96 protein-coding genes, 1 tRNA gene and 4 pseudogenes (1 of these 101 running past the window's edge) are annotated in these 111,053 nt (G+C 63.0%); 60 read left to right on the top strand and 41 right to left on the bottom strand.

Annotated elements, in window-relative coordinates:
- A partial coding sequence (locus tag NKH59_RS03480) for an ROK family transcriptional regulator (protein WP_353020903.1) occupies window positions 1–952 on the bottom strand: 952 nt, incomplete at its 3' end.
- A gap of 197 nt (window positions 953–1,149) precedes the next feature.
- Between NKH59_RS03480 and NKH59_RS03475 the strand changes: the two genes are divergently transcribed.
- The 4 genes from NKH59_RS03475 (at window position 1,150) to NKH59_RS03460 (ending at window position 6,603) form a co-directional block, all read left to right on the top strand.
- Window positions 1,150–3,705, top strand: a complete 2,556-nt coding sequence (locus NKH59_RS03475; protein ID WP_353020899.1) for an ATP-binding cassette domain-containing protein — start codon at window positions 1,150–1,152, stop codon at window positions 3,703–3,705.
- On the top strand, window positions 3,702–4,691 hold the full coding sequence (locus tag NKH59_RS03470) for an ABC transporter permease (protein ID WP_353020897.1): 990 nt from the start codon (window positions 3,702–3,704) through the stop codon (window positions 4,689–4,691). Before NKH59_RS03475 ends, NKH59_RS03470 begins: the two co-directional genes overlap by 4 nt.
- A 46-nt stretch (window positions 4,692–4,737) precedes the next feature.
- On the top strand, window positions 4,738–5,739 hold the full coding sequence (locus tag NKH59_RS03465; RefSeq protein ID WP_352686514.1) for a rhamnose ABC transporter substrate-binding protein: 1,002 nt from the start codon (window positions 4,738–4,740) through the stop codon (window positions 5,737–5,739).
- Between the two features lie 87 nt (window positions 5,740–5,826).
- Window positions 5,827–6,603, top strand: coding sequence for a glutamine amidotransferase (locus tag NKH59_RS03460; RefSeq protein ID WP_353020895.1), 777 nt, complete (start codon window positions 5,827–5,829; stop codon window positions 6,601–6,603).
- Window positions 6,604–6,699: 96 nt separating this feature from the next.
- Here NKH59_RS03460 and NKH59_RS03455 read toward each other — a convergent pair whose 3' ends face one another.
- A complete protein-coding gene (locus NKH59_RS03455; RefSeq protein WP_352768081.1) occupies window positions 6,700–7,581 on the bottom strand; it encodes a YihY/virulence factor BrkB family protein in 882 nt (293 codons plus the stop codon).
- Window positions 7,582–7,716: 135 nt separating this feature from the next.
- On the opposite strand from NKH59_RS03455, the gene NKH59_RS03450 reads away from it, so the two are divergent.
- On the top strand, window positions 7,717–11,667 hold the full coding sequence (locus tag NKH59_RS03450; RefSeq protein WP_353020893.1) for a caspase family protein: 3,951 nt from the start codon (window positions 7,717–7,719) through the stop codon (window positions 11,665–11,667).
- A 156-nt stretch (window positions 11,668–11,823) separates the two neighbouring features.
- Window positions 11,824–13,149: an NAD(P)H-dependent oxidoreductase gene (locus tag NKH59_RS03445; protein WP_353020891.1), complete on the top strand. Its 1,326-nt coding sequence runs from the start codon at window positions 11,824–11,826 to the stop codon at window positions 13,147–13,149.
- A gap of 299 nt (window positions 13,150–13,448) precedes the next feature.
- Here the strand turns inward: NKH59_RS03445 and proC are convergent, their stop codons facing one another.
- Window positions 13,449–14,264 carry a pyrroline-5-carboxylate reductase gene (gene proC, locus NKH59_RS03440; RefSeq protein ID WP_353020888.1) on the bottom strand — a complete coding sequence of 272 codons (816 nt, stop codon included), beginning with the start codon at window positions 14,262–14,264 and terminating at the stop codon, window positions 13,449–13,451.
- Window positions 14,265–14,490: 226 nt separating this feature from the next.
- Between proC and NKH59_RS03435 the strand changes: the two genes are divergently transcribed.
- From NKH59_RS03435 to NKH59_RS03415, 5 genes are all read left to right on the top strand, one after another.
- A complete protein-coding gene (locus NKH59_RS03435; protein ID WP_353020886.1) occupies window positions 14,491–15,228 on the top strand; it encodes a hypothetical protein in 738 nt (245 codons plus the stop codon).
- 36 nt (window positions 15,229–15,264) lie between these two features.
- Window positions 15,265–15,399 (top strand): hypothetical protein, encoded by a 135-nt coding sequence (locus NKH59_RS03430; RefSeq protein ID WP_352768092.1) that lies wholly within the window; start codon window positions 15,265–15,267, stop codon window positions 15,397–15,399.
- A 37-nt stretch (window positions 15,400–15,436) separates the two neighbouring features.
- Window positions 15,437–16,336, top strand: coding sequence for a bifunctional methylenetetrahydrofolate dehydrogenase/methenyltetrahydrofolate cyclohydrolase FolD (gene folD, locus NKH59_RS03425; RefSeq protein WP_023677432.1), 900 nt, complete (start codon window positions 15,437–15,439; stop codon window positions 16,334–16,336).
- A gap of 16 nt (window positions 16,337–16,352) precedes the next feature.
- Window positions 16,353–17,351: a GlxA family transcriptional regulator gene (locus NKH59_RS03420; protein WP_023677433.1), complete on the top strand. Its 999-nt coding sequence runs from the start codon at window positions 16,353–16,355 to the stop codon at window positions 17,349–17,351.
- Window positions 17,352–17,463: 112 nt separating this feature from the next.
- Window positions 17,464–19,131, top strand: coding sequence for a vWA domain-containing protein (locus NKH59_RS03415; protein ID WP_353020883.1), 1,668 nt, complete (start codon window positions 17,464–17,466; stop codon window positions 19,129–19,131).
- 48 nt (window positions 19,132–19,179) lie between these two features.
- Here NKH59_RS03415 and edd read toward each other — a convergent pair whose 3' ends face one another.
- The 3 genes from edd to zwf form a co-directional block, all read right to left on the bottom strand.
- A complete protein-coding gene (edd, locus tag NKH59_RS03410; RefSeq protein ID WP_352819609.1) occupies window positions 19,180–21,003 on the bottom strand; it encodes a phosphogluconate dehydratase in 1,824 nt (607 codons plus the stop codon).
- Window positions 21,004–21,076: 73 nt separating this feature from the next.
- Window positions 21,077–21,790, bottom strand: a complete 714-nt coding sequence (gene pgl, locus NKH59_RS03405) for a 6-phosphogluconolactonase (protein ID WP_352541755.1) — start codon at window positions 21,788–21,790, stop codon at window positions 21,077–21,079.
- A complete protein-coding gene (zwf, locus tag NKH59_RS03400) occupies window positions 21,772–23,241 on the bottom strand; it encodes a glucose-6-phosphate dehydrogenase (RefSeq protein WP_352472717.1) in 1,470 nt (489 codons plus the stop codon). The genes pgl and zwf overlap by 19 nt, the downstream gene beginning before the upstream one ends.
- Window positions 23,242–23,513: 272 nt before the next feature.
- On the opposite strand from zwf, the gene NKH59_RS03395 reads away from it, so the two are divergent.
- A complete protein-coding gene (locus NKH59_RS03395; RefSeq protein ID WP_352541756.1) occupies window positions 23,514–24,260 on the top strand; it encodes an SDR family oxidoreductase in 747 nt (248 codons plus the stop codon).
- Window positions 24,261–24,323: 63 nt separating this feature from the next.
- On the opposite strand, the gene NKH59_RS03390 is transcribed toward NKH59_RS03395, so the two are convergent.
- The 4 genes from NKH59_RS03390 to NKH59_RS03375 all read right to left on the bottom strand — a co-directional run bounded on the left by NKH59_RS03390 (window position 24,324) and on the right by NKH59_RS03375 (window position 28,603).
- Complete coding sequence (locus NKH59_RS03390) at window positions 24,324–25,124, bottom strand: SH3 domain-containing protein (protein ID WP_353020881.1); 801 nt, start codon at window positions 25,122–25,124, stop codon at window positions 24,324–24,326.
- A 259-nt stretch (window positions 25,125–25,383) separates the two neighbouring features.
- On the bottom strand, window positions 25,384–26,670 hold the full coding sequence (locus NKH59_RS03385; RefSeq protein WP_353020878.1) for an NAD(P)/FAD-dependent oxidoreductase: 1,287 nt from the start codon (window positions 26,668–26,670) through the stop codon (window positions 25,384–25,386).
- Window positions 26,671–26,743: 73 nt separating this feature from the next.
- On the bottom strand, window positions 26,744–27,112 hold the full coding sequence (locus NKH59_RS03380; RefSeq protein ID WP_353020875.1) for a four helix bundle protein: 369 nt from the start codon (window positions 27,110–27,112) through the stop codon (window positions 26,744–26,746).
- Window positions 27,113–27,169: 57 nt separating this feature from the next.
- Window positions 27,170–28,603, bottom strand: a complete 1,434-nt coding sequence (locus NKH59_RS03375; protein WP_353020873.1) for a glutamine synthetase family protein — start codon at window positions 28,601–28,603, stop codon at window positions 27,170–27,172.
- 169 nt (window positions 28,604–28,772) lie between these two features.
- On the opposite strand from NKH59_RS03375, the gene NKH59_RS03370 reads away from it, so the two are divergent.
- On the top strand, window positions 28,773–29,489 hold the full coding sequence (locus NKH59_RS03370; protein WP_352768106.1) for an HAD family hydrolase: 717 nt from the start codon (window positions 28,773–28,775) through the stop codon (window positions 29,487–29,489).
- A gap of 32 nt (window positions 29,490–29,521) precedes the next feature.
- Here the strand turns inward: NKH59_RS03370 and NKH59_RS03365 are convergent, their stop codons facing one another.
- Window positions 29,522–29,911 carry an ANTAR domain-containing protein gene (locus tag NKH59_RS03365; RefSeq protein ID WP_352577535.1) on the bottom strand — a complete coding sequence of 130 codons (390 nt, stop codon included), beginning with the start codon at window positions 29,909–29,911 and terminating at the stop codon, window positions 29,522–29,524.
- Between the two features lie 431 nt (window positions 29,912–30,342).
- On the opposite strand from NKH59_RS03365, the gene NKH59_RS03360 reads away from it, so the two are divergent.
- Window positions 30,343–30,804 carry a RidA family protein gene (locus tag NKH59_RS03360; RefSeq protein WP_352472712.1) on the top strand — a complete coding sequence of 154 codons (462 nt, stop codon included), beginning with the start codon at window positions 30,343–30,345 and terminating at the stop codon, window positions 30,802–30,804.
- A 65-nt stretch (window positions 30,805–30,869) separates the two neighbouring features.
- On the opposite strand, the gene NKH59_RS03355 is transcribed toward NKH59_RS03360, so the two are convergent.
- Together NKH59_RS03355 and aceA are read right to left on the bottom strand one after the other, a co-directional pair.
- The gene (locus NKH59_RS03355; RefSeq protein ID WP_023719402.1) at window positions 30,870–31,112 is read right to left on the bottom strand and encodes an SMc00767 family acetate metabolism repressor; all 243 of its coding nucleotides are present in this window, start codon (window positions 31,110–31,112) and stop codon (window positions 30,870–30,872) included.
- Window positions 31,113–31,190: 78 nt separating this feature from the next.
- The gene (aceA, locus tag NKH59_RS03350) at window positions 31,191–32,480 is read right to left on the bottom strand and encodes an isocitrate lyase (protein ID WP_352680808.1); all 1,290 of its coding nucleotides are present in this window, start codon (window positions 32,478–32,480) and stop codon (window positions 31,191–31,193) included.
- 238 nt (window positions 32,481–32,718) lie between these two features.
- Between aceA and NKH59_RS03345 the strand changes: the two genes are divergently transcribed.
- The 7 genes from NKH59_RS03345 (at window position 32,719) to NKH59_RS03315 (ending at window position 40,858) form a co-directional block, all read left to right on the top strand.
- Window positions 32,719–34,170, top strand: coding sequence for a helix-turn-helix domain-containing protein (locus tag NKH59_RS03345; RefSeq protein WP_353020871.1), 1,452 nt, complete (start codon window positions 32,719–32,721; stop codon window positions 34,168–34,170).
- A gap of 196 nt (window positions 34,171–34,366) precedes the next feature.
- Window positions 34,367–35,266, top strand: a complete 900-nt coding sequence (locus NKH59_RS03340) for a DUF2167 domain-containing protein (RefSeq protein ID WP_352472709.1) — start codon at window positions 34,367–34,369, stop codon at window positions 35,264–35,266.
- Between the two features lie 182 nt (window positions 35,267–35,448).
- Window positions 35,449–36,402, top strand: coding sequence for a DMT family transporter (locus NKH59_RS03335; protein ID WP_352680813.1), 954 nt, complete (start codon window positions 35,449–35,451; stop codon window positions 36,400–36,402).
- 352 nt (window positions 36,403–36,754) lie between these two features.
- Window positions 36,755–37,852, top strand: coding sequence for a polyamine ABC transporter substrate-binding protein (locus NKH59_RS03330; protein ID WP_352472707.1), 1,098 nt, complete (start codon window positions 36,755–36,757; stop codon window positions 37,850–37,852).
- Window positions 37,853–37,925: 73 nt separating this feature from the next.
- Window positions 37,926–39,065, top strand: a complete 1,140-nt coding sequence (locus NKH59_RS03325) for an ABC transporter ATP-binding protein (RefSeq protein ID WP_353020869.1) — start codon at window positions 37,926–37,928, stop codon at window positions 39,063–39,065.
- A gap of 9 nt (window positions 39,066–39,074) precedes the next feature.
- Complete coding sequence (locus tag NKH59_RS03320) at window positions 39,075–40,043, top strand: ABC transporter permease subunit (protein ID WP_352502073.1); 969 nt, start codon at window positions 39,075–39,077, stop codon at window positions 40,041–40,043.
- Window positions 40,040–40,858, top strand: a complete 819-nt coding sequence (locus tag NKH59_RS03315; protein ID WP_023677454.1) for an ABC transporter permease — start codon at window positions 40,040–40,042, stop codon at window positions 40,856–40,858. Before NKH59_RS03320 ends, NKH59_RS03315 begins: the two co-directional genes overlap by 4 nt.
- 9 nt (window positions 40,859–40,867) lie before the next feature.
- Here the strand turns inward: NKH59_RS03315 and NKH59_RS03310 are convergent, their stop codons facing one another.
- Window positions 40,868–42,718, bottom strand: coding sequence for an AsmA family protein (locus tag NKH59_RS03310; RefSeq protein ID WP_353020868.1), 1,851 nt, complete (start codon window positions 42,716–42,718; stop codon window positions 40,868–40,870).
- Window positions 42,719–43,001: 283 nt separating this feature from the next.
- Here NKH59_RS03310 and NKH59_RS03305 point away from each other — a divergent pair, with 283 nt between their 5' ends.
- Window positions 43,002–44,960, top strand: coding sequence for an acetoacetate--CoA ligase (locus NKH59_RS03305; protein WP_353020866.1), 1,959 nt, complete (start codon window positions 43,002–43,004; stop codon window positions 44,958–44,960).
- A 281-nt stretch (window positions 44,961–45,241) separates the two neighbouring features.
- Here NKH59_RS03305 and NKH59_RS03300 read toward each other — a convergent pair whose 3' ends face one another.
- Window positions 45,242–48,988 (bottom strand): PAS domain S-box protein, encoded by a 3,747-nt coding sequence (locus NKH59_RS03300; protein WP_353020864.1) that lies wholly within the window; start codon window positions 48,986–48,988, stop codon window positions 45,242–45,244.
- Between the two features lie 253 nt (window positions 48,989–49,241).
- Here NKH59_RS03300 and NKH59_RS03295 point away from each other — a divergent pair, with 253 nt between their 5' ends.
- Window positions 49,242–49,700 carry a phasin gene (locus NKH59_RS03295; RefSeq protein WP_254819298.1) on the top strand — a complete coding sequence of 153 codons (459 nt, stop codon included), beginning with the start codon at window positions 49,242–49,244 and terminating at the stop codon, window positions 49,698–49,700.
- A gap of 339 nt (window positions 49,701–50,039) precedes the next feature.
- A tRNA-His gene (locus NKH59_RS03290) sits at window positions 50,040–50,116 on the top strand.
- A 61-nt stretch (window positions 50,117–50,177) separates the two neighbouring features.
- On the opposite strand, the gene NKH59_RS03285 is transcribed toward NKH59_RS03290, so the two are convergent.
- Window positions 50,178–51,086, bottom strand: coding sequence for a LysR family transcriptional regulator (locus NKH59_RS03285; RefSeq protein WP_353020863.1), 909 nt, complete (start codon window positions 51,084–51,086; stop codon window positions 50,178–50,180).
- A 137-nt stretch (window positions 51,087–51,223) separates the two neighbouring features.
- Here NKH59_RS03285 and NKH59_RS03280 point away from each other — a divergent pair, with 137 nt between their 5' ends.
- The 4 genes from NKH59_RS03280 to NKH59_RS03265 all read left to right on the top strand — a co-directional run bounded on the left by NKH59_RS03280 (window position 51,224) and on the right by NKH59_RS03265 (window position 53,904).
- Window positions 51,224–51,976, top strand: a complete 753-nt coding sequence (locus NKH59_RS03280; protein WP_353020861.1) for an SDR family NAD(P)-dependent oxidoreductase — start codon at window positions 51,224–51,226, stop codon at window positions 51,974–51,976.
- Between the two features lie 91 nt (window positions 51,977–52,067).
- Complete coding sequence (locus NKH59_RS03275) at window positions 52,068–52,796, top strand: SDR family oxidoreductase (protein WP_352821919.1); 729 nt, start codon at window positions 52,068–52,070, stop codon at window positions 52,794–52,796.
- The gene (locus NKH59_RS03270) at window positions 52,796–53,140 is read left to right on the top strand and encodes an Atu4866 domain-containing protein (RefSeq protein ID WP_353020858.1); all 345 of its coding nucleotides are present in this window, start codon (window positions 52,796–52,798) and stop codon (window positions 53,138–53,140) included. Before NKH59_RS03275 ends, NKH59_RS03270 begins: the two co-directional genes overlap by 1 nt.
- Before the next feature lie 509 nt (window positions 53,141–53,649).
- Window positions 53,650–53,904: a DUF768 domain-containing protein gene (locus NKH59_RS03265; protein WP_023677464.1), complete on the top strand. Its 255-nt coding sequence runs from the start codon at window positions 53,650–53,652 to the stop codon at window positions 53,902–53,904.
- A gap of 62 nt (window positions 53,905–53,966) precedes the next feature.
- Here the strand turns inward: NKH59_RS03265 and NKH59_RS03260 are convergent, their stop codons facing one another.
- The 3 genes from NKH59_RS03260 to NKH59_RS03250 all read right to left on the bottom strand — a co-directional run bounded on the left by NKH59_RS03260 (window position 53,967) and on the right by NKH59_RS03250 (window position 57,715).
- On the bottom strand, window positions 53,967–55,094 hold the full coding sequence (locus tag NKH59_RS03260) for a DmpA family aminopeptidase (protein ID WP_353020856.1): 1,128 nt from the start codon (window positions 55,092–55,094) through the stop codon (window positions 53,967–53,969).
- Between the two features lie 28 nt (window positions 55,095–55,122).
- The gene (gene xseA, locus NKH59_RS03255; protein ID WP_352981017.1) at window positions 55,123–56,688 is read right to left on the bottom strand and encodes an exodeoxyribonuclease VII large subunit; all 1,566 of its coding nucleotides are present in this window, start codon (window positions 56,686–56,688) and stop codon (window positions 55,123–55,125) included.
- Between the two features lie 70 nt (window positions 56,689–56,758).
- Window positions 56,759–57,715, bottom strand: coding sequence for a LysR substrate-binding domain-containing protein (locus tag NKH59_RS03250; RefSeq protein WP_023680469.1), 957 nt, complete (start codon window positions 57,713–57,715; stop codon window positions 56,759–56,761).
- 234 nt (window positions 57,716–57,949) lie between these two features.
- Here NKH59_RS03250 and NKH59_RS03245 point away from each other — a divergent pair, with 234 nt between their 5' ends.
- Window positions 57,950–58,240, top strand: coding sequence for a DUF1127 domain-containing protein (locus tag NKH59_RS03245; RefSeq protein WP_352821928.1), 291 nt, complete (start codon window positions 57,950–57,952; stop codon window positions 58,238–58,240).
- Window positions 58,241–58,416: 176 nt separating this feature from the next.
- Here NKH59_RS03245 and NKH59_RS03240 read toward each other — a convergent pair whose 3' ends face one another.
- From NKH59_RS03240 to NKH59_RS03225, 4 genes are all read right to left on the bottom strand, one after another.
- Entirely contained in the window at window positions 58,417–59,475 is a 1,059-nt protein-coding gene (locus tag NKH59_RS03240; RefSeq protein WP_353020854.1) for a DUF937 domain-containing protein, read from the bottom strand.
- A gap of 102 nt (window positions 59,476–59,577) precedes the next feature.
- Window positions 59,578–60,948 (bottom strand): glutamate--cysteine ligase, encoded by a 1,371-nt coding sequence (locus NKH59_RS03235; RefSeq protein WP_353020852.1) that lies wholly within the window; start codon window positions 60,946–60,948, stop codon window positions 59,578–59,580.
- Between the two features lie 185 nt (window positions 60,949–61,133).
- A complete protein-coding gene (locus tag NKH59_RS03230; RefSeq protein ID WP_353020921.1) occupies window positions 61,134–61,868 on the bottom strand; it encodes a 16S rRNA (uracil(1498)-N(3))-methyltransferase in 735 nt (244 codons plus the stop codon).
- Between the two features lie 31 nt (window positions 61,869–61,899).
- Complete coding sequence (locus tag NKH59_RS03225) at window positions 61,900–62,547, bottom strand: hypothetical protein (protein ID WP_352747853.1); 648 nt, start codon at window positions 62,545–62,547, stop codon at window positions 61,900–61,902.
- Window positions 62,548–62,621: 74 nt separating this feature from the next.
- Between NKH59_RS03225 and NKH59_RS03220 the strand changes: the two genes are divergently transcribed.
- Complete coding sequence (locus NKH59_RS03220) at window positions 62,622–63,320, top strand: type 1 glutamine amidotransferase (RefSeq protein ID WP_352768141.1); 699 nt, start codon at window positions 62,622–62,624, stop codon at window positions 63,318–63,320.
- 287 nt (window positions 63,321–63,607) lie between these two features.
- Entirely contained in the window at window positions 63,608–63,748 is a 141-nt protein-coding gene (locus NKH59_RS03215; RefSeq protein ID WP_292664785.1) for a hypothetical protein, read from the top strand.
- A 28-nt stretch (window positions 63,749–63,776) separates the two neighbouring features.
- On the opposite strand, the gene NKH59_RS03210 is transcribed toward NKH59_RS03215, so the two are convergent.
- Genes NKH59_RS03210 through NKH59_RS03200 form a run of 3 tightly spaced genes read right to left on the bottom strand, consistent with a single transcriptional unit; the run spans window position 63,777 to window position 66,582 of the window.
- Window positions 63,777–64,547: a metallophosphoesterase gene (locus NKH59_RS03210; protein WP_353020918.1), complete on the bottom strand. Its 771-nt coding sequence runs from the start codon at window positions 64,545–64,547 to the stop codon at window positions 63,777–63,779.
- A gap of 38 nt (window positions 64,548–64,585) precedes the next feature.
- Window positions 64,586–65,722, bottom strand: coding sequence for an alpha-hydroxy acid oxidase (locus NKH59_RS03205; protein ID WP_353020849.1), 1,137 nt, complete (start codon window positions 65,720–65,722; stop codon window positions 64,586–64,588).
- Between the two features lie 56 nt (window positions 65,723–65,778).
- Window positions 65,779–66,582, bottom strand: a complete 804-nt coding sequence (locus NKH59_RS03200) for a FadR/GntR family transcriptional regulator (protein ID WP_352680841.1) — start codon at window positions 66,580–66,582, stop codon at window positions 65,779–65,781.
- A 211-nt stretch (window positions 66,583–66,793) separates the two neighbouring features.
- On the opposite strand from NKH59_RS03200, the gene NKH59_RS03195 reads away from it, so the two are divergent.
- The 6 genes from NKH59_RS03195 to NKH59_RS03170 all read left to right on the top strand — a co-directional run bounded on the left by NKH59_RS03195 (window position 66,794) and on the right by NKH59_RS03170 (window position 74,031).
- Window positions 66,794–68,128, top strand: a complete 1,335-nt coding sequence (locus NKH59_RS03195; RefSeq protein WP_353020847.1) for a DUF3422 family protein — start codon at window positions 66,794–66,796, stop codon at window positions 68,126–68,128.
- 136 nt (window positions 68,129–68,264) lie between these two features.
- Entirely contained in the window at window positions 68,265–69,761 is a 1,497-nt protein-coding gene (locus NKH59_RS03190) for an FAD-linked oxidase C-terminal domain-containing protein (protein WP_352981020.1), read from the top strand.
- Between the two features lie 224 nt (window positions 69,762–69,985).
- Window positions 69,986–71,242 (top strand): FAD-binding protein, encoded by a 1,257-nt coding sequence (locus NKH59_RS03185; RefSeq protein ID WP_353020845.1) that lies wholly within the window; start codon window positions 69,986–69,988, stop codon window positions 71,240–71,242.
- Complete coding sequence (locus NKH59_RS03180; protein ID WP_352614815.1) at window positions 71,239–71,622, top strand: DUF4870 family protein; 384 nt, start codon at window positions 71,239–71,241, stop codon at window positions 71,620–71,622. Before NKH59_RS03185 ends, NKH59_RS03180 begins: the two co-directional genes overlap by 4 nt.
- 68 nt (window positions 71,623–71,690) lie before the next feature.
- Window positions 71,691–72,992, top strand: a complete 1,302-nt coding sequence (glcF, locus tag NKH59_RS03175; protein ID WP_353020843.1) for a glycolate oxidase subunit GlcF — start codon at window positions 71,691–71,693, stop codon at window positions 72,990–72,992.
- 31 nt (window positions 72,993–73,023) lie between these two features.
- Window positions 73,024–74,031, top strand: coding sequence for a hypothetical protein (locus NKH59_RS03170; protein ID WP_353020841.1), 1,008 nt, complete (start codon window positions 73,024–73,026; stop codon window positions 74,029–74,031).
- Window positions 74,032–74,040: 9 nt separating this feature from the next.
- Here NKH59_RS03170 and NKH59_RS03165 read toward each other — a convergent pair whose 3' ends face one another.
- Window positions 74,041–74,961, bottom strand: coding sequence for a bifunctional 5,10-methylenetetrahydrofolate dehydrogenase/5,10-methenyltetrahydrofolate cyclohydrolase (locus tag NKH59_RS03165; RefSeq protein WP_352618472.1), 921 nt, complete (start codon window positions 74,959–74,961; stop codon window positions 74,041–74,043).
- Window positions 74,962–75,222: 261 nt separating this feature from the next.
- Window positions 75,223–75,957: a L,D-transpeptidase gene (locus tag NKH59_RS03160; protein ID WP_353020839.1), complete on the bottom strand. Its 735-nt coding sequence runs from the start codon at window positions 75,955–75,957 to the stop codon at window positions 75,223–75,225.
- 222 nt (window positions 75,958–76,179) lie between these two features.
- On the opposite strand from NKH59_RS03160, the gene NKH59_RS03155 reads away from it, so the two are divergent.
- Entirely contained in the window at window positions 76,180–76,815 is a 636-nt protein-coding gene (locus tag NKH59_RS03155) for a DNA-3-methyladenine glycosylase I (RefSeq protein WP_353020837.1), read from the top strand.
- A 4-nt stretch (window positions 76,816–76,819) separates the two neighbouring features.
- Here the strand turns inward: NKH59_RS03155 and NKH59_RS03150 are convergent, their stop codons facing one another.
- The gene (locus NKH59_RS03150) at window positions 76,820–77,071 is read right to left on the bottom strand and encodes a hypothetical protein (RefSeq protein WP_353020835.1); all 252 of its coding nucleotides are present in this window, start codon (window positions 77,069–77,071) and stop codon (window positions 76,820–76,822) included.
- A 336-nt stretch (window positions 77,072–77,407) separates the two neighbouring features.
- Between NKH59_RS03150 and hisS the strand changes: the two genes are divergently transcribed.
- From hisS to NKH59_RS03120, 6 genes are all read left to right on the top strand, one after another.
- Window positions 77,408–78,967, top strand: coding sequence for a histidine--tRNA ligase (gene hisS, locus NKH59_RS03145; RefSeq protein ID WP_353020833.1), 1,560 nt, complete (start codon window positions 77,408–77,410; stop codon window positions 78,965–78,967).
- Between the two features lie 171 nt (window positions 78,968–79,138).
- On the top strand, window positions 79,139–80,257 hold the full coding sequence (locus NKH59_RS03140; protein WP_353020831.1) for an ATP phosphoribosyltransferase regulatory subunit: 1,119 nt from the start codon (window positions 79,139–79,141) through the stop codon (window positions 80,255–80,257).
- Window positions 80,254–80,955, top strand: a complete 702-nt coding sequence (hisG, locus tag NKH59_RS03135; RefSeq protein WP_353020829.1) for an ATP phosphoribosyltransferase — start codon at window positions 80,254–80,256, stop codon at window positions 80,953–80,955. Before NKH59_RS03140 ends, hisG begins: the two co-directional genes overlap by 4 nt.
- Before the next feature lie 409 nt (window positions 80,956–81,364).
- Window positions 81,365–83,131 carry an AMP-binding protein gene (locus NKH59_RS03130; protein WP_353020826.1) on the top strand — a complete coding sequence of 589 codons (1,767 nt, stop codon included), beginning with the start codon at window positions 81,365–81,367 and terminating at the stop codon, window positions 83,129–83,131.
- A 67-nt stretch (window positions 83,132–83,198) separates the two neighbouring features.
- A complete protein-coding gene (locus NKH59_RS03125) occupies window positions 83,199–83,420 on the top strand; it encodes a cysteine rich repeat-containing protein (protein WP_352450969.1) in 222 nt (73 codons plus the stop codon).
- A 410-nt stretch (window positions 83,421–83,830) separates the two neighbouring features.
- Window positions 83,831–84,934 carry a calcium:cation antiporter gene (locus NKH59_RS03120; protein ID WP_353020824.1) on the top strand — a complete coding sequence of 368 codons (1,104 nt, stop codon included), beginning with the start codon at window positions 83,831–83,833 and terminating at the stop codon, window positions 84,932–84,934.
- 810 nt (window positions 84,935–85,744) lie between these two features.
- Here the strand turns inward: NKH59_RS03120 and NKH59_RS03115 are convergent.
- Window positions 85,745–86,385 (bottom strand): annotated as a pseudogene (locus NKH59_RS03115) (peroxiredoxin-like family protein).
- Window positions 86,386–86,803: 418 nt separating this feature from the next.
- Between NKH59_RS03115 and NKH59_RS03110 the strand changes: the two are divergent.
- Complete coding sequence (locus NKH59_RS03110; RefSeq protein ID WP_353020822.1) at window positions 86,804–87,406, top strand: cupin; 603 nt, start codon at window positions 86,804–86,806, stop codon at window positions 87,404–87,406.
- A gap of 55 nt (window positions 87,407–87,461) precedes the next feature.
- On the opposite strand, the gene NKH59_RS03105 is transcribed toward NKH59_RS03110, so the two are convergent.
- On the bottom strand, window positions 87,462–88,370 hold the full coding sequence (locus tag NKH59_RS03105) for a hydrogen peroxide-inducible genes activator (protein ID WP_352680873.1): 909 nt from the start codon (window positions 88,368–88,370) through the stop codon (window positions 87,462–87,464).
- Between the two features lie 147 nt (window positions 88,371–88,517).
- Between NKH59_RS03105 and katG the strand changes: the two genes are divergently transcribed.
- Complete coding sequence (gene katG, locus NKH59_RS03100) at window positions 88,518–90,716, top strand: catalase/peroxidase HPI (protein ID WP_353020819.1); 2,199 nt, start codon at window positions 88,518–88,520, stop codon at window positions 90,714–90,716.
- Window positions 90,717–90,793: 77 nt separating this feature from the next.
- On the opposite strand, the gene NKH59_RS03095 is transcribed toward katG, so the two are convergent.
- Window positions 90,794–91,471, bottom strand: coding sequence for an MIP/aquaporin family protein (locus NKH59_RS03095; RefSeq protein ID WP_352541796.1), 678 nt, complete (start codon window positions 91,469–91,471; stop codon window positions 90,794–90,796).
- Between the two features lie 344 nt (window positions 91,472–91,815).
- Here NKH59_RS03095 and NKH59_RS03090 point away from each other — a divergent pair, with 344 nt between their 5' ends.
- The 3 genes from NKH59_RS03090 to NKH59_RS03080 all read left to right on the top strand — a co-directional run bounded on the left by NKH59_RS03090 (window position 91,816) and on the right by NKH59_RS03080 (window position 94,391).
- Window positions 91,816–93,105 (top strand): RsmB/NOP family class I SAM-dependent RNA methyltransferase, encoded by a 1,290-nt coding sequence (locus NKH59_RS03090; protein ID WP_353020816.1) that lies wholly within the window; start codon window positions 91,816–91,818, stop codon window positions 93,103–93,105.
- 125 nt (window positions 93,106–93,230) lie between these two features.
- Entirely contained in the window at window positions 93,231–93,689 is a 459-nt protein-coding gene (locus NKH59_RS03085) for a PaaI family thioesterase (RefSeq protein ID WP_023677140.1), read from the top strand.
- Window positions 93,690–93,716: 27 nt separating this feature from the next.
- On the top strand, window positions 93,717–94,391 hold the full coding sequence (locus NKH59_RS03080; RefSeq protein WP_352614849.1) for a 5'-methylthioadenosine/S-adenosylhomocysteine nucleosidase: 675 nt from the start codon (window positions 93,717–93,719) through the stop codon (window positions 94,389–94,391).
- On the opposite strand, the gene NKH59_RS03075 is transcribed toward NKH59_RS03080, so the two are convergent.
- Window positions 94,363–94,689, bottom strand: coding sequence for a hypothetical protein (locus tag NKH59_RS03075; protein WP_353020814.1), 327 nt, complete (start codon window positions 94,687–94,689; stop codon window positions 94,363–94,365). The genes NKH59_RS03080 and NKH59_RS03075 overlap by 29 nt on opposite strands.
- Before the next feature lie 71 nt (window positions 94,690–94,760).
- On the opposite strand from NKH59_RS03075, the gene NKH59_RS03070 reads away from it, so the two are divergent.
- The 5 genes from NKH59_RS03070 (at window position 94,761) to NKH59_RS03050 (ending at window position 99,826) form a co-directional block, all read left to right on the top strand.
- A complete protein-coding gene (locus tag NKH59_RS03070) occupies window positions 94,761–95,294 on the top strand; it encodes a MarR family winged helix-turn-helix transcriptional regulator (RefSeq protein ID WP_353020813.1) in 534 nt (177 codons plus the stop codon).
- A gap of 55 nt (window positions 95,295–95,349) precedes the next feature.
- Window positions 95,350–96,912, top strand: a complete 1,563-nt coding sequence (gene guaA, locus NKH59_RS03065; RefSeq protein ID WP_352473470.1) for a glutamine-hydrolyzing GMP synthase — start codon at window positions 95,350–95,352, stop codon at window positions 96,910–96,912.
- A 333-nt stretch (window positions 96,913–97,245) separates the two neighbouring features.
- The gene (locus tag NKH59_RS03060) at window positions 97,246–98,178 is read left to right on the top strand and encodes an alpha/beta hydrolase (RefSeq protein ID WP_352473468.1); all 933 of its coding nucleotides are present in this window, start codon (window positions 97,246–97,248) and stop codon (window positions 98,176–98,178) included.
- Between the two features lie 19 nt (window positions 98,179–98,197).
- On the top strand, window positions 98,198–99,145 hold the full coding sequence (locus NKH59_RS03055; protein WP_353020811.1) for an RNA polymerase sigma factor: 948 nt from the start codon (window positions 98,198–98,200) through the stop codon (window positions 99,143–99,145).
- Between the two features lie 36 nt (window positions 99,146–99,181).
- Window positions 99,182–99,826 (top strand): SGNH/GDSL hydrolase family protein, encoded by a 645-nt coding sequence (locus NKH59_RS03050; protein ID WP_353020809.1) that lies wholly within the window; start codon window positions 99,182–99,184, stop codon window positions 99,824–99,826.
- A 164-nt stretch (window positions 99,827–99,990) separates the two neighbouring features.
- On the opposite strand, the gene NKH59_RS33460 is transcribed toward NKH59_RS03050, so the two are convergent.
- On the bottom strand, window positions 99,991–100,482 hold the full coding sequence (locus NKH59_RS33460) for a GFA family protein (protein WP_502904857.1): 492 nt from the start codon (window positions 100,480–100,482) through the stop codon (window positions 99,991–99,993).
- A 14-nt stretch (window positions 100,483–100,496) separates the two neighbouring features.
- Window positions 100,497–100,862, bottom strand: a complete 366-nt coding sequence (locus tag NKH59_RS03045; RefSeq protein ID WP_353020806.1) for a VOC family protein — start codon at window positions 100,860–100,862, stop codon at window positions 100,497–100,499.
- An 88-nt stretch (window positions 100,863–100,950) separates the two neighbouring features.
- Between NKH59_RS03045 and NKH59_RS03040 the strand changes: the two genes are divergently transcribed.
- The 3 genes from NKH59_RS03040 (at window position 100,951) to NKH59_RS03030 (ending at window position 103,849) form a co-directional block, all read left to right on the top strand.
- A complete protein-coding gene (locus NKH59_RS03040) occupies window positions 100,951–101,607 on the top strand; it encodes a TetR/AcrR family transcriptional regulator (protein ID WP_352473464.1) in 657 nt (218 codons plus the stop codon).
- A 705-nt stretch (window positions 101,608–102,312) separates the two neighbouring features.
- Window positions 102,313–102,882: a TetR/AcrR family transcriptional regulator gene (locus NKH59_RS03035; protein WP_353020804.1), complete on the top strand. Its 570-nt coding sequence runs from the start codon at window positions 102,313–102,315 to the stop codon at window positions 102,880–102,882.
- Window positions 102,883–102,931: 49 nt separating this feature from the next.
- On the top strand, window positions 102,932–103,849 hold the full coding sequence (locus NKH59_RS03030) for an oxidoreductase (RefSeq protein WP_353020802.1): 918 nt from the start codon (window positions 102,932–102,934) through the stop codon (window positions 103,847–103,849).
- A 713-nt stretch (window positions 103,850–104,562) separates the two neighbouring features.
- On the opposite strand, the pseudogene NKH59_RS03025 reads toward NKH59_RS03030, so the two are convergent.
- The 5 genes and pseudogenes from NKH59_RS03025 to NKH59_RS03005 all read right to left on the bottom strand — a co-directional run.
- Window positions 104,563–104,675, bottom strand: a pseudogene (locus tag NKH59_RS03025) (alpha/beta fold hydrolase); the annotation flags it as partial.
- Between the two features lie 3 nt (window positions 104,676–104,678).
- The gene (locus NKH59_RS03020; RefSeq protein ID WP_352473461.1) at window positions 104,679–105,491 is read right to left on the bottom strand and encodes an SDR family NAD(P)-dependent oxidoreductase; all 813 of its coding nucleotides are present in this window, start codon (window positions 105,489–105,491) and stop codon (window positions 104,679–104,681) included.
- A gap of 34 nt (window positions 105,492–105,525) precedes the next feature.
- Complete coding sequence (locus tag NKH59_RS03015; protein WP_352450990.1) at window positions 105,526–106,032, bottom strand: SRPBCC domain-containing protein; 507 nt, start codon at window positions 106,030–106,032, stop codon at window positions 105,526–105,528.
- A 3-nt stretch (window positions 106,033–106,035) separates the two neighbouring features.
- Window positions 106,036–106,634 (bottom strand): annotated as a pseudogene (locus NKH59_RS03010) (NADPH-dependent F420 reductase).
- A gap of 62 nt (window positions 106,635–106,696) precedes the next feature.
- The gene (locus NKH59_RS03005) at window positions 106,697–107,431 is read right to left on the bottom strand and encodes an SDR family NAD(P)-dependent oxidoreductase (RefSeq protein ID WP_352473458.1); all 735 of its coding nucleotides are present in this window, start codon (window positions 107,429–107,431) and stop codon (window positions 106,697–106,699) included.
- A gap of 276 nt (window positions 107,432–107,707) precedes the next feature.
- Between NKH59_RS03005 and NKH59_RS03000 the strand changes: the two genes are divergently transcribed.
- The 3 genes and pseudogenes from NKH59_RS03000 to NKH59_RS33455 form a co-directional block, all read left to right on the top strand.
- Window positions 107,708–108,604: a LysR family transcriptional regulator gene (locus tag NKH59_RS03000; RefSeq protein ID WP_352502130.1), complete on the top strand. Its 897-nt coding sequence runs from the start codon at window positions 107,708–107,710 to the stop codon at window positions 108,602–108,604.
- Between the two features lie 460 nt (window positions 108,605–109,064).
- The gene (locus NKH59_RS02995) at window positions 109,065–109,700 is read left to right on the top strand and encodes an NAD(P)H-dependent oxidoreductase (RefSeq protein ID WP_352617777.1); all 636 of its coding nucleotides are present in this window, start codon (window positions 109,065–109,067) and stop codon (window positions 109,698–109,700) included.
- A 96-nt stretch (window positions 109,701–109,796) separates the two neighbouring features.
- Window positions 109,797–109,961 (top strand): annotated as a pseudogene (locus NKH59_RS33455) (GMP synthase (glutamine-hydrolyzing)); the annotation flags it as partial.
- A gap of 641 nt (window positions 109,962–110,602) precedes the next feature.
- Here the strand turns inward: NKH59_RS33455 and NKH59_RS02985 are convergent.
- Window positions 110,603–111,053 carry the 3' portion of a TetR/AcrR family transcriptional regulator gene (locus NKH59_RS02985; protein ID WP_352502131.1) on the bottom strand. Its footprint extends 200 nt past the window's final position, so only the last 451 of its 651 coding nucleotides appear in the window; the start codon falls outside the window, past its right edge; it ends in the stop codon at window positions 110,603–110,605.

The following is a 111,053-nucleotide window of genomic DNA, read 5'->3' as shown; positions in this document are numbered from 1 at the left end:
CCTCGACCAGCGCATTGGCACAATCGTCGATCCATTCGGACAGCGGCTCGCGCGCCCCCGGCGGCAAGGGATCGAGTTCGCGCACACGGTTGATCTCGATGCCGCGCGATTTGAGATGATTGACCAGCACATAGATCGAAGCGCGATGCAGCAGGCTCTGGTAGCGCGCCGGCTTGGCCGCCACCGAATCGAGGCTTGAAGGCGAGACCGGCAAAGGACCGAGCGCGGCGCTGTTGCCGTGCGGCCCGGTGTGGACCTTGCCGCCTTGCACCAGTCCGCCGCCGACAAAGGTGTCGATCGAGATATGCATGAAGTCGCGGAACCGCGCGCCGGTTCCCTGGATGAGCTCGGCGAGTGCGGCCGATGACGCGTCGTTTTCCACGAAGACCGGGGTCTTCGGCTTTGTGGCGAAAAATGTCGTCAGATCGATTGCTTCCCAGCGGCTGCCGAGATCGTCGGGAAAGCCGAGTTCCTCGCTCCAGCCGCCGAGGAAATATGGCGAGGCGATGCCGACGCCGACGATGCTGGCATCGCCAAGCCCCTCGACCAGCTTGTCGAAATTGGCCAGCGACATGTTGCCGGCCTTGAGCACCATGTCGGGATCCGGGAAGCGATATTCGTGCGACTCGCGCGAGCGGACCTCGCCGGCAAAGTCGACGAGCACGGCTTCCAGCGCGCGCCGGCCGATCTTGATGCCGACGCTGTAGATACGCTCAGGTGCAAGTCGGTAGAGAGTGGACGGCGATCCGCGTTGCCCGAACCTTTTTCCCACTTGCTTTACGAATCCGGACGATTCCAGCCCGTCGACAATGGTGGCGACCGCGGCCGGCGTCAGATTTGCGGCGCGCGCCAGATCGGACTTGGATGCCTCCTTCAGGCGGCGAATGGCATCAAGCACGAAGCGCTCGTTATAATGCCGAACCTTGACCGAATTGCTGCCTTTTCCGGACAAAACCGGCGCCTCCCCATTCATTCCCGCAGAGCCACTCCATCCGCTTGCAGCTTTGAGGCTGCCGCGCGGTCGAGCACTCCAATCGCACCCGTGCGCGACGCGACAGTGCCCTTCGCGGCCATGGAAGTCAATTTTCCAGTTGCGGCATTCGGCCATTTAATATAGCAAATTGAAAAAACAGGACCAAGGGAGGAAAGGTGCTGCACTTGGGCGCATTAGGCGAAGCCGACGCCATGGTGAAGAGCGACGCGGCTGTCCCCGTTGCCCTGGTTCAGGCGACAAAAGCCTTCGGCGGCACGATCGCCCTCAAGGACGCGTCCTTCGAATTGCGCTCAGGCGAGGTGCTGGCTCTGCTTGGCGAAAACGGCGCCGGCAAGAGCACCTGCGTGAAGCTGCTGGCCGGCGTGTATCTCCCGACCGGCGGCCATGTCGAAGTCGATGGCAAGCCTGTGGTCTTCCATTCGCCGCACGACGCCCAGGCTGCCGGCATCTCGGTCATGCACCAGCACCCCGGTCTTTTCCCTGATCTTTCGGTGGCGGAGAACATCTATCTCGGCCATATGCCGCGCGACCGCTTCGGCGGCATCGACAACGCCGCCATGCTTGCCGGCGCGCGCAGGGTGCTGGCGACAGTCGGCCTCGACGTGCCGGCCGAAACCCGGCTCGGAATGTTGCGCACCTCCGAACAGCAACTGGTCGAGATCGCCCGCGCCCTGTCGCTCGACGCGCGGGTGCTGATCATGGACGAGCCGACGGCCGCCCTGTCGCAGCGCGAGGTCGAGCGGCTGTTCACTGTCGTCGCCGACCTGCGGCTGCACGGCGTGGCGATGATGTTCGTCGGCCACCGCATGGACGAGATCTTCCGCATCGCCGACCGCATCGCGGTGCTGCGCGACGGGCGTCTCATTGGCGTCAAGCCGAAGGCCGAGCTTGGCCGCGCCGCTGCCATCGGCATGATGGTCGGCCGTGAGGTCACCGACCTCTATCCGCAACGAAGCCACGCCACCGGCGCACTGGTGCTGGAGGCGAGGGGGCTTTCGCACGCCGGTGGCTTTTCCAATATCGACCTCAAGCTCCATGCCGGCGAGGTGCTCGGGCTCGGCGGCCTGGTCGGCAGCGGGCGGACCGAGATCGCGCGCGTGCTGTTCGGAATCGACCAGCCCGATGCCGGCGAAATCCTGATCGACGGCGAAGCAGTGCGCTTCGCGTCGGCACGCGACGCCATGGATGCGCGTATCGCCTATGTCTCTGAAGACCGCATGGGCCAGAGCCTGGTGATGGATTTTTCCATCCTCGACAACGCGGTGCTGCCAGTCCTCGACAAGGCAGCCCGCTCCGGTTTCTACGGCACGAACCGCGCGATCAATCTGGTTTCGGACTGGCTGAAGCGCATGAAGCTTCGCTTTTCCGGCTACGCGCAGCCGGTAAAGGAACTGTCCGGCGGCAACCAGCAGAAGGTGGTGTTGGCCAAATGGCTGCGCACCGAACCGCGCGTCCTCATCCTCGACGAGCCGACGCAAGGCATCGACGTCGGCACCAAGGCGGAAGTGCATGCGATGGTCGCCGACCTTGCCGCCCAGGGCATGGCAATCATCCTGATCTCCTCCGAAATGCCCGAGCTCATCGGCATGTGCGACCGCATCATCGTCCTGCGCGAAGGCCATCGGACGGCCGAATTTGCCAGGGGCGAAGCCACTCAGGAAAAGGTGCTGGAAGCAGCGACCAAGGCCGGCGAAAGCGCCGATGCGGCACAGGCCACCGGCGAGGAGAAGAGAAAAGGACCGCTCGACATACTGAAGCGGCGGGAGTTCGGTCTGCTCGCCGCGATGCTGGCGGTCGCCATCCCGGTCACCATCATCAACCCGCGCATGGTGAGCGCTGCAAACCTGACCGCCGTGTCGATGGATGCCGCCCTGCTCGTCGTTGCGGCACTCGCGCAGATGCTGGTGCTGATCACCCGCAACATCGACCTTTCGATCGCTGCGGTGATCGGCCTGTCGGCTTACATGGCGGCCAGCATGGTCCAGGCCTATCCAGGGCTCGACATCGGCATTGGCCTGATAACCGCATGCGCCGTCGGTGGCGTCGCCGGCCTGATCAACGGCCTCGTCGTCACCAGGGGAAAGATCCCGGCGATCGTCGTCACGCTGGCCTCGATGTCGATCTTCCGCGGCTTCAACTCGATCTGGGCAGCCGGTGACCAGATCAGCGCCGACGAAGTAACGCAAGCCTGGCTCGACATGACCGGCCTGAAGATCGCCGGCGTGCCGCTGATCGTCATCATCGCGATCGTTATCCTGTGCCTGGGCTACGTGCTGCTCTATCGTACGGCGATCGGGCGCGAACTGTTCGCCGCCGGCTCCAATCCCGACGGCGCGCGTCTTATCGGCATCCCCGTCGACCGCCGCATTCTGTTGGCCTTTGGCATGGCCGGCCTGCTCGGCGGCCTGTGCGGCGCGCTGTGGGCATCGCGCTACGCGACCATTGATGCACGCGTCGCGCTCGGCTTCGAACTCACCGTGATCGCGTCGGCGGTGGTCGGCGGCGTCGCCATCCGCGGTGGTTCGGGCACACTGCTCGGTATCATCCTCGGCGCGCTCACGCTGCTCGTCATCAAGAACGGGCTGACGCTGGTGCGCGTCGACCCGCTGTGGCTGCAGGGCGTCTACGGCCTCGTGATCCTGGTCGCCATCGGCATCGACACCTTCATCGTGCGGCGGGCCGAGCAGGCAAGACAGGCGAGGGCGCGGTGAAAAAGTTCCTCCGTTCGATCGACTTCTGGGATCTGCTGCTGGCGACCTCTTGCTTGGCCATCTTCCTCTATGCCGCGATCTTCGTGCCGAATTTCGTTTCCGGCTTCAATCTCTCGCAACTGGCCGCCAGCGCCTCGGAAAAGGCATTGCTGATCCTGCCGATGACGCTGCTCATCATCACCCGCGAGATCGACCTGTCGATCGCCTCGGTGCTGGCGCTGACGTCCGTCGTCTTTGGCTTGCTGGTCCAGGCCGGTGTGCCGACACTTGCCGCAATCCCGTTGACGCTCGTCATCGGCGGCCTGCTCGGCGCCTTCAACGGCTATCTGGTCTCGGGCCTCGGACTGCAGTCGTTGGTCGTGACGCTCGGCACCATGGCGCTCTATCGAGGCATTGGCTACATCCTGCTCGGCACCGGCTCGATCAACATCCTGCCGCCCGCGGTCGTCGATTTCGGCATCAACAACCTGCCTGGCACCGAGATACCGTGGACCATCGTGCCCTTCCTGGTGCTGGCGCCGGTGTTTGCGGTCGTGCTGCAGAAGACGCCGACCGGCAAGCGCATCTACGCGCTCGGCGGCAGCCCCGAGGTGGCGCGCTATTCCGGCATAAACACGCGCCGGATGGTGCTGAACCTGTTCGTCGTCTCGGGCGTCGTCGCGGCGATGGCCGGCATCGTCTATACCGCGCGCCTTTCCAACGCCCGCGCCAACAATGCGCTCGGCATGGAGCTCGACGTCATCACCATCGTGCTGCTCGGCGGCGTCAGCGTCTTTGGCGGCAAGGGCCGCCTGACCGGCGTCATGCTGGCACTGGTCCTGATCGCCATCATCCGCAACGTGCTGGCGCTGAACCAGATCGGTGGCGACGCGCAGGGCATGATCATCGGCCTGCTTCTGATCGGCTCGCTGCTGATCGGCAATTACTGGCGCTCCACACAGGAGATGCTCAGCAGATCCCGCGCAATGCGCGAGACAAAGGGGTGATCTCGGGCCCCTTCCTTCAAGCCCGAATTTTGACGGAGGAGTCACAATGAAAGCGTTTAGATTAGCCCTGCTCGCATCCGCGGTTCTGCTTGCGCAAAGCTCGTTGGCCTTCAGCCAGGAGTGCGCCAAGGAACCCGTAACGGTCGGTTTCCTGCCCAAGCTCGACACGGATCCCTACTTCAAAGTGGCCTTTGGAGGCGCACAAGAGGCAGCCAAGGAAATTGGCGGCACCGCTACCCAGGTCGCCCCATCGCAGGCGACCGCCGAGGCGCAGATCGAATTCATCAACAGCCTTGTCTCGCAGAAGGTCGGAGTCATCGCAATTGCCGGCAACGACGCCAACGCCGTCGCGCCTGCGCTGAAGCGCGCCGTTCAGCAGGGCGTCAGGGTGATTTCGTATGACTCCGATGTGGCCGCCGATGCGCGTGCGGTGTTCGTCAATCAGGTGAAGGGCGACAGCCTCGCCGAGATGATGCTCGAAAGTGCATTCGCCCTCAGCGGCGGTGAAGGCGAATTCGCGATCCTGTCGTCGACGCCGACGGCGACCAACCAGAATGCCTGGATCGACTTCATGAAGGCGAAAATGGCGGCCGAGCCGAAGTTCTCCAAAATGAAGCTGGTGCAGGTGGCCTATGGCGAAGAAAGCGAACAGATCAACCAGCAGCAGGCATTGGCGCTGGTGCAGGCGTTTCCCGATCTCAAGGTGATCATCGTCCCGGCAGGCATCGGCCTTCCCGCGGCCGCGCGTGCACTCGAGGAAGCGGGCATGATCGGCAAGGTCAAGCTGACCGGCCTCGCGCCGGCCACTCTGATCTCGAAATACATCAAGGACGAAGCGGCTCAGGATATCTGGTGGAACGTCACCGATCTTGGCTATCTTACCTATCAGACGGCCCAGGCGTTTGCGCAATGCAAGATCACCGGCAAGGAGGGTGAGAAGTTCACGGCAGGCAGGCTCGGCGAATACACGATTGGCGCCGGCGGCGAACTGATCCTTGGTCCGGCCAAGATCGTAACTCCCGAAAATCTGGCCGAATTCAAATTCTGATCCTGTAGAGCTTGAGTTCTAGGGGGCGCCGGTCCATCCGGCGCCCTTCCCAAAAACCTCTCGAAATGAAAACAGTGCGGGGCGGCAATGAAGATCTTGCTTGCGGGCGAAACCTTTGCGGCGACGACGTCGATCGCCATCGGCAGCGACGTGCTTACAAGTGCGGCCTTGACAAATGGCGCGACGGCCTTCAATGCCGCGCTGGCCACTGAAGGCATCGCGGTCACGCAGATCGGCGGCGAGCGTTGCAGCGCGGAGTTTCCCTATGACCTCGATGGGCTCGCCCAATATCAGGCGGTGGTGATCTCCGATGTCGGCGCCCTGACATTGCTGGTGACGCCGGATGCCCGCGCCGGGCGTGTCGGCGTCAACCGCCTCGATGTGCTCAAGGCCTATGTCGAAGGTGGCGGCGGGCTGATGCTGGCCGGCGGTTATATGGGCTTTCAGGGCATGTTCGGGACGGCGCGTTTCCACGACACCCCGGTCGAGGACGTTCTGCCGGTCCATTGCCTACCCTACTGCGACGGCATGGAGGTGCCGCAAGGCCTGCAGGCCTCCATCCTGCAGTCGTCACATCCGATTTTTTCCGGGGTGGAGGGGCCTTTGCCGCCGATTCTCGGCATGAACAAGCTGGAATTCAGGCGCGACGGTTCGTCCCGGCTTCTGGCGACCTGCCACCATCGCGGCACCGACTGGCCGCTCCTTGCCGTCGATAGCCATGGCCGCGGCCGCACGATTGCCTGGGCAACCGATATCGGCCCGCATTGGCTCTCGCAGGATTTCCTCGCGTGGCCGTTCTACGGAAGACTGATGGCGAATATGGTCCGTGGCTTGCCGGCAATGAATGAGGAAGCCGGACACTAGGTTTGACCCAGTGCGGTTGTCCTGGCGCGGCCGATGCCGCGCGAGGCGCCGGTGACCACCACCACCTCGTCGGCTAGGTCGAATTTCGGCGTGAACTCATTTGCCATGCAATTCCACCTTGTTCTTCAAATCGGACCGGCTGCCATGTCGAACCGAATAGGCTCGCGTGAATTCGGCGCCCAGCAGAAATATCTCCGCTGAATAATAGACCCATAACAGCACGACGAGCAGGGCGCCGGCCGCGCCGTATGATGATGAGATGGCGCTGGTTCCGATATACCAGCCAATCAGCGACTTGCCGATGGTGAACAGAAACCCGGTGACCGCGGCGCCGATGCCGACATCGCGCCATTGCAGGCTGCGGTCCGGCAGCACCTTGTAGATTGCGGCAAACAGCAGTGTGATCAGGGCAAACGAGACGATCCCGTTGATGGCGCTCAGGATGATGGTGCCGAACGGCAGGTCGGCGTTGATGACCTCTCCGAGCGCCGAAATTGCAGCGCTTACGACCAGCGACACCAGCAGCAGGAAACCAAGCGCGGCGACCAGGCCCAGGCTTGCAATGCGTGCCCGCACCATTCGTGAAATCGTTGCCCCGCTCGGTTTGACTTTCCAGATTTCGTTCAGCGCCAGCTGCATTTCGCCGAACACGCCGGATGCGGCGACGAACAGCGTGACCAGCCCCAGAATGCTGGCAAGGGTTCCCGCTTCCTTCTGCGAGGCGCTCTCGATCGTCGCCTGCAGCAGCTCGGCACTTTGCGGCCCCATCAGGCCAGCGATCTGTGCCGAAAGGGCGAGTTGCGCCGCCTCGTGCCCGAAGGCCATGCCGGCAATAGCGACGACGATGAGCAGGATCGGCGCAAGCGAGGTCGTGGCATAAAACGCTATCGCCGCCCCATGGCTCAGCGCATTGTCGTCGATGAAGCCGATGACGCTCTGCTTGAGGAGCCTCCAGCCCTCTGCTGCCAAATTCCACATGTAGGCCTCGCATGCCTGTCAACAAACAAGTAGCGGCCGCGCAGCGCTGGGCGAGGGGCGAGAGGCCGGCGGGACAGGAGGGGGCGCGGAGCAGCATGACATTCCTGCCTCCCTTCCCCACGACAAGAACACCTCTTGCCCGAACACTTGCCACGCGCCGGCCATCATGATGCCATGCCGTTGCGGAAGATGGCGCGCTGGGTTTGGGGTGGGACGACGATGCTGTTTTCAGGGGCAACAGGGCGCATAGGCGTGGCGTTTGCCGCGCTGCTTGCACTTTTGTGCGCGCTGGTTCCTGCGCGGGCTGAAGAGCCGAAGGCGCTTAAGGGCGTCGCGCTCGTCATCGGGCAGTCCGATTATGAGCATGTCGGCAAGCTGCCCAATCCGGAAAACGACGCCCGCGCCATCGAGGGTATGTTCGACAGGCTCGGCTTCGAAACCGATGTCGCGACCAATCGCGACGCGCGCAAATTGCGACGCGACCTCGAAGGCTTCGTCGACGATGCCGAGGGTGCCGACGTCGCCATTATCTACTATTCCGGCCACGGCATCGAAGCCGGCGGCGAGAATTTCCTGGTGCCGGTCGATACCGACATTACAGCGCTCGACGATGCCGGCGAGAAGCTGGTGCCGCTGTCATCGATCGTGGCCGAGCTGAAGGCCAAGGTGCCGGTCACCATCGTGCTGCTCGATGCCTGCCGCAACGATCCGTTTCCACCGGGCACGCTGCTCAAACTGACGCCGGGCGAAGCGGGCAAGCCGATCGGCGCCGGCGGCCTTGGCGAAACCCGCAGCGTCGTGGCGCTGAACGGCAGAGCGCCGGCCAAGGGTTCGGCGGATGACAGCCTGGGCCAGGTCATCGGCTTTGCCGCCGAGCCCGGCAAGGTGGCGCTCGACGGTCCCGCAGACGGCAACAGCCCCTATGCGGCAGCCATATTACGTCACATCGACATGATGGGCGGCGAGGAATTCGGCACCGTGCTGCGCATGATCGGCGAGGAGGTCTATCTCAAGACCGGCGGCCGGCAGCGGCCGTGGGTCAATGAGAGCCTGCGCCGGCTGCTCTATTTCGGTACGCCCGCCGAGGTGCCGAAAGGCGAAGAGGGCGAGATACTCAGCGAGCGTCGCCGGCTGCTGGTGACGATCTCGACGCTGCCCGACCCGCAACGCCGCCAGATCGAGACGATCGCCCGCGACGGCGGCGTACCGATGGATGCGCTCTACGCCATGCTGAAGACGCTGGGCACCGAGAAACCCAGGGATGCGGCCGAGCTCGACAAATTGCTGCGCGGCCAGACCGAGCGGTTGAAACAGGTACTAGCTGAGCAGGCGACGCTGAAGAGCCAGGATCCGGAAATCGTGCGGCTTTCAAGACTGGCCGAGCAGGCGGTGCAAGAAGGCGCACTCGAAGCAGCGCAGAAAATCCATGAACAGGCCAAGGCCCGCGTTGGCGAACTGTCGAAGACCGTCGACCAGGCCGAAGCCGACCTCAAGGCGCGTCGGTTCGAGTTTGCCGAGGTTTTCGGCGACAGCGCCAAAACCTACGAAATTTCGTTCAGCTATCAGGCGGCAGCGCAGGACTATGCCAAGGCCTATGAGCAGGTCGAGAAATGGGACGACCATCAAGCCTGGTTCTACAAGGCAGCCGAGGCCCAGGCGCTCTCCGCGCACGGTTCTTTCTCTGGCGACAATGCCTTTCTGGTGCAGGCGGTCGCTGCCTATGAAATAGCGCTGACCTATGTGTCGCGCGAAAACAGCCCGCGGCAATGGGCTGCCACGCAAAACAATCTCGCCACCACGCTGTCGACGCTGGGCGAACGCGAGGCCGGTCGCGAAAACCTCGACAAGGCGGCTGCCGCCTTCGACCAGGCGCTGACCGTCTACACACGCGACGCCGATCCGGACGACTGGGCCTCGACGCTTGGCAATCTCGGCACCGTCTACTGGCGGCTCGGCCAGCGCGAGAATGGTATCGCGCTGCTCGACAAGGCCGTCGCCTCCTTCCGCGCGGCGCTCGCGGTGCAAGCGGCGAAAAAAATGCCGCTCGAGTGGGCGGCGACTGAGAATAATCTCGGCATCGTGCTGTCCGAGATCGGTGAGCGCCAGGCCACGACCGACAGTTTCCGCGCTTCGATCGAAGCGCATCGCGCCGCGCTGACCGAATACCGCAGGGAGCGCGTCCCTCTCGACTGGGCGTTGAGCCAGGTCAATCTCGGCGCGGCCTTGTTTCGCCTTGGCGAGCGTGAAAAAGACGTGCCGACGCTTGAGCAGGCGGTGGCCGCCTATCAGGCTGCGACCGAGGAGATGACGCGCGAGCGCGCCCCGGCGCAATGGGCGACGATCCAGAATAATTTGAGCTCGGCGCTGGAATCGATCGGCCAGATCAATGGTGACATCGCCACGCTTCAGCGTGCTCGAGAGGCGGCAGAGGCCGCACTGACGGTATGGACGCGCGAGCATGCGCCGGCGAGCTGGGCGAACGGCCAGTTGACGCTTGGCAATGCCTTGCAGCGTCTCGGCGCCAGGCAGGAAGGCAACGACGTGCTGCTCGAGGCGATCGCTGCCTATGAGGCCGCACTTTCTGAATATCCGCGCGAAAAGCTTCCGCTCGACTGGGCTTCGTTGAAGCAGAATCTAGGCTCGGTCTATGCGACGCTTGGCGATCGGGACACCGGCATCGACTATCTCCGGAAGTCGGCGTCCGCCTATCGCGAGGCCTCGCAGATCTATACCGCCGCCGCTGCTCCAATCGAGTTTGCTTCGATCGAGCACAGTCTCGGCAACGCTTTGTCGACCTGGGGCGACCGCGCCAGCGACAAAGCGGTGCTGGAACAAGCGGTCGCCGCCTATGGTGCAGCGCTCACCGTGCGAAGCAAGGACAGCGCCCCGAAGGACTGGGCGAAGACGCAGTACCGGCTGGGTGCAGCACTTTCCATGCTCGGCAAGGCCAATGGCGGTCCGGACGAGGCGCTCCAGCGCTCGGCGGCGGCCTATCGTGCGGCGCTCGAGGTGCAGAGCCGTGACAGCGATCCTGACGCCTGGGCGGCAACGCAATGGGGCCTGGGCCACGTGCTCCTGGTGTTGGGCGACCGCACGCAGGACGGCGAAGCGTTCCGCCAGTCGGCGACGGCGCTAGAAGCGGCGCTGCCCTTCTACGACCTCGCCACGGTGCCGGAAGATCACGCCCAGCTGCAGAACGAACTAGGCACTGCCTATTACTACCTTGCCGGCAGCGCCAATGACCCATCGCTCTACCAGAAGGCGGCGGCCGCGCATGAAAAGGCACTGGCCGTCTATGCCACGTTGCCCGACCGCTCGCTCTGGGCCTCGGTCGAAGGCGACCTCGGCAATGCCCGCATGATGCAGGCAAACGCCAGTTCCGACCCGGATGCCATGGCCAAGTCTGTCCAGGCCTATGAGGCGGCACTGACGGTGATGACCCGCGACAGGGATGCCGACGAATGGCTGCGCAACCAGGCAAACCTGGCCAGCGCGCTGTCGACGCTGGGCTACTGGCGCGGTGACGTCCCCCTGCTGAAGCGCTCGGCCGGCATCTATCGCTCGATCCAGAGCGTGCGCACGCGCGACCGCGCCTCCGAACCCTGGGCCAGCACGCAGGCAAGCCTGGCCAATGTGCTTGGCATGATCGGCGCGAAAGAGCCTTCGCCGGCTTTGTTCGCCGAAGCGGTCGCCGTCAACCGGGCGCTCGCAGACGAGGTCGGCCGCGACCGCGACCCCGACCGCTGGGCGAGCCTGCAAAACGAGATCGGCTATCAGCTGACGCTCGCCGGCCGCGCCGAAAACAACGTCGCCAAATTCGAGGAGGCAGTGCCGATCCTGCGCGAGGCCATCGCTGTGCAGAAGAAGATCGGTTCGGTGCCGGGCGTCGCCTTCACCGAGGACAGCCTATGCGATGTGCTTACCGATCTGGGTGCTGCCCGCAAGCAGAAGGCAATGGTCGAGGAAGCGATAGGCGCCTGCGAGCATGCGCTCGTCATCTTCAGTGAGCGCAAGATGGACGACCTTGCCGCCGGCTCCGCCAAGAACCTTGCCGAGGCAAAAGCCTTGCTGGCCGAATTGCAATAGCGCACAGGAAAAGGTGGCCGCGGCCGGTTTCGATTGGCAATGGGTTGCCGTTCCCTGCTATTCCCGCTTCATAATGCATGTCGCCCAAAAGTGTGCCGCGGTTTTGGGACAACGACATGCATAAAAACAAAGACTTAAAGCAGTGGACGTTCCAGTATGACCAATGTCGCCTTGACCGGGCTTGCCCGCGATCTTGCCAAGCGCGCCGCGGAAGGCCGCTCGGTGCGCATCGGCGTTATCGGTTCGGGCGAGATGGGCACCGACCTGGTGACGCAAGGCATGCTGATGCCGGGCATTTCGGTTTGCGCGATCTCGACGCGCCGCCCGCATACGGCGCGTGACGCCATCCGCATTGCTTATGGCGATCAGGCGATGGCAGCCGAAGCGGACAGCGCTTCGAAGGTCAGCCAGGCGATCGAAAGCGGCAAGATTGCCGTCACCTCGAACGAAATGCTGGTCACCAATCCGCTTATCGATGTCGTCATCGATGCCACCGGCAAGCCCGGGGTCGCCGCCGATTTCGACCTGATGGCGATGCAGCACGGCAAGCACCTAGTGATGATGAATGTCGAGGCCGACGTTACCATCGGCTGCTATCTGAAGCAGCAGGCCGACCGGCTCGGCGTCGTCTATTCGGTCGGCGCCGGCGACGAGCCGTCGAGCTGCATGGAGCTGATCGAGTTCGCCTCGGCGCTCGGCTACACCATCGTCTCCGCCGGCAAGGGCAAGAACAACCCGCTCAACCACGACGCCGTTCCCGACGACTACCGCGAGGAGGCGCTGCGCCGCAACATGAATCCGCGCATGCTGGTCGAGTTCGTCGACGGCTCGAAAACCATGGTCGAGATGTGCGCCATTGCCAACGCCACCGGGCTGGTGCCCGACGTTCCCGGCATGCACGGCCCCAAGGCCGATCGCGACGAGCTGGTCAAGGTGCTGATCCCGCGCGAGCAGGGCGGCATTCTGTCGAAGAAGGGCGTCGTCGACTACACCGTCGGCAAGGGCGTGGCGCCCGGTGTCTTCGTCATCGTCGAGGCGACGCATCCGCGCATCATCGAGCGCATGGACGATCTGCATATCGGCCACGGTCCCTATTACAGCTTCTTCAGGCCCTACCATCTGACCTCGCTGGAAGTGCCGCTGACGGCCGCTCGCATCGCGCTTTACGGCAAGCCCGACATGGTGCCGCTGCCGCAGCCGGTGGCCGAGGTCTGCGCGGTGGCCAAGCGGGATCTGGCGGCAGGCGAGGTTTTCGATGCGATCGGCGAGACCTGCTACCGCTCCTGGACCATGACCGTCGAACAGGCCCGCGCCCATCGCGCCGTGCCGGTCGGTCTGCTCGAAGGCGGCAAGGTGCTGAAACCGGTGAGGAAAGGCGAATTGCTCACCGCCGACAGTGCCGCGCCCGACCCGACGACCAGGCTATTCGCCTTGCGCCGGCTGCAGGACGAGATGCTGTGTGGGAATCTTGGTGATGGCTGAGATTCGTGAATCCGAGTTGAAGCGGGAAAAAGGGACGCCTTTCTCTGGCAGAGCGGCTCGCGGCCATTGCCGATGATTCTCAAAGCCAAAGCCGGCAAAGACGGGCGGCCCGTGAACAAGGACGAGGTCGACGACTTGTGGGGACATCGCTGATATCTGTCGACATTCTAGGCTATCGCGATTTTGATGTCGGCAGGACAGTGGAGGGCGCGAAGGAACGCCGCGTAACGGCTTTCTACCGGTAGCTAATGCCGAAAGGAACGGTCGACCGTCACCGCCGACCGGCTCCCCCAGAAGCCCTACCTCCCCAGCTCGATAGACCGCAGCCGCGCCGCTTCCACCGCCTCGGTGAGCAGGCGCGTCAGCCGGTCCTCGCCCATCAGTACTGCAAGGGCCGCAGCCGTGGTGCCGTTGGGGCTGGTCACCTGCTGTCTGAGCACGCCCGGCTCCTCGCCGCTTTCGGCGGCCAGCGAGGCGGCGCCGTAGACCGTCTGCATGGCCAAGAGCTTGGCAGTCCCGGTCGGCAGGCCGGCTTTCTCGGCGGCCACGGTCAGCCCTTCGATGAAATGGAAGATATAGGCCGGCCCCGACCCGGAAACCGCCGTCACCGCGTCCATCAGGCCCTCGTCGTCAATATCGGCCACTTGCCCGCTCGCCGAGAGCAGGTCGGCGACGAAACGTTTAGTCTCGTCGGAAACCAGCCTGTTGGAAAACACCACCATCATGCCCTTGCCGATCGCCGCCGGCGTGTTGGGCATGCAGCGCACGATCGGCGCGCGGTCGCCGAGAATACCTTCAAACGTGGCCACCGGCGTTCCGGCGGCGATGCTGAGGAAGGTGGTCCGGCCATCGTTGAAGCGGATGTAGCCAGCCGTGACGTCGCGGATCACCTGTGGCTTGACCGCAAGGACGACGAGGGCCGGCACGGCGTTGGCCGGTATGGCGCCAGCATCCGCGCCGGCAGCGCAGCCCAGTGCTTCGGCACGCTTGCGCAACTCGGCATTGGGCTCGACCACGAACACCGCAGCCGGAGCGAGCTTGCCGGCTTTCAGCCAGCCCGAGAGCATGGCGTAGCCCATATTGCCGCAACCGGCGAGAACAAGCCTGATCGACATCGAAAGCCTCCCATAGAGATGGCTTCCCCATAGACGTTCGCGGCAGGACGGGGAAGCCCTGTTGGGACCGTGATCAGGCGGAAACCCCGACCTTGCGGTTGGGATGCGCATGTAGTCGCGCAGTCGCGCGGCGACCAAATTAACCTTTTATTTCCTATGCCTGTTTAGCATCGCTTAACCAGTGGCGGTCGCTACGTCCCAGCCCGAGGGGAAGGCTCCAGAAACCATGGCTTATAGGAAAAATCGTGAACACTGGAGGAACGAGCAGTCCTTGCTGTCGCTCGTCGAGGCGGTGCGCGGCGAGGACGAAGCATCGCTGGTTTCGCTAGAAGACCGCGCAGGCCCGTCATGGCGCGAGGATGCCGCCACACGCCATCGTCTTGCCCGCTCGCGCCGCGAAGCGCGTGCCAGTCCGATCCTGTTGGCAGCCGCCGGCATAAGCCAGCCCGATCCTGATGAGCCAAAGGCCGGCACCATACTGATGGAAGAGGCTGCAGCTGCCGATGGGTTTTTCGGCCCCGCTGGCTCCCTTGGCGGCCCCGATGCCGGTTCCGCCGATCACGCAGCATACCGGGCAGCGCCGCCTCCCGCTCAGCCGGTCGAGGTCGCGCGTACCAAACGTCCTGGTCCGATCGGTGCCGTGTTGTCGGCGCTGAGCCGGCTCATGCCTGGCAGAGCGCCGGAGGAGATGGCGTCCGGTGAGACTTCCGCCGCGACAAATTCCATCGCAGCGATGCCGCCCGCCTTCCCTCCGCAGCCGCTCTATGCCGGTCTGGCACCTTATCCGCAGCAACCCGCGCCGCCGCATTCGGCCCATACTCAGGCCTGGTCGAGGAAGGCAAATCAGGCCTCGGAAGCCGCCGATCAGCAAAGCCAGATCGAGGAAATCCGCGCCAGCCTGCGCGAATTCCGGGAGGCGGTTCGCGAGCTCACCGAAAACCGCACGCATCGCCGCTATTTCTGAGCGTCGAATAAAACATGCCGGTTTCGAGTTAACGGCATGCGACGGCGCATTGACGGGATTGCCCGGCTCGATTTTCGTGAAAATGCCGCGCTGCATGTCCGCCCGCAGCGCATGGTTCTGGGCAACGGCCTGCATAAAAGATATCTGGAGCGCGCCGCATGGATGTTTTAACGCGGCAGGCTTACGCGATAGGCGTCGAGGGTGGTTCATGGCTGAGTTGATTGACGGAAAAAGCGTCGCCGAAGACGTGGTGCGGCGGGTCAAGGCCCTGACCGCCGAACTGGCGGAAAAGGGCGGACGGCAGCCCGGTCTCGCCGTGGTCATCGTCGGCGAGGATCCGGCGAGCCAGGTCTATGTCGCCTCCAAATCCCGCACCGCCAAGGAATGCGGCTTCCATTCGGTTCAGCACACGCTGCCGGCCGAAACCTCCGAGCCGGACCTGTTGAAGATCATCGGCCAGCTCAACGCCGATCCGGCCATCAACGGCATCCTCGTGCAGCTTCCGCTTCCCGGCCATATCGATTCCGGCAAGATCATCCAGACCATCGCGCCTGAGAAGGATGTCGACGGCTTCCACTTCATCAATGTCGGCAAGCTCGGCACCGGCGAGCTCGAGACCGCCTTCGTGCCTTGCACGCCGGCCGGCTCGATGCTGCTGATCGAACGGGTGCGCGGCAAGGACCTGTCCGGTCTCAATGCGGTCGTCGTCGGGCGTTCGAACATCGTCGGCAAACCGATGGCCAATCTTCTGCTTGCCGCCAACTGCACCGTCACCATCGCACACAGCCGGACCAGGGACCTGCCGGCGCTTGCCCGCACCGCCGATATTCTGGTCGCCGCCGTCGGCCGGTCTGAAATGGTCCGCGGCGACTGGGTCAAGCCTGGCGCCACCGTCATCGATGTCGGCATCAACCGCGTCGCCGCACCTGAAAAGGGCGAAGGCAAGACGCGCCTCGTCGGCGACGTCGCCTTTGCCGAAGCAGCGAAGGCGGCCGGCGCCATCACGCCGGTGCCTGGCGGCGTCGGACCGATGACCATTGCCATGCTGATGGCCAACACGCTAGCTTCCGCCTATCTCGCAGCCGGATTGAAACGGCCTTCCTTCTGACCAGAAAGCAGCGTCCTTGCCGAACCTCACTGTTCCCTTAGAACGGCCGGTCACCAATGATCCCGTTCAGGGCGGGCGGCAGTTCGGGTTTCTGTTGGTCGACAAGTTCTCCATGTTCTCGCTGGCCGCGGCAATCGACACGTTCCGGTCGGCGAACCGGCTGCTCGGCCGCGATTTCTATGGCTGGACTACGGTGTCGGCCGACGGCGACGCCGTCATGGCGTCCAACGGCCTGCCGCTCAAGATCGACTACGCGGTTGCCGATCTGCCGCCGGTCGATATCCTGTTCGTCTCGGTCGGGCTGACGACGGAATTTCCCGGCAAGAGCAAGGTGCTGGCAGCGCTGCGCAGTTGGGGCCGGCGCGGCAATGCGCTCGGCGCGCTTTCGGTCGGCTCCTATCTGCTCGCCGAAGCAGGCCAGCTCGATGGCTATCGCTGCACCATCCATTGGGAAAACCGCGCCGGCTTCCTCGAACGCTTTCCGGACATCAACTGCACCGGCAACGTCTTCGAGATCGACCGCAAGCGCTACACCTGCGCCGGCGGCACCACATCGATCGACCTGATGCTGGAGATCGTGCGCGGTGATTTCGGCTCGAGCCTCGCCAATGGCGTCGCCAACCAGTTCCAGCATGAGCGCATCCGCTCGGCCGGGGACCGCCAGCGCGTCGGGCCGGAACGCGACCTCACCGGCAAGTCGGAGAAGCTGCGCCGCATCGTCGAGCTGATGGCCGACCATCTCGACGAGCCGCTGTCGGCGGTGCAGCTCGCCAAGTCGGCGGGCCTGTCGGTGCGCCAGGTCGAGCGCCTGTTCCTGCGCCATCTCAGTGTGACGCCCGGGCGCTATTATATGCGGCTCAGGCTCGAGCGGGCGCGCGAATTGCTGCGCCAGACCAACATGCCGATCCTCGACGTGGCAATCGCCACCGGCTTCACCTCGCATTCCTATTTTGCCCAGAGCTACCGGCTGCAATTCGGCCGGCCGCCTTCCGAGGAACGCCGCACGGCCTATTGAGGGTTTGGCAGAGAGGCGACGCAGCTTCGTACTCCGTCCGGGCTTGTGTCGCGACCCGGCGTCAAATAGCTTTCCGGCGCCGAGCGGCGGCGACTGACGGGGGAGATTTTTGATGGCGGGATTTGTGCAGAGCGTCGCTGCGGCGGCCCTGTTGCTGTGGACGACGGGGTTCGGCTTCGCCGCCGATCGCGTCATCGTCATTCTCGATGCCTCCGGCTCGATGTGGGCGCAGATCGACGGCAAGCCCAAGCTCGAAATCGCCCGTCAATCGCTGCGGAACGTGCTGCAATCGGTCCCGGCCGAGGAGGAAATAGGCTTCATGGCCTATGGCCATCGCGAGAAGGCCAGTTGCGACGACATCGAACTCATCGTGCCACCGCAGGCAGGCTCGGCAAGTGCGATCTCAGCCGCGGCCGACAGCTTGAAATTTCAGGGCAAGACGCCGCTGACCGCTGCGGTGAAGCAAGCGGCGGAAGCATTGAAATACACCGAGGACAAGGCGACGGTCGTTCTCATCACCGATGGCATCGAGACATGTAGCGGCGATCCCTGTGCGCTCGGCAAGGAACTGGAGGCTGCTGGCGTCGACTTCACCGTCAATGTCGTCGGCTTCGGCCTGACGGCGGCCGAGGGCAAGCAGGTCGGTTGCCTCGCCGACAATACCGGCGGCAAATATATCGAAGCGTCGGATGAAAAGGCATTGCAGGACGCCCTCGTCGAGACCGTTGCGCCTCCGCCACCCGCCCCTGAACCGACTCCCGCCCCGCAGCCTGCTCCCCAGCCGGCGCCCGCCCCGCCGGCGGAGTCCAATTTCGCGCCCACCGTCGTGCTTGCCGAGGGTGGCGATCCCGTCACCGACGGCAATGCCTGGGAGATCCACAAGGCGAATTCCGACGGCACGCGCGGCGATCCCGTCACCACCGAATATGGCACCTACAAGGGCAATCTGGAGCCGGGCGACTATATCGTCGTCGCGCGTGCCGGCGAGGCCAGGGCCGAACAGAAGATCAAGATAGAGCCTGGCCAGGTCGCCAAACCGCACTTCAACCTGAATGCCGGCACGCTGGTCATCCACCCGCGGCCAAGCGAAGGAGCGGACGTTGATGACGGCGCGGCTGTCGTAATCGGCTATCCCGGCGTCGACACCCCGCCGACCTATTACGGTGACACGAAAGTCGTGCTGCCGGCCGGTGACCAGAAGGTGACGGTCACGATCGGCCAGGGCATGGTTATCGAGACGATCCCGCTTGCCGCCGGCAGGGTCATCGACAAGGACATCATCGTCGGCGTCGGGCGTATCGTCGCCAACGCCTATTATGCTGCCGGCGGCGACAAGGCCGAGGGTTCTGGCGTCGGCTTCAAGGTGCTCCAGGCGAAAAAGAACATCGACGGAACCAGGCAGGAGGTGACCTATGCCTACGGTCCGGACAGCAAGTTCGATCTGCCGCCCGACGATTATGTAATGGTCGCGACGGTCGACCTTGCGGTGGCCGAGCAGCCGTTCAGCGTCAAGGTTGGCGACCATCAGGATCTGAAGATCGCGATGAACGCCGGCATGCTGACGATAACCGCGCCAGGAGCCTCGAAGATCGAGATATTCGAGGCCAGGAAGGCCATCGACGGAACCCGCAAGTCGGTTGGCTACGCCTATGATCAGAAGTATGAAGCCACCCTGTCGGCCGGTGACTACGCGGTGGTTTCGGAGAAATCGGACAACAGCTCGAAGGAAGGCACAGTAACGGTCAGGGCCGGCGCGCGAGCCGAACTGACGGTTCAATAAATCCAGTGGAGAGCAGCCATTAGCCGCTCTTACTTATTGCCGAAAAAATCACGCCGTACCGAAGGCGCTGGCGCCATGGTCGGCGCGTCCCACCAACTGCCGGAACCCGGCGAAAAGCTCGCGGCCGAAGCCGAATTCATTGCCTATGAGGTCGCTGTCCGCGGGCCGGCGCAGTGCGAAATCGCCGGCTGGCACCAGTACCTCCAGCGTCCCGGCCTCGGCGTCGAGCCTGATGATATCGCCGTCATGGATCCTGGCGATAGGCCCGTCCTCCGCCGCTTCCGGCGTCACGTGGATCGCCGCCGGCACCTTGCCTGAAGCGCCCGACATGCGGCCGTCGGTGACCAGCGCCACATGCTGGCCGCGGTCCTGCAGGATGCCGAGCACGGTGGTCAGCCTGTGCAATTCCGGCATGCCGTTGGCCTTTGGACCCTGGAACCGAATGACGGCGATGAAGTCGCCGGTCAGCGACCCCGCCTTGAACGCCTCGTTCAGGCCTTGCTGGCTGTCGAACACTTTGGCCGGCGCCTCGATGACGCGCCGCTCCGGCTTGACCGCCGATGTCTTGATGACGGCGTGGCCGAGATTGCCCGAAAGCACTTTCAGACCGCCGCTCGGCTGGAACGCCTTCTTGAACGGTGCCAGCACCTTCTCGTCCCCGCTCTCGCGCGGCGAAGCCTCGCGCACGACGCCGCCGTCGGCGCCGAGCCTGGCCTCGACCGCGTAGGGGCGCAGCCCTTCGCCCCACACCGTCTGCACATCCTCGTGCAGGATGCCTGCGTCGAGCAGTTCGCGGATCAGGAAGCCGAGCCCGCCGGCGGCGTGGAAGTGGTTCACATCGGCAAGGCCGTTCGGATAGACTCGCGCCAGCAGCGGCACGGCTTCCGAGATGTCGGAAATATCCTGCCAGGTAATGGCGATGCCGCCCGCCGCTGCCATGGCGATCAGGTGGATGGTGTGGTTGGTCGAACCGCCGGTGGCGTGCAGGCCGACGATACCGTTGACGATCGAGCGCTCGTCGATCATCCGCCCGACCGGCGTGTAGGCGTTGCCGAGCGCGGTGATCGCCAGCGCCCGCTTCGTCGCTTCCCTGGTCAGCGCGTCGCGCAACGGCGTGCCAGGATTGACGAAGGAAGCGCCAGGCGTGTGCAGGCCCATGATCTCCATCAGCATCTGGTTGGAATTGGCGGTACCGTAGAAAGTGCAGGTTCCCGGCCCGTGATAGGATTTTGATTCCGCTTCGAGCAGTTCGGCCCGTCCCGCCTTGCCCTCGGCATAGAGCTGGCGGATCTTGGCTTTTTCGTCGTTCGGAATGCCGGTCGTCATCGGCCCGGCCGGGATGAAGACCGCCGGCAGATGGCCGAAGGTCAGCGCCGCGATCACCAGTCCAGGCACGATCTTGTCGCAGACGCCGAGATAGACGGCGGCATCGAACATGTTGTGCGACAGGCCGATTGCCGCGGCCATGGCGATCACGTCGCGCGAGAACAGCGACAGCTCCATTCCGGGCTGGCCCTGGGTGACGCCGTCGCACATCGCCGGCACGCCGCCGGCCACCTGGGCGATGCCGCCGGCCTCGCGCGCCGCATCCTTGATCAGCCTCGGAAACGTCTCGAAAGGCTGATGCGCCGACAGCATGTCGTTATAGGAGGTGATAATGCCGAGATTCGGCACCCGGTCGCCGCCAAGCGCCACCTTTTCGGAAGGGCTGCAGACGGCAAAGCCATGGGCCAGGTTGCCGCAGGACAGCACGGCCCGGTTGGCGGTGCGGTTCGAGGCTTCGGCGATGCGGCCGAGATAGGCCTCGCGACCGGGCTTGGAGCGCTCACGGATGCGCTGGGTGATGGCTTCGATATCGCGTCTTGCGGTCATGGCGGTCGGTCCTTTCAGGCGAGGTCCCGCAAACACCTTCCGGCTGTTGCCGGGACCTGCAGCCAAGTTGAGATCAGGGTGCCCAGAAAACCTCTACGGGCTTTTGAGTGGCATCGAGCACGGCGCGAATGGGCTTTCGTGTTCCAGTTCCAAGCGCGGCCTCGAATGCGCTGCGTTTTTCCGCGCCCTCGATATGCAGCGCGATGAAGGCGGCTTTGATGATCCGCGCCAGTGACAGCGTCAGCCGTGGCTCGCCGGCGCTTGCCGCATGAACCGGAAGCACGACCCTTTGCGACGACGGATCGAGCAATCTTGCCAGGTTCTCGGCATCCGGAAAGAACGAGGCGGTGTGGCCATCAGTTCCCATGCCGAGCACAACGACGTCGAGTGGCCAGGGCAGCACTTGCAGCGCCTCGCTGTCGGAGACCGCTGCACCCTCGATACTTGCCGCGGCGTGGTAGAGCGGCACGAAATTCGCGGCGGCGGCCGCGTTCTGCAGCAGGTTGGCGGCAACCAGGCCGGCATTGGAGCGCGGCGATGAGGGCGGCACGAAGCGCTCGTCGACCAATGTTATCGTCACCTTTTCCCAGGCGATCGGAACGGTCGAAAGCGCCGCGAAGAATTTCGCCGGCGTCGTGCCGCCCGAGACCGCAAGCAGCGCCGTGCCGCGCTCGGCGATCGCCTTTGACAGACGGCCGGCGACGTGGCCGGCAAGCGCTGTGGCCAACTCCTGGCGTCCGGCAAATTCGTGCCAGTTGTAGGCGCCGCCTAATTGCTCTCGTGCCATGTCCGCCCGTCGCGTTCGATCAGCGCAATCGAGGCCGAGGGGCCCCATGTGCCGGCGGTGTAGCCTTGCGCCTCTTGCCTGCCGCTCTCCCAGGCGTCCTGGATCGGGTCGATCCATTTCCACGCCGCCTCGACCTCGTCGCGGCGCATGAACAGCGTCTGGTTGCCACGGATGACGTCCATGATCAGCCGCTCATAGGCATCGGGGGCGCGGCCGTCGAAGGATTGCGCAAAACTCATGTCGAGCGGAATCTGGCGCAGTCGCATGCCGCCCGGCCCCGGGTCCTTGATCATGATGAACTGCTTGACGCCCTCGTCGGGCTGCAGCCTGATGACCAGCTGGTTGGCGGAGATCGGCCCGGCGCTCTCGCCGAAGATCGAATGCGGGATCGGCTTGAATTCGATGACGATCTCCGAAACGCGCGTCGCCAGCCGCTTGCCGGTTCGGAGGTAGAACGGCACGCCCGCCCAGCGCCAGTTGCCGATCTCGGCCTTGAGCGCAACGAAAGTCTCGGTGTTGCTGTTCTTGCCGAGTTCCTCGACATAGCCTTTCACCGGCCCGCCGGCCGAGGCGCCGGCACGATACTGCCCGCGCACCGTGTGCTTCGGTGCTTCGTTGCCGTTGATGCGCTTCAGCGCCCGCAGCACCTTCAGCTTTTCGTCACGGACGGCATCGGCGTCCATCGACGACGGCGCCTCCATCGCGACCAGGCAGAGCAGCTGCAGCATGTGGTTCTGCACCATGTCGCGCAATGCGCCGGCCTTGTCGTAATAGGTGACGCGGTCTTCCAGGCCGACAGTCTCGGCCACGGTGATCTGCACATGATCGACATTGGCGGAATTCCAAAGCGGCTCGTAGAGCGCGTTGGCAAAACGCAGCGCCATCAAATTCTGGACCGTCTCCTTGCCGAGATAGTGGTCGATGCGGAAAATCTGGCTTTCATGGAAGTCGTCGCCGACCAGGTCGTTGAGCGCGCGCGCCGAAGCGAGATCGCGGCCGATCGGCTTTTCCAGCACGATGCGCGAATTCGGCGTGATCAGCCCGTGCTCCTTCAGCTTGTGCGAGATGTCGCCGAACAGCGCCGGCGCCACAGCCAGATAGAAAGCGCGGATGTGTTCGCTGTCGCCGATCGCCTTCTTCAGCCTGTCGAAGCCGGCACCTGTGGTTGCATCTGCCGGGATATAGGAGAGCCGCGCGAGGAACGTCTTCAGTTCCGTGGCGTCGATATCCTCCGGTTTCACATGATCGGCAATCGCCTGCCTGGCGAACGACTGGAATTCCTCGTCGGTCATCTTCGAACGCGATGTGCCGATGATGCGCGTCGGCTCGGAAAACTGGTGGTCGCGCTGCCGGTGGTACAGCGACGGCAGAAGCTTACGTTCCGAGAGGTCGCCGGTGCCGCCGAAAATGATGAAGTCGAAAGGGTCGACGGGAATGATCTGGCTGGTCATGGTCTGTCCGCTGTGACGCCGGTCGCGATAACGCGGCTGATATAATCTAATCGATTTAAACTTGCCAGTGCCATTGCGTCACATCCGCGTGTGCTCTTGACACCGGCGCTGGCCGGAGGCTTGTCGGCAAGCGATGCTTCCGGAGCCTTCGCAGTTGCAGCATAGAGCCGGATGGCAGCGAAAGCCAAAGGAGAAATCGTCGATGGACGCACATCTTTCGATGGCCTGGCCAAACGCGTCATCGATCGCTTTCAACGATGAGTGAGAAAAGCATGCGCCTCAAAAATAAGGTCGCAATCATCACTGGCGCTGCCTCGGGCTTTGGCGAGGGCATGGCCAGGCGCTTTGCCGAGGAGGGCGCGCGGGTAGTCGTCGCCGATCTGAACGCCAAGGGCGCAGAGCGCGTTGCCGGCGAGATCGGCGAAAAGGCGATCTGGACCCAGACCGACGTCTCGCTGCGGTCCGAATTCGACGACATGGTCAATGCCGCAATGAGCGCCTTCGGCCGCATCGACATCATGGTCAACAACGCCGGTTACACCCATCGCAACGGTGACATGCTGGAAGTCGACGAAGCGACCTTCGACCTGATCACATCAGTCAACATGAAGGCGATCTACCACGCAGCGCTTGCAGTGGTGCCGGTCATGGAACGGCAAGGCGGTGGCGTCATCCTGACGACGGCCTCCACGGCCGGTATCAGGCCGCGGCCTGGCCTCACCTGGTACAATGCATCGAAGGGCTGGGCGATCACCGCGACCAAATCGATGGCGGTGGAACTCGCGCCGAAGAACATCCGCGTCAACTGCCTCTGCCCAGTTGCCGGCGAGACCGGCATGCTCGCGAAATTCATGGGCGCCGACACACCCGAGATCCGCGAGAAGTTCCGCGCGTCGATCCCGCTCGGCCGGCTTTCGACGCCGCTCGACATAGCCAATGCCGCGCTTTGGCTTGCTTCGGACGAAGCGGCTTTCATCACTGGCGTGGCGCTGGAAGTCGACGGCGGACGTTGTATTTGAACGGCCGGGGCCTCCGGCGGAGGACTGGCTGACGGCGAGCGACCCGCAATCGCTCTGCCGGCCCTACGCCCCGGTTTTGACGTAGCTCTTGTAAATCCAGCCGCGCTTGCCGTTGTAGACGATCTGGCACCATTGCTTGCAGCTCATCACCTGCACCGAGGTCTTGGCCGGCACGGTGAGAATGGCGGCCGCATTCTTTTTTGGGCCGGTGCGCATGGTGACGGATCTCAGGATGCGTCCGGTACCGGCAGTATTGGCTCTTCCGGAATTTGCCTTGGTGCTGTTGTCGTCTTCGCTCGCGGTCTGCGTCGGCAGTTGCGGCTTGGGCGTGGGGATGGCGGCGGTCTGCGCGCCATCGGGCCCGCTGTTTTTCGTTGAGCTGCCGGGAGCCGCGACTTTGGCAAACAATGCCGCAGCGTCGGGTTTTGCTGCCGGGTCGGCGAATGCCACCGAAGCAGACGATTTATCGGCCGCCTGCTCGGTCTGGCTTGCCAACTGGTCGGATGCTGCCGTGGCGGCGGCCGATGCCGTCTTTGGCCCTGTCCAGCGCGGATCGTTGGGAGCCAGCGCTGGTATCTCGGCTTCCGCTGCGGCCACCGCTGGGGAAACCGCATCTGCCTTGCCCGTCGTCCGCGGCGCCGCAGCAACCTTGGCAGGCATGATCTTCGTCGTCTTGACCGGGATGGTCGGAACGATCTGCTCAGGACTTGCGGCCGCTTGTCGCTCATTTGCCGGCAATGCCAGCCACAGTGCCACCGCGGCAACGCCGAGCAGTGCGACCGTGCCAAGCGCGGCTATCACCAGATGCGCGTTCGACCGGACCCCGTGCCAGAACGTCGGCCGCATATCGTAACCGAATTGCATCGCAAGGCGCCGTCGTTCCGGCGCGCCGAAACTGAAGGGCTCTCTCACACTTGCCACCTCCATTTGCGGGCCGATGTTCTTACGACCCATGCCGGAGAGCCGGCATTTCGATCGGCATCGGTCCCAAACCAAAAGCGGGCAGGCCCGCAAAAATTCCCCGTTCAGCTGCCCACGAGCATCATCTTTCGCCCGCGATTGTGGCATCACTGCGCCCTTGGCGGGAATTCTGCGCCCTGGTTAAGGATTCTGCAACGTCTGGTTAGATCCTGTCCCGCAACGCGTACCAGTTGAGCGCAAGGAAGAGCAGTGGCGCGCGCAAACGCCGGCCGCCGGGGAAGGGTGGAATTTTCAGGTCCTCGATCAGCTTCAGCCGGTCGCGGTTGCCGGCGACCGTCTCGGCATAAAGCTTGCCGAAAAAGTTCGACAGCATGACGCCGTGGCCGGAATAACCGCCGATCGAGGTCACATTGGGCATCACTTCGCGCACGAAGGGCTTTCTCGGCACGGTGATGCCGACGTAGCCGCCCCAACCATGAGTGATCTCGACGTCCTTCAGTGCCGGATAGATCTCAGCAATCTGCCGGCGGATGTGGATGTGGATGTCCTTGGGATCGTTGACCGCATAGATCTCGCGCCCGCCAAACAGCAGCCGCCCATCCTTCGATTTGCGGAAATAGCGCACGACGAAGCGCGAATCGTCGACCGCCTCGCCACCCGGCAACACTTTGGAATCGGCTCCCAGCGGCACCGTCGCGCCGATGAAGGAGCCGATCGGCATAATATGCGCGGCACTCACCGGTTCGAGCGTGCCGCCATAGGCGTTGACCCCGATCAGGCATTTAGCGGCGGTGATCGTGCCCTTCGGCGTCACAACCCTGACCTTGCCGCCGCCGGAGGTGATGCCGGTCGACGGCGTCTGCTCGAAAAGCTTTGCGCCGGCCTCTGCCGCGACTTTCGCGGTGCCGATCACCAGCTTCAGCGGATGGACATGGCCGGTGCCGGTGTCGCGGGTGCCGCCGAAATAATGCGTCGAGCCGAGCCGCTCGGCAGTCTCCGCGGCATCCATGAATGAGATGTGCGGATAACCGAACCGGTTTGCCATGATCTCGGCATGCGCCTTGTAGTCGTCGACATAGCGCTTCTTGTGCGCCACCGACATCTGGCCGGGCATATAGTCGATCTCGATCTGGTGCATCGCGGCAAAGTCGAGCAGATGCGCCTTGGCCTCTTCGGCAAGGTCGAACAGCGCCTTGGCGCGGGAAAAGCCGTATTCCGCTTCCAGTTCCTCTGCCCAGGCCCGTTGTCCGGTGCCGAGCTGGCCACCATTGCGGCCCGATGCGCCGTCACCGAAACGATGCGTTTCGATAAGCACGACATCCGCGCCTGTCTTGGCGAGATGAGCCGCCGCCGACAGACCGGTAAAGCCGCCGCCGACAATCACCACATCGCATGTCCGGTCGCCGTCGAGCGCCGGATATTCGGGCCTTGGCCTGGCCGTGTCTTCGTACCAGGAGCGGCCGGGGGAGATTGGGGATTGGTAGGTCATGATGCTCGGCTAAGGGAGTAGGGGAGTAGGGGAGTAGGGGAGTAGGGGAGTAGGGGAGTAGGGGAGTAGGGAGCTAGTCGGGTGACAGTTTGCGGATCAGGAGGCGAAGAAGCTTCCCAACGCTTTCGGTACTCGCCAACAATGAAGCCGCCGTCGCCTTCGGCGCGATGCCGGTACGCTCGGCGATCAGAAGCTGAGTTTCCAGTTCCTTCAATGATCCTGGAGCGATACGGAGAAATTGTTGATAGGAACCTCGGATCTCTCTGCCATATCCCTCCGCAATGTTCGATGGCACCGAGCTTGCAGCGCGCCGCACTTGGCTGGTGAGTCCATAAAGTTCTTCCTTGGGCCATGATTTCGTCGCGCCGTAAACGGCCACAGCAAGGTCCATTGCCTGCTGCCAGACTATCAAATCCTTGTAGGAACCCGTTTTCTCAGCCATTCGTCCCTACTCCCCTACTCCCCTACTCCCCTACTCCCCTACTCCCCTACTCCCCTACTACACATTCAGCAGCAAATACTCCCTCTCCCACGGGCTGATCACTTCCATGAAGGTCTCGAATTCCGCTCGCTTGATCGCCGCATAGGTGGCGGCAAATGACTTGCCGAGCAGCGCGCCGAGTTCTTCGTCAGCCTCGAACAGGTCGACGGCTTCGAGCAGGCTGCGCGGCAGGTCGATCTGGTCCTCGTTGGCGGTCGTCAGAACCGGCGGCTCGGCCTTGATCTTGTTGGTCATGCCGATCAGTCCGCAGGCAAGCGATGCCGCCAGCGCCAGATAGGGATTGGCGTCGGAGGAGGGGATGCGGTTTTCGACGCGCCGCGCCGCCGGGTCGGAGCGGGGCACGCGGAAGGCCGTGGTGCGGTTGTCGTAGCCCCATTTGTTGTTGACCGGCGCCGAGGCCGACTGCGTCAGCCGCCGGTAGGAATTGACATAGGGCGCAAACATCACCAGCGCGTTGGGCACATGTTTCTGCATGCCGCCGATGAAGTGCAAGAAGGCGTCGGTCTCCGAGCCGTCCTCCGCCGAAAAGACGTTCTTGCCGGTCTTCTTGTCGATGATCGACTGATGGATATGCATGGCCGAACCGGGCTGCCCTTGGATCGGCTTGGCCATAAACGTGGCGTAGATCTCGTGCTTGAGCGCCGCCTCGCGGATGGTTCGCTTGAACATGAACACCTGGTCGGCGAGCTCGATCGGATCGCCGTGACGCAGATTGATTTCGAGCTGGCCGGCGCCCTCCTCGTGGATCAGCGTGTCGATCTCCAGGCCCTGGCTTTCGGAGAAATGGTAGATGTCGTCGATCAATTCGTCGAATTCGTTAACCCCGGCGATCGAATAGCCGGCGCCGCCGCCGATCGGCCGCCCCGATCGACCTACCGGCGGGGTCAGCGGATAGTCCGGATCGGGGTTCTTGCGCACCAGGTAGAACTCGATCTCGGGTGCCACGACCGGCCTCAGTCCACGCTTGTCATAGGCGGCAAGCACGCGCTTCAGCACGTTGCGCGGCGTGAACTCGACCGAGCGGCCGTCCTGATGGACGAGGTCGCAGATAACCGCCGCAGTAGGGTCCTCCTCCCACGGCACCACCGTCAGCGTCGAGAGGTCAGGCATCAGCTTGAGGTCGCCGTCGTCCTCCGGATAGCGGAAGCCGTTGCCGTCCTCCGGATAGCCGCCGGAAATCGTTGTCATGAACACCGCCGAAGGCAGCGCCAGCGAGGTGTTGGAGGTGAACTTCTTCGATGGCATCATCTTGCCGCGCGCAACCCCGGCCTGGTCGGGTGTGATGCATTCGATATCTTCGATGCCGCGCCATTCCAGCCAGGCGCTGACTTCCTTCCAGTTCTTGACGCCACGTTGGTTTTTCACGAAGGCAGGCGTGCGGGCGCGTCCTCCGCGGCTCGACGGACGGACTTCCTTTTTTGCAGGCGGCATCAATCACCAGATTTGTTGCAGATTGTGGAGTATAGCCGTTGCCGGCGACGAAAGGGAAGGGGAGCCGGCTGGCGTCCGCCTCGACTAGCCGGGGAAACACAACGACTTCCGGATAAAAACATCCTGGTCTAGGGTCGGCGTCCCGCAACGCCGCAATTGAAGACGTCGAATGCAACACAGCCGCAAACTGACAACGATCGGCTTCGATGCCGACGACACGCTGTGGCAGAACGAACAGTTCTTCCGCATGACCGAGCAGCGCCTCTCCGCGCTGCTCGCCGACCACGCCGAGGAGGATCGGATTTCGGCAAGATTGCTGGAGGCCGAGAAGCGCAACCTCGCGGTCTACGGCTTCGGCATCAAGGGATTTACGCTGTCGATGATCGAGACGGCGATCGAGGTCACCGAAGGCCAGGTGCCTGCCTCAACCATTGCTGAAATTCTCGCCGCGGGCCGCGAGATGCTCAGCCATCCGATCGAGCCGCTTCCCCATGCGCGCGAGACCGTGGAAAAGCTGGGCGGCGCTTACCGCCTGGTGCTGATCACCAAGGGCGACCTGTTCGACCAGGAACGCAAGCTCGCGCAATCCGGCCTGGGCGAGCTGTTCCATGCGGTCGAAATCGTCAGCGACAAGAGCGCGGCCACGTATACCCGCATCTTCAGCCGCCACGGCGACGGCCCGGAAAAGGGTATGATGGTCGGCAACTCGCTCAAGTCGGACGTCGTGCCGGCCATCGAAGCCGGCAGTTGGGGCATCCACGTTCCGCATGAGCTCACCTGGGTGCTGGAACATGTCGAGCCGCCGGTCTCGGCACCACGCTTTCGCCAGATAGCCAATCTCGGTGAACTGCCGGGCTTGATCGAGCATATCGGCGAGATTGATTGATCAGGTCTGCAGCCGAGGCATCGCGGCAGGCGTCAGTTGCGGCTAATTCCGATCAACCGGTCGATCACCGGCTGCAGCCGTTCGGTGGTGATCGGCTTGACGACCACTGCGTCGATGACGCTGGACAGGCCCAGGCTCTCCGGCGTGCCGGTCTTGACTGAAAGCAGGATCACCGACGGAAGCGATCTGCCTGACGCCCTTCGCAGTGCATCGATACCCGACAGCAAGGCGTCGCAGTCCCCGTTCTCCGCACCGCCGTCGAGAACGACAGTGCCGGGAATCAGCGCGTGCAAGGCCTTTGCCGCGGTTTCGGGAGTTTCCGAGATCGGTTTGAGGCCGGACCGCTCGACGATCTTTGAAACCACGACCCGGTTGATCGGTGATTTTCCGACCACCAGCACCCGCGAGAAATCCGGGAGCATCCGCGTCTCCATGTCCCGGCTGACGAAAGGCAGCTGTTTTGCAGTCTCGATGTCGCGATTCGCAGGGCACATGGCGGGGCAGGCCGTTGTTCAATGTTTCAATGCAGGGTTGAAACTCGAGAGGTAATTGGCGTGAGATCACTGCTCATGTCAAGCTCAAATGGCGTATCAGGAGAATATCGCAAGAAACATTAAAATTAAAATTAAATGCTTTTCTTTGCCGCCGCTCGAAAGGAGAAGTCGCCACCACAACCGGACAGGCTCAGCTAAGTTTGGCTGTGCAGCGCGAACGCGTCAACTAGCAGCTATAGCCAGATTGACGAAAGGTTGGATGAAGTCGAGGCAAGTCTGTCGCGAGCTTGTCGCATCGCCTCGCCGGACTACCCTTCCTCGTTGGCTACACACGTCTCTTTGACCGACGGGAGATGACAATGGAACTCGTGACTCACAAGAAATTCAAAAATGGCCGGTTGATGCCATGGGGAAAGGGTACGGTCGTTACCGGCGCAAAGGGGTTTGTCTACCTTTCTGGAAACACCGCGACGGCCGAGGACTACGATCCGATCGGCAAAAGCGGCGGCGGCGCGGTCGGCGGTGCGGCCGCGCAGTGGCGCGCAATTCTCACCAACATCAAATCAGATCTGGAAGAGCTTGGCACTGCGCTCGAGCATCTCATCCGGCTGACCTTCTTTGTTAAGGGGCCATTTCCCGATGGCGGCGTTCTGAGCTCTCCTAATTTTCGCCTGGACGTCTTGGACGAATTCTTTGCCGAGCACTGCCCGAAGCACTGCAGCTACAACAACCCGCCGCCCTCGGAAGTTATCGGCGTTGCAGCACTTGCGCAGCCTGATCTTGTCATTGAAATCGTTGCACTAGCGGCTCTGCCGAACTAGGCAGAGCCGCGGCGTGCGGGGTGCGATAACATGCGCTCAAAAAAGGCGCGGTGCGGTAGAATTCATCAGTCGTGGCTCCGTTGCGTGACGATGACCGGGATCAGCAGATCGCCCCAGTTGCCATCGCCGCCATGGTGCCGTGCCGAGCGCACCAGTTCGACCGAGACGCCGGCCTCGACCGCCTTCATTACCGACTGATTGAGCCTGTGCAGATCGTTCGCCAGCATGCGGATGGTCGCCTGCTGGTCGACATTCATGCTGGTGGCCTGCTCTTCGGCCCGTTCCTTGACGCGGCTTATCGATGCCATTGGTCTTCTCCCTGTGTTGCCTTGCCTGTTGTGTTGCCATGCCCGCTTGGGCGTTCCCTCTGTTTGTCTGCTGTTCCGCTATTCCGCCGCCGGCCTGAATTGGGCGTGCTCGGTCGATCCATGCATGGCCGTGGTCGAGGACTGGCCACCGGTGATCGCCATTGAGACGGCGTCGAAATAGCCGGTGCCGACCTCGCGCTGGTGCTTGGTGGCGGTGTAGCCATTTGCTTCCGCGGCGAATTCCGCCTCCTGCAGTTCCGAATAGGCTGCCATCTGCCGCTCCTTGTAGCCGCGGGCGAGCTCGAACATGCCGAAATTGAGCTGGTGGAAACCGGCCAGCGTAATGAACTGGAACTTGTAACCCATGGCGCCGAGTTCCTTCTGGAATTTCGCAATCGTCGCGTCATCGAGATTCTTCTTCCAGTTGAAAGACGGCGAGCAATTATAGGCAAGCAGCTTGCCTGGATGATGCTTGCGCACGCCCTCGGCAAACGTCCTGGCCTGCGCCAGATCGGGCTTGGAAGTCTCACACCAGATCAGGTCCGCATAGGGCGCATAGGCGACGGCGCGAGCGATGCAGGGCTCGATGCCGTTGCTGACATGGTAGAAGCCCTCCGCCGTGCGGCCGGCGCCATAATCGACGAAGGGCCGGTCGCGTTCGTCGATGTCGGAGGTCAAGAGCTTTGCCGCTTCAGCGTCGGTGCGCGCCACGACCAGCGTCGGCGTGCCCATGACGTCGGCGGCAAGCCGCGCCGCGTTGAGGTTGCGGATGTGTGCGGCGGTCGGGATCAGTACTTTGCCGCCGAGATGGCCGCATTTCTTCTCCGAAGCCAGCTGGTCCTCGTAATGGACACCGGCCGCACCCGCCTCGATGAACGCCTTCATGATCTCGAAGGCGTTGAGCGGCCCGCCGAAGCCGGCTTCGGCATCGGCGACGATCGGCGCGAACCAGGTGTCGACCGACAGCCCCTTGCCTTCCGAAGTCTCGATCTGGTCGGCGCGCTGTAAGGTGCGGTTGATGCGCTTGACCAGCTCGGGCGCCGCATTGGCGGGATAGAGCGACTGGTCCGGGTACATCGCGGAAGCGGTGTTGGCATCTGCGGCGACCTGCCATCCCGACAGATAGATCGCTTTCAGCCCCGCCCGCACCTGCTGCATCGCCTGGTTGCCCGACATGGCACCCAGCGCGTTGACGAAATCCTCTTCATGGATGAGCTGCCACAGCCGGTTTGCCCCCATTTCGGCGAGGCTCTGCCGGATCTGCACCGAGCCGCGCAGCCGCTTCACCTCCTCCGGCGAATAGGGCCGTTCGATGCCATCAAAGCGGCCTTGCGGCGCCGACGGGACAAGGTTGTAAAAGTCGGTCATTGGTCACTCCAGGCGGTTTTGATGCCGGTTTTCGGAAGGCGTCGCAGAGGAAAAATGCGTGCGCCATGTGTGACATCATTTACATGCCGGCACGAGGCAAGCGAGGTAAACCTCCAGGTTAGCCAGAAAATAAGAGAAAACCTGTGTTGTGTTTGACTGATGAGAGCTGTAAATTTGTCATGATTGTAAAACGCCGCCATGCCATCAGCGGATGTAAATTTCTGTCAAGGGCAGTCGATTGGCCGACCACAAAATCTTTGCCGGGCCGCGCATTCGTCGCATCCGCAACGCCAAGGGGCTGACCCAGACGGCGATGGCCGAAGGGCTCGGCATCTCGCCGTCCTATCTCAATCTCATCGAGCGCAACCAGCGGCCGCTGACGGTGCAACTGATCCTGAGACTGGCAACTGTCTACAAGGTCAACCCGCACGAATTGCAAGGCGAGGCGAGGGGGTCGGTTGCCGACTTGAAGGAAGTGTTTTCAGATCCGTTGCTGGCCGGCGAACTGCCGGGCGACCAGGAACTCATCGAGCTTGCCGAGGCGGCGCCCAACGCCTCCGCTGCCGTCATAAAGCTGTTTCGCGCCTATCGCGAGCAGGCCGAGCGGCTATCCGATCTCAACGAACTGCTCGCGCGTGACGGCAAGGCCACCGCCCTCTCCGGTGCCAGGCTGCCGATCGACGAGGTGCATGAGATTTTCGAACGCCGGCCGAACCATTTTGCCGCGCTCGAAGAGGAAGCCGAGGCATTCACGTCGGTGCTCGATCCCGGCGACGATCTGTTCAGTGCGTTGAAGGCCTGGCTGCGGCGTGAATTCGGCATCGTCGTCAAGGTACTGCCGGTCGCCACCATGCCCAACTGGCGGCGTCGCTATGACCGTCACTCGCAGCGCCTGTTCCTGTCCGAGCGGCTGTCGCCATTCGATCAACTGCGCGAGGTGGCGATGGAGGCCTGCCTGATCCGCATGAGCGTCGCTGTCGCCGCCGAGATCCAGGTGCTGAAGCTGACCACCGACGAAGCCCGCCGGCTGGCGCGTTTCGAGCTCGGCCGCTATGCCGCGCACGCGCTGATGATGCCCTATCAGCCTTTTCACGCGGCGGCGGTCCGCGCCCGCTATGACATCGACATGTTGCGGTCGCGCTTCGGCGTTTCGTTCGAGCAGGCGGCCAACCGGCTGACCACCCTGCAGCGGCCGGGTGCGCTGGCTGTGCCGTTCTTCATGCTCGAGATCGACAATGCCGGCAATCGCTTCCGCAAGGCGGGCAGCCACGGCTTTCCGCAAAGCCGCTTCGGCGGCGGCTGTCCGAAGCTGCCGGTCCATGCCGCCTTCGCTCAGCCCGGCCAGATCCTGGTCGAGGCAGTGGAAATGCCAGATGGCGCAGCGTTTCTCTGCATTGCCCGCACGCTCGAGGGGCCGCAGGGCTCGTTTGCCGAGCGCCCGCGGCGCACGGCGCTGTTGCTCGGCTGCGACATCGGTTTTCGCGACGAGGTCGTCTATGGAGCGGCATTGCCGGGGCCGGCCGCCGTCGGCAAGACCGGACAGAGCGCCGCTGCGCTGGCTACGCCGGTCGGCCCTGCCTGCCGGCTGTGCGAACGCATCGGCTGCCTCGCCCGCGCCGAGCCACCCGTTACACGTCCGCTCGGCCTCGACGAGATGGTCACGGGACTGTCGGCGTTCGATTTCCAGTGATTCGGCTCCAGCAATATTGCGGCTGAATCTTCGACCAAAGGACCTCATCTGTTCCTGCGGCGGCAACCAGTAAGCTGGTTCGCGGTTGCCGGCCAAAATATTGGTTCGGCCAAAATATTGATTCAGCCGAATATTGATTCAGCATTGACGGTACGGTATCAAAAAAAAGAACTGCGCAACGGTCGGGGGATCAATGATGGGCAGGACAGTTTTTTGGCTTGGCTTGGCGCTCGCGTTTTCCGCCGATCCCGCATTGGCTGAAAAGTCCTCGGATTTCTTCAAGTCCTATCAACAGTATAATGATGCCGGCAAGGCGTTCCTGGACAAGATCGATCCGAAGACCGGCGCGATAAATCTTGCCGAAGGCATCCATCTCGACCTCAAGGACAAGTTCTATTTTCTGGACAAGAAGGACACGCTCTCCGTCCTCACCGAAGCCTGGGGCAATCCGCCCGACTCTGGTTCCGATGCCCTCGGCATGATCTTTCCAGTCTCCCATGATCCCATTGCCGACAACAATTGGGGGATAGAGCTGCGCTGGGAAAAGATCGGTTACGTCGACGACAGCGACGCCGCGTCCATCGATTACAATGAACTGCTGCGCAACATGCAGTCAGACACTCTGTCCGGCAACGATCAGAGGGTAAAGGATGGCTATGCGCCCATTACGCTGATCGGCTGGGCGTCGCCGCCGGTTTATGACGCGGCCCACAAGCGCCTGCACTGGGCCAAGGAGCTGCAATTTGGCAACGATGCCGCCCATACGCTCAACTACGACGTCCGTTTCCTTGGCAGGGAGGGCGTCTTCGTGATGAGCTATATCGCGACGGTGGAACAATTGCCGGAGATAAGGCAAAGCCTGGATGAAGTGCTTGGCCTCGCGGACTTCAATACCGGCAAGACATACGCCGATTTCGTGCCGGGCGTCGATACAGTTGCGGCGATTGGCGTCGGTGGCCTGATTGCCGGCAAGCTGGCGGCGAAAGCAGGTTTTCTGGTCGTGGCGCTGATCGCGCTGAAAAAGTTTGGCCTGCTCCTGCTGGTTCCGCTGGCCGGTCTCTGGCGCTTTATCCGCGGCAATAGGGGCACGTCGTAAAGCCATCGTCGACAGGTCGCCTCGGATCATCGCCGGGCGAGGGCGATGCGCCCTCATCAGTGCGCCAAACGGAACATCGAACTGGATCACGCCCGGCCTTCTGCTTTGCGTTACGCGAATGAGGCACGTCTCTGTCGTCCATTGCACATCGTGCTGCTCCGAATTCGCCGACAGTCATACCCATGACCGATACCGCATCATCTCCGGTTGCCGCTTCGCCGATCGTGTCGCCGCAAGGCGAACGCGTCGGCTTCCTGCTGGTATTCCTGTCGGCGTTGATGTGGAGCTTCGGCGGCAGCATTGCGCGCTTCATCGACAACGCCGACAGCTGGACGGTGGTGTTCTGGCGCTCGGTCTGGGCCGCCGCCTTCCTGCTCTGCTTCATGGTCTGGCGCGATGGCTGGCGTGGCACGCTGAAGCTGTTTCGCGGCATGGGCCTGGCCGGCCTTGCGGTGGCGTTCTGCTTCGCCACGGCGTCGACCTCTTTCGTCGTGGCGCTTGCCTATACCACCGTCGCCAACATCCTGTTGATGCAGGCCGGCGTGCCGCTTCTGGCGGCGCTGTTTGCCTGGGCGCTGTTTCGCGAACGGGTGGCGGTGGCGACCTGGGTGGCGATCGCCGCCGTTATTGTCGGCGTCGCCATCATGGTGTCGGAATCGCTCGATGGCGCGGTGTCGCCAATCGGCGACGGGCTGGCGCTGCTCATCGCTGTCATGTTCTCGATCGCCACCGTCATCACGCGCCGCTTTGCCCATGTGCGCATGACGCCGGCGACCTGCCTCGGCACGATGCTGGCGGCCGCCTTTGCGGCATCGCAGGCGTCGGCGCTGGGCGTCTCCAGCCACGATATGGGCTTCCTCTTTGCCTTTGGCGTGATCAATCTGGGACTCGGTCTCGCCTTCTTCGCCACCGGTGCCCGGCTTGTTCCGGCCGCTGTGGCGGCGCTGCTCGGCACGTTCGAACCGATCCTTGGCCCGATCTGGGTCTGGCTCATTCATTCCGAGGTGCCGTCGGCGCGTACCATCGTCGGCGGTGCCGTCGTCGTCACCGCGCTCCTCGTCCATATCGGGCTCGAGTTCAAGCGCCAGACGCGGCCCGCGCGAGCGGGCGTCATCGGTGTGCCGTCACCTAATTGATGCAGTGCGCGCGTCAAAGCGAGATGAACCATTGACAACGTCGCAGCCGCGCGGGCAGGCTGCGATCACGGCAACAACAAGACAGGCGTATCTTGCCAAGTCTCCATGCCGGCCGCATTGAGGCCGGACAATATCGTCGTCTCCCTGCCCGCGCCGTAGCGAAAGCTTCCGACGGCGTCGGAACACCACCAACGCCACGCCAGGTCTTCGCTGTCGGCTCGCCGCCGAACCATAATGGCGCCGGCAATTCGCGCTTGTCGCCTGCCTGCAAGCCCAATACCTTGAAGCAAATGCCCAGCCGCGCGGACGCCGCGACGAGCTGGCGATGGAACACTCATCAAAGGAGAATAGCATGACCCGCAAAGCGCTCTGGCTTTCGGCGACTTCGGCGTTTCTGGCAGTTTTTACCTTTGGCGCGCATGCCGAGGATCGCGTCGTCAACGTCTTCAACTGGTCGGACTATATCGACAGTTCGATCATCGACGACTTCACCAAGGAAACCGGCATCAAGGTCGTCTACGACACTTTCGATTCCAACGAGATCCTGGAAACGAAACTGCTCGCCGGCGGCAGCGGCTACGATGTCGTCGTGCCCAGCGGCAATTTCCTTGCACGCCAGATCCAGGCGGGTGTGTTCCAGAAGCTCGACAAGTCGAAACTGCCGAACATTTCAAATATGTGGGACACGGTCATGGAACGGACCGCCAAATATGATCCCGGCAACGAATATTCGATCAACTACATGTGGGGTACGGTCGGCATCGGCTACAACATCAAGAAGGTGCAGGCAGCGCTCGGCACCGACAAGATCGACAGCTGGGACGTGTTCTTCAATCCCGAAAGCCTGGCCAAATTGAAGGACTGCGGCGTCTATGTACTGGATTCGCCGGCCGACATCATACCGGCGGCACTGAAATATCTGGGCCTCGATCCGAACAGCACGTCGCCCGATGAGATTGCCAAGGCCGAAGAAACCTTGCTGAAGGTCCGGCCCTATATCCGCAAGTTCCACTCCTCCGAATACATCAACGCCCTGGCCAATGGCGACATCTGCCTGGCGGTCGGCTGGTCGGGTGACGTCTTCCAGGCCCGCAACCGCGCGGACGAAGCCAAGCAGGGTGTCGAGATCGGCTACTCGGTGCCGAAGGAAGGTGCCCAGATGTGGTTCGACCAGATGGCGATCCCGGCCGGTGCAGCGCATGTCGCCGAAGCGCATGAGTTCCTGAACTACATGATGAAGCCCGAAGTGATCGCCAAATCGTCGAACTATGTGCTCTATGCCAACGGCAACAAGGCTTCGCAGCAGTTCATCGACAAGGCGATCCTGGAAGATCCGGCGATCTATCCGGATGCAGCCACCTTGCAGAAGCTCTACACCGTATCGCCTTACGATCCCAAGACCCAGCGCATCATCACCCGCACCTGGACCAAGATCGTCACCGGCCAATAGCAATCTGACCAGGCTCCGGCAGCCGTTGCCGGAGCCGCTTTCTCATGGGGCAAGCAGCAGGACGGAGTGGGACATGAAATCGCTTGGCAGCATCCGCAGGGATTTTGCGCCATGGAACGATCCGAACGCCAAGCCATACATCCAGTTCGACAACGTCACCAAGAAATTCGGTGAGTTCACAGCGGTCAACAACCTGTCGCTGACCATTTTCGAACGCGAATTCTTTGCCTTGCTGGGGGCCTCAGGCTGCGGGAAATCGACACTGCTCAGGATGCTTGCGGGCTTCGAGGAGCCGACCGCCGGCCGCATCCTGCTCGACGGCCAGGATCTGCGCGGCATTCCGCCCTACCGGCGGCCGGTCAACATGATGTTCCAGTCCTACGCCTTGTTTCCGCACATGACGGTCGAGAACAATATCGCCTTCGGCCTCAAGCAGGAAGGCATGGCCAAGGCCGACATCGACAAGCGCGTCGCCGAGATGCTGAAGCTGGTCAAGCTCGAGCAATTCGCCAAGCGCAAACCGCACCAATTGTCGGGCGGCCAGCGCCAGCGCGTCGCACTCGCGCGCTCGGTGGCAAAGCGGCCGAAAGTCCTGCTGCTCGACGAGCCGCTTGGCGCGCTGGACAAGAAGCTGCGCGAGGAGACCCAGTTCGAGCTGATGGACCTGCAGCAGAACCTCGGCCTCACCTTCGTCGTCGTCACCCATGATCAGGAAGAGGCGATGACGATGGCCGACCGCATCGCCATCATCGACAAGGGCGAGGTGATGCAGGTGGCGACGCCGGCCGAGGTCTACGAAGCGCCGGGTTCCCGCTTCGTCGCCGGCTTCGTCGGCAATGTGAATATGTTCGACGGCAAGATCGCGGCTGGCGAGGCCGGCAGCGCGAGGATCGATGCCGGCAACGGCATCACCATCCGGACCGAAAATGCCGGCAGTGCCGCCGCCGGAACATCCGTCACCTTCGCCATCAGGCCGGAGAAGATCAAGGTGTCCTCCACGAAGCCGGCCGGTGCCGTCAACGCCATCGAAGGCGAGGTCTACGACATAGCCTATCTCGGCGACATGACCGTCTATCACGTCAGGCTGGACGACGGTCAGGTGGTGCGGGCGAGCACCATGAACGCGGCACGCCTCACCGAGGACCCATTGACCTGGAACGACCGCGCCTGGGTTTCTTTCCGCCCCGACGCCGGCGTCGTCCTGACACGGTAGGGACTGATCATGTCCGCTGTCACCGCCGCAACAAGCTCTCCGGCAAGCGCTGCCGGCAAATCCGCCTTGGTCAGGCTGGGAGCCGCCTTCGTTAGCCAGCTCGTCATCATCATCCCCTACCTCTGGCTGCTGTTCTTCTTTCTCGTGCCTTTCATCATCGTCTTCAAGATTTCGCTGTCGCAGACTGCGATCGCCATGCCGCCCTACACGCCGGTGCTCGATTTCCGCAGCGGCATTTCCGGGTTTATCTCGGAATTCGGCGCGCTCAATTTCGACAACTATACCTGGCTGACGCAGGATGCGCTTTACTTCAATGCCTATGTGACGAGCGTCATCGTCGCCGCCATCTCGACGGTCCTGACATTGCTGGTCGGCTATCCCATAGCCTATGGCATGGCGCGCGCCCCAGCGACGATTCGCCCGACCTTGCTGATGCTGGTGATCCTGCCGTTCTGGACCTCGTTCCTGATCCGTGTCTACGCCTGGATCGGCATCCTTAAGCCCGAGGGCCTGCTCAACCAGCTGCTGCTCGCCACCGGCATCATCAGCCAACCGCTGATCATCCTCAACACCTATACGGCGATCTTCATCGGCATCGTCTACTCCTATCTGCCGTTCATGGTGCTGCCGCTCTATTCGTCCTTGGAGAAGATGGACCATTCTCTGATCGAGGCCGCCAAGGATCTCGGCTGTCCGCCGACCAGCGCCTTTTGGAAGATCACCTTCCCCCTGTCGCTGCCCGGCGTCATCGCTGGCTGCCTGCTGGTGTTCATTCCCGCCGTCGGCGAGTTCGTCATTCCCGACCTGCTCGGCGGCTCGCAGACGCTGATGATCGGCAGAACGCTGTGGAACGAGTTCTTCGCCAACCGTGACTGGCCGGTGTCCTCCGCCGTCGCCGTTATCTTGCTGCTGCTGCTGATCGTGCCGATCATGCTCTTCCAGCGAGCCCAGGCGCGCGCCCAGGAGCAGGACCAATGAACGCGACCTGGAGCCGCTTCAACATCATTTCGATCGTGCTCGGCTTTGCCTTTCTTTACCTGCCGATCGTCCTGCTCGTCGTGTTCTCTTTCAACGAATCGAAGCTGGTCACCGTCTGGGGTGGCTTCTCGACGAAATGGTACGTGTCGCTGTTCCACAACCGGGGTCTGATGGACGCCACCTGGGTGACGGCCCGCGTCGGCGTCATCTCGGCAAGCGTGGCGACCGTGCTCGGCACGCTGGCGGCGCTCACCTTGACACGCTACACGCGCTTTCGCGGCCGGCTTCTGTTTTCCGGCATGGTGTTTGCGCCGCTGGTCATGCCGGAAGTCATCACCGGCCTGTCGCTGCTGCTGCTCTTCGTCGCCGTCGGCCTTGACCGCGGCTTTCTGACGGTGACGCTTGCCCACACCACGCTAACCATGTGCTTCGTTGCGGTGGTGGTTCAGTCGCGCCTGATCACTTTCGATCGTTCGCTGGAAGAGGCCGCGATGGACCTCGGTGCGCCACCGGTGAAGACCTTCTTCCAGATCACGCTGCCGGTTATCATGCCGGCTATCGTCTCCGGCTGGATGCTGGCCTTCACGCTGTCGCTCGATGATTTGGTTATTGCCAGCTTCACCTCGGGACCCGGCGCCACGACGTTGCCGATGAAGATCTACAGCCAGGTCCGCCTTGGCGTGACGCCGGAAATCAACGCAGCCTGCACCATCTTGATCGCGGTCGTCGCAGTTGGCGTGATCATCGCTTCGCTCGCAAACAAACGCCGCGAGGTGCAGCGCCAACGCGACGAGCAGGCCGCGCAGCGCGGTTGAAGCTGCTGCTTACTCTCCCGAAACGCCGCGGCTTATCGGCGAGATGAACGGCGTGCTCCAGGTGCCGCCGACGAAGAAGGACGACTGATTGGGTCCCTGGCCGTTCGTCTGCGTGGCAGCCTGGCTCGGCTGGACGATGCCGCCGGACAGCGCCAGCCCGCGTCCGGCATAGGATGCGATGCCGGAAAGCCAGATCTTGTATTGCGCGGAATTCACCTCGGCCTTGTCGATGCGCGCCACACCGTTCGAAATGCTCGCCTTGAGCTCGGCCCCGTCGATCGGCAGCGTTCCGTCCGAGACGTCCTCGAGCGCGAAGAATCCGCCCTGTTCGGTGTGCTTGAGGAACGCCGGCAGGTTAAGCCGGCTCAGCGCACCCGCGCCGAACGTCGCGGACAGCGAGCCATTGGCGTTTTCGAAAATCGAGTCCCAGGTTCTGCCAGGCCCTTTGAGGATGACCGAAACGGTTCCAGTGCCGATCGGCACCAGCCGCGTCATTCCGGCCGCGGTGCCGAAAGCGCCGCCGTCGATATCGGAAGCAAGCAGCCGGATCTCGACTTCCGTGCCGGCGGGCTTGCGGTCGAAACGGACGCTGCTCTGGACGTTGCCGCCAAAGGCGGATGCATCCGAGATGTCGAAGACGGCAAGGCCGTTCTTGACCTGGGCAGTGGCGGCGACGTCGGCAAGCTGGATGGCGCCGGCGGTGGCATGCGCCGCCGACAGCCTGAGATCGAGATTGATCCGGTCGGCGAAGCTTGTGTCGATTTCGCCCGGGCCGGTGCCGCCGGCGGATGGTACCGGCGTAAAGGCGGAGAGAAATGATCTGAGGTCGAGCGTATCGAAGGCAAGTGTGCCGGAGATCACCGGCAGTGCCTCACCATAGGTGAAGTCCAGCGCACCCATTCCCGGGTTGTTGTCGAGGGTCAGGGCCGTGTTTTCAAATTTGACGCGCCCGGCCGTCGCCGTGATCTTGCTTGAAACCGAGATCGAGCCGATTGCGGCACCGGGCGCGATGCCGGCCTGCGACCATTCGAGCACGCGTCGGAGCGAAGGTGCGGCGAATTTCGCCTGGCCGTCGAAATAGCCGTTCTCCGACATGCTGGCGCGGCCGTCGAACGAAAAACTGGCCGGTGCCGCCTTGAAGGAAAATGTGGCCGGTGCTGTGCCGCCACCAAACAGCACGAGCGGGTTCGGCGATGCTGCGTCGATGGCAACACTTTCGCCGCGCCATATCCCGGTCGCCGACAGCGTCGCATTGCTATTCATCGCGGCCCAATTCGCCTGGCCGCTCAGGCTGCTCAATATCTCTTGGTCCTTGCCGCCGATGGCAGCCACTACGCGGCCGTCCCTGAACTCGACTGTGCCGAACGGATCTGTCGGCAGCTTGCCGAGATCCGGCTTGGCTGGATTTGTGTTGATCACCGCGCGGGCAGCATCGATCGAACGCGTAATGCGCCCACCGCTGGGAATCACAGGCAGGAAAAACCCGCTCGCGGTACGCTGAACCCGGATCGTCGGTCGTACCAGCCGCGCCGTCGAAAACACCACATCGCCACGCAGCGCCGCCATCGCTGAGAGGTCGACCTCGACCCGTTCGGCCTCGACCACGGGCGGCGCATCCGTCTCTGTCCATTGCGACAGCGTCACGTCGCTCAGGATCGCCCGGAAATTCGGCCAGACCTCGATACGCGGCGCGCCGTCGATGGTGACCCGGAAACCGCTCCACGCACTCATTTCCCACGCGATACGGTCGCGTACGATGCGGGTCGAGGCGATCAACGGCAAGGCTGCGACAACCAGCGCGATGACGATGACGGCTGCGCCGATCGCCCATATTCCGCGTCGGATCAAAGGTGATGGCATATCGCCCCGTATGCTTCCATTCCGACAAAATCGCCCGACGGGTGTAACCGACGGCTGACGCATTTCAAGTCTTTATGGCCCGGCGATGGCATTTGCGCACACCCTGACCGGCGCGGTCCAACAAAATCTTGCTCTGCTGCATCGCGATATGCATAAGCGATGCCAATGCATGTCGCCCAAAAGTGCGCAGCGGTTTTGGGATAAACGACATGCATAAAGACAAAAGTTTAAAGCGCGTCGCGTGAATCTCTTCAAACGTGACGTGCTTTGAGGAGGAACAAAGATGGCTGACGACGCACCGCTCTGGATCCCGACGCAAGAGCAGATCGACGCGGCGCCGATGACCGCCTTCATGAACGCCGCGGCGAACATGGCCGGCAAGGTTTTCTCCTCCTATGCCGACCTGCATCGCTGGTCGATCGATGATCGCGAGACCTTCTGGAGCCTGGTCTGGGACTTTTGTGGCATCGTCGGCGACAAGGGCGAACGCGTGCTAGTCGATGGCGACAAGATGCCCGGCGCGACCTTCTTCCCTGATGCGAAGCTGAACTTCGCCGAGAATCTCCTGAAGAAAACCGGGCTTGGCGACGCAATCGTCTTTCGCGGCGAGGACAAGGTCGAGCGGCGGCTGTCCTGGAACGAGCTGCATGCGCTGACCTCGCGCCTGCAGCAGCTTTTCCTGTCGCTCAAGGTGAAGAAGGGCGACCGCATCGCCGCGATGATGCCCAACATGCCGGAGACGGTTGCTGCAATGCTGGCGGCCGCCTCGATCGGCGCCGTCTGGTCGTCCTGCTCCCCAGATTTCGGTGAGCAGGGTGTTCTCGACCGGTTCGGCCAGATCGAGCCGGTCATATTCATCGCGCCGGACGGCTACTGGTACAATGGCAAGGCGATCGAAGTCGCCGACAAGATCGCGGCCGTGGCGGGCAAGCTCGCCACCGTCCGCAAAGTCCTCATTGTCGACTATCTCGGCACCTCGCTCGACGTCGCCGCGACCATCGGCAAGGCGGCTGCGCTGGAAGAGGCGCTGTCACCCTTTGCCGCAAGGCCTGTCGCCTACGAAAGGCTGCCGTTTTCGCATCCGCTGTACATCCTGTTTTCATCGGGCACGACCGGCATTCCCAAATGCATTGTCCATTCGGCCGGCGGAACGCTGATCCAGCACGTCAAGGAAGAACGGCTGCATGCCGGCCTGCTCGACGGCGACCGCTTCTTCTACTTCACCACCTGCGGCTGGATGATGTGGAACTGGCTGGTGTCGGGCCTGGCATCGGGCGCCACCTTGCTGCTCTACGACGGCTCGCCGTTCTACCCGGACGGCAATGCGCTGTTCGACTTCGCCGATGCCGAAAAGATGACCTATTTCGGCACCTCGGCCAAATTCATCGATTCCGTGCGCAAGGCCGGCCTGAAGCCGATCCGCACGCATGATCTTTCCAGCGTGCGCACCATCTCATCGACCGGCTCGCCGCTATCGCCGGAAGATTTCCGCTTCGTCTATGAAGGCATCAAGAAGGACGTGCATCTGGCTTCGATTTCCGGCGGCACCGATATCGTCTCCTGCTTCGTGCTCGGCGTGCCGATCGAACCGGTATGGACCGGCGAGATCCAAGGGCCCGGGCTCGGCCTTGCCGTCGATGTCTGGGACGATGACGGCCGCCCGCTCCGCCAGGAGAAGGGCGAGCTCGTCTGCACCAAGGCGTTTCCGGCAATGCCGATCGGCTTCTGGAACGACCCTGACGGCAGGAAATACAAAGCCGCCTATTTCGAACGTTTCGACGATGTCTGGTGCCACGGCGATTTCGCCGAATGGACCGCCCATGGCGGCCTGATCATCCATGGCCGTTCCGACGCCACGCTCAATCCGGGCGGTGTCAGGATCGGCACGGCGGAGATCTACAATCAGGTCGAGCAGATGCCGGAAATCCTCGAAGCGCTGTGCATCGGCCAGGATTTCGACAATGACGTGCGTGTCGTGCTGTTCGTGCGGCTGGCGGCCGGCGTTGAGCTCGACGCCGAGCTGGAAAAACGCATCCGCGCGAAAATCCGCACCGGGGCGAGCCCGCGCCATGTGCCGGCCAAGATCGTCGCCGTCAGCGATATTCCACGAACCAAATCGGGCAAGATCACCGAGCTCGCGGTACGCGACATGGTGCACGGCCGCGCCATCAAGAACAAGGAAGCGCTCGCCAATCCCGAAGCGCTCGAGCTGTTCCGCAGCCTGCCGCAGCTTGCCGACTGACCCCGGGATCCAAGGTGGCGCCGTTTTGAGGTCCCAGGTATCGTTAACAAATTATCTCTTCGGAATTTACCTAGATTTCATGAGTGGTACACATTGGTAAATTTTCCGGCGTGCCGGTAAGGATTTGTTAAGGCCCGGCATCAATAGTCGTGCGTAACTTGAGGGAGAAATCCCGTTCCTCTTAGCCCCGAGAGGATCTGATTCGCTCAAGCCCCGTTGTGACAGCAATTCCAATTTCTCAAGGCGTCCTGTTGGACGCCTTTTTTCTTGCGCAACCATAGCTAACCGGCGAGCACGCGGGTCGAGGGAAAGGCGACTTCGACCAGGGTTCCCTCGCCGGGCGTCGAGTTGATGGTGAACCGGGCCCGGTTCGCTTCGACCATCGCCTTGGTCAGCGGCAGCCCAAGACCCGTGCCGTCGCCACGGCCGCGCTTCAGCGCGTTGATCTGCTTGAACGGCTTCAGCGCCTGCTCGATCTCGGACTGGCTCATGCCGATGCCGGTATCGCGCACGCGCATGACGACATCGCCGGAGATCTCGTAAGCCGTCGACACGATCACCTGGCCGCCAGCCTGCGTGTAGCGGACGGCGTTCGACAGGATGTTGAGCGCGATCTGCCGCACGCTGCGCAGATCGGCCACCACTTCCGGCAGCCGCGAGGCGAAGCTGGAGCGGATGATGACGCGTTCCCGGTTGGCTTGCGGCTGCATCATCGCCACGGTTTCGGCCAGCGTGTCGTTAAGCGACACCGCCTCATAGGCCATCTCCTGCTGGCCGGCCTCGATTTTCGAAATGTCGAGCAGGTCGTTGACCAGGTCGAGAACGTGGTTGCCCGAACGGTTGATGTCGCGCAGATAGTCGCGATAACGGTCATTGGCCACCGGCCCGAATTTCTCGTCGACCATCAGCTCGGAAAAGCCGATTATGGCGTTGAGCGGCGTGCGGATCTCGTGGCTAATGCGGGCCAGAAAATCGGTCTTCTGCGACGAAGCGCGTTCGGCGACTGCGCGCGCCTGGGTCAAGTCCTCTTCGGCCCGCTTCCACTGGGTGATATCGCGCACCACCGCACAGAAGCCGCTGTCGTTGGGCAGCCTGCCGATAGTCATGAACAGCGGAATGAAACGCCCCTGCGCCTCGCGCCCGATCACCTCGCGGCCATCGTTCATCACGCTTGCAACGCCGGGCTCCGACAACCCCTCGAGATAGTCACGCGCCGCGCGCTGGCTTTCGATCGCAAACAGCGAGACGAACGGTTTGCCGGTCACCTCGTCGCTGTCGAAGCCGAACAGCGCTTCCGCCGGACGGCTAATTGAACGGATCGTTCCGTTGCGGCCGATCAGCACGACGCCGTCGGTGGCGGTGTCGATGATAGTGCGCATTTCGGCAATACGTGCCTTGAGCTCGGAAACATCCGGCTGCGTTTGGTCTTCGGCGGCGCCATGTGGAATGGCTGCTGCCTCGTCGTCGCCGGAACGACGTACGACCAGCATCAGCGCCTTGCCGTTTCCCCAGGGCACGGAGCGTAAAATCGCATCGATCGGAAACTCCTGACCTTCGCGCGTTTTCAGCCGCAGAGCGCGGTCGCCGCCATCCGAACTGCCGTCGTCGGCATAAGGGTCGGCAAACAGCGCGCCGAGCCCGCCAGCCTCGTCCAGGGCATTGAGCGTCGCATAGCCGGTCAATCCGAGGAATTCGTCGTTCGCGTAATGCAGCTGGTCGCCGGAATGGATAAGCACCGGCACTGGCAGCTTGCCGAGGATCGAGGTATCCGGCCCCGTGTTGTCCTCTCCGGCAAACGCCGACGGCACGAAGCCGTCGAGTTTGAGCGGTTGTGCCTGCGGCCGCTCGACGGGCGGCACATGGCCGGCAGCGTCGGCTGCGGCTGCGCTGTCCTCGGACCAATCCTCGCTGTCCTCGGCGTCACGGAAGTCTTCGGCCGTCATGCTGTCGTCGTCGCCATCCCGCGGCGCTTCGGCGACGATCGTTCGACGGTTCGTGCTGGGCTCAACGCCTTCCTGCGCCTCATCTCTGGGTTCGCGGTCGGCATAGTCGAGCAGCGATCCGGAAACAGGGCGTGTGACGGGTTCGCCGGCTTGCGCCTCTGCTTCCACCTCATCCGGCTGCTCGCCGTCAAGTCGGGCGAGGTCCTTCTGGTCCTCGGCATCGGCCTCGGGCGGTTCGGCGGCAGCCGCCTCGCTTTCCGGACCTGGTTCCGGCATCTCACCCTTGTCCGTCGGGCCGGCTTCTTTCAGCTTTGGCTCGTCGGCCTTGCCGGCTGCCTCGACTTTCTCAACCGGCTTCTGCTTTCCGGCGCTGGGCTGTTCTTCGGCCGGGGTGCTGTCCTTCTTGAGACGCTCGCCAATCTCGCGAAACGCGCTGCGTTCCAGCGTCGACAGGCCCTTGTCGTTGGCCGGCTGCCGGTGCTCGGCCAGCCGGATCACCTTGTCGGCAAAGCGCCGCTCGGGTTTTGGCACGATGGTCAATGCCGGCACTTCGCCCCTGAACGGATCGGCGGGTTTAGGTATCTCGGGGAGAGGTTCGACGGCTTTCGGCCCGATGGTCGCGGCAGGTTTCTCCTCGGCGACAAGGGCCATGCCGACGGCATCCGGATCGACCACCGCATCGCCGCTCCTGGCCACGCCGAAACCGCGAAAACCTTCGAAAACGCGGCTGCGGCTGTAAACCGGGAGCGCCGCCAGATCGACGGGTATCTTCAGATCGGTGCCGGCGACCGGCCACAGCACGGAGCGGCCGGACCAGGTGTCGCGCCGTTCGAGCAGGCCGGCGATCTCGCCAGAAGCATCGAGGCCATAGGCGGCCGAAACATCCTCGAAGCGGCGGCCGATCACGTCGGCGGCAGGCTTGCCGACGAGTTCGGCAAATTCCGGCGACAGGGCGCTGAAATGGCCCTCCGCGTCGGTACGCCAGACGAAACGCATGGGCGCGGCGGTGCGATCGATCGCCGAAGCGCGGTGTTCGGCCGGCGAGGCGGCTTTGGTGGCTTTTGCGGCGCTTTCCGGCGAAGTATCCGGGCTGGCCTGCGAAGCGTCCGGGCTGGTCTCGACTTCGCTGGACGCAGCTGCGCCGGGCGGGACCTGCGCGTCGTCGCCGGCATTGAAGTACCAATGGTCATGCTGCGTCGGCGCGTTGCCAACCGTGCGGTGATCGTCGGCCGCGTCGGCAGGTTCGTGCTCCGCCGATGCCGAGGTGCCTTCCATCGCTGCAAGGTCGATCTCCGCCGCGCCGCTGCTGGCGATCGGCTGCTCGTTGTCCTGGTCCGTTGGTTGGGGAAGATCGCCACCGCTCGGTGCCGCTGCCGCCTCGGTTTCCCCGCCGGCGCGTTCGCCATCGGGAGCCTCGCCGTCAAGCCGGTCCTCGTCGATCACCACCAGCAGGTGCCGCTCTTCCGTCAGCCGGGCAAGGCCCGCGGGATAGGAGCTGGACCCACCCGGAACCAGGCGCTTGACGATGCGGTCGCTCTCGTTCGCCACGTCGGCGACAAGCGCGGCCAGCGTCTCAGGCCGGATGCCGAGCGCCGAAAAGCCGTCCGATGCGGCGTCGATATTGCCCTTGGCATCGACAAAGGCGATGTAGTGGCCGTCTTCCGTAAAGCCACCGATGGCGCGGTCGGCGATCTCGGCGGCGCTGCGCGAGCCGGTCTGCGCCGCCGGCAGCGCCAGCATGATTGCTTCCTCGCCATCGGGCATGGTCACCGCGCTGGCCAGGAAACCGACGGCGCGGCTGGTCAGGCCGGTCGCCAGCCGGACCGTGATGGCACGGTCGCGGCCGATCTGCGGAAAACCGCTGGTTGCCATGATCTGGCGCCGGGCGATCAGCGGCAACCCTGCCGAGGCGCCGATGATAGCGCCGATGTCCGGATAGCCGAATACCGCCGCGCCGGGCCCGTTGGCCCAGATCACCTGCTCGAGATCTGCCGACAGAATGGCGATCGCGTCGCCTGCGGCGAAGCGCAGGCGGACGGCGTCGAGCACGGCGACGTCAAGGAAGGAGTAGTTTTCAGCCGGCATGCGCTTGGCGACCCTCACAGAGCGGGCAATTTGCGGTTAACGCTTTGTTAATAAAAGCCGACGGCGCGAAGGTCCACAAGTCATAGCGTGCAACCAGCGGAATCTCTAGGCGCGTGGTTAACGCCGCGAACCAAATATTTTATGGTGCGATGCAACAAACATGTTGCAATGCACAAAATTTGCCTTTATATTGCCATGATAGATGAACGAGACGGCATTTTGTCAAAGCCGCTGCCGCTGAAAAGGATGGAAAATGTCCAGGACCAAGACCGCTGAAACGATCGAAAACGTTGAATTCCCGAGCTTCGACGCTTCGAAGGCCACCGACCAGATCCGTGCCTTCGCCGAAAAGGGCGTTGAGCAGTCGAAAGAGGCCTACGCCAAGCTGAAGACCGGCGCCGAGGAGACCCAGAAGGCTCTGGAGTCGACCTATGAGACCGCCAAGTCCGTTTCCAGCGACCTGTCGCTCAAGACCATCGCCGCCCTGCGCGCCAATGCCGAAGCCGGCTTCTCGCATTTCGAAGCGCTGATCGGCGCCAAGTCGCTGTCGGAAGTCGTCGAGTTGCAGACCGCTTTCCTGCGCAAGCGCGTCGAAATGACCGTCGAGCAGGCTAAGGACTTCCAGGCGGTTGCTGCCAAGGCGGCCGAGGACGTATCCAAGCCGATCAAGACCGCCTTCGAGAAGGCCGTGAAAGAAATCAAGATCGCCTAATATTTGCGCACAGTTTGACGATGCATCAAAAGGTCGCATTTCGTCAGACAAATAGATGTGCGATATAGTGGTTCAAGTGAATACCCGGCGGGTGGAACCTCCTCCCTCTGCTCACCGGGGTGACCAGCCAGCACCTCCTCCCGCTGGCTCGTAACAGGAAAAGGCCGGCACCTCCTCCCGCCGGCCTTTTCTTTTGTCCGGCGGAAAATGACTCGATGCCGGAGCGAGCTTTTGCCTTGCCAAAAGCCTTGAATTAAACTCCGATAGCCCGTATGGACGCATCGCCGAACGACAGAGCGGGTCCCGAACGTTTCATCTCGATCCCGCTCAGGCAAACGTGCCGTTGTAGCTCAGATGGTTAGAGCGCCGGATTGTGGATCCGGAGGTCGCTGGTTCGATCCCAGCCAACGGTACCATTCAGCTTTCAGCCAGGTTTCTGACCAATAGCGCCGAGCGTTCACTACGATCCCGTAGCGCTCACCCGCGGTCCCGCGCCTGACGCGCGCCGCGCAGGTGATCCACGAGGGCTCTCAGCTTCGGCGCGATATTTCGTCGGCTTGGGAAATAGAGATAGAAACCCGCAAACGGCGGAAGATAGCCGTCGAGGATTGGCACGAGCTCGCCGCGGTCGAGCCAGGGGCGGAATGTATCGGCCATGCCGAACGTGATCCCGGCGCCCGCAACGGCCAGCCGGATCATCAGCCACATGTCGTTGGTCGTGATCTCGGGCGCGACTGCCACGTCGAACTCGCGCCCGTCCTCGCCGAACTCCCAGCGATAGGGCGAAACTCCCGGCGTCGGCCGCCAGCCGATACAGCGATGAGCCACAAGCTCACGCGGATGGGCGGGTGCTCCGAACTTTTCGAGATAGCGCGGGGCGCAGACGGCCATCTGTCGCTGATCGCCCGATACCGGCACGGCAATCATGTCCTGCTCGATCACTTCGCCGAGCCTCACTCCCGCATCATAGCCTTCGGCAACGATGTCGAATTCCTCGTCGGTGACCACAATATCCAGATGCACCTCGGGAAATCTTTCTGCAAAGGACGCCAGCAACGGTCCTGACAGAAAGGCCTCGGCGATCGACGAAACCGCGATCCGCAGGCGGCCGCGCGGGCGATCCAGCAACTCCGTGGTGGCTTCGATTGCCGCGTTCACGTCGGCGATCGCCGGTGCGACGCTCGCCAGCAGGCGCTCGCCCGCTTCGGTCAGGTTGACGCTGCGTGTCGTGCGCTGCAGCAATGCGATGCCAAGGCTCTGTTCAAGCCTGAGGATGCTCTGGCTGACCGCTGAGCGCGTCACGCCCAACCGGTCTGCCGCAGCGCGAAAATTGCGTTCCTCGGCCACGGTGACGAAGACGGCAATTGCATTGAGATCGATGTCCATTGGTTAGCCAGGCTTACCATAGAGGTTAACGGCGGGCGGGTTATCGCGACAATGCCATGGCTCTATCTCTGTCGCAACGGCAAGAAAGGCTTGATCCCCCGATCCAGGTCGATGCCGGTTGACCAAGGAGATACCCCATGACATCACTGCCTTCCTCCTGGAACCTGGATGGAAAGGTCGCTCTCGTGACCGGCGCGGCACGCGGCATCGGCCGCTGCGCGGCGGAACTGCTGCGGGCGCGGGGCGCCCGGATCGTGGCAAGCGATCTCAGCGACAGCGTACGCGAATTGGAAGCCGAGGACGTGGCAACCTTAGTCGGCGATGTCGCCGATGAGGACCTGGCCAGACGCTCGGTCGAACTCGCCGCGAAGCGCTTCGGACGACTGGATATCGTCGTGAACAATGCCGGTCGCACGCTCAACAAACGACTGACTGAGACCTCGGTCGACGACTATGACCGCATTCTGCAGATCAACGCGCGCGGCAGCTTCGTCACTGCCCGTGCCGCAGTGGAATTGATGGCCGCCGGCGGTGGCGGCGCGATCGTCAATGTCTCGTCGATCTCGGCCGTCGCGGCCTTCGAGACGCAGGCGGCCTATGCCTCCTCCAAGGCGGCTGTCGCACAGCTGACCAAGGTGATCGCGATCGAATACGGGCGCATGGGCATTCGCTGCAACGCCGTTGCCCCTGGCGTGATCGAAACCGACATCATGGAAGGCGTGGTGGAGAATGGCCGGGAGATGCTGCGCAGCTTCGGCGGCGCGCATCCAATCGGCCGGATCGGCCAGCCGCAAGAAGTTGCCGAGGCAATCGCCTTTCTTGCCTCGCCGGCGTCCAGCTTCATCACCGGGGCCTTGCTTCTGGTCGATGGCGGCTACACCGCCCAGTGAGCCCCCCAATAGGGCCGGCGCGCCGCGGGAGCTCACCCGCACCCAATCCCTTCACATCGTGAAAATAATCACAGCCAAAAGGATCATCTCGATGACCATGAACAGAGTTGTTCTGATCACCGGTGCCTCCAGCGGCATCGGCGCTGGCATTGCCCGCGAGCTTGGCGCGGCAGGTGCGAAGCTGATGCTCGGCGCACGCCGCACCGACCGCCTTGAAGCGCTTGCGGCCGAAATCGAGGCATCTGGTGGAACGGTTCGCGTGCGAGCGCTCGACGTCACCAGGAGGGCGGATGTCGCAGCATTCGCCGACGCAGCCCGGGCCGAATGGGGCCAGGTCGATGTCATCGTCAACAATGCGGGCGTCATGCCGCTGTCGGCCATGGCAGCCATGAAGGTCGACGAGTGGGAGCTGATGGTGGACGTCAACATCAAGGGTGTTCTGTACGGCGTCGCGGCGGTTCTGCCCGAGATGACGGCACGCGGCTCCGGTCACATCATCAATATCGGTTCCATTGGCGCACTGGCCGTCTCGCCCACGGCTGCCGTCTATTGCGCAACGAAATACGCTGTCCGCGCGATTTCCGATGGGCTCCGCCAGGAGAGTGACGATATCCGCGTAACCTGCATTCATCCTGGCGTGGTGGAAAGCGAGCTGGCGAACACGATCTCCGACGAAGCCGCTGCCGCCGCCATGAAAACCTGGCGTGCTATTGCCCTGCAACCCGATGCCATCGCCAGGGCAGTGCGCTATGCAATCGAACAGCCCGACGATGTCGACGTCAACGAGATAGTCGTGCGTCCGACGAAGGCGGCGCATTGATGCGATCCACTTTGGCCGCAGTGCTTACGGGTATTGCCGTTGCTGTAGCTCCAACCGGCCTGACCCTTCCTGCAACTCCAATCCTTGCGGAGGAACCAATGACGCACCAAGATCATCCCTATGTCGGAATGTGGGTCACCGAGGATCGCCATATCAGGCACGAACTCCTGCCGAGCGGCCGTTATGACGAAGCGCGCGGTGACCGCGAAAGCGCCTACCGGGGACGCTATGACGTGCACGGCAACCACATAGAATACTGGGACGATGCGGGCTTCACCGCGGATGGTGAGTTCGTCGAAGGCGTCCTCTATCATGCCGGCATGATCCTTTACCGCCAGCGGTAGAGAGCCACCCTAGACAAGCACTTCAGGGTTCCACAAGATGCAATTGCACGCCTTGCATGAGGCGCTCGGCAGTTTGCACCGCAAGCCTCGCCACACCACATATCTCCCAGCAAGCGCGGCGGAAAGAAGCAGGACCGCAAGCAGAGTCGACATTGCAAATGGTTATCACTATATAGCGGCGGCTTTGACGGCTCGCCTCTTACATGGTGCCGGCGAGAGCGCGGTAAATGTGCTAGCTATTGTGACATCTATTGTGATCTAAAACGGCTTGAAAACCGACAAAAAGCAAATAGAAACAATAGCGCGGGTCGAACGAGTTTCCTCGGGAGAATCAGTCCTCAAGAACTAGAACGTGCTCCTTGAACCCTCCATTCCCTTCGGCTCTGTGGACCTCGGACAAGTTCGGCTTGCCGGGCGAAGCCGACTCGGCTCGAATGGCAGCACGCATCTTTTCGAAGATGCCGACGTTTATGATTACCAACCGGCATAGCCGCTAGGGAAACAGCAGTATGAGTGAACACGCAATCGAGTTCTTGCGCGGGTGGATTGGCGAAAAAGTCCACTGCCAGCCCTCGCCAGCCAGGATCGAGAAGCAGGCCGAGACCCTCGCCAGGGAATGTGCGGCCAAGGCCGCCGAAGCCGGCATACCCCTGGAGGATATCCAGGAAGAGGTCGGCGACATTCAGGAGCTCATTGCTTCGAGGCTCGAAGAGGCGGCCGAGGCCGATCAGGACGAGCGGAATTCCAACAAGCCTGCCGGCTGACGGACCGCCCCCCGGCAAAACCTGCCGGGCGAATATTGCCTGTCTGATGCAGTTGCGCGGTCTTATCGCCGCGCAGCTTTGCCAAATCTCTCCTCGAGCCATGCTTCCGGCAACGCCGGCACGAAATTGTCATCGCGCCCGGTCATGTCTTCATTGGCGACCAGAGCATTGAGGATTGCCTCTTCCACGCTCTGAACGACGGCGTCGAAGAACGGGTTGATGTCGGCATCCGGTATATAGCCGGCGCTGACCAGCTTGCCGGCCGCGCCGCGCGCCGCATCGGCATTGGCCGTGCTGAAGGCCAGAAAAATATCGCCGGATGAATTGTATCCATAGCCGCCGGTCAGCGCGACGCCGAGCGGCACGCGTTTCGCCAGCCGTTTCAACTGGTGCGGCATGAATGGCGCATCGGTGGCGACGATCGCGATGATGGAGCTCTTTTCCGCTCGCGGCGTGTTGTCCCGGGTCGCCGGTTCGGCGAGTTCCGCTCCGGCTCTGATGCCACGGATCACGAGGTTCCGCCGTGCACCGAAATTCGACTGGACTAAGCAGCCGATCGTGAAACGCTCTCCATTCCAGTCGACGCGGCGCGAGGATGTGCCGGACCCTGCCTTGAAGCCGAAGGTGATCATGCCTGCGCCGCCGCCGACGCTGCCCTCTTCGATCGGCCCGCTTTCAGCCGTTTCGAACGCGGAAAACACGTGCTCGAAGCTCACATGGTGGCCGTTGATATCGTTCAGGAAGCCGTCGTAAGTCTCGCCCGCCACCGGCAGCGCCCAGGCGCTGTCGAGCGATTGCGGCAGCACCGCCTGCATCCAGCGCAACGTTGCGTCGCGGCTGACGCCGCAGGAATGCGTGTTGGTGATGGTGATGGGAAGATTGAACGCTCCAAGTTCCTCTATCAGATGCGAGCCGGTCAGTTCGCCATTGCCATTGGCGCTGAACATCCCGGCGAACGCCGGGACGGCCAACTCGCCTCTGGGCCGTGGCAGGATCGCGGTCACGCCGGTGCGTACCGGACCCTTGCCGACGAGGAGCGGCCCATCCCCTGAGATCAGTGTCGTATAGCCCACCGTCACGCCAGGCACATCGGTGATGGCGTTGAAGCGGCCCGGCGTTCCATCGAATGGGATCGCGAAGGCGCGGGCGCGCAGTTTGCCCGAGGGCGTCGCAAGGTGCGGGTCGGTCATTTCACCCTCAAAGAAGTCTTGGTCACCCTCAGAAAAGCGAACCTTGGCCGCCCGGCGCCTTGAGCTTGGCCGCGGGCTTGGCAACCGTCTTCGGCCGCGCCGTGCCACTGATGGCGACTGCATCGGCGGTGCCGTCGGCGAACTCCAGCGAAAGCGCCATCCCCGACACAACTTCTGCCGCGTGCTTGACCACGGCGCCGTCCACATCCTTGACCAGCGCGAAGCCTCGCGCCAGCACGGCCTTGTGCGAGAGCGTCGCCAGCAGCCGGTCGGCCTGCGTCAGTTTTCCACGCAGGCGGTCCAGCCGCCGCGAAATCGCCTGGTCCTGCCGCCGCGTCAGTGCCAGCAGGGCATCGCCTTGCAGTTTCTGCCGTCTTGCGATCGGCGCCGGTGACAGTCTGGTCGCCGTGCGTGAAAACCGCGCTCGACGCTCGCGCACGATAGCGAAGAACGCCGCTTGCGCACGGGCGAGGTCGCGACGGGTCAGCGTGCGGGCTTCGTTCATGCGCCGCGACAAAGTCGCCGGCGTCAGCCGCTGCCCCAGAAGCCTGGCTCGCTTGCGCTCGACGCTGACCGACAGCGCCCGGCCGAGCCGGCTCGTCGCCTCGTCGAAGCGCCGCCGCGGCAGCGCCAGCAACTGGTCGGGCGAGGGCAGCGCCCGGGCGGCCGCGCGTGCCGCCTGCCGCTTGCGTTCGAAATTGCGCGACAGTGCGGTCTTCAACCGCGCGCCAAGGCCGGCAAGCGTCGCTTCGAGGTCGACCTTGACCGGCACGGCGATCTCGGCGGCGCCTGTCGGCGTCGGCGCCCGCACATCCGCAGCCAGATCGATCAATGTCCAGTCGGTCTCGTGGCCGACCGCGGAAATCACCGGAATACCCGAAGCGGCGACGGCCCGGGCGAGCACTTCGTCGTTGAAGCCCCACAGATCCTCCAGGCTGCCGCCGCCGCGTGCCACGATCAACAGATCGGGCCGCGCGATGGCGCCGTCCCATGGCAGTGCGTTGAAGCCGTTGACGGCAGCCGTCACTTCCGCACCCGCCGTCTCGCCCTGCACCCGCACCGGCCAGACGAGCACGTGCAGTGGAAACCGATCCTTGATGCGGTGGATGATGTCGCGGATGACGGCGCCTGTCGGCGAGGTGACGACGCCGATGACGCAGGGCATGAACGGCAGACGCCGCTTGCGCGACGCGTCGAACAGGCCTTCGGCCTGCAGCCGGCGCTTGCGCTCGTCCAGCAGCGCCATCAGCGCACCGGCACCGGCGGGCTCGAGATTGTCGATGACGATCTGGTAGTTCGACTTTCCGGGATAGGTGGTGAGCCGGCCGGTGGCGATCACCTCCATGCCTTCCTCCGGACGGAATTTCAGCCGGCTCATCGTGGTCTTCCACACCACGGCGTCGAGCCGCGCGCGATCGTCCTTCAGGCAGAAATAGGCATGGCCGGAGGAATGCGGTCCGCGATAGCCGGAAATCTCGCCGCGCACCCGTACATTGCCGAAGACGTCCTCGACCGTACGCTTCAGCGCGCCGGAAATCTCGCTCACCGTATATTCGGTGGCGTTGGTGCGTGATTCGGATGCTGCGTCGCTCATCGGCCGATTGGGGGACGGTTGTTGGCCGCCGTCAAGGCGGCCGTGTTCGATGTCCGCCCCAATCGCGCGATCACCAGCCCGGCAGGATCTGGTTCGGCTTGGTCCGCTTCATCTTGGCGAAGGCGAGGGCGGCGAAGTCGAACGTGCCGGTCTCCTCGCCGAGTGGCACGGAAATATTGTCGAGGCTCTCCGAAATGTGGCGCGCAAGCGCGTCGACGATCTCCGGCCGCGAGGTCTGACCGCGCATGATGCCGATGCGGCAATCGGGCAGGGCGCCGAAACCATCGGCCTCGCCCAGCACCCGCATGCCGGGCCGCAGGGCGCATTCCGGCAGCACCGAGATCGCCAGGCCGGAAAGCACCGCGGCGGCGATGACGGTGGCAGAGAAGCTGGTGAACAGGATGCGATAGTCGCGGCTCTGCTGATCGAGCACGTCGGCGGCGGCCCGCCGCCAGATGCAGTTCGGCCGGCCGAAGGCCATCGGCAGGATCGGCTGCTCATGCGTCGCATGGTTGGCCGAGGTAACCCACAGCAGCGGTTCGCGCCGCACCACTTCCGACTGGCCGCGCGCGTCGTTGTGCGTCACCAGCGCCAGGTCGAGATTGCCGCGCTTGATGTGTTCGACCAGTCCCGGCGTCGGTTCGCAGATAACGGTCAGTTCGACATGCGGGTTGGAACGGGCAAACCGCGCCATGATCTCTGGCAGGAAGCGATCGGCATAATCGTCCGGCGTGCCGATGCGGATGGTGCCTTCGAGCCGGCGGTCGTCGAAGGCGGCCAGTGTTTCCTTGTTGAGATAGAGCAGCCGCCTTGCGTAGGAGAGCAGTCTGTCGCCTTCCTCGGTCAGCCTGTTGGTGCGGCCGTCTTTTTCGAACAGCGGCTTGCCGATCCGTTCCTCCAGCCGCCGCATCTGCATCGACACCGCAGACTGGGTCCGATGAACCGCTTCCGCCGCGCGGGTAAAGCTGCCGGTGTCGACAATCGAGATGAAGGTCTGCAACTGATCGAGATCGAGCGGCGCTTTCATTGGCCTAATCCATCATTGATGCTGATGCTAAAGATTAGAAACATTCGTTGGATTAATCAATCGGGCCATGGCAAATTCGCATTGTCCACATGAAGCGAATGCATGTCGCCCAAAAGTGGGCACCGGTTTTGGGGCGACGACATGCATCATCTTAGATGAATCGAAGCCGGAACGGCCGCTGTCGCCAGCGCCCGATCGACCGGTTTCGCCCGTTCGAATGTGAAGGAGACCGACATGGCTACGTTTGATTTCGCTACCGAGACCTCGCGCATCACCTCGCGTCCGGCCGTTGCGACGCGCGTGGCCAATGCGGCTGCCAATATTTACCGCGCCTGGAAAAACCGCCGCGCCTTTTATCGCCTCGGCGAGATGTCGGATGCCGAGCTTGCCGACATCGGTCTGACCCGCGCCGACCTGCACGTCGCTGTCGGTGTACCCTTTGGCCGCGATCCGACAGAGAGGCTTCGCGTCATCGCGGTCGAGCGCGCCGAAACGATCGAGGATATTGCCCGCAAGGTCGTGTGATCGCGTGGGTTTCGCCGTTCGGGCGCGTTGAACCTTTTTGAGGCACGACGCCACCAAGTTACGCAGGCTCCCCACTCCCTGCCGGATCCCCCCGGCCAGCCTGCGCGCTGCCCGGTCCTCCCAGGACCGGGCTTTCTTTTTTGGGCGGCACTGATGATTGGTTGCCGGTGTCTGGTCTAGCGCCGGCCCATGCCCTGCTTGAACTGGTCGAAGATCGACTCCATGCCTTTCTGGTAGTCGTCGCGCTGCTGGGCGCCTGTCTCGAACATCTTGCCGAACAGGTCGTCAAACGGATTTCTCGGCCTGCCGCTCGGATTGGCCTGCGGCTGCGGCGCCTGGGGTTGCTGCGGCGCCTGACGCGGCTGAGACTGCGGTGCGCCACCGCCGAACATGTCCTGCAGTACCTTGCCGAGCGGATTGTCACCATAAGGGTTCTGTGTTTGCTGGGGTTGGTTCTGCGGCTGCTGCGGCTGTGGTGCACCGCCGCCGAACATATCCTGCAGTACCTTGCCGAGCGGATTGTCACCATAAGGGTTCTGCGTCTGCTGCGGCTGGCTTTGCGGCTGCTGCCCGCCGCCGAACATGTCCTGCAGCACCTTGCCCAGCGGGTTGTCGCCGTAAGGGCTCTGCGTCTGTTGCGGCTGCTGCCCGCCGAACATATCCTGCAGCACCTTGCCGAGCGGGTTATCCGTGGGGCCTGCAGGCTGAGGGGTCGGTGCCTGGCTGCCGCCGCCAGCCTGCCGCATCATCTGCTCGATGAGCTCGCCAAGCGGATTGCCGCCACCGCCTGCCGCATGCATCTGCCCGCCTAGCTGGTTGGTGGTCTGCTTGAACAGCCCGCCCATCATCATCGAGGCGATTGCCGGCAGCATCTGCTGCAGGACCTGCTGGCTGACGCCGCTCGCCTGCGCGGCCTGGTTGGCGACGGCCCGCGACAGGTCCTTCGAGCCAAACAAATGGCCGAGAATGCCGTTGCCTTCATCGAGGCCCTGCGGCGAGAAGGCCCGGCTTGCATCCTCGAAATATTTGGCGTGCTGGCCGCTGGCCATCGCCGTCATGAAGGAGCCGAGCCCGTAAGGGTCCGCCGTGTTGCGCTTCAGCCCCTGCGAAAAGGCCGGCAGCAGCGCCGCGACCGCCGCCTGCGTCTGTTGCTGCGAAAGCCCGAACTGCTGGGCCAGCGCCTGCATGCCGTTGCCGTTCTGGGCCTGCGCCAGAATATCGAACAAGGAAGGCATTGATTTCTCCTCCGGGAAAATCCTCGTTGGAGAAGCCTAGTTCGTTTCCATCACCGATTGAAGCGAATTTGCCGGATCATCGGCCAAGCGGATAGCGAAGCGTTAATACGCGTATTCCATGAACACCGGCTCGATCGAGCCGCCCCAGCGTGTGTGGTAGGCCGAGAGCATCTCTTCGGCGCTGGTGCCGCGCGCGACGACCTCGTCCAGCGTGTTGAGGAACGAGGTCTCGTCATAGCCGTCGCGGTTCTTGCGGCCGCGGTTCTTCAGTCCCATGCGCGAGATGACGAGTACGTCGCGGGCGATCTCGCGCAATGTCGTGTTGCGGAACGGCGCCGAAATGCCCTGTTCCGGCACCGCGTTGCGCATTGCCAGCACTTCGTCGTAGCTCCAGCTCGAGGTCAGCGCCTCGGCCGCGTCGAGCGCAGCCGCATCGTAGAGCAGCCCGACCCAGAAGGCCGGCAGCGCGCAGATGCGCCGCCACGGCCCGCCATCGGCGCCGCGCATTTCGAGAAAGCGCTTCAGCCGCACGTCGGGGAACAGCGTTGACAGATGGTTCGCCCAGTCGCCCATCGTCGGCAGCCCGTCCGGCAGGTCGTTACGGGCAGCACCCGCCATGAACTGGCGGAAGGTGATGTGCGTCATGTCGTGATACTGGCCGTCGCGGATGACGAAATACATCGGTACGTCGAGCGCCCATTCGACATAATCGGCAAAGCCGAAATCGGGCGAGAAGCAGAATTCGAGCAGGCCGGAGCGCTGATTGTCGGTGTCGCGCCAGATCTCGCCGCGCCAGCTCTGTAAGCCGTTCGGCCGGCTTTCGGTGAAGGGCGAGTTGGCAAACAGCGCCGTCGACAGCGGCTGCAATTTCAGCGACACCTGCATCTTGCGGCGCATGTCGGCTTCGCTTTCGAAGTCGAGGTTCACCTGGATCGTGCAGGTCCGGTACATCATGTCGAGACCTTTGGTGCCGACCTTGGGCATGTAGCGGGTCATGATCTCGTAGCGCGATTTCGGCATTTTCGGCGTCTCGGCCAGCGACCATTTCGGGCTGCCGCCAAGGCCGAGAAAACGAATTCCCATCGGTTCGGCGATCTCGCGCACCTGCGCCAGATGCGCATTGCCTTCGCGGCAGGTCTGGTGGATCGTCTCCAGCGGCGCGCCGGACAGCTCGAATTGGCCGCCGGGCTCCAGCGAGATCGCGCCTTGGCCGGTCGGCTCGACCAGGCCGATGATGCGGCCGGCATCCATGATCGGGTCCCAGCCGAGTTTGTCCTGCATGCCTTCGAGGATGGCGCGGATGCCGCGCTCGCCGCCATAGGGCACCGGCGCATTGCCGTCGACATAGAACGGGAATTTCTCGTGCTCGGTGCCGATGCGCCATTTGTCGCGCGGCTTGTTGCCTTCGGCCAGATGCTCGACGAGTTCGTCGACGCTTTCTATCGGCCGGAAGTCGGTTGTATCGCGCGCCATAGGAGCCCTCCGCACATGACCCTGAAAATCGGCTTCGATTTTCGGAAGGGATCAGGTGCCCAATCAAATGCTACAGCGTCCTTTACGCGCCCGAAAGGACACGCGGCCACTGCCGGCGCTAGATGGACGAAATGTCAGTAGCCGATCAAGCGAAAAATCCTGAGCCAGCGGGTAATTGGAATTGATCACCAATCGCCGATTGTCGCCTGGATCAGCGCCAGTGCCGCCACCGCCGCCGTATCCGCTCGCAGGATGCGCGGCCCGAGCGGAATCGCGGTAACGAAAGGCAGCGCTCTCAGCATCTTGCGTTCCTCGTCGGAAAAGCCGCCCTCCGGTCCGACCAGCAGACCGAGCTTTCTCTCCCGCACCACCTGCAGTGCCGGCAGGGGACTGTTGGTCGATGCATCCTCGTCGCAGAAGATCAGCCGCCGCTCGCGGTCCCAGCCCGCCAGCAGGCGCTCGAATTTTTCCGCTTCGCGCAGCTCTGGCACCGCCAATATGCCGCATTGCTCGGCCGCCTCGACGACATTGGCGCGCAGGCGCTCGATGCCGGGTTTTGCCACTTGCGTATGCTGGGTGATGACCGGCTGCAGGATGCCGACGCCCATCTCCACCGCCTTTTGCACGAGGTAGTCGAGCCGCCCTTGCTTCAGCGGCGCGAAACAGTAGACGAGATCGGGCAACGGCGGCTGCGGCCGCTGCAATGCCAGCAACTTCAGGCGCAACGCCTTCTTCGATTTTGCCGCTATCGCAGCCGACCATTCGCCGTCGCGGCCGTTGAAGACCAGAATTTCGGCGCCTTCGCCGAGCCGCAGCACGTGCGAGAGATAATGGCTTTGCTGCGGGCCGACGTCGAACTCGATGTCCGGTCCAAGCCCGTCCGGCACGAACAGCCGCTGCATCTTGTAATTGGCGCGCATCGCCGAGGAATGGGCGAGGCCATCGCCGGCGTCAAGCCTCCGCGCTGGCGTGCCAGACAGGTCTGTAGCCACGCTTCAGCACGGAAACAGTTGTCGCCGGCGTGAGCAGGCCGATTGGACCGTCGGTAAAATCGCCGAATCCCACCGGTTCGCCATAACCGCCGAAACTCCAGGGCAGCGCGGCGCCGTCAAACAGGGCGTACGCCCTGTTTCCTGACGAGATCATCGTGCCGTCCGGCAAATCCGCAAGCGCTTCCGGTTTCAGTCTCGTCGCCCGCCCGCCCGATGCCAGGCGCTCCTTGTGCAGGCGCTTGTCGAGTTGCGGCGCGCGTGACTCGGCAATGCCGAAGGCGTCGCCGAAACGCCGGACAAAATCCCTGGCCCGCTCGCGCCGGCAGAAGAAGCAGGGACGGTGGCCGGCGGCAAGTGCCGTCACCTCGTCGAGGAAAAACAGCTCGGTCCAGCCGGCCTTGCCGCCAGCCCGGTTGCGCCCCATCGGCTCGCGCCGCACGTTGCCGAATTCGCAGACGCAGATGATCCAGGCTTGCAGCGCCCAGCGCTTCTTCAACAGCGTTCTCGTCTCGGGGTCGTGAATGATGCCGCGATTGCCCATGAACAGGCCGCGCTCCGGCACGGCATGGATGGTGCCGAACGGGTCGATCCGGTTTTGCAGTGGCATAGGCGTTCCCTGTTGGCTGCAATGCTGGCGCCATGATATCGCTCGTTGCATCAATTTCATGTCAGCAGGTTTCGATGCGGGTCTTGGTTGTCCAGAACTTCGACAATGAGGGCCTTGGCCAGATCGGCGCGGCCCTTGTCGAGGCGGGTGCCGCTATCGACCTGCGCCGTCCCTACTGCGGCGACGCGCTGCCGCAAGATAGCGGCGGGCATGACGCCATGGTGGTGCTCGGCGGCGCGCAGAATGCGCTGGACGACGAGCTCTGTCCTTATTTTCCTGGCCTGCTCGACCTGACGCGCGACTTTGCCGAGAGGGATCGCGCGGTGCTTGGTATCTGCCTCGGCAGCCAGTTGGTCGCGCGCGCCTTTGGCGGCGAGAACCAGATCGGCGGCGCGTCGGAGTTCGGCTGGCACGAGGTCGCGCTCACCGCGGCGGCGCAGGCCGATCCGGTGCTCGCCGCCTTGCCTGAAAAATTCCCGATCTTCGAATGGCACGACGACACCTTTGTCTTGCCCGAGACTGCCGTGCGGCTGGCCGGCAACGCCGTCGCCGAGAACCAGGCGTTCCGCATCGGCCGCGCCGTCTATGGCTTTCAGTTCCATTTCGAGGCCGACCGGCCGATGGTTCGCGACTGGAGCACGTCCTTCGCACCGCTGATCGCCGAACGCCATCCGGATTGGGCCGTCCGGCTCGACGACGAAATGGCCCGCAACGGACCGCAAGCCGATGCCGCCGGCCTGGCCATCGCCCGCGCCTGGGTGGCGACGATCTGACGGCCCATATAGTCAACGTATTTGGCGACGTTGCATATTTGGCACGCGGCGGCAAATCCGCCGGGGATAACGCGTTTCATCCTTGGCCTGTGTCTGTCCGCCAGCCTAAAAGGCGCGCGCTCTGCATCTTGCGTGCAACCGCGATGAACCTTTCCTGTGACCCGCGCGACACACCACCGATACAGAACATGCCTAGAAGCGCGAAACCGTCCGACATTTGCGACGTATTTTGTGTTTCAACGCATTGGTAACCCGCTCGTGCATAGATGCAGGAAGCTCAACAAGAGATGACGTCCGTGAAAGCAGCCTTTTTGTCCTTTGTCATGTTGTCGGCTATCGTCTTGTGCGGCCTCGGCATTTATTCCGCCGACGCGGCCAACGACCACAATGCCGTTGACGGCTACGGCGTCACCGCCGCGCTTCGCTAGCCTCTCTGCTCATAATCCCACGCGTTTCCTACGCCCGCTCACCCGTCACTGTCAGGATATGCTTGTCCGCGCCGTCCACCACGAGCGCGGTGAGGTTTCCCGACTGCCAGGCGAGGGTGTCGACATTGACGCGGTTGCCGGTGATTTCGGCCTTGGGCACCGGCGTATGACCGTGCACCACGATCTTCGGATGAAGGCCGGTGTGGTCGTGGAAGACCTCGCGGATCCAGATCAGGTCCTGCCGGCTCTGGCTTTCCAGCGCAACGCCGGGCCGGATGCCGGCATGGCAGAAGAAGAAGTCGCCGAACGTCACTGAGAAGGGCAGCGAGCGCAGGAACTCGACATGGTTCTGCGGCACCGCCTCGACCAGTGCGGCGTGCCCTTGCCGCAGTGCCGCATCGGCGCGGCCAAACCAGGCGCTGCTCCCACCGAGCGACACGCCATAGGATAGCGCCGTCTGGATGCCGCCATAGCGCATGAACAGCCCGTCCGGATCGGGGACATCGAGAAAATCGAGAAAGCCGAGATCATGATTTCCGGCGAGCATCAGGTGACGCGGATCGCGTCTTTGCGCGTCGATCAGGAAATCGATGACGCCCCTGGAGTCCGGGCCGCGATCGACATAGTCGCCGAGATGGATCACGCGCCAATCGGCCGACGGCCTTTGACCCAGCTCCGCCTCGATCCGCCGGTGCATGGCGGTCAGCAAATCGAGCCGGCCGTGCACATCGCCGATCGCGTAAAGGCGTATGCCTTGCGGTCCGCGCGCTTCGTAGAAACTGATGCCGGGCTCCGTCAATGCCTGCGTCGCCTCCGTGGTCATGCCGTCACGGGACTTTAGCGCCGAAGCTGATCCTTGCCCATGTCGGTGACCAGACGCTTTCCGCACAGAGCCAGCGTTATGTCCATCTCCTTGCGGATGATTTCCAGCGCCTTGGTAACCCCTTCCTTGCCGAGTGCGCCGAGGCCGTACAGGAAAGGCCGGCCGATATAGGTGCCCTTGGCGCCGAGGCACAGTGCCTTGAGCACGTCCTGGCCGGAACGGATGCCGCCGTCCATATGCACCTCGATCGCGTCGCCGACGGCGTCGGCGATCTCTTCGAGCGCCATGATCGACGACGAGGCGCCGTCGAGCTGGCGGCCGCCATGGTTGGATACGATGATCGCGTCGGCGCCTGTCCTGGCCGCCATCAGCGCATCCTCCTTGTCGAGTATGCCTTTCAGGATCAACTTGCCGCCCCAGCGCTCCTTGATCCAGGCGACGTCCTTCCACGACAGATGCGGATCGAACTGCTCCTTCGTCCACGACGACAGCGAGGCGAGGTCGCCGACGCCCTTGGCATGGCCGACGATGTTGCGGAAGCTCCGGCGCTTGGTCCCGGCCATGCCGACGCACCAGCGCGGCCTGGTCGCCATCTGCCACAGGTGCTTCGGCGTCATCCGCGGCGGCGCCGAAAGCCCGTTGCGGATATCCTTGTGGCGCTGACCGAGGATCTGCAGGTCGAGCGTCAGCACCAGCGCCGAACATTTCGCCCCCTTTGCGCGGTCGATCAAATCGAAGACGAAATCCTTGTCGCGCAGCACATAGAGCTGGAACCAGAACGGCTTCCTGGTCACCGACGCGACATCCTCGATCGAGCAGATGCTCATTGTCGACAGCGTGAACGGCACACCGAATTCTTCCGCCGCCTGGGCCGCCAGCATCTCGCCGTCCGGATGCTGCATGCCGGTCATCCCGGTCGGCGCCAGCGCCACTGGCATCGTCACCTTCTCGCCGATCATGGTCGATTCCAGCGAGCGGTTATCCATGTCGACCAGCACGCGCTGGCGGAACTTGATCTTCTGGAAATCTTCCTCGTTGGCCCGGTAGGTGCTTTCGGTCCAGGCGCCGGAATCGGCGTAGTCGAAGAACATCTTCGGCACGCGGCGGCGTGCCAGGTCCTTGAGGTCGGCGATGGTGAGAATGCTGCTCATGGATCTCTTTCCGCTGGTTCTTCGCTGGTTCGTCGTTGAATTTTTCTGGGCGGGGCCTACGGCTGTTTTCTTGCCGCCTCGCCGTCACCGGGCTCGGAGCGCTGCCTGAGCCTCAGCCGCGACACGCGCTGCCAGTCGCCGCTGCGCTCGGCCTCGGCCATCGATCGTTCGACGTAGGAGATGTGGTCCATCGCCGCCTGCCGCGCCGCAGCCGGATCGCCGGCCTTGACCGCCGCATAGATTGCCCGGTGCTGCGAAAGCAGCGCCTCGCGCGCGCCCGGCACGTTGAACACCAGCCGCCGGTTCTGGAACACGCCTTCCGACAGCAGCCGATAGCAGGAGCGCAGCGTGTGCAGCAGGATGATGTTGTGCGCGCATTCGCAGATCGCGTGATGGAACTCGACATCGATTTCCGCCTCGTCGTCGAAATTGCCGGTCCGGTGCGCCTCGTCCATACGTGCCATGATGCGGTCGAGCAGCGCCAGATCGTCCGATGTGGCACGCCGCGCCGCATATTCCGCCGCCACCGCCTCGATCTCGCGGCGGTACTCCAGATAGTCGGTCACCGCCTTGCGGTGCATCGAGATTAGGTCGGTCACCGGCTTGGTGAACAGCTGGCCGATGACATCGGCGACATGGGTGCCGCCGCCCGGCCGTGTCGTCAACAGCCCGCGCCCTTCCAAGGCTTTCAAGGCATCGCGCAGGATCGGCCGCGACACCTCGAACTGGCGCGCCAGTTCGCGCTCGCCCGGCAGCCGGTCGCCGGTGCGCAGGACGCCTTCGAGGATCAGGCTCTCGATCTGCTGCACCACCTCGTCGGCGGTGCGCGAATGCTCGATCCGGGAGAAAATGTCGCTCAAACGGGATGCCTGGGGGTTGAACCGATGTCGCGCAAGATAAAGCCGGCGTCGCCAACTGGTCAAATTATTTATCCAATTCGCCGGGGCCGGGTCCGTTTCACAGCCGCGGCGCCATATCATCTTCAGCTAAATTGGGCGTTTGCGTCGCCTGGCGATTGCCTCTAGAGGGACATCATTGCCAAAGGGCTCACAGAAGCCCGGGGGACCAGCCGTGCCAGACGCCGACCCTTCCAACCTCGAATTCCAGCTGCGCGCCAAAGCCGTGGGCGGCACCGTCATGGGCTTTCCGGCGCATGAAGGTCGGCCGGGCGCGCTCGGCGAGGTCCACGCCCGGCCGCAGCCGCTGGTCGAAAAGCCGCGCGTACTGGTGCAGCTTTCCTTCATGACCGAAGCTGGATCCGGGATCGATCAGGCCGTGCTTTCCGAATTGTCGCGACGCCTCGGCATCGCCGCGCCCGACCCTCACGCCCGCCACCACGCGATGAAATGGGGCAAGGGCTCGCTGCGCTGGGAACGCCACACGGAATTCTCGACCTATCTCTGGGAAGGCCCGCTCGCCGAAAACGGCAGGGGGCAAGAGGACACACCCTTCGGCAACGGGTTTTCGCCGCCGGGCACGGTGATTTCCGGCATCAGGCTGGAGATCCGCAAATGGACGCCGGCGAACGAAAAACTGATCGCCGGCTTCGACCCGACCAGCCTGTGCTATTCGCTGGTCGAGCGCGGCAACGCGGCCATCGTCACCGATTTCCGTCAGGATGGCGACGGCTTGACCCGCATGCTGGTGCTCGACCGCGGCCTGACCCCGGCGCGCACCGGGGCACTGTCGCAGCGGCTGATCGACGTCGAAACCTACCGCACGCTGGCCATGCTCGGGCTGCCGCTGGCCCTGACGCTGTCCGGTCGGGCCCGCCGCATCGAAGACAGGCTGGCCCAGACCACGTTGGAAATGAAGGTCGCCGAGACCCGCGACAGCCAGACGCTGCTTGCCGACTTGACCGAACTGGCCGCCGAGCTGGAGGCCGATGCCGCCTCCAGCCTCTACCGCTTCGGCGCCAGCCGCGCCTATGACGGCATCGTGCGCGAACGGCTGGAGGCGCTCGACGAAGAGGCGGTGCCCGGCTACGACACCTGGGGCGGTTTTCTGCAGCGCCGCGTGGCGCCGGCGATGCGTACCTGCCGTTCGGTCGAGGAGCGTCAGGCCAACTTGTCGACGAAGCTCACCCGTGCCACCACACTGCTGCGCACCTGGGTCGACGTCGAGGTCGAGAAGCAGAACCGCGATCTTTTGGCGTCGATGAACAATCGCGCCCGCCTGCAATTGCGGCTGCAGCAGACGGTGGAGGGGCTCTCGGTCGCCGCGGTTTCCTACTATGTCGTCGGCCTCATCGGCTACGTCGCCAAGGGCGCCTCGATCTTCGGCCATGCCTTCGCGCCGGAAATGGTCACCGCCGCCTCGGTGCCGCTCGCCGTCGTGCTCGTCTGGTGGGGCGTGCGCCGCGTCCGCCGCATGCACTCCGAACCAGGCAAGCAGCCGGGCGAGTAATGTGGGGCGCAGCGGCAGATTGCCGCTGCGGAAGGCTGTCTCGGCCATAGGCCTCTCATCCCGGCCAACGCGGCATTTGCAAGCGACCACTGTCGCTGGTAAAAGATTTTTACCAGTCGATCGAAGGAGGCTGTCGATGTCCGGCCTTGCCATGCCGAAACCAGACGACGCCACGATGCGCCGGCGCGACGAGATCGTCGCCGATATGCGCATCATCGTGCCGGGCGAGGGCGTCGTCGACGCCGCCAATGCCATGCGCGCCTTCGAGAGCGACGGGCTCACCGCCTACCGGCAATTGCCGCTGGTCGTGGTGCTGCCGCAGACCGTGGCGCAGGTGTCGCGGGTGCTGAAATATTGCAGCGACCGCAACATCCGCGTCGTGCCGCGCGGCTCCGGCACCTCGCTCTCCGGCGGTGCGCTGCCGCTCGAAGACGCGGTGCTGCTGGTCATGAGCCGCTTCAACCGCATCCTCGAGATCGATTTTCAGAACCGCGTCGTCGTCGCCCAGCCCGGCGTCACCAATCTCGGCATCACCACCGCCGTCGAGCAGGAGGGCTTCTATTACGCCCCCGATCCATCCTCCCAGATCGCCTGCTCGATCGGCGGTAATGTCGCGGAAAATTCCGGCGGCGTGCACTGCCTGAAATACGGTCTCACCGCCAACAATGTGCTCGGCATCGAGATGGTGCTGATGAATGGCGAGGTGGTGCGCCTCGGCGGCAGCCATCTCGACGCGGAAGGCTACGACCTGCTCGGCGTCATGACCGGCTCCGAAGGACTGCTCGGCGTCGTAACCGAGGTCACCGTACGCATCCTGAAGAGGCCGGAGACGGCGCGCGCCCTGCTGATCGGTTTCCCGACCAGCGAGCAGGCCGGCCAATGCGTTGCCGACATCATTGGCGCCGGCATCATTCCGGGCGGCATGGAGATGATGGACCGTCCGGCCATCCACGCCGCCGAGGATTTCGTCCAGGCCGGCTATCCGCTCGATGTCGAGGCGCTGCTGATCGTCGAGCTGGACGGGCCGGGTGTCGAGGTCGATCACCTGATCGGCCTGGTCGAAGCCATTGCTTTTAGGAACGGCTCGACCACATGCCGCACGTCGCAGTCGGAACAGGAGCGGCTGAGCTTCTGGGCCGGCCGCAAGGCGGCGTTCCCGGCGGTCGGCCGCATCTCGCCCGACTACTACTGCATGGACGGCACCATCCCGCGCAAGGAACTGCCGCGCGTGCTCGCCGGCATGCGCGAACTGTCGGAGAAATACGGGCTCGGCGTCGCCAATGTCTTCCACGCCGGCGACGGCAATCTGCACCCGCTCATCCTCTACGACGCCAACGTGCCCGGCGAACTCGACAAGGCGGAGAGTTTCGGCGCTGACATATTGCGGCTCTGCGTCAAGGTCGGTGGCGTGCTGACCGGCGAGCACGGGGTCGGCGTCGAGAAGCGCGACCTGATGCCGGAAATGTTCAACCAGATCGACCTCGACCAGCAGATGCGCGTCAAATGCGCCTTCGACCCCAACCATCTTTTGAATCCCGGCAAGGTCTTCCCGCAATTGAGGCGATGCGCCGAGCTCGGGCGGATGCACGTGCATCGCGGGCAAGTGGCGTTTCCGGACATTCCGAGGTTTTGAGTGCGTATGTTAGCACTTGAACACCCCCCTCTGTCCTGCCGGACATCTCCCCCTCAAGGGGGGAGATTAGCAGCTTCGGCGCCTCGCCCTCCTGTTAACGCTGGAGATTGGCGAAGCCCGACGCAGCATCCTATCTCCCCCCTAGAGGGGGAGATGTCCGGCAGGACAGAGGGGGGCGCGAAGGAACGCGACGTTCCCCCATTTGCAAATGCCGCGTCCGTCCCATGACCACCTTCACCCCATCAACCGCCGCGGAAACGCTCTCCACCGTCGCTTGGGCAGCCGCAGAGGAATCCCCGCTCGAAATCCTCGGCCACGGCTCCAAGCGCGGTATCGGCCGGCCGCAGCAGAGCGAGCATACGCTCGACCTTTCCAAACTCTCCGGCGTCATGCTGTACGAGCCGGCCGAACTGGTGCTGTCGGCAAAAGCCGGCACGCCGTTGGCCGAAATCGAAAGCCTGCTTGCCGAAAACGGCCAGCAACTTGCCTTCGAACCGATGGATTACGGCCCGCTGCTCGGCGGTGAGCCAGCGCGAGGCACGATCGGCGGCGCACTCGCCGCGAACCTTTCCGGCCCGCGCCGGCTGAAGGTGGGTGCTGCGCGCGACCATATCCTCGGCATAGCGGCCGTTTCTGGGCGCGGCGAGGCCTTCAAGTCGGGCGGCCGCGTCGTCAAGAACGTCACCGGCTACGATCTGTCCAAGCTGATGGCCAACAGCTGGGGCACGCTGGCGGTGCTCACCGACGTCACCTTCAAGGTGCTGCCTGCTGCCGAGACCGAAGTCACGCTTGCCATCCGCGGCCTGCTCGACGATCACGCCGCCGCCGCCATGGCGCTGGCGCTGGGTTCCAGCGCCGAAGTGTCGAGTGCTGCCCATCTTCCCGAACGGGTCGCAGCCAGGGTCGCCGGCGGCAGTCTCGGCAGCGATGCCGCGACGCTGCTGCGCATCGAGGGCTTTGGCCCGTCGGTCGCTTACCGCATTGCCGCGCTGAAAGACCTGCTGAAAAACGCTGGGCCGCTGCAGGAGATTTCCGGTTCGGTCTCGTACTCGGTCTGGCGCGATGTCCGCGACTGCGCGCCGTTCGCCGATGGCAGCGAAAGGCCGGTGTGGCGCGTCTCGATGGCGCCGTCGCGGGGCCACCAGATGGTGCTGGCGCTGCGCATGCAGGCCCTGGTCGATGCCTTCTATGATTGGCAGGGCGGGCTGATCTGGCTGCGCATGCAGCAGGACGATCCCGAGGCAGGCCTGTTGCGCAGCCTGATCAGAAAACACGGCGGCGGCCATGCGACGCTGGTGCGCGCAACCCCTTCGCACCGCGCCGCCGTACCGGTGTTCGAACCGCAAGCGCCGCAACTGGCAGCACTGTCGGCGCGGCTGAAGGCCGAATTCGACCCGAAGAATATCCTCAATCCCGGCCGTATGGCGCCGGGCGCAAGCTCTGCTACTCTCGCGCCGGCAACCGAGGGAGGAGCACAATGAGCGATCCAGGCCAAAACGGTACGTCACGCCAGACCGACCGCTGGCTGGAGCCCGGCCCGACCAACGCGCTGGTCATCTACATCCTCTATCTCGCCGGCCTAGCCATCGGCGTCAGCGGCATTGTCGGCATCGTCCTGGCCTATATCAATCGCGGCAAGGCCGGCGGCTTCGTCGAGAGCCACTACACATTCCTGATCCGCACCTTCTGGATCGGCCTGCTCTATGCACTGATCTCGGCGCTGCTGATGATCGTGGTCATCGGTGTCGTGCTGATGGTTGCCGTTGCCGTCTGGTTCATCGCCCGCTGCATTCTCGGCCTGCAGGCGCTGCAGCGCGGCGAGGCGGTCAAGAACCCGGAAAGCTGGTTTCTGGGATTATGAGCATGATCCCCAAAACTGGGTACCGGTTTTGGGAAAAGATCATGCTCAAACGGTAGGGATTCGTTTACGTGCAGACCAATTTCTCAGCTGCCCAGCTTGCCGATCCGCATGTCGCGGAATCGGAAAAGATCCTGCGCAAATGTGTGCATTGCGGCTTCTGCACCGCCACCTGCCCGACCTATGTGACGCTCGGCAACGAACTGGATTCGCCACGCGGGCGGATCTACCTGATCAAGGACATGCTGGAGAACGGTCGCCCCGCCGACAAGCAGATCGTCGCTCATATCGACCGCTGCCTGTCCTGCCTCGCCTGCATGACTACCTGCCCGTCGGGCGTCAACTACATGCATCTGGTCGACCACGCCCGCGTCCATATCGAGGAGACCTACAAGCGTCCGCTGGCCGATCGCCTGACACGCGCCATGCTGGCCTTCGTGCTGCCCTACCCCTCGCGTTTCCGCGCGGCGCTCAAGCTGGCGAAGCTCGGCCAGCCATTCGCCGGCCTGTTTGAGAAAATCCAGGCATTGAAGCCTTTGGGCGCGATGTTGAAGCTGGCCCCGGCGTCGGTCCCGGCAGTCTCGCCGATGGCCTCGCCGGGCGTCCATGCCGGGCAGGGCGCGAAGAAAAATGGCCGCGTCGCCATCCTCACCGGCTGCGCGCAATCCGTGCTCGATCCCGGCATCAACGACACGACGATTTCGCTGCTGACCCGGCTTGGCGTCGAGGTCGTGGTGGCCGCGGGCGAGGGCTGCTGCGGCGCGCTGGTGCATCATATGGGGCGCGAGGACGCTGCCTTGGCGTCGGCCCGACGGAACGTCGACGCCTGGACGCGCGCCATCGAGCAGGGCGGACTCGACGCCATCGTCATCACCGCATCCGGGTGCGGCACCACCATCAAGGATTACGGCTTCATGCTGCGCCTCGATCCGGCCTATGCCGACAAGGCCGCGCGCGTCTCAGCGCTGGCCAGGGACATCACCGAATATCTGGCAAGCCTCGACCTGCCCGAGCCGGTCCGCAAGCCGGGCACCATCGTCGCCTATCACTCAGCCTGCTCGATGCAGCACGGCCAGAAGATCACCCGCCAGCCGAAGGAGCTTCTGGCCAGAGCCGGCTTCGTCGTGCGCGAGCCGCGCGAAGGGCATTTGTGCTGCGGTTCGGCCGGCACCTACAACATCCTGCAGCCCGAGATTTCGGCGACGTTGCGCGACCGCAAGGTCAGGAATATCGAGGCGACCGGTGCTGAAATCGTCGCCACCGGCAATATCGGCTGCATCACCCAGATCGCTTCCGCCGCCAAGCTGCCGGTGGTGCATACGATAAAGCTGCTCGACTGGGCCTATGGCGGCGAGCCGCCAAAATTGGTTTGATTGCTGCGCACCCGCCGATGAGACTGCCGAGATGCCCAACCCAAAGTCCGAAGAGATTGGAACCGTCGTTCGGCTGCTGTCGGACAGATCGCCGGCGACGTTCCAGGCCAGCTATGGCGAATGCCAGACAATCATCGCTCGTCATCTCAAGGATGGGTCCGAATTCCTGTTTGCGCTCATAAAGGCAGCGGTAGAAGCCGACGTCCAGCAAGACAATCTGATTATCGACGCCGTTTCGTTTCTCGACGACGCGTATTTGGCTCGTCTGGCATTTTTCCTGCAAGAGGAAGTGAAACGCGGAATAGACGTGGAGGATCTGCTGGCTCACGTCGCCTTGCAGGCGCCGGAATTGTTTCCAGACAGTACCTTGGGCGACATTCCCGATTTCGCAGACTGGCTGACGCATGATGATCCTCGTTCGCCGCCGGCATGTCATCATTTCAGCTTTGAGGAAGGCGCTCCGAGCGACATGTCTTTTCCGACGCATCGCCATCATCCTACCTGGCATCTGCCGGCGACTGGCAGGCCACTTACGGTCGGCGGCGAAGGATCGGCAGTGTGCCCGACCTGTCGAGAGCGACTGATACATCTGATTACGCTGGACGATCTTGGGAATGAGCTGACGATGCCTCTTCCCAGACTCCGTATCGAGACCTGTGCGAATTCTCTCGAACCGACCTATTATTCCCACGACGCTGCCGGTGTGCCGACGCCGATCGCGCCTCTGCATTCGCCCTACATTGAGAGGCCTGCAAAAGCCGCCGAGAAAAGAACTGTTCGGTTGGCACCGACGCCTAAACGGTGGCTCAGGCAGTCGTACGGGATAAGCAATTCAAGGCAAAACCTGTTTCGGCTTGGTGGGCTGCCGTCATGGATTCAGGGACCGCAGTTTCCAGTCGTTCCCGGAACGGACCGGGAAATGAAATTTCTTCTTCAGTTCGATTCACTCGCCGGTTTCTTCTGGGGCAGCGGCGGCGTGCTCTACGTCTTCTGGGATGACGAGTCCCGGATCACCTGCCATGTGCCGCAATACACGTGACGAAGGCGCCTACTCCGCCGCCAGCCGGTCTGCCGTGCCGTAGGTTGCCTGATAGCGGGCACGCTGCCGGCTGAGGGCCACCATCGTGTTGCGCAGCAGGATCGCCACCGTGATCGGGCCGACGCCGCCCGGCACCGGCGTGATCCACGACGCGACATGCCTGACGCTCTCGGCATCGACGTCGCCGACGATGCGGCTCTCGCCGTCCGGCCCGATTTCCGAATTGATGCCGATATCGATGACGGCGGCGCCCGGCTTGACCATGTCGGCCTTGATCAGCCGCGGTTTGCCGACCGCGACGAACAGTGCGTCGGCGCGGCGTGCGTGTGCCGCCACCGAACGCGTCATGTGGTGACAGACGGTCACCGTCGCGCCTTCGCTCATCAAGAGGAACGCGATCGGCTTGCCAACGATCTCGGAATGGCCGACGACCACCACCTCGAGCCCCTTGAGGTCGAGGCCGGTTTCCCTGAGCAGTTCGACCGAAGCGGCGGCGGTGCAGGGCGCCAGGTCGAGCTGGTTGTAGACGATGTTGCCGATCGAGGCCGGATGCATGCCCTCGACATCCTTGAGCGGATGCACCGCCGCCTGCAGCGTCTTGATCGGAATGTGCACCGGCACCGGCCGCTGGATGATGATGCCGGTGACGCGCGGGTCGGCGTTAAGCCCGTGGATTGCCGCTTCCAGCTCGCCGGCGGTGATGTCGGCGCGAAAGCGCCTTTCCTCGAAGCCGATGCCGGCCAAGCCGGCCTTGGCGCGCTGGTTGCGGACATAGACATCGACCGCGGCGGTATCGCCGACGGTGACCGACACCAGCTTGGGCGGAAAGCCTTCGGCGGTGGCGATCGCCGCGTCCTCGCGCACGCCGGCGATGATGCGTTGAGCAACCGGGCCGCCTCTGAGATAGCGGCTGTCGTCGGAAAGGGACATCGGGATGGGGCCTTTAGCTGGATTTTAGCCGCCACATAGCAAAGCAACCGCGAAAAGGCAGCGCGAAAAGCGAACCGCCATGCCGGTCGCGCGACGTGCCGACAAAATCTTCCCGTCAATTCCTGCTGGCGGAAACAAAAAGGGCAGCACGGCTTGCCGCGCTGCCCTTTCGTGACTGGCCGCATCCCCACACGGCCCGTCCCCCGCTATTCAATGCTCCCGAGGCTTCTGAGCAGAATCATCGATGAGGTCAACCGCAGATTACATCACTACAACCGTCGTGCCAACATTGACCCGCTCGTAAAGGTCGACCACGTCCTCGTTGCGCATGCGGATGCAGCCCGACGACACCGCGCCGCCGATCGTCCAGGGCTGATTGGTGCCGTGGATACGGTACTCGGTCGAGCCGAGATAGAGCGCGCGTGCGCCGAGCGGGTTTTCCATGCCGCCGGCGAGATAGGTCGGCAGATAACGGCCCTTGGCGGCTTCGCGGGCGATCATCACCGCCGGCGGCCGCCAATCCGGCCAGACGCGCTTGTTGGTGATCTTGTGGGTGCCGGACCATTCGAAGCCCGGCTTGCCGGTGCCGACGCCATAACGCCGCGCCTTACCGTTCTTCCCGACCAGATAGAGGAAATTCTCTCGCGTATCGATGACGATCGTGCCCGGCTTCTGCGGGCCGTCATAGGCGACTTCCTGCGGCAGATAGATCGGGTCGATCTGCGGCCGCATCACCATGCGCTTGGCCGGCGCCTGCACCGCTGCGGTGCGTAGCTGATCGGGTTCGGCCAGCCGCCGGTAGCGCCGTTGCGGCAGCGCCTCTTGCCGGCTCTGCCGCACGATGCCCGGCGCATGGCCGAGCTGCAGCACCCAGGGCGCCGAAAGATCTGGGCTGACCACCACCGGCGGCCTCTCCGCATAGCGGTCGTTGGCATTGGCGGCGCCGGCCGCAAGCACGGCCGCGGCGCCGAACAGTGGGAACAAGAATGTCTTCATCGCAACGCACCTTGATCGTCGAACATGCCGGGGTGCAAAGCCTCCCCGATTTCGCCGACATTGGGCGCGAAGCGGCAACCGAAGCATGAATCGGAATGCGTAAAATGCCGATCTGTCAGTAAAGCTTTTGGTGTGGTTACCGCCCGGTTCAGGAATCTGGTAAAGCCGCGGTAAAGGCCGCGTCAAAACGCGTTAACGCCAAGACACGAACGGAATTCCGCCATGGATGAAAAGACAGGTCTGCTTGCCGGTCCCGACGGCATCGCCCGCTGCTTCTGGCACGGCAACCTGCCGGATTATCTGCACTACCACGACCACGAATGGGGCCGGCCGGTCGCCGACGACCGCCGCCTGTTCGAGAAGATCTGCCTCGAAGGTTTTCAGTCGGGCCTGTCCTGGCTGACCATATTGCGCAAGCGCGACAATTTCCGCGAGGCGTTTGCCGGCTTCGATGTCGACAAGATCGCCGCCTTCACCGACGCCGATGTCGAGCGCCTGCTCGGCAATGCCGGCATCATCCGTCACCGCGGCAAGATCATCTCGACCATCAACAACGCCAAGCGCGCCCGCGAACTCATCGACGAGGCCGGCTCGCTGGCCGCCTGGTTGTGGAAGTTCGAACCCGGCCCAGGCGAGCGGCCCGAGATCGTCGACCTCGCGCATTTGCGCGCCAATCCGACGACGGCCGTCTCGGTCCGCATTTCGAAAGAGCTGAAGAAGCGCGGCTGGAGCTTTGTCGGCCCGACCACCGTCTACGCCTTCATGCAGGCGATGGGGCTGGTCAACGACCATCTCGAGGGCTGCGTCTGCCGCGAGCCGGTCGAGGCGGAACGGAAAGCGTTCAAGCGGCCGAAATAGCGGCTCAGGCGCCGCCGCCGCCGGCGAGGAAAAACCCGGCAAGGATGGCCGCCAGCGCGGCGAACACCGGATAGATCACCAGCAGTCCGGTCATCAGCACGTCGCGCATGGTCGGTCCGCTGCGCTGTTGCGCCGCGACCTCGAACGGTCCGGCGATTTGCTTCGTATTCGGGGCATAACCATCGGCCGGCCGCAGCCGGACCGAGGCGTCGCGTGCGCCGCTATCGATGATGTCGAACTTCTGTAGCGTGGCCATGGCCCCGAACCCCTTGTTTCGGCGCGCTTATCGGCCCGGATTGTGTCGGCACGATGCCGCGCGCATGGCGCAATTGTTTCAGCTTCTTTTTCGCCTTTCCTTCTCCCCTTGTGGGAGAAGGTGGATCGGCGCGCAGCGCCGAGCCGGATGAGGGGTGTTGGAAGAAACGAGACGTCGGCGTTCCTTGGAACACCCCTCATCCGACCGAGCTTCGCTCGGCCACCTTCTCCCACAAGGGGAGAAGGAGAGCCGCAAACCCTTGCCTTCTCCGGGCTGCATCGGTAGGACACGCCGACCCGAAATAAGTCACCGATTACTTAGCAAAGTACCCATCCCATGGCCGACAAATCCGAAAAGATGAAAGCGCGGCTGCCGCGCGGCTTTGTCGACCGCGGCGCCGACGATCTGCGCACCGTCGAGAAGATGATGGCGACGATCCGCTCGGTCTTTGAACTCTACGGTTTCGAGCCGGTCGACCAGCCGCTGATCGAATACACCGATGCGCTCGGCAAATTCCTGCCCGACCAGGACCGGCCGAACGAGGGCGTGTTCTCGTTCCAGGACGAGGACGATCAATGGCTGTCGCTGCGCTACGACCTGACCGCGCCGATGGCGCGCTTTGTCGCCGAGAATTTCGAGCGCCTGCCGAAACCCTATCGCAGCTATCGTTCCGGCTGGGTGTTCCGCAACGAGAAGCCCGGTCCCGGCCGCTTCCGCCAGTTCATGCAGTTCGACGCCGACACGGTAGGCACGCCGGGCGTGGCGGCCGATGCCGAGATGGCGATGATGATGGCCGACGTGATGGAGGCGCTCGGCATCAAGCGCGGCGACTACGTCGTCCGCGTCAACAACCGCAAGGTGCTCGACGGCGTGCTCGAGGCGATCGGCCTCGGCGGCGACGAGAACGCTGGCCGCCGGCTGCAGGTGCTGCGGGCGATCGACAAACTGGACAAGCTGGGCGTCGAGGGGGTTCGTCTGCTTTTGGGCGCCGGGCGCAAGGACGAGAGCGGTGATTTTACCAAGGGTGCCGGGCTGGGTAACGCGCAAATCGATGTTGTGATCAGCTATTTCACGGTCATGGCGCAGCATGATCCCGAACAAGTTGTTCAGACACTGGGATCTATCACCCCAGGGCTCAGTAATCTTGTCGAGGAAAGAAAACTCGAACATCTCGGCATCACGAACGCCTCGTTTGTCGAGGGTCTTGCAGAGTTGGAGCAGATAAGAACCATGGTCGCGCAAAGCGGCTACGGTGAGGATCGCATTCGCATCGATCCCTCCGTTGTGCGTGGCCTCGAATATTACACCGGCCCGGTCTACGAGGCCGAGCTGCTGGCCGAAATCCCCAACGAGGACGGCCAGATCGTGCGCTTCGGCTCGGTTGGCGGCGGCGGACGCTATGACGGCCTCGTCTCGCGCTTTCGTGGCGAGCCGGTGCCGGCGACCGGTTTTTCGATCGGCGTCTCGCGGCTGATGACGGCGCTGAAGAACCTCGGCAAGCTCGATACTTCCGATGTCATCGCGCCGGTCGTCGTGCTGACCATGGACAAGGACACGGAAAGCCTCGGCCGCTACCAGAAGATGGTGGCCGAGCTGCGCGCCGCCGGCATCCGCTCGGAAATGTATCTCGGCGGCGCCGGCATGAAGGCGCAGTTGAAATATGCCGACCGCCGCGGCAGCCCGGTCGCCGTCATCCAGGGCGGCGACGAGCGCGCCAAGGGCGAGGTGCAGATCAAGGACCTGATCGAAGGCGCGAAAATGTCGGCCGAGATCGCCGACAACGCCGAATGGCGCGCCGCACGACCGGCGCAGGTGACCGTGTCGCAAGGCGATCTGGTCGCCGAGGTGAAGAAGATACTGGCGGCGCAGGCCGAGGAGCGGGCGCGTGGCAAGTAGGGCGCCGCTTCCTTCTCCCCTTGTGGGAGAAGGTGGCCGAGCGAAGCTCGGTCGGATGAGGGGTGTTCCAGGGAACGCCGACGCCTCATTTCTTCCGGCACCCCTCATCCGTCTTGGCGCTTCGCGCCAATCCACCTTCTCCCACAGGGGGAGAAGGGAAGGGCGCCTGCCATGACCTCGCGCCCCGCCATCGCATCCGACATCACCAGCCTCTTCGCCGCGCGAAATACGCACGCGGTCGAGGTCGCTGTGCTGCAGCCGGCCGATCCGTTCCTCGACATGGCCGGCGAGGATTTGCGGCGCCGCATCTTTCTCACCGAGAGCGAGACCGGGCAGACGCTTTGTTTGCGGCCGGAATTCACCATTCCGGTCTGCCTCGACCACATTGCCAGCCAGGCCGGCACGCCGCGCCGCTATTCCTATCTCGGCGAGGTGTTTCGCCAGCGCCGCGAGGGCGGCAACGAGTTTTTCCAGGCCGGCATCGAGGATCTCGGCGACCGCGACACGGCCGCGGCCGACGCCCGCTCGCTGGCCGATGCGCATGCGCTGCTGTCGCTGGTGCTGCCCGGCCGGGAGCTGGCGGTGACGCTCGGCGACCAGACCATCTTCGAGGCGGTGCTGGCAGCACTTGGCCTGCCGCGCGGCTGGCGCATGCGGCTGGCCCGTGCCTTCGGCTCGGCGCCGATGCTGGAGGCAGCACTTGCCGACCTGGCCAATCCACCGCGCAACAGCCAGCTTGCCGGCCCGGTCGCCGCCCTTGTCCTTGATGGCGATCTCGACGGTCTTTCGGCGCATGTCGCCGGCGGCATGGAAGAGGCTGGCCTGTCGGCAACGGCCGGGCGTTCGCCGTCCGAGATTGCGCGGCGCCTGATCGAGAAGGCCGAACTGCGCAGCGTGCGGCTGTCGAACGAGGCGTTTGCGGCACTAAAGAGTTTCCTGGCGATCGACGTGCCGCTCGACAGCGCCGCCGGGGCGCTCGAAAGCTTTGCGATCGATGCCGGGCTTTCACTGGGGGCTGCGCTGGAGAATTTCGCAGCCCGCGCCGCGGCCATAGAAAGCCTCGGCCTGCCGATGTCTGAAATCAGCTACGACGCCGCCTTCGGCCGGCCGCTCGATTACTACACCGGCCTGGTCTTCGAGATCGCGGCCCAGGATGGCGACCGGCCGCTCGCCGGTGGCGGCCGCTACGACCGGCTGCTGACGCTGCTCGGCGCCAAAACGCCGATCCCCGGCGTCGGTTTTTCCGTCTGGCTCGACCGCATCGAGGCGCTGCGGGAGACGGCGCCATGATCACGCTGGCGATCCCGTCGAAAGGCCGGCTCAAGGAGCAGGCGCTGGAGGTGCTGGCCAAGGCCGGGCTTGCCGTCAGCCTGCCCGGCGACGAGCGCAAATATCGCGCCCGCATCGACGGCCTTGACGGCGTCGAGATAGCATTCCTGTCTGCCTCGGAGATATCAGGCGAAATCGGCCAGGGGTCGGTCGATCTCGGCATCACCGGCGAGGACCTTTTGCGCGAAAACCTCGCCGATTGCGAGGCGCGCGCCGAAATCATCGCCCGCCTCGGTTTCGGCAATGCCGATGTCGTCGTCGCCGTGCCCGACATCTGGCTCGATGTCGACACCATGGCCGACCTCGACGACGTCGCCGCCGATTTCCGCCAGCGCCACGGCCGCCGGCTCAGGATCGCCACCAAATACTGGCGCCTGACCCAGCAGTTCTTTTCGCAAAAGCATGGCATCCAGGTCTACCGCATCGTCGAAAGCCTTGGCGCCACCGAAGGCGCGCCGGCGGCCGGATTGGCCGATATCGTCGTCGACATCACCACGTCAGGCGCGACGCTGCGCGCCAACCATCTCAAGGTGCTGGCCGACGGCGTCATCCTGCGCTCGCAGGCCTGTCTCGTGGCGTCGAGGAAGGCGCGTTCGGCGGCCGACGAGGCGACTTTGCGCGATATTGCGGCAAGGATGGCATCGGTGAACGCAGGCTGACGACCAGCCAATCTCCCCCCTTGAGGGGGAGATGTCGCCGAAGGCGACAGAGGGGGTCGGTACGTCTTGACGCGATTCTCCTAACGGACAGAACAGGCAGGTGCTCCACGCGAGACGACCCCCTCTGGCCTGCCGGCCATCTCCCCCTCAAGGAGGGAGATTGGCAGCTTGGCCGCTGGCACCGACCTGACGCGATTTTCTTGACTTACAGCAATTTTGTTCTTGCTTTGTGCCGGCAGCTATGCTACTAATTTCGCTATGGTGCCAATTGGCCCCGAAGACCCGCCCGCCGAGGCGGGTTTTTTATTTTCGGCCCTTACAGGCGAGTTCCCACCCAGCCCCACCATCGACGGGATTTCCACCACCCCGCCGGGCTGATAGGCTCGGCTGGTCTGCGGAGGACACGGCGATGCCGATCAATCTCGACGAGTTGAAGAATGCCACCAGCCTGCGCGGCAAGCGCGATGGCGGTTCGTTCATTGCGCCGGTCGACGGCACGGCGCATGTCTCGGGCGAGCGCAGTGTGCCGCTGCTCAACCTGACGATCCCGGCGCTGTTTGCCGACACGGTCAGCAAATACGGCACGCTCGATGCCGCCGTCTTCGTCGAGCAGGACAAGCGCTTTACCTGGGACGAACTGTCGGAGACGGTCGATGCGCTCGCCGCCGGTTTCCTGGCGCTCGGCCTCGAGAAAGGCGACCGCGTCGGCATCTGGTCGCCGAACCGCTGGGAATGGCTGGTGACGCAATTCGCCACCGCCCGCATCGGCCTGGTCCTGGTCAACATCAACCCGGCCTACCGGCTGGTCGAGCTGGAATATGCCTTGAACAAGGTCGCTTGCCGAGCGCTGGTCACCGCCGCCACATTCAAGAGCTCCGACTATCTCGGCATGATCGAGACGCTGGCGCCGGAGATCGCCAAGGCCACCCCCGGCAAGCTCGACGCCAACAAACTGCCGGCGCTGAAGACCGTCATCCGCATGGACGAGGAGAATTCTGCGGGCATGTTCAATTTCGCCGACGTGCTGGCGATGGCCGGCCGCGACGAGCATGACAAGCTGGACCGGATTTCAGCGAGGCTGAAACCGGACGACGCCATCAACATCCAGTTCACCAGCGGCACGACAGGTGCGCCCAAGGGCGCGACGCTGACCCACAACAACATCGTCAACAACGGCAATTTCGTCACCTCGGCGATCCGGCTCACCGTCGACGACCTGCTGTGCATCCCGGTGCCGCTCTATCATTGCTTCGGCATGTCGATGGGCACGATGGGCTGCGTCACCAAGGGCGCGACCATGGTTTTCCCCAGCGAGGGGTTCGATGCGGGCGCCACCCTGAAGGCGGTGGCAACGGAACGCTGCACCGCGCTCTATGGCGTGCCGACCATGTTCGTCGGCCTGCTCGATCATCCGGATTTCGCCTCCTTCGATCTCACCAGCCTGCGCACCGGCATCATGGCCGGCTCGCCATGCCCGATCGAGGTGATGAAGAAGGTGGTGTCGCTGATGCATATGGCTGAGGTGACCATCGCCTACGGCATGACCGAGACCAGCCCGGTGTCGTTCCAGAGCAGCGTCGACGATCCCCTGGAAAAGCGCGTCTCGACCGTCGGCCGCGTCCATCCGCATGTCGAGGTCAAGGCCATCGACGCCGAAGGCGCCACCGTCGCGGTCGGCGCGCCGGGCGAGCTGTGCACGCGCGGTTATTCCGTGATGAAGGGCTATTGGGACGACGAGCAGAAGACCCGCGAGGCCATCGACGCCGACGGCTGGATGCACACCGGCGACCTCGCCACCATCGACGCCGAGGGCTATTGCAACATCGTCGGCCGGGTCAAGGACATGGTCATCCGCGGCGGCGAGAACGTCTATCCACGCGAGGTCGAGGAGTTCCTCTATCGCCACCCCAAGGTCAAGGAGGTGCAGGTGTTCGGCATTCCCGACCCGAAATACGGCGAGGAGCTGTGCGCCTGGATCGTGCTGAAGCCCGGCCAGATCACCACCGAGCAGGAGATCAAGGCCTTCTGCGCCGGCCAGATCGCCCATTTCAAGATCCCGCGCTACATCCGCTTCCGCACCGAATTGCCGATGACGGTGACCGGCAAGCCGCAGAAATTCCTGATGCGCCAGGCGATGATCGATGAACTGGGACTGGTGACGCAGAAGACGGCGTGAAAAGGCTTCCGTTTGTGCCTACGCGTGACGGAGGCGTTGTTTGGGCAACATATTTGAGGGGTGTTCCATGCGGATTGGGTTAGGCGTGCTTTTCCTGGCAACTCAGCTGGCAGCCACCGCGGTGCTGGCGCAGACGGCGGCCGAGCGTGAGGCCTGCCAAGCAGATTACCAGAGATTGTGCAAGGGCGTGTTGCCGGGCGGTGGCCGCGTCGTAAAATGCCTGGCCGGTCACATGAGCGAGCTGACGCCCGAATGCAAGAAGGTCGTCAAGGCCAACACGCCCGGCTAGCGCGCGAGCTTCCTGCGGGTGACATGATGTTTCGAGGTGTGCGGGGGCAAGAGGCAGCGCAATCGCGGCGGATTCTTGCGAAGAGGACCCCCACCCCTAACCCCTCCCCACAAGGGGGAGGGGGACTTTCGGTGGCGCCGACCTCGGCAAATTGCCTGCCTTTCGGCGCCAAAGGGAAAGCAAGGGCGCGCGGCAGCGTTCCCTCCCCCTTGTGGGGAGGGTTAGGGTGGGGGTCCTCTTCGCAAGAATGCGTACGCGATTGCGCTGCCCTTGTGGGGAGGGGCTAGGGCTGGGGTACGCTGCGATGGCGTCATGACCTGTCATATGCGATTTCTCTGGATGGTCGCGGTGCGCAACAGTGGTTGCAAATCGCCCTTCCACGGGATTTGCGGGAAGGCAAGAAGGTGACAATGAGTGGTCTCGCAAGATCGGCGATTTCCTACGGCATGCCGTTGGCCGCTCTGGCGATGGCTGTCGCGGTCAGGGGTAGCGGCCTGTCGGTGGACGAAGGGTCGCTGGGCACCAGGATGTTTATCGGCGCGCTGTCGAGCGCGATCATGTTCACCACCATTTTCGTGGTGCTCGACCACGCCGAGGCGGTGGCCCGGCGGGTGGGCGAGCCGTACGGCACGTTGGTGCTGACCATCGCCGTGACGGCAATCGAAGTGTCGATCATCGTTTCCATCATGCTGCACGGCGCGAACAACCCGACGCTTGCACGCGAATCCGTGTTCTCGACGGTGATGATCACCTCCACCGGCGTCGTCGGCATGTGCCTGACGTTTGGCGGCTGGCGACATCGCAAGCAGGCAATCGTCCGCCAAGGGACCAGCGCCTATCTGGCGGTGCTGGTCGCGCTGAGCGTCATGACGCTCATTCTGCCGACCTACACGCGAACCACCGATCCCGGCACGTTCTCGGCGGCGCAACTTGGCTTCGTCAGCGTCCTTTCGGTGCTGCTTTATGCCGGTTTTCTGTTCGCGCAGACTGTCCGCCACCGCGACGATTTCATCGACGGGCAGGCACATGGCGCCACGGTGCGAGCCGACGCTCACGAAGGCGTCGCCGCGGGCGCTGTTCTCCTGCTGATCGGGCTGATCGGTATCGTCATGCTGGCCGAACAGGTCGCGGCAAGCGTCGAGGACGCGCTCGTCGCCTATCAGGTGCCGCAGGCCGACGCCATTGTCGGCGCAATGATCGCCGGGTTGGTTCTGATGCCGGAGGCGATCTCGGCGGTTCGCGCCGCGCTCAACAACGAGCTGCAGCGCGGCCTGAACGTCGCCATGGGCTCGGCCTGCGCGACGATCGGCCTGACAATACCCGGCATAGCCGCCGCCAGCCTGCTGACCGGAAGAGGCCTGACGCTGGGGCTGCCGGCGACTGACATGGTGCTTTTGGTTCTGGCGCTCTTCATCTGCAATGTGAGTTTTAGCACCGAAAGAACGACGTTCTTGACTGGGTTGGTGCATCTGGTGGTGTTTTTTACTTGGGTGTTTTTGATATTTGTGCCGTGAGGGATTGGGGCGAGGTGGCAAACCACTATCGACCGGCTCTCGAACGAGCAGTCATCCGTTTCCGTATCGAGTTGCGAAGTAGGCAAGCCGCAGAAGTTCCCGAGGAGGCGATGGTCGAGAGTTGGTGACGGCAAAGACGGCTTGAGGGCGGGCGCTCCGATTTGTGTCCTTTGCGCCGTGGGCGGACGCTTAGCGTCAAGGCCGCCTTCTGACTGTCAGCTTTCAGCGCTGCGTTGGAACAACAGACGCTGCTGGCCGTCGTGCCAAGCAGCTGCTACACGAGAACCTCGACCACGGCGTGCAAATTCTACCGCGTCGCAGTCCGGCGCCAACTCGCGCCATCCGTCTCGTCTTTAGGAGGAGCGCCATTCCTTCATAGCAGTTGGACCGATATCGGCGAGACGCTCGATCACGTGGTGCTGTCTGAAGGGAAACCGTTCTATCTCATACCGTGCGCTTACCCCAGTAAGTTCGGGAAGCGCGGGATAACCATTATCCACCAGCGCATGCTTGATCCAAACCATACGTTCCCAACCTCTTACCGGCATCAAGATGAAGGCTTGAGGTGGCTCGGTTAACGCCCACTCCCCGCTGGCACGAAATTCCGCTAGGGCGCAAACTCACCTAGTGCCTCAACATCAGGGATGTCCTCTTTCGGGATAAGGACGTTATCGGTGAAATGACTGAAATGCGGCGCGAAGCGGTCATCCACGTATCTTCAGGTTTTGACCCAGGACGGCCTTTCCCCGGTGGTGAGCGGGAAGGGCGCGGTCGTCGAGCGAGTTGTCAGCCGCCTATTTCCGCAGCCCATCAATGTGCAACTTGGGAAGCCGCTGACATCAATTCCTCCGGATTCGGCGCCTTGAAGGTATTGAGGCCATCCTCCAGAACTTCAGTGAAGTTCCAGCGTAGATGCCCGCCCGGTCGATTAGGAACTGACCGACAAGCTGCCCCTGGCCGGAAGCCATCGCCTGCTGATCGGCTCCCGTAATCTCATATCCTTCCTTCTTGTTGAGAAACTCGTACATTGCCATGACGTCCATAGGCTCGGGCAACTCGCCCGGGAGATCGATACGGATCGCCATGACCGTGTCCATCCCGACCTCGCGCAAGCCGAAAGCACGGTGCGAGGCCCGCTCCGGGTCGGACGCGGCGAGAAGATCGGGTGCCGGGTGGTAACGGAAATAGAGCCGTGCCCGCTCTACCGGTGTATTGACGACCGCCAGGCATTCGACGCCTTTCTCACGCAGGGCCGGCTTAAGTTGCGCCATCGCCGCGACATGGCGCCGGCAGAACGGACAGTGCAGGCCTCGGAACAAACCGATCAACAACGGGCTACGGCCTCGAAAATCATCGAGCGCGATCTTGCCTTCGCGGGAGATCGCATCGAGAATAATATTCGGCGCCCGGTCGCCCGGCTGCAGCGGGCGTTCGACATTACTCGTGGACATGGGCAACCTCCTCGCCCCGGATAAGCACACCCAGCCATCCGGAGTTGAGTCCATGCTGGGCGACGCCGGGGCAAAAATTGCTTTCGACCTTTGCCATATTGCCGAGGTCGAGATTACGCGCGTTGCAAGTGCATTATAACACGAAAAAGGCCTCTGCGGGTCGCCCGTTTCGCGAGCTGTCGCGAGCGCTGTGGCAAAACAGTGTAATCGTCTCATCCGTGCCATGGGACGACACAGCTGCGGGACCGATTGGATCTTCACATGCTTGCGGTGTTCAAGTCTTGAAACTTGGGCGGCTTCGATGTGCCCGGACGTCAAATGCCGACCGCACAGATCGCAGATCTCTGCCCTCAGCGGAACCGACCCGCCATGCAGCCGGTTAATCGGCATGAAGCCACCACCAATCCAAGGCCGTATCATGAGCATTCTGCAAACCACGAAGAAAGCCGTCGAGCAGGTCACCGGCGTCGCCAGGCCGGGCCGGCGAGAGGTCGCCGACCTCCTGAGGTCGCGCAAACCGAATGAATTTCGCTTCAGCGATGATGGCCTGGTGCCCAACCATCCATGCTGGCCGCTTGTCGTCTATCGCGGCGCTGTGAAGCTGCCCGAGGAATTCGATCCGGCGGCCGTCATGGAGGCGCTTTTCGAGGCAAATGGCTGGGGCGATAGCTGGCGCAACGGCATCTACGACTACGTCCACTACCATTCGCGGATACACGAGGTGCTGGGCGTTGCGCGCGGCACGGCCAAGGTCCGCTTTGGCGGCAGCAAGGGGCGAACGCTGCCGCTGAAGGCCGGCGACGTCGCGGTGCTTCCGGCCGGCACCGGGCACCAGCGTCTTTCCGCATCCGACGATTTTCTGGTTGTCGGCGCCTATCCTCCATCCGGCACCTATGACCTGTGTACGACCGCCGCCGACCATGCCAAGGCGGTCGTCACGATCCCCAGGGTCGGCCGTCCGCGCAAGGACCCTGTCTATGGAAGCAACGGCCCGTTGCTCGCAGCCTGGGAAAAGGATTGAAGCCGTTTTCTTGCAGGTTGGCTTCGGGGCTAAAACCGGATCCTTGACCCGCCGCTCAAGCCGCCAGCACCGCCGCGTCCAGCCCGCGAATGATCTTCGCCAGTTCGACGCATTCGTCGTGGCGCACCTTGTTGCGCCGCCAGGCGAGGCAGATCGTGCGTTGCGGCATCGGTTCCTGGAACGGCACGATCTTCAAATCGGGGATAGTGCTGGCCGGCCCTGCCGCCATTTCCGGGATGAGCGTGACGCCGAGCCCGTGCGCCACCATCTGTAAGAGCGTCGTCAGGCTGGTCGCGCCATAGCTTGCCATCGCCACCGGCCGCACGTTGCCGCAGACGGCGAGCGCCTGTTCGCGCAGGCAATGGCCTTCCTCCAGCAGCATCAGCCGCTCCAGCGCCGGGCTCTCCGGTGGCACCGGCGGCGAGGCGAAGGCGGGATCGCCGGCCGGCACGGCCAGGAAGAACCGGTCGGAGAAAAGTTCCTCGGTAACCAGGCCCGGGTAATCGAGAGGCAGCGCCGCGACGAAGGCGTCGAGCTTACCCGAACTGGTGTCCTCGACCAGCGAGGCGGTCACCGCTTCGCGCAGTTCCAGCTGCAAGGCCGGGAAATGCCGTTTCAGCTCCGGCAGCACATGCGGCAAGAGATAGGGCGCCACCGTCGGGATGATGCCGAGCCGGAAGCGGCCTTCCAGCGCCGGGCGGCCGCGCCGGGCCGTCGCCTCGACGTCGCGGACGTCGGCAAGAATACGCTCGATGCGCGGCAGCAGGGCCACGGCCTCGTCGGTCATCCGCACCACCTTGCCGCCGCGCTCGAACAGACGGCAATTCAGCCGCAGCTCCATCTCGGCGATCTGCGAAGACAGCGCCGGCTGGCTGACGCCGGCGAGTTTTGCGGCACGGCCGAAATGCAGCGTCTGCGCCAGCGCCTCGAAATAATGCATCTGCCGGACGGTCAAACCGATCATAAGGAAAACCTATCAGAATAAACAGCAAAGGCAATTTGTCTTTATCGGCTGGGCGGGCTAGTCTGGAACCATTCCAGGATGGCGCGGCCGCCGGCCCTGCCCGGAAAATCAACAAAATCCCGAAAAATCAACAAATCGGAGGCAAAGATGGACGCGAAAACCGACGACAACAGCGCCGGCAAATGCCCGGTCCCACATGGATCGGCCAGGAGGAGCAACCGTGACTGGTGGCCGAACCAGCTTGACCTTGGTGTCCTCCATCAGCAGTCCAGCCTGTCGGACCCGATGGACGAGGACTTCGACTACGCCAAGGAATTCAAGAGCCTCGATCTCGATGCGGTGATCAGGGATCTGCACCAGGTGATGACCGATTCGCAGGATTGGTGGCCGGCCGATTTCGGCCATTACGGCCCGCTCTTCATCCGCATGGCCTGGCACAGCGCCGGTACCTATCGCATCGGCGACGGCCGTGGCGGCGCCGGCGCCGGCCAGCAGCGTTTCGCGCCGCTCAACAGCTGGCCAGACAACGCCAATCTCGACAAGGCGCGCCGGCTGCTGTGGCCGGTCAAGCAGAAATACGGCAGGAAGATCTCCTGGGCCGACCTGTTGATCCTCACCGGCAACGTCGCGCTGGAATCGATGGGCTTCAAGACCTTCGGCTTCGCCGGCGGTCGCGCCGATGTCTGGGAGCCGGAGCAGGACGTCGACTGGGGATCGGAAACCAAGTGGCTCGCCGACGAGCGCTATTCCGGCGACCGCGAACTTCAGGGCCATCTCGGCGCCGTGCAGATGGGGCTGATCTACGTCAACCCGGAAGGCCCGAACGGCACGCCCGATCCATTGGCCGCGGCGCGCGACATCCGCGAGACCTTCGCTCGCATGGCCATGAACGATGAGGAAACCGTGGCGCTCATCGCCGGCGGCCATACCTTCGGCAAGACCCATGGCGCCGGCGATGCATCGCTCGTCGGCCCGGAGCCGGAAGGCGCCGGCATCGAGGCGCAGGGCCTCGGCTGGTCGAGCAGGCATGCCACCGGCATTGCCGGCGACGCCATCACCTCGGGCCTCGAGGTGACCTGGACCACGACGCCGACCAAATGGAGCAACAACTTCTTCGACAATCTGTTCGGCTTCGAATGGGAGCTGACCAAGAGCCCGGCCGGCGCCCATCAGTGGACGCCGAAGGGTGGCGCCGGTGGAGGCACCGTGCCGGACGCGCACGATCCCTCGAAGCGCCGCGCGCCGGCGATGCTGACCACCGACCTCGCGCTACGCGTCGACCCGGCCTACGAGAAGATTTCGCGGCGCTTCCATCAGAATCCTGATCAGTTCGCCGATGCCTTCGCCCGCGCCTGGTTCAAGCTGACGCATCGCGACATGGGTCCGGCCGTCCGCTATCTCGGCCCGCTCGTGCCGAAGGAAGAGCTGATCTGGCAGGACCCGATACCGGCAATCGACCACGAGCTGGTCAGCGAGCAGGACATCGCCTCGCTGAAGGCGAAGATCCTGGCCTCCGGCCTCTCCGTTTCAGAACTGGTTTCGACCGCCTGGGCCTCGGCCTCGACTTTCCGCGGCTCCGACAAGCGCGGCGGCGCCAACGGCGCACGCATCCGCCTGGCGCCGCAGAAGGATTGGGAGGTCAACCAGCCGGCGCAACTGGCCAAGGTGCTCGAGACACTCGAAGGCATCCAGAAGGGCTTCAATAACTCGCAGTCCGGCGGCAAGAAGGTCTCGCTTGCCGACCTGATCGTGCTTGGCGGCGTCGCCGCGATCGAGAAGGCGGCGAAAGACGGCGGCCATGACGTGGGGGTGCCGTTCACGCCAGGCCGCATGGACGCCTCGCAGGACCAGACGGATGTCCAGTCCTTCGCCGCGCTCGAGCCGAAAGTCGATGGCTTCCGCAATTATGTCAGGGGCAAGCCGCCGCTGTCGGTCGAAGCGATGCTGGTCGACCGGGCGCAGCTGCTGACCTTGACGGCGCCGGAGATGACGGTGCTCGTCGGCGGGTTGCGGGTGCTCGGCGCCAACACCGGTCAGTCGAAGCACGGGGTGTTCACCGACAGGCCGGGCACGTTGACCAACGATTTCTTCGTCAACCTGCTCTCCATGAACACGATCTGGGATCCGGCCGCCGGTTCCGATGAAGTCTACGAAGCGCGCGACCGCAAGACCAGGGCAGTCAAGTGGACCGGCACCCGCGCCGACCTGATCTTCGGCTCGCACGCGCAACTGCGGGCGCTGGCCGAGGTCTACGGCTCGGCCGACGCCGGGCGGAAGTTCGTCAGGGATTTCGTCGCCGCCTGGACCAAGGTGATGAACGCCGACCGTTTCGACCTCGCGGCCTGATCCGGGCATACGAATTCTCGACGCAACAAAAAGGCGCGGGCCTTGACCCGCGCCTTTTCGATGAAGCCTTCGAAAAATCAGTCCTTCTCGAAGATACCGGCCTTGGCGACCACACCGGCGATGGCGCCGCCGATCAGCGGCGCGACGATGAACAGCCAGAGCTGGCTGATCGCCGCAGTTCCCGAAAACAGCGCCGGTCCGATCGAACGGGCCGGGTTGAGCGATGTGCCGGTCACCGGAATGATGGCGAAGTGCAGTCCGGCCAGCGTCAGGCCGATGACCAGACCGGCGAAGGCCGTCGTGTGCTTGGCGTTGGTGACGCCGAGGATCACCGTGACGAAGGTGAAGGTGCCGATCAGCTCCCACAGGAAGGCCGAGCTGACGCCCCATTTCGTCACGTCCCAGCCATTGGCGCCGAAGCCGCCGGTGTGGCCGCCGACCTGTCCGGAGACGATGATCCACAGCGCCAGCGACGCGATGATGGCGCCGATGACCTGCGCGATCCAGTAGGGAATGACATCCCTGGCCGGCATCCGCCCGGCGAGGAACACACCGAGCGTCACCGCCGGATTGAGGTGCGCGCCCGAAATCGGGCCGATCGCGTAAGCGGCCGCTATCAGGCCGATGCCGAACGCCAGACCGATACCTTCCTGGCCGAGCGGTAGCGCGCCGCCGAAGCCGCCCGTCACCACCGAAGCCGTGCCGATGAACACCAATAGAAACGTGCCTAGAACTTCCGCCAGATAAGTTTTCATTGCCCTCTCCTCGTATCGACCCGCGGCTCCGCTTTTTCTGCGACGCGAATCACCGCGCAAAGAGTATTCGCAACCGGAAAACTTGCAAAGCAGAGCAGTTTCGCAAGCCGCTATGCTTGTGAGCGCCGGACACGCACATTAGAAACGTGTAATATATTGATCGAATTGTTCGTTACGCATGCCGGCGCCCGCCTGGTGGCCGCGGCTCGCGATGCACCAACCCACATTCGTCACCCGTCGGCATGGATCGTCTCGCCGTCGGCGAAACAGAACTGTTTCAATCGGGGCACGAAAAGCTCTAAGAGCAGGGCCGGAATTAATTTACTGAGTAATGGAAGACGACAATGAGACTGGGCGGGCGGCTGGCGGCAGCCATTGAAGTGCTTGACGACATTGGCCGGCGCCACCGGCCGGTGGCCGATGCGCTGAAGGACTGGGGCCTGTCGCACCGCTTCGCCGGCGGCGGCGACCGCGCCGCGATCGGCAACATCGTCTACGACGCGCTGCGCCGCAAGCGCTCGGCCGGCTGGCTGCTCGGCGAAGACACGCCGCGCGCCATCGGCTTCGGCGCGCTGCTGCTCGAATGGGGCCAGACGGCGCAGTCGCTGAACGAGGCGCTCGAAGGCGACAAGTTCGCGCCGCCGCTGCTTACCGCCGACGAATTGAAAACGCTCGGCGGTCGCCGGCTCGCCGATGCGCGGCCGGCCGTCAGGGCAGACATCCCCGACTGGTGCATGCCGCTGTTCGAACGGGCGTTCGGCACGGCCTGGGTGGAAGAGGGTGCCGCGCTGGCGACGCGCCCGCCGCTCGACCTCAGGGTCAACACGCTAAAGGCCGATCGCGGCAAGGTGCTGGCGGAACTGGCGGAGACGGGCGCCAAGCCTGCCCGGATCGCGCCGCACGGCATCCGCATCCCGCCGATCGAGGGCGATGGCAGGCACCCGAACGTGCAGGCCGAACCGGCCTTCCAGAAAGGCTGGTTCGAGGTTCAGGACGAGGGTTCGCAGATTGCGGCCGAACTGGCCGGCGCCGAGCCTGGAATGCAGGTGCTCGACTTCTGCGCCGGCGCCGGCGGCAAGACGCTGGTGCTGTCCGCGGCGATGGACAATCGCGGCCAGATATTCGCCCACGATGCCGAGAAGGCACGGCTGGCGCCGATCTTCGATCGCATCCGCCGTTCGGAAAACCGCAATGTGCAGGTCGTCACAAGGCCGGCCGAGCTGGCGCCGCTCGGCAAGCACATGGATATCGTCCTGATCGATGCGCCCTGCACCGGCAGCGGCACCTGGCGGCGCCGGCCGGATGCTAAATGGCGGCTGACGCAAAGACAGCTCGACGCCCGCAAGGGCGAGCAGGAGACGATCCTCGATGCCGCCAGGGACTTCGTCAAACCCGGCGGCCTGCTGGTCTACATCACCTGTTCGGTGTTCGACGAGGAGAATGGCGACCAGGTTTCGGCCTTCCGGGGCCGCCATCCCGGTTTTGTCCCGCTCGATCACCGCCAGCTTTGGGACAGCCGTTTTGCGAGCCACGAAGCGGCAATGCGCATTGGCGCTGCGGGCGGCATTTCGCTGTCGCCATTGCTGAGCGGCACCGACGGCTTTTACTTCTGCGCGCTGCGGCGGGCCGGCTGAATCGTTGCCATCGATACAGGGCTAAGCCGAATGCTGCAGTGCAGCATTTGCGATTGCCTGCCGCCCACCCCTCTGCGATAAATGCCTTTGCAATAAGATTTGCCGAGAAACGAAGGGCGACGGCCATGGCAGCAAAGATCGTTCCTGCTCCCGATTATGAGGACCGCGTCAGGACGTCCTTCGCGCGCCAGAACGCGATGATGACGATTGGCGCCGAGCTGACGCTGGTGACGCCCGGCATCATCGAGATCGAAATGCCCTATTCTGCGGCGCTGACGCAGCAGCACGGCTTTCTCCATGCCGGCGTCATTTCGACGGCTCTCGACTCGGCCTGCGGCTATGCGGCATTCTCGCTGATGCCGGAAAATTCCGGCGTGCTGACCATCGAGTTCAAGGTCAATCTGCTGGCGCCCGGCAGGGGCGAGCGCTTCCTGTTCCGCGGCTCGGTGACCAAGCCCGGCCGCACCATCATCGTCGCCGACGGACAAGCCTATGCGTTCGCCGTCGACGGCGAGGCCAAGCTGATCGCCACGATGACCGGAACGATGATGACAGTGCTCGGCCGCGACGGCATCGAGGGCTGAGGAGCGGGCAGGGGAGGATGGACGATCATGGCCGGCAAGACACCTGGTGAGCTCACCCCGATCTCCGGCAAGTCCGTTCTCTTCGTCATGGCGGCCGAGGCCGAATACGGTCCACACCTGCAGCGGCTGTTCACGCCGCTGCTGACCGGCGTCGGGCCGGTCGAGGCCGGCGTCGGACTCAGCGCCGAACTATCCCGGCTGCATGCCGGGATGGCGCTGCCCGATCTCGTCGTGTCGCTCGGGTCGGCGGGCAGCCGGACGCTGGAGCAGACGGAAATCTACCAGGCCGTTTCGGTTGGCTACCGCGACATGGACGCCTCGCCCCTGGGGTTCGAGAAGGGCGCCACCCCGTTCCTCGACCTGCCTGTCAGCGTGCCGCTGCCGTTCAGGATACCAGGCGTCAGACAGGCGACGCTGTCGACCGGGGCGGCAATCGTCACCGGCGCCGCCTACGACGCGATCGCCGCCGACATGGTCGATATGGAGACCTTCGCCTGCCTGCGCGCCTGCCAGCTGTTCGACGTTCCGCTTATCGGCCTGCGCGGCATTTCTGACGGCGCGGCCGATCTGAGACACGTTGGCGACTGGACCGAATATCTGCACGTCATCGACGAGAAGCTGGCCGCGGCGGTGCAACTGCTGGAACAGGCGATCGCCTCAGGCGCGATCGACTTCAAGCTTGTTGGGGCGGCAGGTTCTTAGCGTTGCCGAACAGCACGCCGATCATCCTGAAGCGAACGGCGTTGTCGCGATTGATGTAAGTGACTGACCCGGGCTCGTGATCGAGGGTCCAGCGTCCGGTCGCGCCGGTGTCCCAGTCGGCGACATAACCGTCATCGAGCATCCGCCAGCGCCCGCGTCGCGCCTCGCCATCGTCGAGCAGCATGTGCGCGGCACCCCCGCTTTCAAAATAGACGTAAGCCTCCTTGCCGTTTCGTTCCAACACATGGGTCATGCCCGGAATGAGCATTGCAAGGGCTTCCTTCTGAAGTGCTGCCATGATTTCCTCCTGAATTGAAGTCGCCGATTGCCTTGACCGGCATCGCCACTTAGAGTGAACTAGTAGTCAAGATGCTTGACTATGTATCGGGCGAGAAGAATTTGGTCAAGGGCCTTGACGAAAAACCTGAAGCGCTGCCGGATCACATAGGTTGGCGGCTGTGGCAGGCGAGCCGCGCCTGGCAGACCGAGTTCGCCGCTGCGATGCGCGCTGCCGGCCATCACTGGTTCACCGAAGCGCGTGCCGGCCTGCTTGGACATATCCCGCGCGGCGGCATGCGCCAGTCGGCGCTGATCGAGCGCTCGGCGATCTCAAAGCAGGCGATTCAGCAATTGCTCGATGGCCTGGAGACGGAAGGTGTGTTGCACCGTCTGCCCGATCCGCAAGACGGTCGCGGCAAGCTTGTGCGCTACACCCGCAAGGGCCTGAACGCCCTGCGCGATGGCGACCGCATCAAGCTGCAGATCGAACGGAGCTATGTTGCCCGCCTTGGTCACGAGCGTTTCGCGGCGCTGATGGGCGCCTTGCGGTCACTCGATACAACGCAAACTGATGCATTGGACAAAGCCTCTGGCGTTCAGGACAACACACCGGAATCGAAGTGAAAGCGCGACCTCACAACCCATTGCGCCGACTCGTTTCTTTCTCTAAACGCTCGCCATGAAAACAGCCAATCATCCCGACACCGTCCTGATTGTCGATTTCGGCAGCCAGTTCACCCAGCTGATTGCCCGCCGCATCCGCGAGGCCGGCGTCTTTTCCGAGATCGTGCCCTTCCAGTCGGCCGAGGCGGCGTTCAAGCGCATCGATCCGAAGGCGGTGATCCTGTCCGGAGGCCCGGCCTCGACCGGCGACATCGGCAGCCCGCGCGCGCCGCAGATCGTCTTCGATGCCGGCGTGCCGGTGCTCGGCATCTGCTATGGCCAGATGGCGATGTGCGTGCAGATGGGCGGCGTCGCCGAAAGCTCCGATCATCGCGAATTCGGCCGCGCCTTCGTCGAGATCGCCAAGGACAGCCCGTTGTTCGAGGGCCTGTGGGCGCCCGGCCAGCGCCACCAGGTGTGGATGAGCCATGGCGATCGCGTCATCTCCCTGCCCAAGGGGTTCGAGGTGCTCGGAAAATCGGAGGGCTCGCCCTTCGCCATCTTCGGCAATGTCGAGCGCAAAATGTACGGCCTCATGTTCCACCCCGAAGTGGTGCATACGCCGGACGGCGCCAGGCTGCTCCGCAACTTCGTCCACAACATCGCCGGCATCGAAGGCGATTGGACGATGCGCGCCTACCGCGAGCACGCGGTCGAGACGATCCGCAAACAGGTCGGCAAGGGCAAGGTGATCTGCGCGCTGTCGGGCGGCGTCGATTCCTCGGTCGCGGCCTTGCTGATCCACGAGGCGGTCGGCGACCAGCTCACCTGCATCCTTGTCGACCACGGTCTGATGCGCAAGGACGAGGCATCAGGCGTGGTGGAGATGTTTCGCCAGCATTACAATCTGCCGCTGATCCTGGTCGACGCTTCGGACCGTTTCATCGGCGCGCTCGAGGGCGAGTCGGACCCCGAGAAGAAGCGCAAGACCATCGGGCGGCTGTTCATCGAAGTGTTCGAGGAGGAGGCCGAGAAGCTCGGCGGCGCCGATTTCCTGGCACAAGGCACCCTCTATCCCGACGTCATCGAAAGCGTCTCTTTCAGCGGCGGCCCGTCGGTGACCATCAAGTCGCATCACAATGTCGGCGGCTTGCCCGAACGCATGAACATGCAGCTGGTCGAGCCGCTGCGCGAATTGTTCAAGGACGAGGTGAGGGCGCTCGGCAAGGAGCTCGGCCTGCCCGACAGCTTCATTGGCCGGCATCCGTTCCCCGGTCCCGGTCTCGCCATCCGCTGTCCGGGCGGCATCACCCGCGAAAAGCTGGAGATCCTGCGCGAGGCCGACGCCATCTATCTCGACGAGATCCGCAAGGCCGGACTCTACGACGCCATCTGGCAGGCCTTCGCCGTGCTGCTGCCGGTGCAGACCGTCGGCGTGATGGGCGACGGCCGCACCTACGAGTTCGTCTGCGCGCTGCGCGCCGTCACCTCGGTCGACGGCATGACGGCAGACTTCTACCATTACGACATGGCATTCCTGGGAGCAGCCGCCACCCGCATCATCAACGAGGTACGCGGCATCAACCGCGTCGTCTACGACGTGACGAGCAAACCGCCAGGCACCATCGAGTGGGAGTGACGAGGAGTAGTGCGGAGTAGAAGAGGATAGAGCAGCACGTTTAAGGCGATGTTGGCTCGGCGATAATAGTCAATAGTCCCAGCCCCCGGCCACCCGGCGACGGCATAGACGAAGCATCTGGCCGATCGGCGAATGTCTGGAACGAACGTCCCACAGAGAAGGGTGGAGCAGCCTAGCCTTGCTGGGTTTGACACCCGGGGTCCGCGGCAACTGCCACCGGCGAGGCGTTGCATCTGCCGGCCACGTATCCTTTCGCTGGGTTCATCCGTCTTAGCTGTTCATGGGCACGGTCATCCTTAACATCGCCCTCCTGGACGAATTGGAGCGTGACAAATGAACAGCAAGCAGAGCCTAGCGAACAAGATACACTACGAAACGCTCGCGGAGGCTTTTCGCAGCGGTCGAGAATCGCCACAGGAAGCATCCGAGTGGTCCGTTTTGACGGCAGAACCGGGCGGCGTCGATTACGTCGAGACGAACGTCGGCGACAAGACCGCGCTGTGGGTTCAGCCAAAAACGGCGGCCAAAGACCGGGTCATGCTTTACCTGCACGGCGGTGGCTATGTCGGCGGATCGATCTGGACCCATCGCAAGATGGTCGGACACCTTGCTAAGGCGATCGGCTGTTACGCTCTGCTCGCTACGTACGACTACGTTTTCCAGAGCAAGTTTCCGCGCCAAATCGAGCAGGCCGTGACCGCGTTCGAATGGCTCGCCGAGCAGGGTGTCGCGCCGAAGCACACCATAGCTGCAGGCGATTCCGCTGGTGCTGGCCTGATCGTTGCGGCGGCGATGAAACTCCGCGATGCGGGACGGCCGCTGCCGGCCGCGATCCTCAGCATCTCTGGCTGGTATGATCTGTCGGCGAGCGGGCACTCCTACGAAAGCAACCGCGAGAAGGACGCCTTCTTCCAGAAGGCGGTCGTGGATATGCTGGTATCGCAAGTCCTTGCGGGGACCGATCCCCGGCATCCACTCGCCAGCCCGATCTTTGCCGATCTGAAGGGCCTGCCGCCGATCTATCTGCAAGTGGGTGGAGACGAAACCCTGCTCGACGACAGCCGAGCGCTCGCCGACCGCGCGAAAGCCGCCGGCGTCGAGATGCGCTTAGACGTATTTCCGGGGATGCTGCACTCGTTCCAGATGATGGCCGGCCGCGCTCCCGAAGCCGACGACGCGATCGCGCGGTTGGCACAATGGGTTCGCCCCAAGCTTGGTCTGGCCGCAACCGCAGCAACACGCGCTGAAGGTCAGGAGGTCGCATGACTGGCAAATTGAAACCAAGATGTGGCAGCTGAAGGACATGCCCAAGCGACCGACCGGCCTGTTCGATGCGCGATATCGCGCCTTCCTCGAGACGGTGTCAGGCGTCCGCGCCCAACTGCATCGCTACTGCGCCCGCATGACGGGCTCACGCCTCGACGGTGAGGATCTCGTGCAGGAGACGCTGTTCGAGGCCTACACGAAGATTAAGACCCTCGATGATCCCCGCAGGCTAAAACCCTGGTTGTTTCGCATCGCTCACAATCGCTGCATCGACTTTCTGAGGCGACGCGATGTGCGCGAGCGCGCGGAGCACGGCTATTCGGACGACATCGGCGTTGTCTCTGCAGAGCCGGCAGCGACCGATGCACGCCGCGCCATCGAACGGCTGGTTGGCCGCTTGCCGCCCAAGGAGCGCGCCTGCATCCTCTTGAAGGACGTGTTCGACTATTCGCTGGAAGAGACCGCAGAACTCGTGGACTCTACGGTTGGGGGCGTCAAAGCCGCGCTCTCCCGCGGACGGGCGAAGCTCGCCGACTTGCCCGCTGAACCTGCCGGTGAACCGAACCGTCCGCTTGATCCCGACACCGCGCGGCTCTTGCAGCGCTATGTTGACCTCTTCAACCGCCATGACTGGGATGGCGTGCGGAGCCTGACCAGCGCCGATGCTCGGTTGCGGGTCGCCGACTGCTTCGACGGCCTGGTCAGAAGTTCTCCCTATTTCGTCGAATACGAGCGAAACCCGGAGACGTGGACCATGGAGTTGGGGGCGATCGACGGAGAGCCTGTCCTGATCGTGCTCTTCCAGCGAGGCGACCGGTGGCAGGTCGCGTGGCCGGTTCGTGTCCATGTCGCCGGTCGCGTCATCGATCGCATCGAAGATTATTATGCCTGTCCATGGATGTTGGAAAACGCCGCGGAATCCGACCTGAAACTCATGACTGGGCCGGCCGTTTTGGGAAGAGCATAAGGCGACGATTTCTCACTCTGGCTTGGCCGAGTCACGATGGTGAATTCTCAACGAAAAATCGTGGCGTGCCTCGGGTCGAGCAGCACGGCGGGCAAGGGCCAGGCATTCGATTGGATGGCGGAGCTCCGCCGGCGGCCGGGCAACGGGCAATTTGAGTTCCGGAATTTTGGTGTCGGCGGCGACTTGGCCTACAACGCGCTGCAGCGCTTGCCGGATGTGCTCGCCTGTCGTCCCGACAAGGTCATCGTCTGGGTCGGCGGGAATGATGTTCTCACGCTCGTGTCACGCAAAGTGCGGCGGTTCTTTACGTTTTGGAAGCGTCTGCCCCGCACGCCTTCGCCCGATTGGTTCCACGAGAATCTGGCCGAGATAGCACGCAGGCTGAGGCGCGAGACGGCGGCGGAGATCGGCCTTTGCTCGCTCCCTCCGATAGAAGAAGCGCCGGATTCGGACGACCCGTTCCAGAGCGAGCTCAACCGGCGGATCAAGGAATATTCTGCGATCGTGGCGGCCATCGCGCACGAGGAACGCTGCGGCTATGTCCCGCTCCATGAGGCGCTCACCGAGGCGGCTCGCGCCTCGCCTGGCCGGCCTACACGGCGTTCAACTTTCTTCCATTCTATCGCGATGCTTTTCGCGTACTGGTGCTGCGGCAGCGTCCGGATGATGTCGCCCGCGTAAATGGCTGGCTATTTCACACCGACGGCGTGCACTTGAACAGCCGGGCAGGGCTGATCGTGGCGGATCGCCTACAGAAATTCGTTCAGGCCTGAACCCTGAGCGGCAAGGCTGTATCCGATTTGCGCACCTATCTGAATGTCTTATGGCGCAGGCTGGCGGCCGGTTTATCGACCTAGCAACATCGCCACGCGCGATGCCAAAAGTTTAACGACGAACCCTAGAGGATAACCCCGGTGGCTCGGCACGTCGTCAGGAATGACATCGCTGTCCGACTTGAACTTCGTGCAAATCCGCAGCTGCAGTGGCGGGAGTTCTCCGTGAAACCGCGCTCTGTATACCGAGACCCAATGTGGACCTCTATCGAAGTTCATTAACATCGCTGAATTGCAGCACATGGCGATGACCCTATTCGTGGCTGAAGTTTCCTTAAGCTTGTAACCCCTCAGCAATTCGGCCCCCTTGGAGCACTCGATGCGGTCCTTTCGATAGAGGATGTATGCGGTGCCGCCATCGGGATCGCGTATAGCGCCAGCACCTGGCAAAGCTTCGATCTGATCAGCTCCCTTCCGGCAGTCGTCGCAGTAGCAGGCACTGCTCACGATCGGCCTGCCAAAGGCTTTGAGTTCGACGCCACCGCAAGAGCAAGTTGCGGTCATGATAGGTGAGTGCGTCATCTGCTGGTGATCATCATGCGATTGCCCTCGCTGTCCCGAAATTCCGCGATCGCGCGCCCCGGTTGCCATGGCGCGGGGCGCGGTTCTGCTATGATCTCGGCGCCTCGCGATTTGAGTCTCTGAACGGTGACTTCGATTTCGTTGTCAACCAGCACGAGGACGGGCCCCTCAGATGGTGTTTCGTCCTTGCGCCTTAGGAAGTGGAGGGTGGTTTCGGCCCCTGGAAATCCGAGTTCGATCCATCGCCAGCCATCATTGCTCATGGGCTGATCGGCGACGATGCGGCAATTCAGGTGATCGATGTAGAACGCCTTGGCGCGTTCCTGGTCGAACACTGGAAGCTCCGCGAACTGGATGTGCATTGTCGATCTCTCCCCGTTGCATCTCGGTCCAAATCAAACTAGACGGTCCAGTACCCATGAGTCAATCGGCAGCGGACACGCCAGGAGCATGACCACGACGCGTTCAGCAGGTGCTACAGAAGAACTCGAACCGCACGGACGGTCGGCGAAAAAGCGCCGGGCCATCCTCGATGCGGCTACAGAGGTGTTTCTGCAAAAGGGCTATCTGGCCACCAACATGGACGAGATCGCGGCGCTTGCGGCGGTGTCGAAACAGACCGTCTACAAGAATTTTCCGAGCAAGGAGACGCTGTTCGTAGAGATCGTGAGCAGCGTGACCAATCGAGCCAGCGATAGGGTCCACAGTAAAATGCCCGAACTCGCCGAGGGCGAAGATATTGCCGATTATCTTCAGCGCTATGCTTACCGACAGCTTGCCACCGTGCTCACGCCGCGCGTCATGCAGCTGCGCCGTCTGGTGATCGGCGAGGTCGGCCGCTTCCCGGAACTGGCAAAGGCACTCTTCGATGGCGGACCCGGGCGCGCAATTGCGGCGATGGCAGTGTTGTTCGAGCGTTTGGCTGATCACGGCCTGCTTGCGATCGATGATCCGGCCGTCGCCGCTTCCCAGTTCAATTGGTTGATTATGGGCGAGCCATTGAACAGGGCCATGCTGTTGGGTGACGAGTCGATTCCGAAACCGGCGAAGCTTCGACGGCACGCCGCGGCCGGCGTACGGGTGTTCCTTGCGTCATACGGCAAGTGAGGCACGCCACGGCGACGAGCGAATGCCGGGCGCAACCGTGCGGACCGCTCGGCCGTGTTTGACGGTCCTTTTTTTGGTCCCCAGTGGGTCGCGGCTTGTTGCGGCGCGGCTGTCGAAAATAGACCGATTGTTGTCGATAGTCGCCGAAACCGAGCCGATCCCGAATCGCCGAAATTCCCTTTTGAAATCAAGAGCGCAGATTTCTGACGGATCGCAGAGTCGGTTCTTTAGGGCGTGCAGAAAAGTTTGTGCTGCCGCGTCAACGCGTTACGATGGCTCAAAACGATCGAGTGGGAGTGAGGGGAGCGTAGTTTCGGATACTGCGGGAAACTGTGTCGTAGTGTAGGCGGCTCACACATCTCGATAGATACCGAGTAATGTCCGCTTGTGGTGCCGTTCACGCTTTTGGATTGGTCAGGGCTGGGCGTGCCATCACCTGCTCTCATCGAAGTAGGCATGATGATGCCCCGGGGACTGCAATCAAGGCCCTGAATTCAATGCATTTCCCTTTCGATAGACATCTCGATCCCCACTGCGTCCCTTATTGAAAAGGCAGCCGCAGCCTCATGGTGTGTGCCCACACAATCTTCATTCGAGCTTGGTCGGTATGGACCGCGAAAGATGCGGGGCTACATCCCTTGACCAATCTCATGCTATTCCCTATATAATCGAGTATGTACTCACTCAATGTCGTTGGACGGAAATATGGCGCGTCCCCTCAGTGAAGAAAAGCGACAGGCACTGCTCGATGCAGCGGCCAAGTTCGTCGCCAGCCTGGGCACAGGCGCGTCCACGGCCAAGATCGCAAAGGCTGCTGGCGTGTCTGAGGGAACGCTGTTCACTTACTTTCCGACCAAGGACGATCTGCTCAACCAGCTCTTTCTCGAGATCGAGGCCGACTTGGTAGAGATGATGCTGGCGCCATATCTGGCGGATGCCTCCCCCAAAGACCGACTATTCGCGGTCTGGAACCGTCTGATTGACTGGGGACTGGCTCACGCCACGGCGCGCAAGGCCCTTCGTCAGTTGAAAGTGTCGGATCGCGTGACAGCGGAAAGCCGGAACCGGTGTCACGCCATCCAGCGGGATGCGCGGACGATGGTGGAGGAGTGTCTCGCCGGCCATGCCGCGCCTGACAGGATCGCCTTCTACATCGATACCATTCTCTTCGACTTGGCCGACATCAGCATCAACGCGGTCACAGCCAAACCTCAGGAAAGTGACGCCATCCGGCAGGCCGGGTTCGACCTGTTCTGGAAGGGGTCTGCCGCCTGAGTTCTAGCCCATAAATGAGTATGTAGTCACTCATACATAAGGATCGAAAATGTCGAATTGCAAGGGTTTCACCGAAGCTAACGTTCCCAAGCAGACGGGAAAAAGCTTCATCGTCACAGGCGCCAACGCCGGCGTCGGGTTCGAAATCGCGCGGGTGCTTGCCGCCAGGGGCGCGCGCGTCCTGCTTGGCTGCCGCGAGCAGACCAGGGCGCAGGACGCCATCGCGCGGATCAAGCGGATCACGCCGAATGCCGATCTCGTCTGGTTGCCGCTCGACCTCGGTGACCTGGACAGCGTTCGCACCGCAGCCGAGATCGCGGCGAAGGAGCCACGGATCGATGCGCTCATCAACAATGCCGCGATCATGAATCCGCCGCTGACGCGCACGAAGCAGGGGTTCGAATCGCAGTTCGGCGTCAATCATCTCGGCGTGTTCGCGCTCACCTCGCTGCTCCTGCCCAAACTGGCGGAGACGCCGGGATCGCGGGTGGTCGTGACCTCGAGCATCGCGCATCTGAAGGCCAAGATCGACTGGGACGACCTCAACGCCGACAAGAGCTACATCAAGACCGATCGCTACGGCGGCAGCAAATTGGCGAACGCGCTGTTCTTCTTCGAACTGGATCGTCGCCTGCGCGCCGCGAAGTCGCCCGTCACAGCCATCGGCGTTCACCCTGGCTTCGCCAATACAAGTCTTGGCCGCCACATGGGGATTGTCCAGATCGCAGGCCCAATCGTCGGCCTGCTGCTCAATAGCTCCGACAAGGGCGCGCGGCCGGCACTTTTGGCTGCGACCGGCAAGGTGAAGCCCGGAGGCTATTACGGTCCCACCGGCCTTGGCGGAATCCGCGGTGTAGCCGGCGAAGCAAAGCGCGCGCCGCATGCCGAAGATCCCGCGCTTGCGAAGCGGCTCTGGGACGTCTCCATCGCCATGACCGGCATCGATCCAGGCTTGCCGGCCACCTGACTTCACGGCGACACGGTGCGTCAGGCCCTCGTGTAGGCTTGCTCTGGGGCGCGGATTGGACGAGCCTCGCCCGGGCGACGAAACCTTGCTATAAGAGACATGACGGTACTTTTCCGCTGTTAGCGGAGCGGCTCCCAGCCGCTAAAAATCGGTTCTCAGAGGCAATCGACCTCGATAGATGCCGAAACCATGCGAAAAATATTCAGTGAAAAATCTGTTTAAAATCAACAGCGTAGATTTTTGACAGCCCCCATGTCGGCTTATTGTCATCTAAACTGAGAAATTTCGAGCGAAAATTAGCTGCTTATGGTCCGTCCGAACAATCGAGTGGGAGTGAGGGGGCGTGCGGTAGAGTAGGTGGAGTATTGTCGGATATATTCGGAAATTGTTGGTCAACGATAGGAGGCGATAGCTCGCGGGCGATTCTGCAAGAACAAGCAGCCGTTTTGCAGGTCGGCGATAGACCTTCGATTATGTGTAGAGATGCTCAAAGGGATCGATCCACCGCGCCGTTCACAGCACATGCTTTGGATTGGGATCGGAGCGCCGATCAATTCCTCGGACAATAGACATTATGTTCCGTGGATTTGTATCATGGTCTAAGCCCCGGGGCGGGACCAACGAGACGAGCACACAGCCGCCGAGCACAGCGGGGACGGCGCCGTAGCTGAATACGTTCTCGTGCCTCGCATAGTTTCAGAGTGCTCCCGCAATGCGTGGACCGTGCGCATGCCGTGCGCCAGATCCCTGTAGGCTTAAGCGTGCCATGCTTCAGCAGCTTGGCCGACAGCGGACCCGAGTTGGCGAACGGCACAATTTGGTCGTCCTGCTACGCGACGAAGCGGACCACGCCACCATCCACCCGCAAAGCCGCGCCGGTGGTCGCCGAAGCCTGCTCCGAGCATGTGTAGATGATCATGTTGGCCACCTCATCGGTGGTCGCGAAGCGGTGGATGAGGCTCGTCGGACGCATCGCCTGCAGGAAGCCCTGCTCGGCTTCGTGCTGCGTGATTCCATTTGCGTCAGCCTGTTTCGCCATGAAGTTGCCCAGGATCTCAGAGCGGGTAGGTCCCGGCAGGACGGCGTTGACGGTGACGCCCGTGCCCGCGACCGCCTCGGCAAGCCCGCGTGAGACCGCGAGTTGAGCGGTCTTGGTCATGCCATAGTCGAGCATTTCCTTAGGGATGTTGACTGCGGATTCGCTACTTATGAACACGATGCGGCCCCAGCCTTTCGCCACCATCCGCGGCAGGTAATGACGGCTCGCGCGCACGCCACTCATTACGTTCAACTGGAAGAGGTCAAGCCAGTCCTCATCGGGGATATTTGCGATATCCTCGACGCCGTTGTAGCTCCGGATGTGTGCTGTACCGACGTTGTTCACAAGGATATCGGCGTCAGGCGCATGCGCGATCAAGGCCTTTGCCCCCTCCGCTGTCGCAAGATCAGCGGCGATACCCGAGATGTCGCTGCCGGGGAAGGCCTGCCGCATCTGCCGCACCGCCTCATCGACCCGAGCGTTTCCACGGCCGTTGACGACGACCGATGCACCGGCACGTGCCAACCCCTCCGCCGTCGCGCGGCCGATACCGGCGGTGGATCCGGTAACAATGGCCTTGCGGCCTTTGAGTTCGATATTCATCTCATTCATCTCCAAAATTAAACAGGAAGCGCAATCAATCCACTGTCGTCTTCGCTGTTTCCGCCTCCGCTGCGTGGGCGAGGCTTTCGACCCAGTCTTGGTGATACCGATAGAGTGCGCCGGGATGTTTGCGCCCGAGTTCATCGAGGAAGAAGGGGCCCTGCTGCGTTTCCTCGGTCAGCACATGGCAGCCATGGTCCGTAGGCGTGATGACCCAGCCATGGTATGCGCTTGAGCCGGTCTCGTCGCCATCAACTGTCGTCGCCCATGCGAGCCTGCGAAGGGGCTCGCATTCCGTCACGACCAGACTCATCGGAAATCCAACCGTCACACGGCTGTATCGCGTTCCGAGCGCCAGTTCCGGCTCCCCCGTCAGAATCTTGACCTGATCCTCGGCGGGAAAGTAGCTCGACCAATTCTCGGCTTCGACGAGCAGCTTCCAGACCGCTTCAGGCGGCGCCTTCACGTCAATGTCGTTGAGTGCGTAGATGGCCGACGTTTTCGGATCATATCGCTCGGGCCAAGTCACATGGTCGTACATCGATTACTGCTCCTTCTTGAACAAATCCTGGAAGATGAGCTGGCCCCAAGTGCGGCCGCGCGCGTGCACCAGCGCGCCACCCTCGTTGAGCTTTCCCAGCTTGACGGGTGCGAACCCGAGTTGTTTGGCCAAGGCCGCCACGGGAGCGGTCGCGTCCTCGTCGTCGCTCGACAGAAAGACGACACGGTGCCCGCCCTGGACGATCGGATCGGCAGCCAGAGTGGCCGCACCCAGATGATTGAACCCTTTGACGAGCTTGGCGCCGGTGAACGCCTTCGCGACGAAGGCGGAGGACGGGAGACCGTCCAGCTCTTCAGGCACTGGAAACGCGTTCATCGCGTCGATGACTGTCTTGCCTTCCCAGCTCGGCAGAGCCTTCGCAACCTCGCGATGCTCCCCGAACGGGACTGCCAAGATGATTGTGTCGGCCTCGAGTGCATCCCGCAGCGACTTGGCGACTACCGTGGTCCAATCGCCCGAGCCTGCGGCGCCAACGCCTCGGGCGGTCGGCGGCTCGCGACGGCCACGTCGATGTTTTTACGGGCGAAGGCGTGGGCGAGGGCCTGGCCTATCTTACCGAATCCTACAATTGCGTAGCTCATGATCTTCTCCGATCCGTGTTGGTATTGATTTCCCCGGCCTTCAACGGCGCTGGGTTAGCGCGTCAGAGTTGCGCAAGACCGCCGTCAACGGCGACCTCGCTGGCAGTCATGAAGCTGCTGTCCGACGACGCGAGAAAGGCCGCCGCCGCCCCGATCTCCGCCGGATCGGCCATGCGCTGGAGCGGAGTCATCGAGGCGAAGACCTTCTGGCCCTCCTCGCCTAGTGCTTCCTTCGCTAGCTCGGTCGCAGTGGCCCCGGGCGACAGCACGTTTACCCGGATGCCGGTGCCCTTTAGGTCCTCCGCCCAGGTCCGCGCGAGGTTGCGCACTGCCGCCTTGCTCGCGCTGTAGGCGCTCATCCCCGGGGCGCCCGTGGTGCCAGCGCTCGATCCGGTCAGGATTATCGAACCGCCCTCGCTCATCAGCGGCAGCGCCTTCTGGATCGTGAAGATCGTACCCTTCACATTGGTGTCGAAGGTTTCGTCAATGTGCTCGGCGGTGATCTCGCCGAGCCGAAGCTGGCTTCCCGCCCCGGCATTGGCAAAGACGATGTCGAGGGTTCCACGCTCGGCCTTCACCGCAGCGTAAAGTCGGTCGAGGTCGGTCAGATCGGAGACCGAGCCCTTCACCGCGCGGGCATTGGGCCCGAGGTCGGCCACAGCGGCGTCGAGCGCTTCCTGCCGACGGCCGAAGATGAAAACGAAGGCGCCCTCCTCGATGAAGCGCTTTGCTGCGGCGCGGCCGATGCCGGTAGCGCCGCCGGTGATGACTGCAACCTTCCCTTCAAGCTTTCCCATGACTTATCCTTCCAGGCCTTCGCCTTTGGTTGTGCGGGGACACCCCCGAGAACCTCGAAATGGGTCCGCCGGCGTCAGTTGTTGAGTGCGGAAGCGCGCACATCGGTGGTGCGAAATCGATCCGGCTGGACGACTGACGCCAGCCGCGACGATCGGCGTCCGCCGTTCGGAATTGAGCCGCGCGCGTCGACATAGGCTATGATGACCGCCCGTACTGCTGTTCGATGTGTTAGATACGGGCTTTGGAAGGCGCACCGCGCGGTGCCGGATTGCACCATGATCGACTGGGATGACGTTCGCTACTTTCTTGCCGTCGCGCGCGGAGGCTCGGTGCGGGCCGCCGCCGAGCGCCTCGGTGTGAACCACTCGACCGTGCTGCGACGTGTCGCCCAGCTCGAGGAACGCCTCGGGGTGCACATGTTCGAAAAGCTGCCTTCGGGCTACCGCCTGACGACTGCGGGCGAGGAGGTCCTCGAGTTCGCGGACCAGATGGAAGTGTCGTCGCACCTGCTGGAGACGCGCGTCTTCGGGCGCGACCAGAGCGTGCGCGGGCTTCTGCGGGTGACGCTGGCACCGCCCCTCGCGACACACCTGCTCATGCCGGACTTCGCCGACTTCGCGCGTCTGCATCCGGACATCGAGATGGAAATCTTGTCGTCCGGCGAGCTGGCAAATCTGACCAACCGAGAGGCCGACGTCGCGATCCGCGTCGTCTACGACCGCAAAACCCTGCCGCTCAATCTTCACGGCCTGAAGGGACCGGAGCTGTTCGGCGGCGTCTATATGTCCTGCGATCGACTAGCCGCGTGGCGTGCGGGCGCACCTGATCCCATCCGGTGGATCGTCATAAGCATTCATGGAATTCCGGAATGGGCCAGCGAGGGTGAGGTTCGCACCACGGCGGTTCCCTTCAGGACCACGGACGCCGAGGCGCAGATCGTTGCTGTACGGCAAGGGCTCGGGATCACGACACTGCCCTGCTTCGTCGGCGATGCCGACCCCCTGCTGGCGAGGGTGCCGGGCACCGACCTGCACATGTACGGAACGCTCTGGCTTCTCACACAGGGGGAGACACGCAAGACGAAGCGCGTACGGCTCTTCACGGAGTTCGTATCCCGCAGGCTCGCCGCGTACGCGCCGCTTCTCGCGGGGCTGTCCATATCGCGCGACTGACGCCTGGCAGGTCGCCGATGGCGCTGTCTCGAGCGGTCGGCGGCCGTCAGAAAGAAATCGACCGATTGATACCGATAGTCGCCAAAACGAGCAAATCGTGGACCGTCGAAATTGGTGTTTGAAATCAAGAGCGCAAATTTCTGACGGATCGCAAGAGGGTTCTTCGTCATGCGCAAAGGATTTGCGATAGCCAAATCAGCGAGTTACCATAGCTATGAACCATCGAGTGGGAATGAGGGGGAGTCTTAGCGAGCTGCCGAGAGCAGAGTGGCGGAAGCGATAATACCCCGGCAGATGTAGGCGATTGTCCTTGCATGGTGGCCTCTAGTCCCTCAAGGCGACGAGAAGGGCCATTCTCGGCGTTGAAAAACAATTGCTCTTTGAAGACTGTGGCGCGTACAGCTATTTCGAAATCCCATGATTGGTATGAGAAGCTTTGCCCGAGCACCGCGCCGCACGAATGATGACGCGCAGCGCAACCAAATTGGGGAGGATTCAAAATATTAGTATGCGATGTTTGATTGTCACGGCTCATCCACTCAATCCAAGCCTTTGCCAAACGCTTTCGAACGCAGCTATCGACACCCTGGTGGATGCGAAGCACCAGTGCCGACATGTTGATCTGTATCGATCTGGCTTCTTCCCGGCTCTTACACCGGCGGAGCGTGCGAGCTACTATTCCGGATTCGAGACCACAGAGGTAGCTAAAGAGATTGAGGATCTTCTCTGGGCCGAGACTATCGTCTTGATTTTTCCCACGTGGTGGTTCGGACCTCCAGCTATATTGAAGGGCTGGTTCGACAGGGTATGGGTGCCTGGTATTGCATACGATCACGCAGCCGATCTTGGTGCCATACAACCGCGACTTCACCAGTTAAGGAAGGTGGTTGCAATAACAACTTTGGGCTCACCTTGGTGGGTCGATTGGCTGATCCTCAGGCGGCCAATGCGGCGTGTTCTCAAGACAGCTATTCTGAATACCTGTGCTCCTCAAGCCTCGCTTACGTTCCTTTCATTTTACAAGGTTGAAAGTCTGCCTAGGCAAGGCGTCGATGCTGCGATAAATCGCATTAGATCAATGCTACAGCGTCTATAGCTAAGCCCCGTCACAATGCTCCTTTTCCTTGAAGGGCGCACGTAGAGCAATGCCCGTGGGGACAGCGCGGCTCGTGACCGCTGCCCTTATCGGTATGTACGCGCATCACCATCGGTAGATGGCAGCACCGCGGATATCTACCGTCACGACATGGCATTCCTGGGCGCAGCCGCCACCGGCATCATCAACGAGGTGCGCGGCATCAACCGCGTCGTCTATGACGTGACGAGCAAACCGCCAGGCACAATCGAGTGGGAGTGAGGGAAACGGCGATGATAGGCGGCTCTAGCGTAGAATTTCGCAGAAAATACAATGATTTGCGGGCAGGGCAGACTGCTAGCCAGGGCACCTTATCAATGGAATTGACAAACCTATCAAGTCGATCGTTAAGTTTTATCGGAGCGCCTGGCGCGGCTCGCAGCTTGTAGCAGATCACCCTGACGGTACTTTTGACGGTACTTTTCGTATCCGACAGAGCATTCTAAAAAGTACCGTCATTCGTTTTTGGGATTTGACGGTACTTTTCTGTGCGTCAACGCTTTGAAATATAACGAAAATTGCCCGTAACATGACATTTCTGCGCTGACGGTACTTAGTTATCGACATACATAGTTTCAGCTTTGGCTGCGGTACCGATCGATGTTCCGGACCCGATAGCATATGGTCGGATGGCACCGTCGCATCACCTATCAAATGTTGTCCCGACTGCTGCCGGATCTGCGATGGAGAGAAGCGTCGACCGCATCCAGGCGGGAGCTTGGACCGCGGTAGATGCGAGCGTCTTTTTATCGTTGGGAGAAAGATGAGGTGCCGCGATCTGTGCAAGCTCGGCCGCGCGCCGGCCCAATATGACGAAGCGCCTGGATACGGTCCCGGCCAAGCTGCCCGGAGCAATCAAATGCTTATCCGCCCGCGTGGTCGTTGCCACCGTGCGCGGCGATGAACATGGCGACGGCCGACCGGCAATAGGATTCGATTTCGTTGTCGTCTTCTGCTCTCGCCTGATCGAAGCGTGCGATAATCAGGAGATCGGATCCTTTGAAAAGCGCGGCAAACAAGCGGGCGGACCGGAGAGGATCGGGCACGTTCAGAACCGCCTTCGCGTGCAGCTGGCGCAACAGGGCCTCGATTTGGGCGATGACATGGGCGGGGCCGGCTTCGTAATGGAGCTTGCTTAACGACTTTTGATTCGTCTTGTCGGCCATGATCATGGCTTCGACACTGCGGACGTCCGAGCTCAACAGCGTGCGAAGCAGTGATGATCCCACCGCCATGAGCTGATCGTCGACCGAACCGTCGACGCCTTCAAGAAGGGCCTGTGGTGCAAACAACTGATGGCAGCCGGCCGCGATG

The sequence above is a fragment of the Mesorhizobium sp. M0998 genome (assembly GCF_040318885.1).
Lineage (GTDB): Bacteria > Pseudomonadota > Alphaproteobacteria > Rhizobiales > Rhizobiaceae > Mesorhizobium.
This window is presented reverse-complemented; position numbering and strand designations above follow the sequence as displayed.

Bases quoted from the DNA above. Each gene is read 5' to 3' on its own strand.
- NKH59_RS03465 (WP_352686514.1), top strand. From the start codon at position 4,738: ATGAAAGCGTTTAGATTAGCCCTGCTCGCATCCGCGGTTCTGCTTGCG.
- NKH59_RS03460 (WP_353020895.1), top strand. From the start codon at position 5,827: ATGAAGATCTTGCTTGCGGGCGAAACCTTTGCGGCGACGACGTCGATC.
- NKH59_RS03455 (WP_352768081.1), bottom strand. From the start codon at position 7,581: ATGTGGAATTTGGCAGCAGAGGGCTGGAGGCTCCTCAAGCAGAGCGTC.
- NKH59_RS03445 (WP_353020891.1), top strand. From the start codon at position 11,824: ATGACCAATGTCGCCTTGACCGGGCTTGCCCGCGATCTTGCCAAGCGC.
- proC (WP_353020888.1), bottom strand. From the start codon at position 14,264: ATGTCGATCAGGCTTGTTCTCGCCGGTTGCGGCAATATGGGCTACGCC.
- NKH59_RS03435 (WP_353020886.1), top strand. From the start codon at position 14,491: ATGGCTTATAGGAAAAATCGTGAACACTGGAGGAACGAGCAGTCCTTG.
- NKH59_RS03430 (WP_352768092.1), top strand. From the start codon at position 15,265: ATGCGACGGCGCATTGACGGGATTGCCCGGCTCGATTTTCGTGAAAAT.
- folD (WP_023677432.1), top strand. From the start codon at position 15,437: ATGGCTGAGTTGATTGACGGAAAAAGCGTCGCCGAAGACGTGGTGCGG.
- NKH59_RS03415 (WP_353020883.1), top strand. From the start codon at position 17,464: ATGGCGGGATTTGTGCAGAGCGTCGCTGCGGCGGCCCTGTTGCTGTGG.
- edd (WP_352819609.1), bottom strand. From the start codon at position 21,003: ATGACCGCAAGACGCGATATCGAAGCCATCACCCAGCGCATCCGTGAG.
- pgl (WP_352541755.1), bottom strand. From the start codon at position 21,790: ATGGCACGAGAGCAATTAGGCGGCGCCTACAACTGGCACGAATTTGCC.
- zwf (WP_352472717.1), bottom strand. From the start codon at position 23,241: ATGACCAGCCAGATCATTCCCGTCGACCCTTTCGACTTCATCATTTTC.
- NKH59_RS03395 (WP_352541756.1), top strand. From the start codon at position 23,514: ATGCGCCTCAAAAATAAGGTCGCAATCATCACTGGCGCTGCCTCGGGC.
- NKH59_RS03390 (WP_353020881.1), bottom strand. From the start codon at position 25,124: ATGCAATTCGGTTACGATATGCGGCCGACGTTCTGGCACGGGGTCCGG.
- NKH59_RS03385 (WP_353020878.1), bottom strand. From the start codon at position 26,670: ATGACCTACCAATCCCCAATCTCCCCCGGCCGCTCCTGGTACGAAGAC.
- NKH59_RS03380 (WP_353020875.1), bottom strand. From the start codon at position 27,112: ATGGCTGAGAAAACGGGTTCCTACAAGGATTTGATAGTCTGGCAGCAG.
- NKH59_RS03375 (WP_353020873.1), bottom strand. From the start codon at position 28,603: ATGCCGCCTGCAAAAAAGGAAGTCCGTCCGTCGAGCCGCGGAGGACGC.
- NKH59_RS03370 (WP_352768106.1), top strand. From the start codon at position 28,773: ATGCAACACAGCCGCAAACTGACAACGATCGGCTTCGATGCCGACGAC.
- NKH59_RS03365 (WP_352577535.1), bottom strand. From the start codon at position 29,911: ATGCTCCCGGATTTCTCGCGGGTGCTGGTGGTCGGAAAATCACCGATC.
- NKH59_RS03360 (WP_352472712.1), top strand. From the start codon at position 30,343: ATGGAACTCGTGACTCACAAGAAATTCAAAAATGGCCGGTTGATGCCA.
- NKH59_RS03355 (WP_023719402.1), bottom strand. From the start codon at position 31,112: ATGGCATCGATAAGCCGCGTCAAGGAACGGGCCGAAGAGCAGGCCACC.
- aceA (WP_352680808.1), bottom strand. From the start codon at position 32,480: ATGACCGACTTTTACAACCTTGTCCCGTCGGCGCCGCAAGGCCGCTTT.
- NKH59_RS03340 (WP_352472709.1), top strand. From the start codon at position 34,367: ATGGGCAGGACAGTTTTTTGGCTTGGCTTGGCGCTCGCGTTTTCCGCC.
- NKH59_RS03335 (WP_352680813.1), top strand. From the start codon at position 35,449: ATGACCGATACCGCATCATCTCCGGTTGCCGCTTCGCCGATCGTGTCG.
- NKH59_RS03330 (WP_352472707.1), top strand. From the start codon at position 36,755: ATGACCCGCAAAGCGCTCTGGCTTTCGGCGACTTCGGCGTTTCTGGCA.
- NKH59_RS03325 (WP_353020869.1), top strand. From the start codon at position 37,926: ATGAAATCGCTTGGCAGCATCCGCAGGGATTTTGCGCCATGGAACGAT.
- NKH59_RS03320 (WP_352502073.1), top strand. From the start codon at position 39,075: ATGTCCGCTGTCACCGCCGCAACAAGCTCTCCGGCAAGCGCTGCCGGC.
- NKH59_RS03315 (WP_023677454.1), top strand. From the start codon at position 40,040: ATGAACGCGACCTGGAGCCGCTTCAACATCATTTCGATCGTGCTCGGC.
- NKH59_RS03310 (WP_353020868.1), bottom strand. From the start codon at position 42,718: ATGCCATCACCTTTGATCCGACGCGGAATATGGGCGATCGGCGCAGCC.
- NKH59_RS03305 (WP_353020866.1), top strand. From the start codon at position 43,002: ATGGCTGACGACGCACCGCTCTGGATCCCGACGCAAGAGCAGATCGAC.
- NKH59_RS03300 (WP_353020864.1), bottom strand. From the start codon at position 48,988: ATGCCGGCTGAAAACTACTCCTTCCTTGACGTCGCCGTGCTCGACGCC.
- NKH59_RS03295 (WP_254819298.1), top strand. From the start codon at position 49,242: ATGTCCAGGACCAAGACCGCTGAAACGATCGAAAACGTTGAATTCCCG.
- NKH59_RS03285 (WP_353020863.1), bottom strand. From the start codon at position 51,086: ATGGACATCGATCTCAATGCAATTGCCGTCTTCGTCACCGTGGCCGAG.
- NKH59_RS03280 (WP_353020861.1), top strand. From the start codon at position 51,224: ATGACATCACTGCCTTCCTCCTGGAACCTGGATGGAAAGGTCGCTCTC.
- NKH59_RS03275 (WP_352821919.1), top strand. From the start codon at position 52,068: ATGACCATGAACAGAGTTGTTCTGATCACCGGTGCCTCCAGCGGCATC.
- NKH59_RS03270 (WP_353020858.1), top strand. From the start codon at position 52,796: ATGCGATCCACTTTGGCCGCAGTGCTTACGGGTATTGCCGTTGCTGTA.
- NKH59_RS03265 (WP_023677464.1), top strand. From the start codon at position 53,650: ATGAGTGAACACGCAATCGAGTTCTTGCGCGGGTGGATTGGCGAAAAA.
- NKH59_RS03260 (WP_353020856.1), bottom strand. From the start codon at position 55,094: ATGACCGACCCGCACCTTGCGACGCCCTCGGGCAAACTGCGCGCCCGC.
- xseA (WP_352981017.1), bottom strand. From the start codon at position 56,688: ATGAGCGACGCAGCATCCGAATCACGCACCAACGCCACCGAATATACG.
- NKH59_RS03250 (WP_023680469.1), bottom strand. From the start codon at position 57,715: ATGAAAGCGCCGCTCGATCTCGATCAGTTGCAGACCTTCATCTCGATT.
- NKH59_RS03245 (WP_352821928.1), top strand. From the start codon at position 57,950: ATGGCTACGTTTGATTTCGCTACCGAGACCTCGCGCATCACCTCGCGT.
- NKH59_RS03240 (WP_353020854.1), bottom strand. From the start codon at position 59,475: ATGCCTTCCTTGTTCGATATTCTGGCGCAGGCCCAGAACGGCAACGGC.
- NKH59_RS03235 (WP_353020852.1), bottom strand. From the start codon at position 60,948: ATGGCGCGCGATACAACCGACTTCCGGCCGATAGAAAGCGTCGACGAA.
- NKH59_RS03230 (WP_353020921.1), bottom strand. From the start codon at position 61,868: ATGCGCGCCAATTACAAGATGCAGCGGCTGTTCGTGCCGGACGGGCTT.
- NKH59_RS03225 (WP_352747853.1), bottom strand. From the start codon at position 62,547: ATGCCACTGCAAAACCGGATCGACCCGTTCGGCACCATCCATGCCGTG.
- NKH59_RS03220 (WP_352768141.1), top strand. From the start codon at position 62,622: ATGCGGGTCTTGGTTGTCCAGAACTTCGACAATGAGGGCCTTGGCCAG.
- NKH59_RS03215 (WP_292664785.1), top strand. From the start codon at position 63,608: ATGACGTCCGTGAAAGCAGCCTTTTTGTCCTTTGTCATGTTGTCGGCT.
- NKH59_RS03205 (WP_353020849.1), bottom strand. From the start codon at position 65,722: ATGAGCAGCATTCTCACCATCGCCGACCTCAAGGACCTGGCACGCCGC.
- NKH59_RS03190 (WP_352981020.1), top strand. From the start codon at position 68,265: ATGTCCGGCCTTGCCATGCCGAAACCAGACGACGCCACGATGCGCCGG.
- NKH59_RS03185 (WP_353020845.1), top strand. From the start codon at position 69,986: ATGACCACCTTCACCCCATCAACCGCCGCGGAAACGCTCTCCACCGTC.
- NKH59_RS03180 (WP_352614815.1), top strand. From the start codon at position 71,239: ATGAGCGATCCAGGCCAAAACGGTACGTCACGCCAGACCGACCGCTGG.
- NKH59_RS03170 (WP_353020841.1), top strand. From the start codon at position 73,024: ATGCCCAACCCAAAGTCCGAAGAGATTGGAACCGTCGTTCGGCTGCTG.
- NKH59_RS03165 (WP_352618472.1), bottom strand. From the start codon at position 74,961: ATGTCCCTTTCCGACGACAGCCGCTATCTCAGAGGCGGCCCGGTTGCT.
- NKH59_RS03160 (WP_353020839.1), bottom strand. From the start codon at position 75,957: ATGAAGACATTCTTGTTCCCACTGTTCGGCGCCGCGGCCGTGCTTGCG.
- NKH59_RS03155 (WP_353020837.1), top strand. From the start codon at position 76,180: ATGGATGAAAAGACAGGTCTGCTTGCCGGTCCCGACGGCATCGCCCGC.
- NKH59_RS03150 (WP_353020835.1), bottom strand. From the start codon at position 77,071: ATGGCCACGCTACAGAAGTTCGACATCATCGATAGCGGCGCACGCGAC.
- hisS (WP_353020833.1), top strand. From the start codon at position 77,408: ATGGCCGACAAATCCGAAAAGATGAAAGCGCGGCTGCCGCGCGGCTTT.
- NKH59_RS03140 (WP_353020831.1), top strand. From the start codon at position 79,139: ATGACCTCGCGCCCCGCCATCGCATCCGACATCACCAGCCTCTTCGCC.
- hisG (WP_353020829.1), top strand. From the start codon at position 80,254: ATGATCACGCTGGCGATCCCGTCGAAAGGCCGGCTCAAGGAGCAGGCG.
- NKH59_RS03130 (WP_353020826.1), top strand. From the start codon at position 81,365: ATGCCGATCAATCTCGACGAGTTGAAGAATGCCACCAGCCTGCGCGGC.
- NKH59_RS03125 (WP_352450969.1), top strand. From the start codon at position 83,199: ATGCGGATTGGGTTAGGCGTGCTTTTCCTGGCAACTCAGCTGGCAGCC.
- NKH59_RS03120 (WP_353020824.1), top strand. From the start codon at position 83,831: ATGAGTGGTCTCGCAAGATCGGCGATTTCCTACGGCATGCCGTTGGCC.
- NKH59_RS03110 (WP_353020822.1), top strand. From the start codon at position 86,804: ATGAGCATTCTGCAAACCACGAAGAAAGCCGTCGAGCAGGTCACCGGC.
- NKH59_RS03105 (WP_352680873.1), bottom strand. From the start codon at position 88,370: ATGATCGGTTTGACCGTCCGGCAGATGCATTATTTCGAGGCGCTGGCG.
- katG (WP_353020819.1), top strand. From the start codon at position 88,518: ATGGACGCGAAAACCGACGACAACAGCGCCGGCAAATGCCCGGTCCCA.
- NKH59_RS03095 (WP_352541796.1), bottom strand. From the start codon at position 91,471: ATGAAAACTTATCTGGCGGAAGTTCTAGGCACGTTTCTATTGGTGTTC.
- NKH59_RS03090 (WP_353020816.1), top strand. From the start codon at position 91,816: ATGAGACTGGGCGGGCGGCTGGCGGCAGCCATTGAAGTGCTTGACGAC.
- NKH59_RS03085 (WP_023677140.1), top strand. From the start codon at position 93,231: ATGGCAGCAAAGATCGTTCCTGCTCCCGATTATGAGGACCGCGTCAGG.
- NKH59_RS03080 (WP_352614849.1), top strand. From the start codon at position 93,717: ATGGCCGGCAAGACACCTGGTGAGCTCACCCCGATCTCCGGCAAGTCC.
- NKH59_RS03075 (WP_353020814.1), bottom strand. From the start codon at position 94,689: ATGGCAGCACTTCAGAAGGAAGCCCTTGCAATGCTCATTCCGGGCATG.
- NKH59_RS03070 (WP_353020813.1), top strand. From the start codon at position 94,761: ATGCTTGACTATGTATCGGGCGAGAAGAATTTGGTCAAGGGCCTTGAC.
- guaA (WP_352473470.1), top strand. From the start codon at position 95,350: ATGAAAACAGCCAATCATCCCGACACCGTCCTGATTGTCGATTTCGGC.
- NKH59_RS03060 (WP_352473468.1), top strand. From the start codon at position 97,246: ATGAACAGCAAGCAGAGCCTAGCGAACAAGATACACTACGAAACGCTC.
- NKH59_RS03055 (WP_353020811.1), top strand. From the start codon at position 98,198: ATGTGGCAGCTGAAGGACATGCCCAAGCGACCGACCGGCCTGTTCGAT.
- NKH59_RS03050 (WP_353020809.1), top strand. From the start codon at position 99,182: ATGGTGAATTCTCAACGAAAAATCGTGGCGTGCCTCGGGTCGAGCAGC.
- NKH59_RS33460 (WP_502904857.1), bottom strand. From the start codon at position 100,482: ATGACCGCAACTTGCTCTTGCGGTGGCGTCGAACTCAAAGCCTTTGGC.
- NKH59_RS03045 (WP_353020806.1), bottom strand. From the start codon at position 100,862: ATGCACATCCAGTTCGCGGAGCTTCCAGTGTTCGACCAGGAACGCGCC.
- NKH59_RS03040 (WP_352473464.1), top strand. From the start codon at position 100,951: ATGACCACGACGCGTTCAGCAGGTGCTACAGAAGAACTCGAACCGCAC.
- NKH59_RS03035 (WP_353020804.1), top strand. From the start codon at position 102,313: ATGGCGCGTCCCCTCAGTGAAGAAAAGCGACAGGCACTGCTCGATGCA.
- NKH59_RS03030 (WP_353020802.1), top strand. From the start codon at position 102,932: ATGTCGAATTGCAAGGGTTTCACCGAAGCTAACGTTCCCAAGCAGACG.
- NKH59_RS03020 (WP_352473461.1), bottom strand. From the start codon at position 105,491: ATGAATATCGAACTCAAAGGCCGCAAGGCCATTGTTACCGGATCCACC.
- NKH59_RS03015 (WP_352450990.1), bottom strand. From the start codon at position 106,032: ATGTACGACCATGTGACTTGGCCCGAGCGATATGATCCGAAAACGTCG.
- NKH59_RS03005 (WP_352473458.1), bottom strand. From the start codon at position 107,431: ATGGGAAAGCTTGAAGGGAAGGTTGCAGTCATCACCGGCGGCGCTACC.
- NKH59_RS03000 (WP_352502130.1), top strand. From the start codon at position 107,708: ATGATCGACTGGGATGACGTTCGCTACTTTCTTGCCGTCGCGCGCGGA.
- NKH59_RS02995 (WP_352617777.1), top strand. From the start codon at position 109,065: ATGATGACGCGCAGCGCAACCAAATTGGGGAGGATTCAAAATATTAGT.